This is a genomic window from Bradyrhizobium ingae (assembly GCF_055791185.1).
Map to the genome: position 1 here is coordinate 1 of NZ_JBVUBB010000036.1, position 83431 is coordinate 83431.

84 protein-coding genes and 1 pseudogene are annotated in these 83431 nt (G+C 63.0%); 65 read left to right on the forward strand and 20 right to left on the reverse strand.

Annotated features, from left to right (window positions below; translation table 11 throughout):
- The 3 genes from ACV1FX_RS33750 to ACV1FX_RS33760 form a co-directional block, all read right to left on the reverse strand.
- Positions 1-510, reverse strand: a 510-nt coding sequence (locus ACV1FX_RS33750; protein ID WP_473121863.1) for an MFS transporter, incomplete at its 3' end; no start/stop codon positions are given.
- A 92-nt stretch (positions 511-602) separates the two neighbouring features.
- Positions 603-1715 (reverse strand): L-talarate/galactarate dehydratase, encoded by a 1113-nt coding sequence (locus ACV1FX_RS33755; RefSeq protein WP_473121864.1) that lies wholly within the window; start codon positions 1713-1715, stop codon positions 603-605.
- A gap of 124 nt (positions 1716-1839) precedes the next feature.
- Entirely contained in the window at positions 1840-1983 is a 144-nt protein-coding gene (locus ACV1FX_RS33760) for a hypothetical protein (protein WP_473121865.1), read from the reverse strand.
- Between the two features lie 133 nt (positions 1984-2116).
- Here ACV1FX_RS33760 and ACV1FX_RS33765 point away from each other — a divergent pair, with 133 nt between their 5' ends.
- The gene (locus ACV1FX_RS33765; RefSeq protein ID WP_473121866.1) at positions 2117-2821 is read left to right on the forward strand and encodes a GntR family transcriptional regulator; all 705 of its coding nucleotides are present in this window, start codon (positions 2117-2119) and stop codon (positions 2819-2821) included.
- 105 nt (positions 2822-2926) lie between these two features.
- Here ACV1FX_RS33765 and ACV1FX_RS33770 read toward each other — a convergent pair whose 3' ends face one another.
- Positions 2927-3961: a LacI family DNA-binding transcriptional regulator gene (locus tag ACV1FX_RS33770; protein WP_473121867.1), complete on the reverse strand. Its 1035-nt coding sequence runs from the start codon at positions 3959-3961 to the stop codon at positions 2927-2929.
- 159 nt (positions 3962-4120) lie between these two features.
- On the opposite strand from ACV1FX_RS33770, the gene ACV1FX_RS33775 reads away from it, so the two are divergent.
- From ACV1FX_RS33775 to ACV1FX_RS33810, 8 genes are all read left to right on the forward strand, one after another.
- Positions 4121-5095, forward strand: a complete 975-nt coding sequence (locus ACV1FX_RS33775; protein WP_473121868.1) for a sugar ABC transporter substrate-binding protein — start codon at positions 4121-4123, stop codon at positions 5093-5095.
- 130 nt (positions 5096-5225) lie between these two features.
- A complete protein-coding gene (locus tag ACV1FX_RS33780) occupies positions 5226-6275 on the forward strand; it encodes an ABC transporter permease (RefSeq protein ID WP_473121869.1) in 1050 nt (349 codons plus the stop codon).
- Positions 6276-6285: 10 nt separating this feature from the next.
- Entirely contained in the window at positions 6286-7305 is a 1020-nt protein-coding gene (locus ACV1FX_RS33785; protein WP_473121870.1) for an ABC transporter permease, read from the forward strand.
- Positions 7302-8117: an ATP-binding cassette domain-containing protein gene (locus tag ACV1FX_RS33790; RefSeq protein WP_473121871.1), complete on the forward strand. Its 816-nt coding sequence runs from the start codon at positions 7302-7304 to the stop codon at positions 8115-8117. Before ACV1FX_RS33785 ends, ACV1FX_RS33790 begins: the two co-directional genes overlap by 4 nt.
- Positions 8118-8189: 72 nt before the next feature.
- Positions 8190-9095 (forward strand): sugar phosphate isomerase/epimerase family protein, encoded by a 906-nt coding sequence (locus ACV1FX_RS33795; RefSeq protein ID WP_473121872.1) that lies wholly within the window; start codon positions 8190-8192, stop codon positions 9093-9095.
- Positions 9092-10117 carry a Gfo/Idh/MocA family oxidoreductase gene (locus ACV1FX_RS33800; protein WP_473121873.1) on the forward strand — a complete coding sequence of 342 codons (1026 nt, stop codon included), beginning with the start codon at positions 9092-9094 and terminating at the stop codon, positions 10115-10117. Before ACV1FX_RS33795 ends, ACV1FX_RS33800 begins: the two co-directional genes overlap by 4 nt.
- A gap of 23 nt (positions 10118-10140) precedes the next feature.
- Positions 10141-11313 carry a Gfo/Idh/MocA family protein gene (locus ACV1FX_RS33805; protein WP_473121874.1) on the forward strand — a complete coding sequence of 391 codons (1173 nt, stop codon included), beginning with the start codon at positions 10141-10143 and terminating at the stop codon, positions 11311-11313.
- 64 nt (positions 11314-11377) lie between these two features.
- Entirely contained in the window at positions 11378-12319 is a 942-nt protein-coding gene (locus ACV1FX_RS33810) for a sugar phosphate isomerase/epimerase family protein (protein ID WP_473121875.1), read from the forward strand.
- Positions 12320-12373: 54 nt separating this feature from the next.
- Here the strand turns inward: ACV1FX_RS33810 and ACV1FX_RS33815 are convergent.
- Positions 12374-12581: pseudogene (locus tag ACV1FX_RS33815) on the reverse strand (SOS response-associated peptidase); the annotation flags it as partial.
- 139 nt (positions 12582-12720) lie between these two features.
- Here ACV1FX_RS33815 and ACV1FX_RS33820 point away from each other — a divergent pair.
- Positions 12721-13569, forward strand: a complete 849-nt coding sequence (locus ACV1FX_RS33820) for a L,D-transpeptidase (protein WP_473121876.1) — start codon at positions 12721-12723, stop codon at positions 13567-13569.
- A gap of 279 nt (positions 13570-13848) precedes the next feature.
- On the opposite strand, the gene ACV1FX_RS33825 is transcribed toward ACV1FX_RS33820, so the two are convergent.
- A complete protein-coding gene (locus ACV1FX_RS33825; RefSeq protein WP_473121877.1) occupies positions 13849-14793 on the reverse strand; it encodes a helix-turn-helix domain-containing protein in 945 nt (314 codons plus the stop codon).
- A gap of 591 nt (positions 14794-15384) precedes the next feature.
- On the opposite strand from ACV1FX_RS33825, the gene ACV1FX_RS33830 reads away from it, so the two are divergent.
- The 3 genes from ACV1FX_RS33830 to ACV1FX_RS33840 all read left to right on the forward strand — a co-directional run bounded on the left by ACV1FX_RS33830 (position 15385) and on the right by ACV1FX_RS33840 (position 19201).
- Positions 15385-16959, forward strand: a complete 1575-nt coding sequence (locus tag ACV1FX_RS33830; protein WP_473121878.1) for a sugar ABC transporter ATP-binding protein — start codon at positions 15385-15387, stop codon at positions 16957-16959.
- Entirely contained in the window at positions 16956-17948 is a 993-nt protein-coding gene (locus tag ACV1FX_RS33835; protein ID WP_473121879.1) for an ABC transporter permease, read from the forward strand. Before ACV1FX_RS33830 ends, ACV1FX_RS33835 begins: the two co-directional genes overlap by 4 nt.
- Positions 17949-18049: 101 nt before the next feature.
- On the forward strand, positions 18050-19201 hold the full coding sequence (locus tag ACV1FX_RS33840) for a substrate-binding domain-containing protein (protein WP_473121880.1): 1152 nt from the start codon (positions 18050-18052) through the stop codon (positions 19199-19201).
- 90 nt (positions 19202-19291) lie between these two features.
- Here ACV1FX_RS33840 and ACV1FX_RS33845 read toward each other — a convergent pair whose 3' ends face one another.
- The gene (locus ACV1FX_RS33845; RefSeq protein ID WP_473121881.1) at positions 19292-20086 is read right to left on the reverse strand and encodes a DeoR/GlpR family DNA-binding transcription regulator; all 795 of its coding nucleotides are present in this window, start codon (positions 20084-20086) and stop codon (positions 19292-19294) included.
- 238 nt (positions 20087-20324) lie between these two features.
- Between ACV1FX_RS33845 and deoC the strand changes: the two genes are divergently transcribed.
- The 10 genes from deoC (at position 20325) to ACV1FX_RS33895 (ending at position 33859) form a co-directional block, all read left to right on the forward strand.
- Positions 20325-21353, forward strand: coding sequence for a deoxyribose-phosphate aldolase (gene deoC, locus ACV1FX_RS33850; protein ID WP_473121882.1), 1029 nt, complete (start codon positions 20325-20327; stop codon positions 21351-21353).
- Between the two features lie 10 nt (positions 21354-21363).
- Complete coding sequence (locus ACV1FX_RS33855) at positions 21364-23751, forward strand: aldehyde dehydrogenase family protein (protein WP_473121883.1); 2388 nt, start codon at positions 21364-21366, stop codon at positions 23749-23751.
- 81 nt (positions 23752-23832) lie between these two features.
- Entirely contained in the window at positions 23833-24288 is a 456-nt protein-coding gene (locus ACV1FX_RS33860; RefSeq protein ID WP_473121884.1) for an RbsD/FucU family protein, read from the forward strand.
- 2 nt (positions 24289-24290) lie between these two features.
- Positions 24291-25214 carry a ribokinase gene (gene rbsK / locus ACV1FX_RS33865; protein ID WP_473121885.1) on the forward strand — a complete coding sequence of 308 codons (924 nt, stop codon included), beginning with the start codon at positions 24291-24293 and terminating at the stop codon, positions 25212-25214.
- A gap of 8 nt (positions 25215-25222) precedes the next feature.
- Positions 25223-26098, forward strand: coding sequence for a carbohydrate ABC transporter permease (locus tag ACV1FX_RS33870; RefSeq protein WP_473121886.1), 876 nt, complete (start codon positions 25223-25225; stop codon positions 26096-26098).
- Positions 26095-27132, forward strand: a complete 1038-nt coding sequence (locus tag ACV1FX_RS33875) for a carbohydrate ABC transporter permease (protein WP_473121887.1) — start codon at positions 26095-26097, stop codon at positions 27130-27132. Before ACV1FX_RS33870 ends, ACV1FX_RS33875 begins: the two co-directional genes overlap by 4 nt.
- 48 nt (positions 27133-27180) lie before the next feature.
- The gene (locus ACV1FX_RS33880; RefSeq protein WP_473121940.1) at positions 27181-28620 is read left to right on the forward strand and encodes an extracellular solute-binding protein; all 1440 of its coding nucleotides are present in this window, start codon (positions 27181-27183) and stop codon (positions 28618-28620) included.
- Between the two features lie 82 nt (positions 28621-28702).
- On the forward strand, positions 28703-29794 hold the full coding sequence (locus ACV1FX_RS33885; RefSeq protein WP_473121941.1) for an ABC transporter ATP-binding protein: 1092 nt from the start codon (positions 28703-28705) through the stop codon (positions 29792-29794).
- Between the two features lie 204 nt (positions 29795-29998).
- On the forward strand, positions 29999-32320 hold the full coding sequence (locus ACV1FX_RS33890) for a molybdopterin guanine dinucleotide-containing S/N-oxide reductase (RefSeq protein ID WP_473121888.1): 2322 nt from the start codon (positions 29999-30001) through the stop codon (positions 32318-32320).
- Between the two features lie 231 nt (positions 32321-32551).
- Complete coding sequence (locus ACV1FX_RS33895; RefSeq protein ID WP_473121889.1) at positions 32552-33859, forward strand: MFS transporter; 1308 nt, start codon at positions 32552-32554, stop codon at positions 33857-33859.
- Between the two features lie 105 nt (positions 33860-33964).
- On the opposite strand, the gene ACV1FX_RS33900 is transcribed toward ACV1FX_RS33895, so the two are convergent.
- Positions 33965-34207: a hypothetical protein gene (locus tag ACV1FX_RS33900; RefSeq protein WP_473121890.1), complete on the reverse strand. Its 243-nt coding sequence runs from the start codon at positions 34205-34207 to the stop codon at positions 33965-33967.
- An 83-nt stretch (positions 34208-34290) separates the two neighbouring features.
- On the opposite strand from ACV1FX_RS33900, the gene ACV1FX_RS33905 reads away from it, so the two are divergent.
- Together ACV1FX_RS33905 and ACV1FX_RS33910 are read left to right on the forward strand one after the other, a co-directional pair.
- Positions 34291-34698, forward strand: a complete 408-nt coding sequence (locus tag ACV1FX_RS33905; protein ID WP_473121891.1) for a hypothetical protein — start codon at positions 34291-34293, stop codon at positions 34696-34698.
- Positions 34699-34931: 233 nt separating this feature from the next.
- On the forward strand, positions 34932-36131 hold the full coding sequence (locus tag ACV1FX_RS33910; protein ID WP_473121892.1) for an adenylate/guanylate cyclase domain-containing protein: 1200 nt from the start codon (positions 34932-34934) through the stop codon (positions 36129-36131).
- Between the two features lie 132 nt (positions 36132-36263).
- Here the strand turns inward: ACV1FX_RS33910 and ACV1FX_RS33915 are convergent, their stop codons facing one another.
- The 8 genes from ACV1FX_RS33915 to ACV1FX_RS33950 form a co-directional block, all read right to left on the reverse strand.
- A complete protein-coding gene (locus ACV1FX_RS33915; protein WP_473121893.1) occupies positions 36264-37094 on the reverse strand; it encodes an ABC transporter permease in 831 nt (276 codons plus the stop codon).
- Positions 37091-38353, reverse strand: coding sequence for an ABC transporter permease (locus ACV1FX_RS33920; RefSeq protein WP_473121894.1), 1263 nt, complete (start codon positions 38351-38353; stop codon positions 37091-37093). Before ACV1FX_RS33920 ends, ACV1FX_RS33915 begins: the two co-directional genes overlap by 4 nt.
- Before the next feature lie 21 nt (positions 38354-38374).
- Positions 38375-39424 carry an ABC transporter substrate-binding protein gene (locus ACV1FX_RS33925; RefSeq protein ID WP_473121895.1) on the reverse strand — a complete coding sequence of 350 codons (1050 nt, stop codon included), beginning with the start codon at positions 39422-39424 and terminating at the stop codon, positions 38375-38377.
- Positions 39425-39480: 56 nt separating this feature from the next.
- Positions 39481-40590, reverse strand: coding sequence for an ABC transporter ATP-binding protein (locus ACV1FX_RS33930; protein WP_473121896.1), 1110 nt, complete (start codon positions 40588-40590; stop codon positions 39481-39483).
- 438 nt (positions 40591-41028) lie between these two features.
- The gene (locus ACV1FX_RS33935; protein ID WP_473121897.1) at positions 41029-41655 is read right to left on the reverse strand and encodes a MarR family winged helix-turn-helix transcriptional regulator; all 627 of its coding nucleotides are present in this window, start codon (positions 41653-41655) and stop codon (positions 41029-41031) included.
- Positions 41656-42366: 711 nt separating this feature from the next.
- Complete coding sequence (gene fliI / locus ACV1FX_RS33940; protein ID WP_473121898.1) at positions 42367-43692, reverse strand: flagellar protein export ATPase FliI; 1326 nt, start codon at positions 43690-43692, stop codon at positions 42367-42369.
- 21 nt (positions 43693-43713) lie between these two features.
- Entirely contained in the window at positions 43714-44442 is a 729-nt protein-coding gene (gene flgF, locus ACV1FX_RS33945; RefSeq protein WP_473121899.1) for a flagellar basal-body rod protein FlgF, read from the reverse strand.
- A gap of 3 nt (positions 44443-44445) precedes the next feature.
- Entirely contained in the window at positions 44446-45231 is a 786-nt protein-coding gene (locus ACV1FX_RS33950) for a DUF1217 domain-containing protein (RefSeq protein ID WP_473121900.1), read from the reverse strand.
- Between the two features lie 141 nt (positions 45232-45372).
- On the opposite strand from ACV1FX_RS33950, the gene motA reads away from it, so the two are divergent.
- The 37 genes from motA (at position 45373) to ACV1FX_RS34135 (ending at position 75994) form a co-directional block, all read left to right on the forward strand.
- Entirely contained in the window at positions 45373-46269 is an 897-nt protein-coding gene (gene motA / locus ACV1FX_RS33955; protein ID WP_473121901.1) for a flagellar motor stator protein MotA, read from the forward strand.
- Entirely contained in the window at positions 46266-47207 is a 942-nt protein-coding gene (locus ACV1FX_RS33960) for a flagellar motor switch protein FliM (RefSeq protein ID WP_473121902.1), read from the forward strand. The genes motA and ACV1FX_RS33960 overlap by 4 nt, the downstream gene beginning before the upstream one ends.
- On the forward strand, positions 47188-47502 hold the full coding sequence (locus ACV1FX_RS33965) for a hypothetical protein (protein ID WP_473121903.1): 315 nt from the start codon (positions 47188-47190) through the stop codon (positions 47500-47502). The genes ACV1FX_RS33960 and ACV1FX_RS33965 overlap by 20 nt, the downstream gene beginning before the upstream one ends.
- A gap of 106 nt (positions 47503-47608) precedes the next feature.
- A complete protein-coding gene (gene fliN, locus ACV1FX_RS33970) occupies positions 47609-48004 on the forward strand; it encodes a flagellar motor switch protein FliN (protein WP_473121904.1) in 396 nt (131 codons plus the stop codon).
- Positions 48005-48006: 2 nt separating this feature from the next.
- Complete coding sequence (locus tag ACV1FX_RS33975; RefSeq protein WP_473121905.1) at positions 48007-49050, forward strand: flagellar motor switch protein FliG; 1044 nt, start codon at positions 48007-48009, stop codon at positions 49048-49050.
- 12 nt (positions 49051-49062) lie between these two features.
- Positions 49063-50148: a flagellar biosynthesis protein FlhB gene (flhB, locus tag ACV1FX_RS33980; RefSeq protein ID WP_473121906.1), complete on the forward strand. Its 1086-nt coding sequence runs from the start codon at positions 49063-49065 to the stop codon at positions 50146-50148.
- Between the two features lie 74 nt (positions 50149-50222).
- The gene (flgB, locus tag ACV1FX_RS33985) at positions 50223-50603 is read left to right on the forward strand and encodes a flagellar basal body rod protein FlgB (RefSeq protein WP_473121907.1); all 381 of its coding nucleotides are present in this window, start codon (positions 50223-50225) and stop codon (positions 50601-50603) included.
- An 11-nt stretch (positions 50604-50614) separates the two neighbouring features.
- Entirely contained in the window at positions 50615-51031 is a 417-nt protein-coding gene (flgC, locus tag ACV1FX_RS33990; RefSeq protein WP_284264063.1) for a flagellar basal body rod protein FlgC, read from the forward strand.
- 3 nt (positions 51032-51034) lie between these two features.
- Positions 51035-51361 (forward strand): flagellar hook-basal body complex protein FliE, encoded by a 327-nt coding sequence (gene fliE / locus ACV1FX_RS33995; RefSeq protein WP_473121908.1) that lies wholly within the window; start codon positions 51035-51037, stop codon positions 51359-51361.
- 17 nt (positions 51362-51378) lie between these two features.
- Positions 51379-52170, forward strand: a complete 792-nt coding sequence (gene flgG, locus ACV1FX_RS34000) for a flagellar basal-body rod protein FlgG (protein ID WP_027527195.1) — start codon at positions 51379-51381, stop codon at positions 52168-52170.
- Positions 52171-52208: 38 nt separating this feature from the next.
- Positions 52209-52661 carry a flagellar basal body P-ring formation chaperone FlgA gene (gene flgA / locus ACV1FX_RS34005; protein ID WP_473121942.1) on the forward strand — a complete coding sequence of 151 codons (453 nt, stop codon included), beginning with the start codon at positions 52209-52211 and terminating at the stop codon, positions 52659-52661.
- Positions 52658-53788, forward strand: coding sequence for a flagellar basal body P-ring protein FlgI (gene flgI, locus ACV1FX_RS34010; RefSeq protein ID WP_473121909.1), 1131 nt, complete (start codon positions 52658-52660; stop codon positions 53786-53788). Before flgA ends, flgI begins: the two co-directional genes overlap by 4 nt.
- A 67-nt stretch (positions 53789-53855) precedes the next feature.
- Positions 53856-54599 carry a MotE family protein gene (locus tag ACV1FX_RS34015; protein ID WP_473121910.1) on the forward strand — a complete coding sequence of 248 codons (744 nt, stop codon included), beginning with the start codon at positions 53856-53858 and terminating at the stop codon, positions 54597-54599.
- 11 nt (positions 54600-54610) lie between these two features.
- Positions 54611-55306, forward strand: a complete 696-nt coding sequence (gene flgH / locus ACV1FX_RS34020) for a flagellar basal body L-ring protein FlgH (protein ID WP_473121943.1) — start codon at positions 54611-54613, stop codon at positions 55304-55306.
- 42 nt (positions 55307-55348) lie between these two features.
- Entirely contained in the window at positions 55349-55792 is a 444-nt protein-coding gene (locus ACV1FX_RS34025) for a flagellar basal body-associated FliL family protein (RefSeq protein WP_473121911.1), read from the forward strand.
- The gene (fliP, locus tag ACV1FX_RS34030) at positions 55789-56529 is read left to right on the forward strand and encodes a flagellar type III secretion system pore protein FliP (RefSeq protein ID WP_473121912.1); all 741 of its coding nucleotides are present in this window, start codon (positions 55789-55791) and stop codon (positions 56527-56529) included. Before ACV1FX_RS34025 ends, fliP begins: the two co-directional genes overlap by 4 nt.
- 268 nt (positions 56530-56797) lie before the next feature.
- Positions 56798-57703, forward strand: coding sequence for a flagellin N-terminal helical domain-containing protein (locus tag ACV1FX_RS34035; RefSeq protein ID WP_473121913.1), 906 nt, complete (start codon positions 56798-56800; stop codon positions 57701-57703).
- A gap of 280 nt (positions 57704-57983) precedes the next feature.
- Positions 57984-58895 carry a flagellin N-terminal helical domain-containing protein gene (locus tag ACV1FX_RS34040; RefSeq protein ID WP_473121914.1) on the forward strand — a complete coding sequence of 304 codons (912 nt, stop codon included), beginning with the start codon at positions 57984-57986 and terminating at the stop codon, positions 58893-58895.
- 305 nt (positions 58896-59200) lie between these two features.
- Positions 59201-60826 (forward strand): flagellar basal-body MS-ring/collar protein FliF, encoded by a 1626-nt coding sequence (gene fliF / locus ACV1FX_RS34045; RefSeq protein ID WP_473121915.1) that lies wholly within the window; start codon positions 59201-59203, stop codon positions 60824-60826.
- Positions 60823-61497, forward strand: a complete 675-nt coding sequence (locus tag ACV1FX_RS34050) for a hypothetical protein (protein ID WP_473121916.1) — start codon at positions 60823-60825, stop codon at positions 61495-61497. The genes fliF and ACV1FX_RS34050 overlap by 4 nt, the downstream gene beginning before the upstream one ends.
- Positions 61498-61503: 6 nt before the next feature.
- Positions 61504-62832, forward strand: a complete 1329-nt coding sequence (locus ACV1FX_RS34055; RefSeq protein ID WP_473121917.1) for a MotB family protein — start codon at positions 61504-61506, stop codon at positions 62830-62832.
- Positions 62829-64004, forward strand: a complete 1176-nt coding sequence (locus ACV1FX_RS34060; RefSeq protein ID WP_473121918.1) for a chemotaxis protein — start codon at positions 62829-62831, stop codon at positions 64002-64004. The genes ACV1FX_RS34055 and ACV1FX_RS34060 overlap by 4 nt, the downstream gene beginning before the upstream one ends.
- The gene (locus tag ACV1FX_RS34065; RefSeq protein WP_473121919.1) at positions 64001-65287 is read left to right on the forward strand and encodes a flagellar hook-length control protein FliK; all 1287 of its coding nucleotides are present in this window, start codon (positions 64001-64003) and stop codon (positions 65285-65287) included. The genes ACV1FX_RS34060 and ACV1FX_RS34065 overlap by 4 nt, the downstream gene beginning before the upstream one ends.
- Complete coding sequence (locus ACV1FX_RS34070) at positions 65238-65819, forward strand: transglycosylase SLT domain-containing protein (protein WP_473121920.1); 582 nt, start codon at positions 65238-65240, stop codon at positions 65817-65819. The genes ACV1FX_RS34065 and ACV1FX_RS34070 overlap by 50 nt, the downstream gene beginning before the upstream one ends.
- 82 nt (positions 65820-65901) lie before the next feature.
- Positions 65902-67128 (forward strand): flagellar hook protein FlgE, encoded by a 1227-nt coding sequence (locus tag ACV1FX_RS34075; RefSeq protein ID WP_473121921.1) that lies wholly within the window; start codon positions 65902-65904, stop codon positions 67126-67128.
- A gap of 34 nt (positions 67129-67162) precedes the next feature.
- Positions 67163-68638, forward strand: a complete 1476-nt coding sequence (flgK, locus tag ACV1FX_RS34080) for a flagellar hook-associated protein FlgK (RefSeq protein ID WP_473121922.1) — start codon at positions 67163-67165, stop codon at positions 68636-68638.
- 3 nt (positions 68639-68641) lie between these two features.
- Complete coding sequence (locus ACV1FX_RS34085; protein ID WP_473121923.1) at positions 68642-69688, forward strand: flagellar hook-associated family protein; 1047 nt, start codon at positions 68642-68644, stop codon at positions 69686-69688.
- 54 nt (positions 69689-69742) lie between these two features.
- Positions 69743-70087, forward strand: a complete 345-nt coding sequence (gene flaF, locus ACV1FX_RS34090; protein ID WP_473121924.1) for a flagellar biosynthesis regulator FlaF — start codon at positions 69743-69745, stop codon at positions 70085-70087.
- Positions 70087-70497 carry a flagellar biosynthesis repressor FlbT gene (flbT, locus tag ACV1FX_RS34095; RefSeq protein ID WP_473121925.1) on the forward strand — a complete coding sequence of 137 codons (411 nt, stop codon included), beginning with the start codon at positions 70087-70089 and terminating at the stop codon, positions 70495-70497. Before flaF ends, flbT begins: the two co-directional genes overlap by 1 nt.
- A 14-nt stretch (positions 70498-70511) precedes the next feature.
- The gene (flgD, locus tag ACV1FX_RS34100; RefSeq protein ID WP_473121926.1) at positions 70512-70931 is read left to right on the forward strand and encodes a flagellar hook assembly protein FlgD; all 420 of its coding nucleotides are present in this window, start codon (positions 70512-70514) and stop codon (positions 70929-70931) included.
- A 3-nt stretch (positions 70932-70934) separates the two neighbouring features.
- Positions 70935-71201, forward strand: a complete 267-nt coding sequence (gene fliQ / locus ACV1FX_RS34105; protein WP_473121927.1) for a flagellar biosynthesis protein FliQ — start codon at positions 70935-70937, stop codon at positions 71199-71201.
- Positions 71202-71278: 77 nt separating this feature from the next.
- Positions 71279-73360 carry a flagellar biosynthesis protein FlhA gene (gene flhA, locus ACV1FX_RS34110; protein WP_473121928.1) on the forward strand — a complete coding sequence of 694 codons (2082 nt, stop codon included), beginning with the start codon at positions 71279-71281 and terminating at the stop codon, positions 73358-73360.
- Positions 73357-74109: a flagellar biosynthesis protein FliR gene (fliR, locus tag ACV1FX_RS34115; RefSeq protein WP_473121929.1), complete on the forward strand. Its 753-nt coding sequence runs from the start codon at positions 73357-73359 to the stop codon at positions 74107-74109. Before flhA ends, fliR begins: the two co-directional genes overlap by 4 nt.
- Before the next feature lie 3 nt (positions 74110-74112).
- Positions 74113-74517, forward strand: coding sequence for a hypothetical protein (locus tag ACV1FX_RS34120; protein WP_473121930.1), 405 nt, complete (start codon positions 74113-74115; stop codon positions 74515-74517).
- 13 nt (positions 74518-74530) lie between these two features.
- Complete coding sequence (locus ACV1FX_RS34125; protein WP_473121931.1) at positions 74531-75016, forward strand: rod-binding protein; 486 nt, start codon at positions 74531-74533, stop codon at positions 75014-75016.
- A 31-nt stretch (positions 75017-75047) separates the two neighbouring features.
- Positions 75048-75542 (forward strand): flagellar biosynthesis protein FlgN, encoded by a 495-nt coding sequence (locus ACV1FX_RS34130; RefSeq protein ID WP_473121932.1) that lies wholly within the window; start codon positions 75048-75050, stop codon positions 75540-75542.
- A complete protein-coding gene (locus ACV1FX_RS34135; RefSeq protein ID WP_473121933.1) occupies positions 75539-75994 on the forward strand; it encodes a hypothetical protein in 456 nt (151 codons plus the stop codon). The genes ACV1FX_RS34130 and ACV1FX_RS34135 overlap by 4 nt, the downstream gene beginning before the upstream one ends.
- Before the next feature lie 172 nt (positions 75995-76166).
- Here ACV1FX_RS34135 and ACV1FX_RS34140 read toward each other — a convergent pair whose 3' ends face one another.
- Positions 76167-76937, reverse strand: coding sequence for a response regulator transcription factor (locus tag ACV1FX_RS34140; protein WP_473121934.1), 771 nt, complete (start codon positions 76935-76937; stop codon positions 76167-76169).
- Positions 76938-77767: 830 nt separating this feature from the next.
- Here ACV1FX_RS34140 and ACV1FX_RS34145 point away from each other — a divergent pair.
- A complete protein-coding gene (locus ACV1FX_RS34145) occupies positions 77768-78727 on the forward strand; it encodes a hypothetical protein (protein WP_473121935.1) in 960 nt (319 codons plus the stop codon).
- Between the two features lie 7 nt (positions 78728-78734).
- On the opposite strand, the gene ACV1FX_RS34150 is transcribed toward ACV1FX_RS34145, so the two are convergent.
- The 3 genes from ACV1FX_RS34150 to ACV1FX_RS34160 all read right to left on the reverse strand — a co-directional run bounded on the left by ACV1FX_RS34150 (position 78735) and on the right by ACV1FX_RS34160 (position 81302).
- Complete coding sequence (locus ACV1FX_RS34150) at positions 78735-79313, reverse strand: MarR family winged helix-turn-helix transcriptional regulator (protein WP_473121944.1); 579 nt, start codon at positions 79311-79313, stop codon at positions 78735-78737.
- Positions 79314-79623: 310 nt separating this feature from the next.
- Positions 79624-80025: an arsenate reductase (glutaredoxin) gene (gene arsC, locus ACV1FX_RS34155; protein WP_473121936.1), complete on the reverse strand. Its 402-nt coding sequence runs from the start codon at positions 80023-80025 to the stop codon at positions 79624-79626.
- 161 nt (positions 80026-80186) lie between these two features.
- Entirely contained in the window at positions 80187-81302 is a 1116-nt protein-coding gene (locus ACV1FX_RS34160; protein WP_473121937.1) for a DUF2336 domain-containing protein, read from the reverse strand.
- A 524-nt stretch (positions 81303-81826) separates the two neighbouring features.
- Between ACV1FX_RS34160 and ACV1FX_RS34165 the strand changes: the two genes are divergently transcribed.
- Both ACV1FX_RS34165 and ACV1FX_RS34170 read left to right on the forward strand, forming a co-directional pair.
- Positions 81827-82891, forward strand: coding sequence for a ketopantoate reductase family protein (locus tag ACV1FX_RS34165; protein ID WP_473121938.1), 1065 nt, complete (start codon positions 81827-81829; stop codon positions 82889-82891).
- Positions 82892-83059: 168 nt separating this feature from the next.
- The coding region (locus ACV1FX_RS34170; RefSeq protein WP_473121939.1) for a MetQ/NlpA family ABC transporter substrate-binding protein at positions 83060-83431 on the forward strand (372 nt) is incomplete at its 3' end.

Consider the following 83431-nt stretch of genomic DNA (forward strand, 5'->3'; position numbering starts at 1 on the left):
CATCAGGGGAGTGAACACGACCGGCGCAAAGTATTGCGCGGAATTGTAGAAGGCAGAGGCCGTGCCGCGCTCGGCTGCGGGAAACCAGCTCGTCGCCATCTTTGCATTCGCTGGAAAGGCCGGCGCTTCCGCGAGGCCGACGCAAAAGCGCAGAAGAAACAGCATCACGACAGCGCTGCCCATCGTTGCGAACAGACCCAGCATGCTCTGCAGGAGGGTAAACAATGACCAGAGCAGAATGCTCGCGGTATAGACCAGGCGTGGTCCAAAGCGATCGAGCAGGATGCCGCCGGGCACTTGTGCCAGCACATAGGCCCAGCTGAATGCGGAGAAGGCGTAGCCCATCTGGATCGCGCTGATGCCGAATTCCGCCCGCATCGCCTGCGCGGTGATCGAGAGCGTTGCGCGATCCGCGTAGTTCACCGTGGTGACGACGAAAATCAGAACGAGGATGAGGTAGCGGACCCGGCTTGCATGGGCCAGGTTCAGCACGCCTGCGGTCGTTTCCACTACAGCTTCCTCCTTGATCGGAACCGGACCTGCGCCTTGCGTTGCACCGGCTTCGAGCGATTTGCTTCTTGTCCGTTGTGATGGCGAAGACGTTAGATCCGCGCCGCTGCCACTTGGCAGGCGCGTCCATGCTCGGACAGCGTCAAGCCCACCCCGGGTCGATCGGGCAGGAACATGCGTCCGTCCCGGATCTCCAGTCGCTCGTCGAAGGCCGGCTCCAGCCATTCGATGTGCTCGACCCAGCTCTCATGCGGATAGGCGCAAGCGAGATGGATATGAATCTCCATGACGAAATGCGGTGCCATCTTCAGGCGCGCGAGATCAGCTACGGCCGCGATCTTGAGGAAGGGCGTGATTCCGCCGATGCGAGGTGCATCCGGCTGCAGGAAGGTGACCGAATTCTGCTTCACCAGCTCCGCGCACTCAGCCACGCTGCTGAGCATTTCGCCCGTTGCGATTGGCGTGTCGAGCTTGTCGGTCAGGCGGGCATGGCCGGCATAGTCATAAGCCGAGAGCGGCTCCTCGAGCCAGGTCAGGTTGTACTGATCGAGAATTCGGCCGGCACGAAGCGCGGTCGTGTAGTCCCATTGCTGGTTGGCGTCGACCATGATGGGCACGCCGTCACCGACGTGGCGGCGCACCAACTCCACACGTTCGATGTCGCGCGAGAGCTCAGGCTGGCCGACTTTCAGCTTTATGCCGCCGATGCCGCGGCGAAGTGAGGCGTCGACGTTGGCGATGACCTCTTCCTTGGTCGCGTTCAAATAGCCGCCCGACGTGTTGTAGGTCGGCACGGAATTGCGATAGGCGCCGATGAGCTTGCCCAGCGGCAACCCGGCCTTCTTCGCCTTCATGTCCCATAGCGCGAGATCGAACGCGGCGATGGTCTGGACCGTCACGCCCGTCCGCGCAACGGAGGCGCCAGCCCAGGCCAGCTTTTCCCATAGCCGGCCGATGTCATCCGGGTCCTCGCCGATCAGATCCGGCGCCAGATCTCTGGCGTGGGCGAAAAGGGCGTTGCCGCCCGCTCGAAGGGAATAGCTGAAGCCAAAGCCGCGCGCGCCGCCCTTCGTTTCCAGTGTCACACAGAGCAGATCGACGTGGGCAAGCGGGCGCTGCCGGCCCGTCAGCACCTTGGCGTCGCTAAGTGCCGCCTTCAACGGCACCTGGTTGAGTGTGACTTCGATCGATTGAATGGGGTCCATGAGACGCGCCTTGGCTTTTGGGGAAGGGAGATTTTTCGAATGGCCCTGGATCAGCCGCCGGCGTGCTTTCGGCGCCTTGACGTTGCGTGCGGAGATTGCGCGACAGATCGGAAATGACCTGGCGTCACGCCCGAGCCAGCATGCGCGGCTTTGGTAATGACTGCGGCGCTTTCGTCATCGGTACGTGGCGATAAGAACGCCCGATCCGGTCGGACATCTCGGTCGTCTCCTGCGTGATCTTGTTTTTTTGAGTGGTGTCGTCACCCACGATCGGTTGTCTCGCTCATTTCGATCGAGGAGTCAAGAATCGTGCACGATCGATGATGCTTGATGCATGCGCCCCGTGCTATGCTAGGATGGGCGATCGGGGTCGGCGCCGGCCCGCGCGAATGGAGGCTTCCATGGCTCCGAGGGACGGCACGACCGGCCTTCGTCTCGTCAAGACACCCCTGTCGGAACAGGCTTATTCGGCGCTGAAGCGTCAGGTACTCGACCAGGAGCTACAGCCGGGCGAGCGGCTGAACATCGATGCACTGTCCCGGCGGCTGGGCGTGAGCAGTTCACCCCTGCGCGAAGCATTGGTTCGTCTCGAGGCCGAAGGGTTGGTGGTATTTGCCGCCAATTCTGGATTTTCCGTCGCGCCCCTGCCGGACGTAGATCAGATGCGTCAACTTTTCGAGTTTCGGTTGCTAATTGAAATGCACTGCGCTCGCATCGGCGCCGCCCGCGGCAATGTCGACGATGTCTCAGCTCTGACCGAGGCTACGGATTCAATGGCCAGAATGCGCAAGGCCGGCGTCGGCTATGAAGGGTACGAAGCTTATTTCGGACTCGAGCAAACCTTCCACCAGCGCATCGTAGACAGCGCACGAAACGGGCCGATGGCTGCAGCCTATCGAGGGCTCGACGTCGTCCTCTACGTCGCCCGCCGCTCGATCGTGCGCGAGAGCGGCCGTATCGGCTCGGACGACGCCGTTCGCGAGCACCGTGCGATTGTCAGGGCCTACGCTGCCGCTGATCCGGATGCGGCCGAAACCGCGATGCGTCGACACCTTGAAGGGGCGCAGGCTCGGATGACGAGCTCCACCGGCAAGATGCGCCGATGAGGGGATTCGCCAGAGGCGCATCTGAACGCCGAAAAGCACGGTTTCCTGGCCCGCACTGCGGCCAGCCGCTGATAGGGGTGGGGACAGCGTGAGTGTCGCCTCGTCTCAAACGTTCTCTGGCGTCACGATCTCGAACGGGATGGTCCGCTGAAGCGTGGCGGTCGGCGTGTCCTGCCTTGTGACGTCGATCATCGTCTGAACGAGCAGGTCCGAGGTTGCCTCGAGCGGATGGCAGAGCGCGGCCGTGATCAGTCCTTCAGAGAGGCCCTTCCGTGTCTCGGGCCCGATGTCACGGCAAATGATCTTAATGCCCTTTCGCCTGTCTTCCGGCGCTTCCCTGATCGCCCGAAGTATACCCGAAATGCCGCCTCCGACGATCAGGATGCCGATCAGATCGTCCGTTGCTTGCAGCAGTTCCTTGACAAGCCGGTATGCTTCGCTCGGCTCTTCGTGTGTCGGTCGGCTTTCCTCGATGATCAGCCCTGGCGCATGCTCCCTCATGTAGGACCGGAAACTCGCGTCAGCAACGTCCTGGCACTGGTAGCGGTGATTGCCGATGAAAACCGCAATGCGCCCGCTGCTCAGCGTCATTTGGGCAATGAGGAACGCTGCCGTACGTCCGAGTTTCCAGTTATCGGTCCCCACGTAGGCCGCCCTATCCGGTGCGGACTGATCGGTGATGTAGCAGACGACCGGCTTGCCTGCTTCACGCAACGATAGGATCGTTTGGCCAATGATCGGATGATCGGCCGCGATCACGGCGACGGCATCGCATTCAATTGAGAGCGCTTGGAGCCGATCCGCAATGTTGTCGGGCGAGAGAAGGTCGACGAATTCGACAAGCGGCTCGACGACCTCGTCGCGACGCCCGCGGCAAGCTGCGACGATCTTCCGGCTGAAGAGCTGATAAAGTTCGCGGTGAGACTGCTGGAGCAGGAAGCCGAAGCGATAGTTCGGCGCTGATTTGCGGATCCGGTCGTCGATCGCGCCAAGGCCGTAGAACCCGATCCGATCGGCCGCGCTCTGAACGCGCTGCATGGTGGTGCCTCGCACGGAAGCGGACCCTGCCAAAATCCTGTTGACGGTAGCGACGGATACTCCGGCAGCCTTCGCCAGGTCGGGGATGGTTGGTCGTTTCACGCTCGAGCTCCCGAAAGTCTCGTGTCATTATGAAAGATATGAAATGATATTTTCTTATCATTCGCATGCTAGCGCATATTTGCAGATTTTCAACCTTAAGCTATGAGTCAGGGCACAATTAAAGAGCTCGTTATGAAACGAGGCTTGGGAGGAGTAGATATGTTTAAGCGCAGCCGCATTGCGACGATGATGTCTGTAGCCGTGATTTTGGGTCTCACGGCGACCTCTGCCATGGCAGCCAAGATCTTTGTCATTGGTGGCAAACCCGACGACCCATTCTGGTCGATCGTGAAGCGCGGCGCCGAAGATGCCGGTATCGTGTCCAAGGCTCAGGGCGGGTCCGTGACCTGGCTTGGTCCTCAGAACTACGACAACCTTGGTGTCGATGCCGCGGAGCTGATCCGTCAGGCGATTGCCCAAGGCGCCGATGGGATCGTCGGTCCCGATTGGGTTCCCGAGGCGATGGATCCCGCCTTCAAGGCCGTAGTCGACGCCAAGATTCCACTCGTGATCTACAACGCCGGCGGCATCGCCGCGGCCGATCGCCTCCACGCGATGAACTATGTTGGCAGCGACGACTACAAGGCGGGTGTCGCCGCCGGCGAGTATTTCGCCAAGAAGGGGCTGAAGACTCTGGTCTGCATCAACACGCTGCCGGGTGCGGCGAACATCGAGGCTCATTGCCGGGGCATGAACGACGGCGTCAAGGCGAACGGCGGAACGGGCGCCGCGTTGCCGCTGCCGGCGACCTCGTTTGGCAATGCGACAGCCGTTGCCCAGGCGGTGAAGGCCTATCTTCTGCAGCACCCCGAGGTGAACGGTGTCTACACGATCGGCAACGTCGATGCGAATTCGGCTATCAACGGCATCACGCAGGCTGGCAAAGCCGCGCAGGTCAAGGTCGGCGGCGTCAACATGGACGAGACCATTCTGAAGAACATCAAGGCTGGCACGCAGATGTTCGCGATCGACCAGCAGGGTTACCTGCAAGGCTATCTCGCCGTGTCGATTCTGAATGGCCATGTGAACTTCGGCCTGAGCGTGCCGACGCGGGAAATCTTGACCGGACCCGGGATCGTCGACGCTTCGAATGTCGATACGGCACTGAAGGGCGTGAAGCAGGGCACTCGCTGAGGGGCCTTCGATTGAGGTGGCGGAATCTGCTGTCGCGTTCGGACAGCAGATTCCTCGACTGGCACGTCCGGAGCGGAGAGAGCCGAAACAGGCATTTGGCTTTGATCCCCGCTGAACGAGGAACAGGTCCATGGTCTCAGTCACGCAAACCCAATTTGCTACGCCCGCGGTGCGCCGTTCCTTCTTTCCGGCGACACTCGGGCGACTCTTGCGGCGCCCTGAAGCGGGCTCGTTGGCCGGATTGATCGCGGTCTTCATCTTCTTCGCGATCTTCGGCGGCCGTGTCTTCGTTTCGCCGGCCGGTTTCGCGGGTTGGCTCAACGTAGCCGCAGAGGTCGGGATCGTCGCGCTTCCCGTAGGGCTACTGATGATCGCCGGCGAGCTCGACCTGTCGATCGGTGCCGTCATTCCGGCGTCGTCGGTGACCTTGGCCGTGATCTCTGGCCACTACGGAGCGCCAGAACCCGTCGGCATCCTCGCCGCGCTCGCCGTCGGCCTCGCGGTAGGTCTCGTCAACGGGCTGCTCACGATCCGCACGGAAATGCCATCGCTGATTGTGACGATCGGCACGATGTTCGCCGTCATGGGATTGACGCTCGGCTTCGCAGTGCTTCTGACGGGAAGCACGAGCACCGCGATCGTTCCGAGCGAGACTGCAAAGTTCTTTCTCGGGCAGTTCGTGGGCGGAATGTTCCAGGTGACCATCTTTTGGTGGGTTCTGATCGCCCTGGTCCTGGCCTATCTCCTTCACGTATCGCACGTCGGCAATTGGATCTTTGCTCTCGGCGGCGACCGCGTCAGCGCCCGCAACGCCGGCATCCCGACCGAGCGCCTCACCGTAGCGCTTTTCATGATCAGCGGTCTCTGTGCGGCCTTCGTCGGCGTGAGCCAGGCCATGGTCTATCAGAGCGCGCAGGTCGCAGGCGGCCAGTCCTTCATTTTCAACTCGATCATGTGCGTCGTGATCGGCGGCGTGCTCCTGACCGGAGGTTTCGGCTCGATTGTCGGCGTCGTGATCGGGACAGTGACTTTCGCGATGGTGAACCAGGGCATCTACTTCACCAGCGTCGATCCCAACCTCGGCAGCGTGATCATCGGCGCATTGCTCCTGCTGGCCGTGATCATGAACGATACGTTCCGGCGGATGGCGCTGGCCTATTCCGGCAAGAAGAAAGGGTGAGGGCTCAGCCATGTACTACGTCCTTCTTCCATTCGGCAGATTGTTGCGGCGCCCGGAAGCCGGATCGGTCATCAGCCTGATCGCGGTCATCCTGTTCTTCGTCATCTTCGGCGGCGTGAACCTCCAAAAGCTGCTCGGCGCGGCAAGCTGGGTGAATTTCGCGGCCAACCTCGGCATTGTCGCCATTCCGGTCGGCCTTCTGATGATCGCGGGCGAGCTCGACATCTCGATCGGTGCCATGATTCCAGCCGGCTCGATGAGCATCGCCATCCTGTCCGGTTACTATGGGCTGCCGATCGCCGTCGGCATGCTGGGTTCAATCGGCATCGGCGTGCTCGTGGGGCTGATCAACGGATTTCTGACGGTCCGGACCTCGGTTCCGTCGCTGATCGTCACCCTTGGAACGCTGGTCGCAATGCAGGGCGTGGTGCTTAGCGCCTCGGTGCTTTTGACTGGAAGTGCCAGCGTCGCGCTGACGGCCCCTAACTGGGCGAAGATGGTCTTCGGCCAGCTCCTCGGCGGCAGCTTCCAGATCATCATCGTCTGGTGGCTCGCCTGGTCGGCGATCTCCTACGTGATCGTGCACCACACCCGTTACGGCAATTGGATCCTTGCCATGGGCGGCGACAAAGAGAGTGCCAGGAACGCGGGCATTCCGACTTCGAAGCTCACCATTGCGCTCTTCGTTCTGTCGGCAACCTCCGCCTCGTTCGTCGGCATGTGCGGCGCCATCCTGTTCAATTCGGCGCAAGTATCCGGCGGTATGAACTACATCTTCAACGCGGTCGTTTCGGTCGTCGTCGGTGGCGTCCTTCTGACCGGCGGGTTCGGATCCGTGATAGGCATTTTCGTGGGCACTCTGACCTTCGCCGTCGTGAGCCAGGGGATCTACTTCACCTCCATCGACCGAAACTGGTCCAGCCTGATCATCGGCGTGATGCTTCTCGTCGCTGTGCTGATGAATAACAGCTTCCGGAAGATCGCGATCTCCTATTCCCCCCGCAAGAAAGCCCGAGGAGCTGAGGCATGACCACTCCGGTTCTCGAACTCAGGAACGTCAACAAATCCTTCGGACCGATCGACGTTCTTCACGACATCTCGCTGAAGGTGCATGCGGGCGAGGTCCTTTGCCTGCTCGGCGACAACGGCGCGGGCAAGTCGACGCTGATCAGGACGCTGGCCGGCGTCCACAAACCGACCTCGGGAACGATCCTGATGGACGGCGAAGAGGTCACCTTCATTCGGCCGAAGGATGCCGCGGATCGCGGCATTTCGACCGTGCATCAGTTCGGCGGAACATTTCCGCTCATGAGCATCGGGCGATCGTTTTTTGTTGGCGTCGAGCCCACGAAGAAGTTTGGTCCGTTCAGCATCTTCGATCGGAAGACGGCGAACGCGGTCGCGGTCAAGGCGGTCCAGGAATTTGGCATCACCCGGATCGACGATGGGGACAGGTTGATCGGAGGTCTTTCGGGCGGTGAGCGCCAGTCGCTCGCCATCGCGCGGGCGGTCCATTTCGGTGCCCGCGTCCTCATCCTCGACGAACCGACTGCAGCGCTCGGTGTCAAGGAGGCCGCGCATGTGCTTCGGATCATCCTCGAAGCGCGCCGACGCGGGCTCGCAGTGATCCTCATTACCCATCAGGTAATGCACGCCATGACGGTTGGAGACCACTTCGCTGTCCTGATCCGAGGCGCGCTCGCAGCCGACTTCCGCAAGGGCGAAAAGACGCGTGAGGAGATCACCGACCTGATGGCTGGCGGAGAAGCCATGGCGGGCCTTGAGGCGGAGATCGACAGCTACATGCAGACCCACGAGGGGCATCCACCGCCGCCCGCTTAGCAAGTACGCCAGACATCCCGCAGAGGGTGAACAGGCCGCTACGATCGAAATAACAACTTACAGGTGAGTCTTATGAAGATTGCACTCGATCCTTTCATGCACCGGCATCTCTCGCTCGAGGCGTTGCCGTTCAAGGTCAAGGAACTCGGCTACGATTGGATCGAACTGTCGCCGCGTGGTGACTTCCTCGAATGGTTCAAGGCCCCGCGCGTTTTCCCGGAGCGCATCAAGGCCTTCAAGAAGGCCCTGAAAGAGGCCGATGTCCGCATCGCCTCGCTGCTGCCGATGTACCGATGGGCGTCGAACGACGAGACAGAGCGCCGCGCGGCCGTGCGCCACTGGAAGCGCGCGATCGAGATCGCCGTCGAGATGGAGGTCGACACGATGAACTCCGAGTTCGGGCGCGGTCCGCATCCGGACAAGGGATCCTGCTACTGCTGCCATACCGGCTCGATGATCGAAACCTGCGAGGACGCGTGGTGGCGCTCGATGGAGGAACTCGTGCCGATGTTCGAGAAAGAGGGGATCAATCTGCATGTCGAGCCGCATCCCGAGGATTGGTGCGAAACTTTGCAGCCCGCCGTCGACATCATCCGGACCGTAAATTCGCCGCGCGTGAAGTTTCTCTACTGCGCGCCGCACACGTTCTATTTCGGCGACGACACCAAGGCGATGCTGCGCGAATGCGCCGATGTGCTGGCGCATGTCCATGTCGGCGACACGTTCAATCACAAGGCCTCGTCGGGCCTGCGCTACATCCTGAACCCGCCTGGCACCAATGCCCGCGTGCATCAGCACCTGAACATCGGACAGGGCGAAGTGCCCTGGGACGACTTCTTCGGCACTCTCGCAGAGATCGGCTTCGACGGGATCATGAGCTCGTGCGTTTTCGCCTGGGAGGACCGCGCCGACGAGTCCGGCCGGTTCATGCGCACGAAGATGCAGGATTACGTCGAAAAGTATTGGAGGGCGAAATGAGTCTCAAGGTCGGTGTCATCGGGACGGGGATGATCGGACAGGATCACATCCGTCGACTGACAGAGGTTCTCTCGGGTGTCGACGTCGTCGCTGTCACCGATATCGTCCAAGACCGGGCGCGGGCGGCAGCGCCCCGCGGCGCGGCGGTTTTCGACACGCCGCAAGCCTTGATCTCGTCCGATGCTGTCGAGGCGGTCGTGATTTGCTCATGGGGACCGGCACACGAGGAGCAACTGCTCGCCTGTATCGCCGCCGGCAAGCCGGTCTTCTGCGAGAAGCCGCTCGTAACCTCGGAAGCTGCCGCGCGGCGCGTCATGGAGGCTGAGGTTATCGTCGGGCGCCGCCTCGTGCAGGTCGGCTTCATGCGCCGCTTCGACGCCGACTATCGGCGGCTGAAGCGCGTCATCGATGGCGGATCGCTCGGCGCCCCCCTAATGTTCCACTCCGTTCATCGCAACGCTTCCGTGCCGGTCGGGCTATACACATCCGACATGCCGCTGAACGACACGTTGGTGCACGATGCGGATATCTCCCGCTGGCTTCTGTCCGACGAGATCATCGGTGTCGAAGTTCGCGTGCCGCGGCGTTCGACCCGCGGCGGCGACCTGCGCGATCCGGTGATCGTGCTGTTGCATACGGCCTCTGGCGTCCTTGTCGACGTCGAGATCTCGGTCAACATCGCCTATGGTTATGACATCCGGGGCGAGGTCAGTTGCGAGCAGGGGGTGGCCGCGCTCCCGAACCGGCCCGCGACCGTCATTTCTGACCGCCATGGCATTCGCCAGGCCATCCCCGAGGATTGGCGCGAGCGATTCATCGAGGCCTACGACCAGGAGTTCCGGGAGTGGATCGTCGCGGCCTCTGAAGGAACGGCCACTGGTCCGTCCACCTGGGATGGATATGCCGCGACCCTGACCGCGGATGCCGCGTTGCGCGCCGTTTCGAGCGGCGGACTTGAACGCATCGCGATGATTGACAAGCCCGCACTCTACGATGTTCCGCTCGCGCTCGCGGCCGAGTAGGCACTCATCCAGGGATAGTTGTCATGATCAACGGAGAGAAGACGATCAGCCGCCCCTTGCGCTGGGGTATGATCGGAGGCGGCCGCACCGGGCAGGTCGGCTACAAGCATCGCACTGGCGCATTGCGCGACGGCACCTACCAGCTTCTCGCGGGTGCCTTCGACCTCGATGCGGATCGGGGGCGGGACTTCGGCGTGAAGCTCGGAGTGGTCGCCGACCGCTGCTATGCCACCTCTCAGGATCTCATCGCGGGCGAGACTGCGCGCGACGACGGCATCGAGGTCGTGTCGATCGCGACCCCGAACTTCACGCATTACGAGATCACGAAGGCCTGCCTTGGGGCGGGCCTTCACGTGATCTGCGAGAAGCCGCTCTTCTTTACGCTGGCCGAGTGTGAGGAGATTGCTGCCCTCGCCAGGCAGAAGGGGCTCATCGTCGGCGTGACCTACGGCTACACAGGCCATCCGCTTGTCCATCAGATGGCGGCGATGGTGAAGAAGGGCATGCTCGGCGAGATCCGCATCGTCGACCTTGAGTACACCCACGGCTTCAATTCCGGCGATGACGCTGCGGCCGGCGAGGCGGTCAGGTGGCGGACGAACCCCAAGACGGCCGGCCCGACCTTCGTCCTTGGCGACATCGGCACACACCTCTACTACCTCTCGGAGATCGTGCTGCCACACATCAAGGTCGAGAAGCTGCTCTGTGACCGCAAGGCCTTCATCCCGACCCGCGAGCCGCTCGAGGACCATGCGACGGTCCTGATGCACTACAACAACGGCGCCCGTGGCCGCCTGTGGGTCTCGTCAGTGGACGCCGGCAACATGGGTAGTCAGCGCTATCGCTTCGTCGGCTCGAAGGCCTCGGTGTCATGGTCTGACAGCCATCCGGATCAGCTCGTCTATGAAGTCCAGGGCGAGCCGGGACGCATCCTTCACCATGGCATGCCCTATCTGGACGCGGAGAGCCTGGCCATCGACCGGATGGGTGCACTCCACACCGAAGGGCTCGGCGACAGCTGGTCCAACATCTATCTCTGGATCGCCGAGGCGATCGACGCGGCGAAGCGCGGCGATCAGGCCTTCCTCAGGACTCACCACTATCCCGGCATCGAAGCCGGAACCGAAGGTGTTCGCTGGCTGGCGAACTGCGTCCGGTCCGCAGACGCAGGCTCGGCCTGGGTCGACTTTCAATAACGCGCTGCCTCCCCAACTGGGCGTGCATCAGCACGCCCTCTCTTTTTTTCAGGATGGAACGATCATGAAGCTTTCGATCTGCACCGATGTGATGGGCGATCTCTCTTTCACCGACATGCTCGACAAGTGCGTCCGACTTGGTGTCGAGGGCATCGAGATGACGGGGGGCGGTTGGTCGCGGGCGCCGCACTTCCGCGCCGATGAGCTCCTCGCCGACAAGGCGCTGCTCAAGACGAAGCTCAAGGAGATCGAGGCGCGCGGTCTTCAGATCGCTGCCCTCAATTGCTCGGCGAATCCACTCGATCCCGGCCCGATGGGAAAGCGTCATCGCAAGGAAATGGAGGAGACGATCCGTCTGGCCGGCGAGATCGGCGTCAAGACCATCGTCACCATGTCGGGCCTGCCGGAAGCGGCACCTGGCGATACGGTGCCGAACTGGCTCGTCTACACCAAAAGCTGGCCAGACGAGATGCCGGAGCGCGATCGTTATCAATGGGAGGAGCGCGCGTTCCCGCTGTGGCACGGGCTCGTGAAGCTCGCGAAGGAAGTCGGCGTCGAGAAATATGCGCTGGAGAATTTCTCCGCAATGCTGGTCTGGAATCCCGAAACCCTCTTTAGGCTGCGCAATGCGGTCGGTCCGACGGTCGGAATGAACCTCGATCCTTCGCATCTGATGTGGATGGGCGCGGATCCCATCGCATCGGCCCGCGCGCTCGGCGCGGCGATCCATCATTGCCACGGCAAGGACACGCGGATTGAGCGGGGACTGGCTGACGTGAACGGTCTTCTCGAGCTGAAAGAGGTTACGGACGTCGCCAATCGCGCGTGGAATTACGTCGCGGTCGGCGCAGGCCATGACCTTCAGTGGTGGAAGGAGTTCTTCTCGGTCGTCCGGATGTGCGGCTACAACGGCTGGGTCAGCCTCGAAATGGAAGATTTCACCATGTCGACGGATGCCGGCATCCAATCTTCGGTGAGCGCTCTCCAGGCGACCATCAGCCGCTGAAGCCAAGCACCGGCCCTCGAATCCGGATGTCCTCCGGACGCCATAGTGAGCGGCTCAGGCGGTCATCGCCGGATCTTCCTTGTCCGCCGCTCGCTACGATCTTCAGCGAACCGTCAGGAAGCGGTCGCTGCAACGCCTTGGCCTCATCCCAAGGAGCTCGCATCCAGACGTCGTACTCTTCGATCGGGGTGAGGATTACCGGCACCGCCTCCGGATGGACGCGGTTCACTTCCGCGTTTGGATCGCAGGTAAGGAGTCCGAAGATGACGATCGAGCGTTGCTCCCAAGTCTCAAGAGTTGGGGTTAACGACGCTTATTGATTCCAGTCTGTGCGAAAGCGCTTCGAAGTTTCTTAAATTTTGCCGGATACCCCTTCCGGGCATGGTGATCTGGGAAAAGATATGAGTAGGCGCGCCAAACGTGGAAAGGCAGAGACGCTCGCACTACCAATGGTCGCGAGAGTTGCAGTTGGCGCCGTGGCCGTCGCCGCGTTGGGGTACAGTTTGCTGTCTCGCCCGACGAGCGTGCAACCAATACGGAAGCCGTCCGCACCCCAAGCCCTGGCATCGTCAACTCCGGTTTACGTGTCGACTCCAGCTCATGCATTAGCGTCGGTTCCGAGTCCGGCCCCGGCGCCTCTGGTCGAACCGCCAAAAGCCGCTGACGTTCCCGGAGCATTGGTTCGGCAGGTGGTTGAGTACACCAGCCACCAGACGCCGGGCACCGTGATCATCGATACCAAAAGCACATTCCTCTATTTCGTTCTGAACGACACGCAAGCACTGCGCTACGGCATCGGCGTTGGCCGCGAAGGTTTCACATGGTCCGGTGAACAGACTGTGGCCCGTAAAACAGAATGGCCGGATTGGCGTCCGCCTGCGGAGATGCTTGTGCGTCAGCCTTATCTGCCGCGATTTATGGCCGGTGGTCCTAGCAACCCGCTCGGCGCTCGGGCGATGTATCTAGGCGAGACCGAATATAGAATTCACGGCACCAACAAGCCCGATACGATCGGGAAGCGGGTTTCGTCCGGCTGTATCCGGCTGACCAATGAGGACGTCATGGACCTTTACGAGCGGGTGAAAGTCGGAGCGAAAGTGATCGTGCTTCCGGCAACCGCTGCGCGTCGACCATCCCAGGGAACGCCGCCCGACGCCGCCTTCCGAGCGCCGGACCAGGCATCGGCATCGAACCAACCCTCGGCAACGAAGGCGCTGTCATCTGGACCGAATATCGCCGAGCTCCAGTAAATCCGTGCTCTGTCCTCGGTCTGCAACTGAGGGCAGGTAGCAATCAAGTCGCCTCTCAGTCAGCTAGTGGTGCAAAGCTAAATGTGCGTCGGTATGCCCGGCTGAAAGGTGGTTCACACCATTGGCCAACATTTGAAATCTTGGCCGTCTTGGTAAGGCATTGGACTTTCTGCAGAATGTCGTATTTGCGAATGTGGTAGCGCGTCCCTCCCCCGCTACCAAAATCATAACCGTCAAATCTAGTTTCTAGAATTCGCGGCCGCTGCCACCTTCGTGCCACTAGCCGGATGACCGTGTCGTGCTGTTCCTGACACCGAGCACCTCGCGACGCCATGTCGCCGGACTCATGCCGACCAGGGCCGAAAACACCTTCGTCAAGTGGCTCTGATTGGCGAAGCCAGCCGATATCGCAATCTCGGACAACGCCAAATCAGGCACGGTCATCAACTGCTGGGCCGCCTTCACGCGCTGGCGGAGCAGCCATTGATGCGGCGGCAGGCCGGTTGAGATGCGAAACGCGCGTGAGAAATGGCTGACCGAGAGGCCAAACTCGGCCGCGACCTGCTGCAGCGAAAGTGTTCCACCGAGATCGGCGTCGAGCCTTTCGCAGGCTTGTTTCGTCTGCCATGGAGCGAGACCGCCGCGGGCCAGCGCCCGGATGGTTCGCAGCCCGCCATAGGTCTGCGCAACGTGCGCGGTAAATGCGAGCATCGTGTAATCGATGAAGAGCTGGTTGGTCTCAGCCGGCCGACGCAACGCTTGCAGGAGTCCCCCACCGATATGACGGATGACCGGATCATCATGACCGACGCCGAGCTGGGAAGGGAGCTCACCCACGCGCGGTGCGCCGGCCTGCTCGGCGATGCCGTCGAGCGCCGAGCGCGGAAGATAGAAATGGAGCGCGTGGAACGGCTTGTTGATGACGAAGCGCACATCGTTTTTCATGTCGTACAGATATGTTGCACCCGCACGGATATCGGCCTTGATCGCACGCCTGCCGCGCTCCCAGGTCTGGCAATCTGGGTCATCGTAAAGCATCAGGGTGATAACATTGGCGTCTTGAAGGCCCATCTCGCCAGAAACCCCCGTGAGGGGGGCATCATCCCGGGTTTCCGTGACGGCGATCTCAGCGTTGCGCAGCGAACGCGTGATCAACGAAGGCGGCTCCTGCTCGAGGCGCAAGAATCGCCTGACAGTCTGACCGTAGAAACCCGTCGGCTTCATATGGAGGAACCTTGTCTGCTAGATTTGACCTGGCAGCACATTCCCACGGCAGCCCGTGGGTCTGGGGTTATTATTCGGTATCCCAGTGCGCGGGTCTAGGAATAGGGCGACGTAAAACGCTATTGTGAGGCGAAGCGGTAGCTCTAAGGTGGCCGCAAATCCAGATTGCGCCTCATGGGCGTTTTCAGAATTAGCCGGTTCGCATCGAGTTGCAGCGGCGATGACCTGTGTCCTCCACATTGGACACGATCTTGAACATGGTTCGTCACGCCTTTTCCCGCCGGCAAGCGTTGTGGCCGGGGGTTGCAGGCCCTCGCGATCGAGCCCGTCCGCTTTGTCCCGAACGGTCACTGAAGCGCGAACGGCGCCCGAGCGCACATGGCCGCTGAACCGCACCAGATTTGGATGCGTGACTATTCCCTTGCTGGTTGTCGACGGAGGCTGCGGCCGGAGCAGCCGGAAACTCAACCGCTCGCCCGGCTGATCTCCCATTGACAGTCCATCGTTCTGATAGAATTATAACAAACTAAGTTGCGATAATAACAAAATGTCACCATCGTACCAGCGCTGGGATTGACGACGGAGGAAAGCTTGGAGCCGTCTGGTTCGGTTGCCGCACAGCACCCGACGCCGCTTGTGATGGTCAAGGGCATCAACAAGCGCTTTGGCGGCGTGCGTGCACTGCGCGACGTCAACCTCTCGGTCCGAGCCGGCGAGGTGCACGCGCTGCTCGGCGAGAACGGCGCCGGAAAATCCACGCTGATCAAAATTCTGAGCGGTGTTCATGCCCTCGACAGCGGCACGATCGAGATTGCGAGCGAGATGGTGGCGTTCGACAGTCCGGCAAAATCGCGCGAGGCGGGAATCGCCGTCGTGTACCAGGACTTGAGTCTGGTTGAATCGCTCAGCGTCGCCGACAACCTTTTGCTCGGCCGTGAGCCGCGCATGCGTTTCGGCTTTGTGAGGAAGCGCGAACTGATGGCGCAGGCCACCGCATTCCTGGCCGAACTCGGCATTCCCCTGGATACGAAAGCGACGGTCGGCTCGCTGCCGTTCGCCTATCGCCAGATGACGGAGATCGCAAAGGCGCTGATGGGCGAGGTGAGGCTGCTCATCCTCGATGAGCCGACGTCCTCGCTGACCTCGGACGAAGTCCGCATCCTGTTCGATGCGATCGGCAAGGTGACGCGTCGCGGCGTCGGCGTGATTTATGTGACCCATCGGCTCAACGAGGTCTTCGAGATCTCGCAGCGTGTCACGGTGCTCCGTGACGGGGCCAATGCCGGTACGTTCGTCACCGCCGATACCGACATGAAGCGGCTGGTGAATGCGATCGTCGGAACCGATCGGCTGGCGCCGGCAGCATCGCGTGCTGAGCCCGCGGCAAAGCGCGCGTTTGATCCGTCGCCGGTCCTGTCCCTGTCGGGCGCGTCCAATGACCGGCTGCGCGCCGTCGATCTGTCCGTGCTGAGGGGTGAGATCCACGGCCTCGCCGGATTGATCGGCAGCGGACGAACGGAGATTCTGGAGACGCTGTTCGGCCTCCGTCCGCTCGAGAGCGGCGCAATCGAGATCGAGGGCGGGCGTTGGCTGCCCAAGAGCCCCGCCGATGCGATCGATCAGGGCATCGCGCTGGTGCCGGAGGATCGGCACGTGCAGGGCCTTGTCCTCGACCATTCGATCGAGCGCAACGTCACGCTGTCACGCATTCCCTATTTCTCGCAGTGGGGCTGGATGCAGCAGCGCGCCGCCGCGAGGCGCGCGGAGGCCGCGATCACCAGGCTTGCGGTCAAGGCGCAGGGCGCCTCCAGCCTGGTCCGGACACTCTCCGGCGGCAATCAGCAGAAGGTCGTGTTCGCAAAATGGAATGATCCGCGACCGCGGGTGCTGCTTCTGGATGAGCCGACGGTCGGCGTCGACGTTGGCGCAAGAGAGGAAATCTACGGCGTGATCCGCAATGCCGTTCGCGAAGGCACCGGCGTCCTCGTGGTCTCGTCGGATCTCGTTGAATTGATCGAGCTCTGCGACCGCATCTCCGTGATCGTCAATGGCCGTGTGGCTCGAACGCTCATGCGCGGGGAGATCGACGATGCCGAAGAGCTGCATCATCTCCTGCAGATGTATCAGGCTTCGGAACAAGGCGAATTGAAAGAGCTGTCCGCATGACCGAACTGACCGCCCCTGACGTCGTCGCCTCGTCGAGCCGATCCGACCGGCGCCGCAAGCTTTTGCAGAGCCTGCTGCGGGGCGAGCGGCCGTACATGCTCTACATCGCCTTCGCGATCCTGCTGGTCGTTTTCAGCCTGTCCTCACCCTGGTTCCTGTCGGTCGACAATTTTCTGAATATCGGACGCCAGACGACGCTGGTATCGATCATTGCGGTGGGCATGACCTTCATCATCGTCGCGCGCCAGATCGATCTTTCAGTCGCATCGACATTGGCGCTGTCAGGCATGGCAGCCGCGCTCGCGATGAGCCAGATCAACAATAGCTGGGTTGTGGGTGCGATTGCCGGGCTCGGCACCGGCGCGCTGATCGGGCTGCTCAATGGCATCCTGACAACGCAGCTGTCGATCCCATCCTTCCTGGTGACGCTTGGCTCGCTGAGCATGGCGCGGGGACTGGCGATGATGGTTACCAACACCAAGCCGGTGATCATCACCAACGAGACCTATTTTGCAATCTTCGGCGAAGGCACGTTTCTCGGCATACCGGTGCCGATCGCCTGGACCCTGGTCGCGACGGTCGCCGGCATCCTGCTGCTGCACTACAACGTGTTCGGCCGTCGCATCTACGCGGTCGGCGGCAACCCGACCGCGGCGCTCTATTCCGGCATCAACACCAAATGGGTGACGACGGCAGCCTTCGTCCTGACCGGCACGCTGGCAGGTCTCGCGGCGCTGGTGCTGTCGGCGCGTTCACATGCCGCGCGGCCCGACGTCGTGCAGGGCATGGAGCTCGACGTCATCGCCGCAGTGATCCTCGGCGGCTGCAGCCTGTTCGGCGGGCGCGGCTACATCCTGGGGACGCTGTTCGGCAGCCTGATGATCGGCACGCTCAACAACGGGCTGGTGCTGCTCGGCGTGAGCTCGCCGATGCAGCTCGTGATCAAGGGGGCGATCATCGTCGCCGCGGTCGCTTTCACGAAACGCTAGTCGGATCAAGGCGCAGCGCATGAGCACAGGATCACTGCGCTGCTCGAGTAGGGGCAAGGCCGCCGGCCCTCCGGTGAATCGGCGGCCAAATGGAGGAAACGATGAAGCCAAGCCTGCGACAAGCCTTGCCACTGACCGCGCTGATTGCGGCCACGGCCATCTCGATCGTTCCTTCGGCTCGCGCCGAAGTGCCCGCCACCTGCGTCAAGGGCGTCGATCTCGCGACGCTTGGACCGAAATCGATCGTGGGACAGGGACCCCACGGCGAGAAAGCTGCTTCGCCCGAGGTGCTCGCGCTGTCGGAGGCTGACGCAGCGAAGATCAAGGAGAAGAACTTCAAGGTCGGCATTTCCATGCAGACCGTCAACCTCGACTGGTCGCAGCTCCAGATTCAGGGCATCACCGATACGCTGAAGAAGTACGGCGTGACGGTCACGGGCGTCGCGTCCGCCGAATATCAGGTCGACAAGCAGATCGCCGACATTGAGAACACCATCCAGCAGCATCCGGATGGCATCATTTCGATCCCGGTCGATTTCACCGCGACCGCTCCGACCTACAAGAAGATCGCCAAGGCCGGCATCAAGCTGGTCTTGATGGACAGCATCCCGACCGGCCTGAAGCATCCCGAGGAATACGCATCGATGGTCTCCGCGGACAGCCAGGGCAACGGCCTGATCGCTGCGCAGATCCTAGCCTCCTGTGTTGCTCAGGGCGGAACGATCGGTCTCGTCAATTTCGGCGTCGACTATTTCAGCACGAACGAACGGACCAAGGGCGTGCGGGAGTGGATGAAAGCGAACCGTCCCGATATCAAGATGAAGCAGGTCGATTTCACCGATCCGCCGAAGGTCTCGCAGATCGCGGGCGACTTCCTCACCGGCAATCCCGATGTGAAGGGACTGTTCGCCGTCTGGGATCAGCCGGCGCTGGATACGCTGAGTTCGATGCGGGCGCAGGGCATCGACATTCCCGTCACCACGGTCGATCTCGGCCTGCAATCGGCGATCGAGATCGCCAAGGGGGGACCGTTGAAGGCCACCGGCTCGCAGCGCCCCTATGACCAGGGCGTGGCGGAAGCGATGGCGATGATGAATGCGCTGCTCGGCAAGGAAACGCCGGGCTGGATCGGCGTGCAATCGCTGCCGGTGACGCAGTCCAACGTGCTGGAATCCTATCGTACCGTTTTCAAGAAGGAGCCGCCGCAGGAACTGACTGACGCCTGCAACAAGGCGAAGCCCGCCTGCAATTGACCTTCGACACGCGATGAGCGGCCTTAAGCGGGCCGCGCATCGTTTGTCTCCGGCGAACCCGATCCGGTCGAGGGTGCGATCTCGACCGGGTCAGGTCGCGTTGGTGACGTATTCGACAGGGAGGCTGCGGAAATGCCTGCGCATGTCTGACGACGCCGAGCCGCCGACGATGATCCGCGAAAACGAGCTGATATCGGAGAAGAAGGCCGGCTTGAGGCTGCCCAGCTTGCTGGCATCGACGACCAGGATGCTCTCCATCGAGGTCGCGATCACGGTCTGCTTGATCGCGACCTCGTGAAAGTTGGAGCAACTGGTGCCGCGGGTCCAGTGTACGCCGCCGGCGGATATGAATGCCTTGTTGATTCCGAGCCGCCGCAGGTAGGACAGGCCGTCGTCCGACGCAAATGACTGCGATGACGGGTGATAGAGCCCGCCCATCAGCATCACCTGCGTGGCCGGCCGCCGTGTGACGATCGTGGCCACGTTCAGCGAATAGCAGATCACCGAGAGCGGAAGATCTTCGGGCAGGCAGTCCGCAAGCGACTGCATCGTGGTGCCGCAGTCGATGAAGATCGTGTCGCCTTCCTTGATTGAGGCGGCGGCGGATCGGCAGGCGAGGCGCTTGTCCTGGGTGTGCTGGTCGATCTCCTGTTCGAACGCGTACTTGATTCCGGTCGGCGAGGCCGCGTTGACGACGTAGCCGCCAAGCAGAGCGAGCGCTGCCTCCGGCCCGGCGAGGTCACGTCGAACCGTCATCTCGGAGACCTTGAGAAGCTCGGCCGCATCCTTCAGGTGCAGCGCGCCGCTCGTCTCGACAGCGCGGCGCAGTCTCTGCAGCCGCTGGACGCGCGTCTCGCTTGATCGTGCGTTCTGTGTTTCAGCCATTTTGGTCACAGAGCTTGCTTATCCGGTTGACAATGATCTTACAATGTTGTGAGTTTGCCAACGTCGAAATGTTAGAATTATAACATACGGCCTGTTCGAGGTTGACGGAACATCTCAGCGATGCCGTCCGTCGCCCATGGCGAACCCGGGCACGGCGAGGGAGGACCACATGCTTCGATCAGCTCATTCAATCTATCTGGCGATCTCGTCGATTCGCTAGGACGGCGCGGGCGCTTCGATGAAGCAGAACGTCTCGATACAGAATGCGTCGGCCGTGTCCTCGAAGCCCCATGCCCGGGGCGAAGGACATGTGCATCCGATCTCGCGCAACAGCGGCCACGCGCTCGAGATGGATTGGGTCGACGAGATCAGGATCAATTTGTCGGCCGCTGAACGGCGGGTTGCGAGCCTGCCGGGCCGGCGAACGGTCAAGAAGGACGCGCAGGCCGCATGGCTTCTGAAGGCGATCACCTGCATCGACCTGACGACGCTCAACGGCGACGATACGAGCGAGCGGGTGAAGCGTCTTTGCGCCAAGGCGAAGGCCCCGGTGCGCGGCGATCTTCTCGCGGCGCTCGGCTTTGCCGGGCGCGGGCTGCATACCGGAGCGGTCTGCGTCTATCATCGCTTCGTTGCGACCGCCGCCGAAGCGCTCGACGGATCCGGCATCCCGGTCGCTGCGGTCTCCACCGGATTTCCCGCGGGTCTCGTGCCCCACGACCTGAAGCTCAAGGAGATCGAGGCCTCAGTCCGGGACGGCGCGCAAGAGATCGACATCGTCATCACGCGCGAGCATGTGCTGACCGGCGATTGGCGCGCGCTTTACGCGGAGGTTCGCGATTTTCGCGCAGCCTGCGGCGATGCGCATCTGAAGACGATCCTTGCCACCGGCGATCTCAAGACGCTGCGCAATGTCGCGAAGGCATCGATGGTCTGCATGATGGCCGGTGCGGACTTCATCAAGACATCCACCGGCAAGGAAGGCGTGAATGCGACGCTGCCGGTGACGCTCGCGATGTTGCGGATGATCCGCGTGTATCAGGAGCGCACCGGTTACAGGATCGGCTTCAAGCCGGCCGGCGGAATTTCGACGGCCAAGGACGTGCTCAACTATCAGTTCCTGATGAAGGAGGAGTTGGGGCGCGACTGGCTCGAGCCGGATCTGTTCCGCATCGGCGCATCGAGCCTGCTCGCCGACATCGAGCGGCAGCTCGAGCATCACGTGACCGGCCACTACTCGGCCTTCAACCGCCACCCCGTGGCATGAGGCCCCAGCGATGAGCGTTGCAGATTATTTCGAGACCATGGAGTACGGTCCCGCGCCCGAGGCAGACGGCGAGGCGCGCGCCTGGCTGGCGCGGCATGAGGCCTCGTTCGGGCATTTCATCGGCGGTAAATTCGTCGCGCCGCGCTCGGGCAAGCACCTCGCGACGATCGAACCCGCCACCGGAAAGACCCTGGCAAGCATCGCGCAAGGTTCTTCTGCCGATGTCGAGGCAGCGGTCGGCGCCGCGCGCAGTGCGCAGTTGCCGTGGGCAAGGCTCGGCGGTCATGGCCGGGCGCGCCATCTCTATGCGCTGGCGCGCATGCTGCAACGTCATGCCCGGCTGTTCGCCGTGCTGGAGGCGATCGACAATGGCAAGCCCATCCGGGAAACCCGGGATCTCGATGTGCCGCTTGCTGCGCGCCATTTCCTGCATCATGCCGGCTGGGCCCAGTTGCAGGAGCGCGAATTCGCCGACCAGATTCCGATCGGTGTGATCGGCCAGATCATCCCGTGGAATTTTCCGCTGCTGATGCTGGCCTGGAAGATCGCGCCCGCGCTGGCTGCGGGCAACACGGTCGTGCTGAAGCCGGCGGAGTTTACCTCGCTTACGGCCTTGCTGTTCGCCGAGCTTGCGGCCGAGGCCGGCCTGCCGCCGGGCGTGTTGAACGTGGTGACCGGCGACGGTACGACCGGCGCTTTGCTCGTTGAGAGTCCCGGCGTCGACAAGATCGCCTTCACGGGTTCGACCGAGGTCGGGCGGCTGATCCGCCAATCGACCGCAGGCTCCGGCAAATCCCTGACGCTCGAGCTTGGCGGCAAATCGCCATTCATCGTCTTCGACGATGCCGACATCGACGGTGCCGTGGAAGGTGTGGTCGATGCCATCTGGTTCAATCAGGGGCAGGTCTGCTGTGCCGGCTCGCGCCTGCTCTTGCAGGAGGGGATCGCGGAGACCTTCCGCAAGCGACTTGTCCGTCGCATGGAGACGCTTCGCGTCGGCATGCCGCTCGACAAGGCGATCGACATGGGCGCGGTGGTCGCGCCGGTCCAGCTCGAGCGCATCAAATCGCTGGTCGAGACCGGAGTGAGAGAGGGCGCGCAGAAATATCAGGCGTCCGGCGCGATACCGACCGAGGGATGCTTCTACCCGCCGACCCTGCTCTGGAACGTGCATCCGTCGTCGACGGTTGCGATCGAGGAGATCTTCGGGCCGGTCCTGGTCGCGATGACCTTCCGCACGCCCGACGAGGCCGTGATGCTCGCCAACAACACGCGCTACGGCCTTGCGGCCAGCGTGTGGAGCGAGACGATCGGGCTGGCGCTGGACATCGCGCCGAAACTGCTGGCCGGCGTGGTCTGGGTCAACGCGACCAACCTGTTCGACGCGAGCGTCGGATTCGGCGGCTATCGCGAATCCGGCTTCGGTCGCGAGGGCGGCCGCGAAGGCATGTACGAATATCTCAAGCCGAAGGCATGGAGCGGACGCAAGGCGAGGGCCAAGGTATCGCCGCCGCCTGCGGCTTCCGGCGGCGGCGCCGGATTTGGCGTGCCGCCGATCGATCGCACGGCCAAACTTTTCGTCGGCGGCAAGCAGGTGCGTCCCGACGGAAACTATTCGCGCGCAGTGCTCTCGCCAAAGGGCCGGCATCTCGGCGAGGCGGGTGAAGGCAACCGCAAGGACATCCGCAATGCGGTGGCCGCAGCGCGTTCCGCCGAGTCATGGGCGAAGGCAACGGCGCATAATCGCGCTCAGATCCTCTACTATCTTGCCGAGAACCTTTCCGCACGCGGCGACGAGTTTGCCCGGCGCGTCGCCGACCTGACGGGTTTGTCGGGCGCAAAGGCGCGCGTCGAAGTCGATGCGAGCATCGAGCGGCTGTTCAGCTACGGCGCCTGGGCCGACAAATTCGAGGGGACGGTCCATGCGCCGCCACTGCGCGGCGTCGCGCTTGCGATGCACGAGCCGATCGGCGTGGTCGGTGTTGCCTGTCCCGATGAGGCGCCGCTGCTTGCCTTCGTCAGTCTGGTGGCGCCGCTGATTGCGATGGGCAACCGGGTCGTTGTCGTGCCGAGCGAGCGGCACCCGCTCGCTGCCACGGATTTCTATCAGGTGCTGGAGACCTCGGACGTGCCAGGAGGCGTCGTCAATATTGTCACCGGCGAGCGCGACGGACTTGTGAAGGTTCTTGCCGAGCACGACGATGTCGACGCGATCTGGGTCTTTGGATCGCAGGACGCCTCGGCGGCAGCAGAACGGCTCTCGACCGGCAATCTCAAGCGCACGCTCGTCGATCATGGCCTCGGGCTCGACTGGTACGACAAGGCCGCGAGCGAGGGGCCGATCCTGCTCCGCCATGCCGTGCAGGTGAAGAACATATGGATCCCCTATGGAGACTAGAAAAGCCGTCCCACGGTGACGGCAACGGGGATGCGGACCGCCAGAGTTGAGGCGATCTCGAAGACAAGGGAGGGAGGCAACATGCTCAAGAGCATCAATCCACTGCTCAACGCCGATGTGCTCTATGCGCTGCGCGCCATGGGGCACGGCGACCGTCTGGTCGTCTGCGACACCAATTTTCCGGCCGACTCCATCGCCCGACAGACGGTTCTCGGGCGATTGCTGCGCATCGACAATGTCAGTGCTGCGAAGGCCATCCAGGCCATCCTCTCGGTCATGCCGCTCGACACGTTCGTCGACGATGCGGCCATCCGCATGGAGATCGTCGGCCAGCCGCAGGACGTGCCGCCCGTCCAGCGTGAGGTGCAGGACGCGATCGACCACGCCGAGCGCCGATCCTGGCCGCTCGTCGGCGTCGAGCGCCACGCCTTCTATGAAAAGGCCAAGGCCGCCTATTGCGTGATCGCAACGGGCGAGCGCCGCTTCTACGGCTGCTTCCTGTTCAGCAAGGGCGTTATCGCGCCGGACGGAGAGTGACCATGAGCAAGAAGGGTGTCGCCGTCCTCGGCGTTTTTGTCGTCGATCTGGCGTTCCGCGCCGGCAACATGCCGGCGATCGGTGAGACGATTGCGGGATCCGGATTTGCGATGGGACCCGGCGGCAAGGGATCAAACCAGGCCGTGGCTGCCGCGCGTGCTGGGGCCGGCGTAACCTTCATTTCCCGCATCGGCAGCGACGCCTTCGGCGAGCTGGCGATCAAGACCTGGGAGGCCGAAGGTATCCAGCCGTGCGTGGCGAGAACCACGGAGGCCCCGACCGGGGCGGCATTCATTTATGTCCACGAGACGCGCGGTGACAATGCGATCATCGTGGTGCCCGGGGCGGCCGGCGGTCTCAGTGCGGCCGACGTCGACAAGGCGGCCGACGCGATCCGTACCAGCCGCGTGTTCGTGACCCAGCTCGAGCAGCCGGTGGATGCGGCGCAGCGAGGGCTGGAGATCGCGCGCGCCGCCGGAAGCATCACGGTGTTCAACCCGGCGCCTGCGATCAGCTTTGACAGCAGCCTGTTTGCGCTGTGCGACTACGTCGTCCCCAACGAAACCGAGGCTGAGGCGTTGACCGGGATTGCCGTGAGCGATCTGGCGGGCGCTCGCCGCGCCGGAGATGCGCTGCTGGCCAAGGGAGCCGGAACAGCACTGATCACGCTCGGCGAGCGTGGCGCGCTGTTTCACACGCCGGACCGCTCGCTGCACGTGCCGCCCTTTGCCGCGGGCAAGGTGGTCGAGACCACGGGCGCCGGCGATGCATTCGTCGGCGGCTTCGCGGCGGCGCTCGCGGACGGCGCGGATCCGCTCCAGGCTGCACGGTTCGGCTCGGCGACGGCAGGGATCTCGGTGACGCGCGCCGGGACCGCGCCTGCCATGCCGCGACGTGCGGAGATCGAAGCGTTGTTGAAGGGGTGATCTCCTCCATGATGCGGAATGATCCGATCAAGCATGTCTTCATCTGGCCGGCGGTACTCGTCGTGCTGGCGATCTCGATCTTTCCGTTGATCTACTCGTTCACCACGAGCTTCCTCAGCTATCGCCTGATTCCGCCGATCCCGCCGCGCGTCGTGTGGTTCGGCAATTATGGTGCGCTGCTGCAGGAGCCGCGCTTCTGGAATGCGATCTTCACGACGACGCTGATCGCTTTCATCGCCGTTGGACTGCAATATACGATCGGCTTTGCCGTGGCGCTTGCGTTGAACGCTCGCGTACCGGGCGAGCGACTGTTCCGCGTCGCCTTGCTGTTACCCATGCTGCTCGCTCCGGTCGCCGTCGCGCTCGTTGCGCGCATGATCTTCAACCCGACCATGGGGCCGCTCAACCAGTTCCTGAGCCAGTTCGGCCTGGTCAACCTGCCGTTTCTCACCAACGGACGTTGGGCGCTGGCCTGCATCATCGCGGTCGAGGTCTGGCAGTGGACGCCGTTCGTCATTCTGATGATGCTGGCCGGCCTGCAGACGCTACCCGAGGACGTCTACGAGGCAGCCGAGCTCGAGAATGCCAGCGCCTGGCAGCAATTCTGGGGCATTACCTTTCCGATGATGCTGCCGATATCGGCCGCCGTCGTCTTCATCCGCCTGATCGAGAGCTACAAGATCATGGACACTGTGTTCGTGATGACGGGTGGTGGTCCCGGCGTCGATACCGAGACGCTGACATTGTTCGCCTATCAGGAGGGGTTCAAGAAGTTCAATCTCGGCTACACGTCGGCGCTCAGCTTTCTCTTCCTGATCGCGATCACGATCATCGGCGTGACTTATCTGGCGCTGCTTCGCCCGCATCTGGAGAAGCGTCGATGAAAGGGCGCAGCCTCACCGGACTGTCGCCGTGGAGCCGCCGCCTGATCGCCGTCGGCGTTCTCGCATGGTGCCTGATCACGGCGTTTCCGCTCTATTGGGTGGTCGTAACGGCTTTCAAGACGCCGCCAGGCGTCGTCGGCGGTCCGACCTACCTTCCGTTCATCGACTTCACGCCGACCTTGCAGCCCTTCATCGATCTCTATCAGGGGATTCGCGGCGAGTTCTTCCGGACCTTCCTGAACTCGACCATCGTGGGACTTTCGGCGGCGGCCATCGCGACCGCGATCGGTGCGATGGCGGCCTACGCGTTGGTGCGGTTCGAATTCAGGGTCCGCTTCGGGGCGGGTCTGGCGTTCTTTCTGCTCGCGCTCGGCGGCTATCTGGTCTTCAACACGACGCTTGGATTTACCCGGCCGCAGGCGCTGTTGCTCGCGTTTCCGATCGCGTTGATCGTTGCTGTCCTTGCCAACCGCCTGCCGCTGCCGGGGCCGATCCTCGGCAATGAGGACATCCTGTTCTGGTTCGTCAGCCAGCGCATGTTCCCGCCCATCGTGACGGCCTTTGCGCTGTATCTGCTCTACAGCGAGATCGGTCGCCTCGGTTTCCAGCTCATCGACAGCTATGTCGGCCTCACGCTGTGCTACGTCGCGTTCTCGCTGCCGATCGTCGTCTGGCTGATGCGCGATTTCTTCGAGGCCGTGCCGATCGAGGTCGAAGAGGCTGCGATGGTCGACAATGTGCCGAGCTGGCGCATCTTCGTCGGCATCGTGGTGCCGATGTCGATGAACGGCCTGCTGGCGACCTTCATGATCACGCTGGCCTTCGTCTGGAATGAGTTTCTGTTCGCGCTGTTCCTGACAAATTCCAGGTGGCAGACGCTGCCCATTCTGGTGGCGGGACAGAACAGCCAGCGCGGGGACGAATGGTGGGCGATTTCTGCCGCGGCGCTCGTCGCCATCATTCCGATGATGATCATGGCGGGATTGCTGAGCCGCATGATGCGGTCGGGCCTGCTGCTCGGAGCCATCAAGTAGGAAAACTTCGAAAGGGAGGACTAGACGATGTTGCGACGGACGTTCCTGATGCTGACCACCTCACTTGCGGTGACCTGCGCCGCGAGCCAGGTGAATGCCGCCTGTAGTCCGGATTACTCCGGCGTCACCCTGACGGTGGCGTCGCAGACCGGACCGTATATCGCGTCTGCGCTCAAGCTCGGCGCGGATGAATGGACGAAGAAGACCTGCGGCAAGGTCAATGTCGTCGAGTTTCCATGGTCGGAGCTCTATCCGAAGATCGCGACGTCGCTCACGGCGTCGGATGCGACATTCGATCTCGTCAGCTTTGCGCCGGCCTGGCTGCCGGATTTCGTCCCCTATCTCAGCGAGATGCCGAAGGACATGCAGTCCGGCAAGGACTGGGACGATATCGAGCCGGCCTATCGCGAACGCCTGATGGTGTGGGAGGGCAAGATCTACTCGCAATCGATGGACGGCGACGTCCATACCTATACATATCGCACCGACCTGTTCAGCGATCCCAAGGAGAAGGATGCCTTCAAGGCCAAATACGGCTACGACCTCGCACCGCCGAAGACCTGGAAGCAATATCTCGACATCGCGGAGTTCTTCCAGCGGCCGGACAAGGGGCTGTGGGGAACGGCGGAGGCTTTCCGTCGCGGCGGCCAGCAGTTCTGGTTCTTCTTCAGCCACGCGGCGGCCTATACCAACAATCCGAACTATCCGGGTGCGATGTTCTTCGATCCCGAAACGATGGACGCGCAGATCAACAACCCGGGTTGGGTGAAGGGCCTTGAGGAATACATCCGTGCTTCCAAGCTCGGGCCACCCAACGCTCTGAACTTCTCGTTTGGTGAAGTGAACGCGGCCGTCGCCGGCGGCCAGGTGGCGGAGTCGATCGGCTGGGGCGACACCGGCGTCATTGCCGCCGACCCCAAGCAGTCGAAGATTTCCGGCAAGGTCGGCTCTGCGGTGCTGCCCGGCTCGGATGAGATCTGGAACGCCAAGACCAAGAAGTGGGACAAATTCCCCGCGGTCCTGCCGGGCCCGTTCATGGCGTTCGGCGGCTGGCAGGTTGCCGTGCCGAAGGCCGGCAAGAACCAGCAGGCAGCGTGGGACTTCGTCAAGACGTTGACGAGCCCCGAAGTCTCCGGCCAGGCTGCGATCACCGGCGGCACCGGTGTCAATCCCTACCGCAAGTCGCACACCGCCAATCTGGAGCTCTGGAACAAGATCTTCACGCCCGCGGAAGCCAAGGAATATCTTGGCGCGCAGGCGGACTCGATCAATGGCAAGAATGTCGCGCTCGACATGCGTCTGCCCGGCTATTTCTCCTACACCGAGGTCGTGGAGATCGAGCTTGGCAAGGCACTTGCCGGCCAGACCACTCCGCAGGCCGCGCTCGACACGATCGCGAAGGAGTGGAACCGCCTGACTGACGAGTTCGGTCGCGCCAAGCAGCTTGCGGCCTATCGCGCGGCGATGGGCCTGCCGCCCAAGAACTAGCTTCCCGCTGAGACTTCCCGGATGACGCGTGAGCGTCATCCGGGCTTATCGGCCGTCGATGAAGGGGACGGAAAAGGATTCCATGGCGCACGTTGCGATCGAGAACGTCAGCAAGGCCTACGGGCCCTACAAGATCATCGAGGGGCTCGATCTGAACGTGGCCGACGAGGAATTTGTCGTGCTTGTCGGCCCGTCCGGCTGCGGCAAGACCACGACCTTGCGCATGATTGCGGGGCTGGAGGCCGTCACCGATGGAACCATCCGCATCGGCAACCGAGACGTGACGCAGCTGCGCCCAGGTTTGCGCAATTGCGCGATGGTGTTCCAGAACTACGCCCTCTATCCGCACATGACGGTCGGCGAGAACATCGGCTATGGCATGAAGGTGCGGGGTGAATCGCGCCTCAGCATCGAGAAGGCGGTCAAGGACGTCGCGCGGGTCCTCGATCTTGAGCAGTACCTGGACCGGCGGCCCAAGCAGTTGTCGGGCGGCCAGCGCCAGCGCGTGGCGATCGGCCGTGCCATCGTGCGCAGCCCGGACGTCTTCCTGTTCGACGAGCCGTTGTCCAATCTCGACGCCAAGCTCCGCATCGAGATGCGGACCGAGATCAAGGCGTTGCACCGCCGTCTCGCCAAGACGATCGTTTACGTCACGCATGACCAGGTCGAGGCCATGACCATGGCCGATCGCGTCGTGGTCATGAACCGCGGCCGGATCGAGCAGGCGGCCGATCCCATCACGATCTATGAGAAGCCCAGCAATCTCTTCGTTGCGGGCTTCATCGGCGCGCCCAGCATGAATTTCATCCATGGCGAGATTGTTGCCCGCGATGGCGCGCTGCTCTTCACCGAGCCATCGGGTACGGCGTTGACATTGCCGAAGTCGCGCGAGGCCGCCTATGCAGGCAGCGTCGGCAAACCCGTGGTGCTCGGTGTACGGCCGGACCATGTCCTGCCGCAAGGGGCGCCAGCGGGCACTTCCATCCGCATGATCGTGAAGGACGTTGAGCCATTGGGGCCGCATACCCTTGTCATCGGTACCGTAGGCGCATTTCCGTTCACCGTGCAGATGCAGGTCGGCGTGGCAGCGGTGCCGGATCAATTCTTCGACGTCGCACTCGATCTCGAGCGAGCGCACCTGTTCGACAAGGCGTCAGGGAATGCCATTTCCTGACGCGACTCGTGATCGCTAGCGGGCTTTCCCGATAGGGGATGGAAACAGGGGGCAGACGAACACGGCTCGTTCCTTTGTTGTCGCAATCCCTGCATTTCCGGCATGCAAGCCCCCCGTTGCCCCTAGGCAGGGCGGATCATTATACTGTCTCGAGAGTTGCGACGAGAGTGGCCTCCGCCGGCGCTCCGCCATAAGGACGACGCGATGACCGAGACAATTGGCTACCCCGATCCCGGCCTCGACCTCTCGGATGGTTTCAAGCCGCACACCTCGCATTGGGGCGTGTTCTCGGCGCGCAACAGTGAGGCCGGGTTGGAAGTCAGGCATTATGCCGGGGATCCCGATCCGAACGGCATCATCGACAATTTTCCCGGCGCGCTCCGCCACCAGGCACGCATCGCGCAGCCGGCAATCCGCCGCGGCTGGCTTGAGCGTGGTCCCGGGCCCGATGATCGCCGCGGCCGCGACGAGTTCGTTTCCGTCAGTTGGGAGAAGGCGCTCGACCTCCTGGGCGGCGAACTGTCGCGCATCCGCGACACGCGTGGCCCCTCGGCCGTGTTCGGTGGCTCCTACGGCTGGTCGAGTGCGGGCCGCTTCCATCACGCGCAGAGCCAGGTGCATCGCTTTCTCAACATCGCGATGGGTGGCTATGTGCGGTCGGTCAACACCTATTCGTCGGGCGCGTCCTCGGTGCTGCTGCCGCAGATCTTGGCGGGCTACGAAGACATCACCAAGCGCAACGTGACCTGGGAACAAATTGCGACCGAGACCGAAATCGTGCTGGCGTTCGGCGGCATGGCGCTGAAGAACTCCATGGTGGCCGGCGGTTCGATCAGCAAGCATGTCGAGCGCGGCGCCATGAGTGCCGCGCGCCGGCGCGGCTGCGAGTTCATCCTGGTCAGCCCGCTGCGTGACGATTTGCCCGCGGAGGCCGGTGCCGAATGGATGACATGCATGCCCGGCACCGACACGGCCCTGATGCTCGGCATCGTTCACACGCTGGTGGCCGAAAACCTGCACGATCAGGCCTTCCTCGATCGCTACACCGAAGGCTGGCCGGTCTTCCTGCGCTATCTGACCGGCGAGAGCGACGGGCAAGCCAAGAGCGCCGAATGGGCCGCCGCGATCTCTGGCGTCGATGCGCCCAAGATCCGCATGCTGGCGCGGCGCCTTGCCGGGAAGAGGGCGCTCATCACCGTCTCCCATTCCTTGCAGCGCGCCGAGCATGGCGAGCAGCCGGTGTGGATGGGCATGGTGCTGGCGGCAGCGCTTGGCCAGATCGGGCTTGCCGGCGGCGGTTACGCCTACTCGCTCGGCGCGATCGGCTATTACGGCCGCCGCGTCAATGACGTGCCGGGCCCGACGCTGGGGCAGGGCCGCAATGGTGTCGCCGACTTCATCCCGGTGGCGCGCATCGCCGATATGCTGCTCAACCCGGGAAGCACCTATCGCTACAATGGCGAGACGCGCACCTATCCGGACATCCGCCTGGTCTACTGGGCCGGCGGCAATCCCTTTCACCACCACCAGGACATCAACCGCCTGCGCAAGGCTTTTGCGAAAGTCGACACGCTGGTCGTGCACGAACTCGCCTGGACGGCCACGGCCCGGCACGCCGACATCGTCCTGCCCGCGACGATGACGCTTGAGCGCGAGGACATCGGCTATTCCACCAACGATCCCCTGATGGTCGCCATGCACCGCATCGCCGAGCCGTTTGGGTTGACGCGCGACGACTATGAGATCTTCGCCGATCTCGCCGATCGGCTCGGCGCCCGCGAGCCCTTCACCGAAGGGCGCAGCGCGCGGCAGTGGCTGGAACATCTCTATGAGCCGACCCGTGTCTCGCTCGAAGCGCGCGGCCTCGAGGCCCCGAGCTTCGAGGAATTTTGGCAGCGCGGCAGCCTGGTCGTGCCGCAACAGCCCGACGACGGCGGCAGGTTGCGCCGCTTCCGCGAGGATCCGGTCAATCATGCGCTGCCGACACCGAGCGGGCGCATCGAGATCTTCTCGGCGAAGATCGCCGGCCATGGCGATGCGGATTGCCCGGGACATCCGGTCTGGCTGGAGAAGACCGATGTGCCGAAGCCGGGCTCGCCGTGCTTCCTCGTCGCCAACCAGCCGGTAACGCGCCTGCACAGCCAGCTCGACTTTGGCGGACATTCGGTTGCAGCAAAACATCGCGGCCGCGAGGTCGCGTGCATGAATCCACGCGACGCGAGCGTTCGCGGGATCAGGGATGGCGACATCATCCGCCTGTTCAACGAACGCGGCGCCTGCCTGGCCGCGGTGCATGTCACCGACGGCATCGCGCCCGGCGTCGTCCAGCTCCCGACCGGCGCGTGGTACGACCCGATGGATCCGGAGGACGAGGCGCCGCTCTGCGTTCACGGCAATCCGAACGTGCTCACCCGAGACATCGGCACCTCATCCTTCGCGCAAGGCTGTACCGGCCAGCTCACCACCGTCGAGGTGGAGCGCTTCACCGGCAACCTGCCGCCGATCCGCGCCTTCGACCCGGTGTAGCGGAGGCGGCTGCCAACAGGCCCAAGCCTCGCGCACCAGCTTGGACGACGACGCCTATCGGTTTCGTCGCACCATTCAATGTTGAAATTGAATTGATCGATGCTCAATAGCAATCGACCGCAAACGGGATGTCTTCTAGATTCGAGGCGATGGGCGAAACGAGCCGCGGGAAACCGGGGCCGGTCCGGAGGCTGGGCAGAATGCCGAGGCGCCGGCTCAAGGGAGGATCTGATGCGCGAGTCGAACCTGCATGCGTTTACCAAGGCGTCCACCCACTATCGGTGGGTCATCTGCGCCTTGCTGTTCGTCGTGACCACGATCAACTACATGGATCGCAACATTCTCGGCGTGCTCAAGCCGACGATTCAAAATGATCTGCATTTCAGCGAAACGGATTTCGGCAACATCATCTTCTGTTTTTCGTTCGCCTACGCCATCGGCTATGCCGGCATAGGGTGGCTGACCGACAAGATCGGAATTCGGCTCGGTCTTGCCGCTGCGGCGATCCTGTGGTGCCTCGCGTCCATGGCGCACGGCCTGGTCGCGTCCGTCGCCGGTTTCATGGTCGCCCGCATCGTGCTCGGCCTCGGTGAAGGTGGCAACTTCCCGACGTGCATCAAGACGATCGCCACGTGGTTCCCGGTGCGCGACCGTGCCTTGGCAACCGGCATCTTCAATAGCGGCAGCAATGTCGGCGCGATGCTGGCGCCGCTGATCGGTGCGCTGGTCGTGAGCCTGTCCGGGTGGCAGGCCGCGTTCTATGTGACCGGCGCGATGGGTCTGATCTGGGTCGTGTATTGGCTGATTGTCTACCGCAGCCCGGCCGAACACCCCCGCGTGTCGCCGAGCGAGCTGGCCTATATCAACAGCGACCCCGAAGTCGCGATGGAAAAGGTCCCCTGGGCGAAGTTGCTGGCCTATCCAGGCACCTGGGTTTACATCGTTGGTGGCGTGCTCACCAATCCGGCCTGGTGGTTTTACAACAACTGGGTTCCGTCCTTCCTCAACAGCAAGTTTCACGTGTCACTGATGGCGGTGGGCTTGCCACTCGTGGCAATCTACCTGCTCACCGATATCGGCTCGATCGCGGGCGGCTGGATCTCGTCGACCCTGATCAAGCGCGGCACGGAAGTGTTCACCGCCCGCAAGATCACCCTGTTGGTCTGCGCAGTCTGCACCGTGCCGGTGTTTCTTGCGCCGCAGTTGGACAGCATGTGGGCTGCGGTCATCCTGATCGGCATCGCCATGGCGGCGCACCAGGGCTTCTCAGCCAATCTCTTCACGCTGGTATCCGACACCATGCCGCGCGGGGCGGTCGCTTCTGCAGTCGGGCTCGGAGGCGGCATCAGCTCCGTGGCGGGAGCCTTTTCCGCCGCGGCCATCGGCCGCGTGCTTGACGCAACGGGAAACAACTACACCTTCGTGTTCTTTGCCTGTGCCAGCGTTTACCTGATCGCAACCGCGATCATCCACTTCGTCCTTCCGCGGACGAGGGCTTCTATGGTGACGCCCGACGGGGGGCTGGTATCGGTCAGCTGAATCTCGTTCGGGCTGCGCCCGGGAGGCTTTGGCCAAACTTCGCAAAACCAAAAGGCCCCGCCGAAGCGGGGCCTTTCCTGTTCGACCCTATCGGGCCCGTGTTTGTTAGTCGTCCCAGTGGTGACGGCTGATTATCACGCCGCGGTCGTAGTCGCGGTCATGGTGGTACCAGCCATGATGCCAGCCGCGGTCATGATCGTAGAAGCGCACGCGCGGACCATCATAACGGTCACCGTAATAGTCTCGGTCGCCGCCGACATAGACGCCGATGCCGGCTGCATTGGCGATGGTCGGGGCACTGATTGCAAGCGTCGCTGCCGCCGCGAGAGCGTAAGTGAGCTTCGTCATCGGTTCCTCCTTTGCATCGTTCGTGCAGGGGTCAACGACCGCCGGCATCAGCCGTTGCAGGAACGCGGCGGAAACTTTGTTGAATGGCTGTTCAGGTTCCCGAAGCCTGTTGTCGAACCCGCCTTGGTGCCGACGAAGCGGAGATGACTGGACTGCGATCATCGAGAGCGGCCATCGATCCAGATCGCACCCTGAAGAGCGTAGAACGGGTAGAGCATCTGCAAAACCATCATGCGGCGTCCTCAGACAAAACCGACATGGATTTCGCTTCGCCTTACCCATCCTGGCGGATGTATACGGACATGTACAAATTTGTGGAGTGGAGAATGGATCGACATGCAGCCGTTCGGATCGACGGAATGCTGATGAGCGCGCAAGCCAATTTGGATGGGATCGCGCACTATATGAAGAACAATCTCTCTTCGGATGAATTTTCTGATCTCGCATCGTCGATCGGGAAATCGATGGCCGCGCTGATAGATATCTCTTAGTCGCTGCATTCAAAATTTTCAGATATTATTCCAAAAGAATTGGTGCCGCCGCGCAGTGAGAAATAAAGCACGTAGGATGGGTAGAGCACTTTCCAAAACCTATCGTCCGATAGAGGTTTGATGGGTTTCGCTTCCCACTACCCATCCAACGGGTTGGCGGGCCGCCATTGACGCCGCCGGCCCGAGACACGACATATCCTGCACCCGACCCGCCCCCGGCCCAGGAGCACCCCATGGACGCGCCGCAAAACATCGATCCTGCTGCCGCGCTTCCGGGCGGCGACGTCCTGCACTGGCTGACCAACGAGACCCGCGAGCAGCGCTTCATCGACAACATCTTTGCCGAGATGTGCATCCGGCTCCAGCAGGCGGGCATTCCGGTCGCGCGGGCGACGCTGCATGTCGTGATAAACCATCCGCAATGGCTGGGCGCGCGGATGATGTGGGCCGAGGGGATGCGCGGGGCGGAGATTTCGCGGGTCGACTACGATGTGCGCGGACGGTCCGAATATATCGGCAGTCCCGCCAGCGAAATCTTTGACGGTGCGACCGAGGTGCGCGAGCGTCTCGAACGGGACGCCTCAGAGCGGCGCAAGCACGCCGTCTACGACGAGATGCGGGCGAAGGGCTTGACCGATTATGTGGCCTGGCCGCTCTACCACACGCTCGGCAAGCAGCATCTCGTCACCTTCGCAACCGACCGCCCCGGCGGTTTCGACGATGCGCATATGGCGGCCCTGAAGAGACTGCTGCCGGTTCTGGCTCTCGTCAGCGAGATCCGGATCAAGAACCGGCTGGCGCGAACGCTACTCGAGACCTATGTCGGGTCGCATGCCGGCGAACTCATTCTCGCCGGCGCTACCAGGCGCGGCAGCGGCACGACGGTGCGCGCCGCGATCCTGATCTGCGATTTGCGAGATTTCACCCGCATCTCCGACAATTGGCCTCGCGACGACGTCATCGATCTTCTCAACGACTATTTTGACGCGATGTCCGAGCCGATCGTGCGGCATGGCGGGGAGATCCTGAAATTCATCGGCGACGGCCTGCTCGCCATTTTTCCGCTCAGCCAGCCCTCGGCCTGCGCAAACCTGCTGCGGGCCGTGAGCGAGGCCCGTCAGGCCATGGCGGTGCTGAACGAAAACAACAGCGTCACCGGCCGCGCGCCGCTGCATTACGGGATCGGTGCTCACGTCGGCGACGTCATGTACGGCAATATCGGCTCTCGCTCACGGCTCGACTTCACCGTCATCGGTCCAGCCGTCAACATGGCCTCGCGTCTCGAAACGCTCACCAAGCAATTGGGGCGAACCGTGCTGCTCTCGCGCGCCTTTGCCGACCTCGTGAAGAACGAAGTCGAGCTGGAGCGCGTCGGCGAACAACCGGTGCGCGGCTTCAACGAGCCGGTGGAGCTGTTCGCGTACCACGGGTAAAGACGGGTCTGCATTGGCGCCGCAGCGCTGTAGCCCGGATGGAGCCCAATCCGGGTTCGACATTTCGGTTCTGGGGCCGGAAGCCTCAGGCTTGGCCTGATCTCGTCATGCTTTGGCTGCGGCTGGCGCCCCTTACGGGCGGTTGCCCTTCAGCCGCTCGTTGCGCCGGCGCAGGCCTTCCATGGTGGCGAGCAGGATGACGGAGACGGTGGTCAGGATCACTGCCGCCGCCGTGATGGTCGGGCTGATGTTCTCACGAATGCCGCTGAACATTTCGCGGGGCAGGGTGCGCTGCTCGGGGCCGGCCATGAACAGCACGATCACCACCTCGTCGAAGCTGGTGGCAAAGGCGAACAGCGCGCCCGATGCCAGTCCCGGCAGGATCAGCGGCAGGATCACGCGGCGGAAGGCGTAGAGCGGCGGGGCGCCGAGCGACGCTGCGGCACGCGCGAGGTTCATGTCGAAGCTTTGCAGCGTCGCGCCGACCGTGATCACCACGAACGGTGTCGCCAGCGCGGTGTGCGCGAGGATCAGGCCGAGATAGCTTCCGGTCAGCCCGATCGGCGCGAAGAAGAAGTAGAGGCCGACCGCGGTGATGACGCCGGGCACCACGACCGGCGACAGCACGATCGACAGCACCAGCGGCTTGAACCGGCTCTTCCACTGCGCCAGCCCCAGTGCGGCCAGCGTGCCGAGCACGACCGACAGCATTGTTGCGGCGACGCCGATGATCATGCTGTTCTTCAGCGATGTCATCCAGCGCGCCGAGTGGATGAACTCGTCGTACCAGCGCAGGGAAAGGCCGGGCAGCGGATAGGTGAGGTAGGCGCCGGAGCTGAAGGACAGCGGCATAATGGCAAGGATCGGCGCCATCAAGAAGATGAAGACCAGCGTGGCAATGACGATGGTCGCGCCCCACGCGATGCGCTGGCTGGACGTGCGGAGGGAAGCATCGCTGCTCAATTCTTCATTCCTCCCGTGACCTGCTGTCCCTGCACCAGCTTTCCATAGAGGACGCCGAGCAGCAGCGTTGCGGCCAGCAGCAGCGCGCCGAGGGCCGAGGCGAGACCCCAGTTGGCGGTTTCGGTGGTGTAGAGTGCGATGAAGTAGCTCATCATCTGGTCGGCGCCGCCGCCGACGAGGGCCGGCGTGATGTAGTAGCCGAGCGCCAGGATGAAGACGAGGAGGCTGCCGGCTGCGATGCCGGGCAGGGTCTGAGGCAGGTAGATCCGCAGGAAGGCGGTGAGCGGAGGTGCGCCGAGCGAGGCGGCGGCCCGCATATAGGCCGGCGAGATCGCCTTCATGCTGCTGTAGAGCGGCAGGATCATGAAGGGTAAGAGAACGTGCGTCATCGCCACATAGACGCCGAAGCGGTTGTAGATCAGCCGCATCGGCTCATCGATGATCCCGAGAAAGCGCAAGCTGTCGTTCACCACGCCGTTGCTCTGCAACAGCACGATCCAGGCGCAGGTGCGCACCAGCAGCGAGGTCCAGAACGGCAGCAGCACGAAGATCATCAGTAGATTCGACCGTCCGGCCGGCAGCGTCGCCAGCAGGTAGGCGACCGGGAAGCCCAGGATCAGGCACAGCACCGTGACACTGAGGCTGATCGTGAAGGTGCGGACGAAGATGTCGCGGTAAATGGCCTGATCGGGCGGAGCCGCGACGATTGCGCCGTCCACGTTCCGCGTCAGGTCGAGCGCCGCCAGCAGGTAGAAGCTGGTCAACGGACCGCTCGCACCCTTGATCGCCGCCCAGGTGGCGCGGTCGCGCCAGGCCGGATTGATCTTGCCGAGCGTGTCCTTTGCCGTTCCGGGCTCAGGCGGGGCCTTCAGATTGCGCGCCGTGCTGGTGAGGATGGTGCGGAAGCCGTTGACCGCGTAGTTGAGCCGCTTGGCTGCGATGGCGAGCGTCCCGGCGGCGCGCGCCGCCAGGATGTCGTCGGCCAGTGCCGCATGGGCCTTCTCGTCCGGCAGATCCTTGCCGTTCCAGTCGGCCAGCGCCGCCACGGTATGCGGCAGCACCTTGCGCACTTCCCAGTCGTCAACGGCGTGCCAGAGCATGCCGGCGATGGGCCCCAAGAAGGTGAAGAGCAGGAATGCGAGAAGCGGCAGGACCAGCGCCAATGCCTTGGCCTGGCGTGTCCGCTCCGCCCGCTTGAGGCGGCGCCTGAGCGGCACGTCGGTCGGCGCATCAGCGCTGGTCAGGAACGCTTCTGTCATCGGTACGAGCCTGGCGGCGCCTTATTTCGCCGCCCACTTGTTGAAGCGCTCGGTCAGGCGGTCGATGTTCTCGAGCCAGAACGCAACGTTGATCTCCACTGCATTCTTCAAGTTGTCCGGCGCCGTCGGCAGGTCCTTCAGAACGGCCGGCTGCAACAGGGCTGCGGCGCCCTTGTTCGAGGTGCCGTAGGCGATGTTCTCCGACAGCTTGGACTGGTTCTCGGCCTTGCCGGCGAAGTCCAGGAACTTGTACGCGGCGTCCTTGTTCGGGCTACCCTTCAGGATGACCCAGCTGTCTAGCGTGTAGAGCGCGCCGTCCCACACCATGCCGAAGTTCTTCTTCTCGTTCTTGTTCGCGGTGTCGATGCGGCCATTGTAGACCGACGTCATCGCCACCTCGCCGGAGGCGAGCAGTTGCGGCGGCTGGGCGCCGGCCTTCCACCAGACGATGTCGTTTTTGATGGTATCGAGCTTCTTGAACGCGCGATCGACACCCTCGTCGGTCGCCAGAACCTTGTAGACGTCCGCCGGCGCGACGCCGTCGGCAATGAGGGCAATCTCCAGCGTGGTCTTCGGGCCCTGGCGCAGGCCGCGCTTGCCCGGATATTTCTTGGTGTCGAAGAAGTCCGCCCAGCCCTTCGGCGCCTCCTTCAGCTTGTCCTTGTCGTAGCCGAGAACGAAATCGTACAGGATGGCGCCGACGCCGCAGGGGTTGACCGACGGCGGCAGATAAGCGGCCTCGCCGCCGATCTTGCTGTAGTCGATCTTCTCGAACAGGCCTTCGTCGCAGCCGACCGCGAGCTCCTCGCTTTCGACCTGGACGACGTCCCAGGTTGCGGCCCCGCCCTGCACCTTGGCGCGCAGCACGCCGATGCCGCCATCCCAGGATTCGTCGTTCATGGGGACGCCGGCCGTCTTCTTGAACGGCTCGAAATAAACTTTCTTCTGGGCATCCTGATAAGCGCCGCCCCACGAAACGACGGTGAGATCGCGGGCCTGCGCGACGGTGGCCAGAGCGACGCCGGCGGTCAGCGTCGCGGCGAATCCCAGTGCCATCTTGAGCTTCAGCATCGTGTTTGTTCCTTCTTGTTGTGAGTTACGTCTGGAAAATGTGCTTTTTCGCTCGATTACACGGGATCGAGGGCCAGGCAGTCTTCAGGGCGGAACGTGACCGACACTTTTTCGCCCGGCCTCAAGCCGTGATGTTCGCCCGGCTGAAGCTTGACCATGAACTCCTCGTTGCCGGCGGCCTCGAGCACGGCCAGCGTGTGGTCGCCGAGATAGATGGTGCTCTGTACCGTGGCCGGCAGACGGTTCGGTCCCTCGGCCGTCGCCCCGTCCGTTATAATGGATATCCGCTCCGGCCGCACCGACAGCGAAGTCGCGGCGCCGCTGCTCGTCACGTTGACCGCGCGGGCCGTTATGGTGCCGCCGGAAGCCAGCGCGACGCGGCAATATCCCTGCTCGATCGTCTCGACCGTGCCGGCCAGCACGTTGTTCTCGCCGACGAAGTGAGCGACGAAGCTGTTCACGGGGTGCTCGTAGAGCGCGTCCGGCCTGTCGATCTGCTGCACGATGCCGTCGTTGAATACGGCGATGCGGTCCGACATTGTGAGCGCCTCGCTCTGGTCGTGCGTGACGTAGACGACGGTGATGCCCATCGTCTCGTGCAGTTGCTTGATCTCCAGCTGCATCTGCTCCCGCAGACGCTTGTCCAGGGCGCCGAGCGGCTCGTCCATCAGTACGATCTGTGGGTTGAAGACCAGCGCGCGGGCCAGCGCCACGCGCTGCTGCTGGCCGCCGGACAATTGTCCGGGACGCCGCTGCGCCAGGGCTTCCATCTCGATCATGCGCAGCGCCGCGCGCACGCGCTCCTGCGCCTCGGCCTTGTTGACCTTGCGGACGGACAGCGGGAAGGCGACATTCTCCTCAATCGTCAGGTGCGGAAACAGCGCGTAGTTCTGGAACACCATTCCGATGTCGCGCTTGTGCGGCGGCATGTTCTTGATCGGCCGGTCGGCGAGGTAGATCTCGCCATGGGTCGGGACCTCGAAGCCCGCCAGCATCATCAGCGTGGTCGTCTTGCCGGAGCCGGACGGGCCGAGCAGGGTGATGAACTCGCCCTTCCTGATGTCGAGGTCGAGGTTCTTCACCACGAGGTGCTCGCCGTCGTAGGTCTTCTGGATGCCGGAAAAGCGCACCAAGGCCGGCGTGGTTGCGGTCATGGCGCCTTCCATGCTGTCCTCCCGTCTGCTGATGAGCACCGAGCCGGGATCATTATCAACCGGGCTTGCGAGAGGAGGACGTGGCGTCGACTTTCCGGCGGTGTCCGGGTGCTGCGTCCGTGACGCGATCGATCCGAAAGCACGACGGGGGGTGGCGAGCAGCGCACCCCGTCATCGAAACTTCATTGCCGCAAGCCATACGCAATACTTTCTCCCAGGCGTGGTCGACCGCGCCGTGAACGAAGCGCTAACGCTGCATGGCGTCGGATCAGGCCCCTGATCCCGGTGCCCGTGCGCCTGCGGTGGCAGGCCGCACAGCGCCGTCGGCACCTCGCCCAAGGTCGGAGAGGAAGCTTAGCATCCTGCGAGGAGAATACCAGCGGCGCAAAGCCGTCCGGGCCGCGCCTGCCATGGCGTCGTCAATCCGCCCGGCGCAAATACCGCAAAGGCTCACGCGCTCGCGACGCGCATCCTGTCAGGGGCCTCGTCGATCCTCAACCGCTCGTTGGCGCGCTCGAAGCTCGCACACAGGAGCTCGATCTCGTCGGGCGAAATCGGAGCACGATAGAGCCGGCAGGTGTACTCGGTGCCTCCGCGCCCCTTGGGTGCGCTGCGCTCGGCGAGAAACATGCAGTCGCGGCAGATGCTGGCGTTGAGTCGTTGATGTGCCGCGTCGAGATGGTTGAGAATCTCCCTCAGGGAATCGCGCAGCCGGATGCGTTCCTCCGAGTCGAGCGCGGTCACGGCGTTCAGCACGGGGTTGATCGGGTCGTGCTGCGCGAGGCACTTTTCGCCCTGCGCGGTGACGCAGAGCACCACCGAGCGCTTGTCCTCGTGCGAAGGCTTGCGGACGATGTAGGACTTGGTCTCGAGCGTCTTCACGATCTGCGAAGCCGTGGCTCTGGTTGCGCCGATGAATCCCGCCAGCGCGGACGGTGTCCGCGAGAACCTGTTGGCGCGCCCGAGAAAACGCAGGGCCATCCATTCCCGATCGCGCAACCCGTGCCGGTCGCCTTCGAAATACCAGGCTCTCGCCGCCTGAATCAGCAGTTCGACTGCCTCGCGTGACACCGGCATGACCTACCCCGACCGCCGCGATGCGGGTCGCCGCGGAACGCGCCGTCGATGGCGTGTTTGATGTGGCAGTTTCGAACGGAAGTCGCTGTTGCCATCACCATCGGACGATGGGTCGAATTTGCTCAACCAAAGCCCCTGCATTCCAAACTCAGTCAGCCCACGTTTCTTATCCAGCGCAAAAACGATGACCGACCTCATCATGAAAAGCAAGTAGAGACGTTCTTGGATACCTTCGTGTATCGCCGAGTGTGGCTCCGGCGCGCGAGTTCTCCACAGTGTGCAACTTGACCGGCGCGTGGCTGGGAATTCATGAGACGTGAGTCGTCTCATGCGCCAGACGACGATCGCAATGGATGCGACAGTTTTGTGAAGCGAACGATGCTGGTCGTAGGCGAGGCATCGTGATGAGAGCTTATGCAAGAGAGCGGCGACATGCGCCTTCGCCAATGGCCTGCGACGTCGCTTGCCGGAATTCGGGAGGCGATATGCAACATTCGCGCGCAGGAGTGACGGCTTCACCATGCGTCGTGTCTGCCGGAGGCGTGAGCCAAGGCCTCGGAACGGTGCAGCGGCATGCCGATTGTGTGCAACGAGGTATGCTCGCATTGCACGGCAATTCTGGTCGTCGTCGGGTAAAGCTCCGCTTCGACGATCGCGAGTGGCCATCGAGTCATGCGTTTAACGCGAGGGCCCATTCGCCGCGCGGCGGCGCTAACCGGCCTTTAGCACGTCTCTCAGCTCGCGAAATGCATCCGCGCTGGCCGGGGCCGCAACATCCTGGCGCATCGCGCTATAGATCTTCGGCACCATGTCGAGAGCATGGTCGAGCCCCGAATCACGTCCTGGTTGGTATCCGCCCATCAGGCGAAGGTCGCGCGTGTCTTCATATTTGGCGATCATGGATCGCAGCTTGCTGACGAGCTCACGCTCCTCGGGATCCCAGACGCAATGGGCAAGGCGCGACACGGAGGCCAGAATGTCCACCGCCGGGTAGCGCGCCTGGTCCGCAATGTGCCGGCTCAGCACGATGTGTCCGTCGAGCGTGCTGCGAATGGTGTCGGCGATCGGCTCGTTGTGATCATCGCCGTCGACCAGCACTGAGAAGATCCCGGTGATCGTGCCGGTGCCTTCCTCACCGGGCCCGGCCCGTTCGAGCAGGCGCGGCAGGTCGGTGAAGACGCTCGGCGCGTAGCCGCGCGCGACCGCGGGCTCGCCGGCGGCGAGCGCGACTTCGCGGGAGGCGTGGGCAAATCTGGTCATCGAATCGACGATCAGTAGGACAGATTCACCGCGGTCGCGAAAATATTCGGCGATCGCCATCGCGGTCTTCGGCGCCAGCCGTCGCATCATCGGGCTTTCGTCGCCGGTCGACACGATCGTGATGGCGCGGTCGCGGCCGTGGCCAAGCACATCTTCGACGAATTCGCGCACCTCGCGGCCGCGCTCGCCCACCAGGGCCAGGACGACGGTGTCAAATCCGGTGCTGCGCGCGAGCATCGCGAGCAGTGTCGACTTGCCGACGCCCGAGCCTGCAAAGATGCCGACCCGCTGGCCGGCGCAGATCGGCGCGAACAGATCGATCACGCGCACGCCGGTGCGCAGCGGCTTTTGGACGCGGGCCCGCTTCATGGCCGACGGCGCCTCTGCCTCGACCGAGACTGCGCGCGATCCCGGAACGAGTGCCCCCATGCCATCGAGCGGTGCGCCGAGTGCGTTGATGACGCGCCCTTTCCAGCTTGCATCGGGCGCGAGCGACAGCGGAGGCATGCGAAATGCGACCGAGCCGAGCCCGCCTGCGAATTGGCGGTCGAACGGCTTTGCGATGATGCCGTCGCTGTCGATGCGAACCACCTCCCCGATCTGGGGACGGCCATCCGACGTCACTCCGATGAGCTCGCCGAGCTTGACGAAACGCGATAGGCCGGACACGCGAAAATGCGTCGGCGCGATCTCCGAAATGGCGCCGCTGGTGCTTGCAATGGGAGTGCTCTGCTGCAGCTCCTGCAGCGCCCACTCGATTTGCCGGAGAGCGTTCAAGGAAAGTCCTCGGAAGGAAGGCTATTTGGTAGGATCGCCCAGGGTGCGGATCGCGTTCTGAAGTGAGCCTTCAGTGCCCTCGATGAGCGAATTCGTGCCGTCGAAGGCGCGCGAGGCCGACATCAGCCGCGTCAGCTCGAGCATCGGATTGGCGCCGGAGCCCTCGACATAGCCCTGCTTGAAGCCGTCCCGGCCGAAATCGGAGATCGCGGTCGCAGGCCGATCGGGGACGACGCCTGAATTTCCGTAGCGGTCGAGATTGGCGTCGGCAGGAATGTCGAATAGGCCGATGGTGCCGATCTCGTTGTTGTCCTGGGTGATCGCGCCGCTGCGCGAGATCGAGACTGGTCCGCCGTTCGGGTCGAGTGTGAGCTGCGCGCCGCCGCTATCGATGACGGGGAAGCCGCTCACGGTCTGAAGATCGCCATTCGGCGCGATCTGGAGCCGGCCGTCGCGCGTATAGACCGTGCCGTTCGGGCCCGCGAAGGCGATCCAGCCCTGTCCGACCACGGCCACGTCGAGCGGGTTGCCGCTTTCGGTGATATTGCCGGCCTCGCGCGAGATGATGTTGTCGCCGGGCGAGGAGAAGGCGACGGGGTTGGCACCCGCCTTCGACAGCACCGTCTCGAATTTCACCACGTCGGTGCGGAACGCCGCCGTGTTGACGTTGGCGACGTTATTGGCGATCGTCTGGAGACGTTTTTCCAGCGCCACCTGGGCCGATAATCCCACATAAAGAGCCGATTGCATGACTTACCTGTTGAGCTTGATTGACTGAAGCTTGGTGAGCATGTCGGTGTCCATGCTGACCGACGTTGACGACGCGCCGCCGATCAGGACCAGAGCGGGGTTGGTCGAGGTGTCGCTCTGGGCCTGGGTCGCATCCCACATCGCCGCGAAGCGCTGCACGAATTTGGTGACCTTGGTCGGATCCTGGAAGTCGGTGAGATCAATCTTGTCCGTGATCATCTTGGCCTGCGCATCGATGTCGGACGAGCTGATCGTCGCCGACCAGCCCATTGCGGTCTGGACCACCTGCGTCAGCGCCTTGTCCGCGAGGATCTGGTAGGCATTCGTGATCGAGGAAGCCTTGCGCGTGAAATAGAGTGCAAGCCGCAGGCCCTCGTTCTGATCGCCCGCGTTCTGCTCCATCGTCTGTGTGACGTACTGAGTGGCCGTGCCGGTCGTGGCCTGCGCGGTCGCGTTGCTGCCGAGCGCGGCAAAATTGAAGGCCGAGGCGAACTCACGGTAGCGGGTGTCGGAGAGCTTGTTGGCGAAGGTCTTCGTCGTCGCGATACCCTCGGTCAGCACTTTCCGCATGAACGCCTTGGCATAAGTCATGTCGCTGAGACCATAGGCTTTCATAGCGTAGGAATAGAGCCGATAGTCCTTCAGGAAATCGTCGATGGTCTTCACGTTGCCGATATTGGCAAGAAAATAGTCGGTCTCGCGGCTGACATCCGGCTGCTTCGCGACCTGCGTCAGCGATTTGCCCATGTCCTTGGTCAATCTCGTGTAGTCCGCGATCGTGGATAGCATACACGCGCCCCTTTGGTCGCGATTGCGACATGGTGCCAAGCTGCCGCGAATGGCTTGCGCGGGGCTGACGAAGCAGAAGCCAGCTTCGCGCAAGCGTCGCCGCATAGACATGGCAGACGGGATCGGCGATGGAGCGGCGCGTTGGGCAGTTTCGTGGGGATATTCATCACGGTGGCCGCCTTGCTCGGCGGATTTGCCGCCATGGGCGGGCATCTGGCCGTGCTCATGCAGCCGTGGGAATTCGTCATCATCATGGGCACCGCGGCCGGCACCTTCATCGTGGCCAATCCGTGGAAAACGGTCGTGGACACCGGCCTGGCCTGCGTGCAGGCGGTGACCGGCGCAGTGCCGGGTGAACGCTATTATCTCGATCTCCTGGGCGCCCTTCATGCCCTGATGCGCGAGCTGCGGGGCAAGGGCCGCAACGAGGTCGAGGCGCATATCGACGATCCCGCATCCTCCGAGATCTTCAAGGCGTTCCCGAGCGTGCTTGCGGATACCGCACTCTTGCAGTTCATCTGCGACTACGTGCGGCTGATCATCATGGGCAATGCCCGCACGCACGAGATCGAGGCGCTGATGGACGAGGAGATCCATACCATCGTGAAGAGCAAGCTCACGCCCTATAACGCCCTCGTCGTGGTCTCGGAGGCGTTGCCGGCGCTTGGCATCGTTGCCGCCGTGCTGGGCGTCATCAAGGCCATGGGCGCGCTCGACCAGTCTCCGAAGCTGCTCGGTGGTTTCATCGGCGCGGCGCTGGTCGGCACGTTTGCCGGCATTTTCCTCTCCTACGGTATCATCTCGCCGTTCGCCCTGAAGATAAAGATGACCCGCGAGAAGCGCTGCCGGCCCTACATCATCGTCAAACAGACGCTGCTCGCCTTCATGAACGGCGCCATGCCGCAGATCGCGGTCGAGCACGGCCGCAAGATGATTGCCAGTACCGAACGTCCGTCGATCGACGTGGTCGAGAACGAGACGATCGCCGGGCCGAAAGCCGTCGTGACCGACGCCGAACCGAAGGCTGCCAGAGCATGATGATGGAAGGGGTCGAGGTCGACCAGCAGAAGCGGCTGCCGAACTATTTGCTCGATGCGGCGGGCATATCCATCGACCGCATGCCGATGCTCAATGTGATCTTCGATCGCATGGCGGCATCCTGCACGGACAGTCTCCAGCCGATGGCGGGAACGCCCTGCTACTTTTCGGTCAACGACATCAGCAACGGCCGCGTCGGCGACATCGTCAAGGATTACGAGGGCAACGCGGTTGCCGCAGTCCTCTATGCCGAGCAATGGGACGCCCGGGTCCTCGTCATGCTCGACCGCGATTTCGTGTTCACGATGGTCGAGGCGCTGTTCGGCTCCGACGGTGCGGAGCCGCCAATCGATGTCGAGCGAGCCTTCTCGAACATCGAGCTGCGCGTGGTGCAGGTGCTGTTCGAGCGCTTCGCCAAGGCGCTGCAATTTGCTTTCGCCGCGACGTCGGATGTCACCTTCAAGCTCGAGCGGGTCGAGACCGCGATGGCCTCGCTCGCGATCGGGCGCAGCGGCAATATGTCGGTTTGTGCCAACATCATGCTCCAGGCACTCTATCGCGGCGGGCAGATGTTCCTGATCATCCCGCATTCGGCGCTCAATCCGCTCAGGCAGAAGCTCGCCCATGTCGTCGTCTCGGACGGGCGGGCGGCCGATCCGAATTGGCGCGGGCAAATGGAGAGCGAGGTCCAGCGCACCGAGGTAACCTTGAACGCCGTGCTGGATGAGTGCGTGCTCTCGCTCGGCGAGGTTGCGCAGTTTCAGGTCGGGCAGGTCATCGAGCTCAACGCCACGCCGCGCACGCTCGCCAGGCTTGAGAACAACAATCAGGTGCTGTTCTGGTGTCAGATCGGCCAGCTCGATGGCTACTACGCCATGCAGGTAGCGGATCCCGTCGATCAGAAGCGGGAGTTTGTCGATGATATCCTATCTCGTTGATGCGGTTCTGCTGATAGCGCTCGCCTTCACCAGCATGCGGGTGACCCGGATGCATCGTGAGCTGGCGCGGCTGCGCAGCTACCAGGGCGAGTTCTCCACGATCGTGCAGGAGACGGCCGGAGCCTTCGATACCGTGATCAAGGCGGCTCATGACTCGACCGCCAATCTCGGTCGGCTGGCCAACGTGCTCAGCGCGAAAATCGATCAGGCTCACGAGGCGATCACGGCGCTGGACGCGCGGCGGTCGCAGGCTGTCCCGGGGGGTAAGGGCGGCAGCGATGCGGGGGAGCCGTAAGGCTGCGGCTTGCGGACGCCGGGGTCGTCATCTGACGTCGGCGCGCAGGTAGGGGATCGTTCCGGAGCAGATCTCCGGGAGGAACGTTTTCAAGAGGCAAGACCAAATGGCGCAAACTTTCGATTATGAGTCATCTGCCACCAGGGCGGCAGCGTCCGGCGAGGCACAAATGGATACCTCTCCGTTGGAGAGGCTGGCGGAGATCGCGGCGCGGACGGCGGACGAGTCGACCAAGTTCGCCAATGTCGATGCGATCCTGCGCATTCCCGTCACCGTGCAGGTGGTGCTGGGAGCCGCAACCATGCCGGTGGCGAATCTCATGAAGCTCGGCCGCGGCGCGGTGGTCCCGCTCGATCACAGGGTCGGCGAACCCGTCGACGTCGTGGTCAACGGCCGGATCGTCGCGCGCGGTGAGGTCGTGGTCGTCGAGGAGGATAATTCCCGTTTTGGCGTGTCGCTTACGGAGATCGTCGGGCCGCTCGGCGGTCACGGTGAAGCCTGATCGTGGCTGAGCCGATGGGCATCGCAACCTCCGTCAAGCCGCGCGGCGTTGCCACGCTGGGAGGGACGGAGAAGGTCGCAGCACTCCTGCTCGCGATGGGCCGGCAAGCGGCCGCGAGCGTCCTGCAGCAGTTCGAGCCGCAGGAAATCCGCGTCGTCACCAAGGCCGCGGCCGAGTTACGGCCGATCACGGCGCAGGAGCTGGAAGGAATCGTCGAGGAATTCGCTCAGCAGTTCTCGATGGGCGCCAATATTCTCGGCACGCTCGGTGGCCTGGAGGCCGTGCTCGGCGACGTCCTGCCGGCCGAGCAGGTCTCCCAGATCATGTCGGATCTGCTCGGCAATTCCTCCAGGTCAGTCTGGGATCGCGTGTCGTCGGTCTCGGAGAACTCGCTGGCGAGCTACCTGTCCAAGGAGCACCCGCAGACCGCGGCGGTGATCCTCTCCAAGGTCAAGCCCGCCTGCGCCGCCAAGGTCATGAGCCAGCTTCCCTCGAGCCTGCGGAACGAGCTGATGCGGCGGGTGCTGAGCCTGAAGCCGATCGTCGATGATGCGATCCGCATCGTCGAGAAGACGCTGCATGAGGACCTGACGCTGAACTTTGCCCGGAACCTCGGCGCCGACACTTACGCTCGGGTTGCCGACATCATCAACAAGATGGAGCGTGGCCATATCGAGGACATGCTGAAGAGCCTGTCGGAGAAGCGTCCGAAGTCGGCTGAGGTGCTCAAGGAACTGCTGTTCACGTTCGACGACGTGGTCAACCTCACGCCGAAGGCGCGCACCATGATCTTCGATCAGGTGCCGACGGACCGCATCGTCGTCGCTCTGAAGGGCACGGACAAGAATTTCCGCGAACTGATCCTTTCCTCCGTCGCCTCGCGCGTCAGGCGCGTCGTCGAGCACGAGTTGGCGATCGGCGAGCCCTCGAACCAGCGCGACGTGCTGGAGGCGCGGCGCGTCATCACCGACCTCGCGCTCGATCTGGCGGAGCGCGGCGAGATCGAGCTCAACCCCGACCAGGAGGATGAGCTGGTCTTTCGCTGACCGCTGAACAGCATGGCAGAGACATCCGATCAGGAGAGCAAAACAGAAGAGCCGACCGAGAAGAAGATCCGCGACGCCCTCGAGCAGGGCAGGATCCCGGTGTCTCGGGAGGCCACCATCTTCGCCTCGATGGCGGCGCTGATGGTGATCCAGGCGTTCCTGATCGGGCAGGGCGTGCAGCAGCTCGTTCCGACCCTGAAAGCTTTGCTCGACGATCCCGACGGCTTTCGCCTGCGGACGGCCGCGGACGCAAAGGACCTGCTGGCGGTCGTTGGGTTGGAGGCGCTGCGCTTCCTGCTTCCGCCGGTCCTCGTTCTCGCAGTGTTTGGGCTCGCGGCCTCGCTGCTCCAGAACGTGCCGCGGCTGGTGCTCGCGCGCATCCAGCCAGATTTCTCGCGGATATCGCCCGTGCAGGGCTGGAGCCGGATATTCGGAACGCAAGGGCTCGTGGAGTTCGCGAAAGCCGTCTTCAAGCTCGTTTCGGTGAGCCTCGTCGTCGGCTTCGTGCTGCGATCATCCGAGGCGAGGGCGTTCGAGGCGATGTACACCGATCCAGTAGCATTGCCGGAGATGATCTTGACGATCGCCATGCGCATCGTCTCGGCGATCTGCATCGCGACCATCGTGCTGGTGGCGATCGACCTCGCCTGGGCGCGCTTCCACTGGCGGCGGGAGCTGCGCATGACGAGGCAGGAGCTCAAGGACGAGCACAAGCAGGCCGAAGGCGATCCGCTGATCAAGGCGCGGCTGCGGTCGCTGGCGCGCGACCGCTCGCGCCAGCGGATGATCGCGGCTGCATCGCGCGCTTCGCTGGTGATCGCGAATCCGACGCACTTCGCGGTGGCGCTGCGCTATCAGCGTGACGAGAATCCGGCGCCGATGGTCCTCGCCAAGGGCATGGACGCGATCGCACTCAAGATCCGCGCGGTGGCCGAAGAGAACAGGATTCCGGTGATCGAGAACAAGGCCTTGGCGCGCGCGCTCTACGAGGCGGTGCAGGTCGATCAGCTTATCCCGCCGGAATTCTTCCGGCCGGTCGCCGAGATCATCTATTTCCTGCAATCGCAGAAGGCGCCGCGAAGCGAAAAGGTTCAATGACGCGCCTTGCGACGAAAGCTTGAGAAAAGCTTAACTTCCTATGTTCGTCTGCATAGACGAGATCGGGAGCTGCCGTGGGACCGCTTTATCTGTTCGAACTTGCTTCCTCGCAAGCCCGGTGGCTGGAGCTGCGCCAGTCGACGATCGCAGCGAACGTCGCCAACGTCAACACGCCCGGCTTCAAGGCGCGCGACGTCGAGCCGTTCAACAAGGTCCTCGATGCCACGCCGGTGAGACTCGCGACGACATCGCCGTCGCACATGCAATTGAGCACGGCCGAAACCGATACGCGAACAAACGCCAAGAAGGACAGCTGGGATGTCGTGCACTCCGGCAACTCCGTCAGCCTGGAGCAGGAGATGCTCAAGGGCGGCGAGGTCAACCGCGATTACTCGATGAATGCCGCGATCGTGCGGTCGTTCCACCGCATGCTGCTGTCCGGCGTGAAAGCCTGAGGTGAGCTGACATGGTGGATTCCCTGCAGGCTTCGCTCGCGGTGGCGAGCTCCGGTCTCGAGGCGCAGTCGACGCGGATGCGCATCGTCTCGGAAAATCTTGCGAATGCGAATTCGACGGGACGCACCGCCGGTGCCGATCCGTATCAGCGCAAGACCGTGACCTTCGATGCCGAGATGGACCGCGCCGCGGGCGGACAGCTCGTCAAGGTCAAGGAGGTCGGTCTCGATACCAGTCCATACCGGGTCGAATACGAGCCGGGCCATCCGGCTGCCGACAAGGCCGGCTACGTCAAGCTGCCCAACGTCAACATGATGATCGAGATGGCCGACATGCGCGAGGTCAATCGATCCTATGAGGCCAATCTTCAGGTTGTGAAACAGGTGCGCTCGATGGTCGGCATGACCATCGATCTCCTAAGGAGCTGACGAATGTTAGAGGCAATTGCGTCCACCGCGATCTCCGCGGGCCAGGCGGTGGCCCGCTCGATTGAGGCGCAAGTAACCGCGCCTGCTGCAGGTGCCGTTCAGTCGGGTGGGGAGGTCGGCTTCGACTCCGTCCTCAAGCAGGTCACGACGGATGCGATCGGGACGCTCAAGGCCGGCGAGGCTGCGTCGATCTCGGCAATGCAGGGCAAGGAATCGACGCGGCGCGTCGTGGAAGCATTGATGTCGGCCGAGCAGGCGCTGCAAACGGCGGTCGCGGTTCGCGACAAGGTCGTGCAGGCCTACCAAGAAGTCGTTCGCATGTCGATCTGATCTGAAGGAATCAAGCTGTGAAATCGCTCGCCATCGCGGCCACCGGAATGAACGCGCAGCAGACCAACATCGAGGTCATCGCGAACAACATCGCCAACATCAACACGACGTCGTTCAAGCGGGCGCGTGCGGAATTTACCGACCTCTTCTACCAGATGGATCGCATGCAGGGCGTTCCAAACGCGACCGGTTCATCGCCGATTCCCGAGGGCGCCAATCTCGGGCTTGGTGTCAAGTCGGCCGCCATCCGCAAGCTGCACATCCAGGGTGCGCTGACGCAAACGGGCAATCCCTATGACTTGGCGATCAACGGCCGTGGCTGGTTTCAGGTGTTGGGCCCGAACAACGAGGTGCAATATACCCGCGCAGGCTCGTTCAATACCAATGCCAACGGCCAGCTCGTCACAATGGACGGCTATTTGCTGGATCCTGCAATCACGGTGCCGCAAGGAACGGTCCAGGTCACGGTCAACCAGACCGGACAGGTATTTGCCAAGCTGGACACAGAGGTGAATCCGCGCCAGATCGGCCAGCTCAACCTCGCGAACTTCGCCAACGAAGCCGGCCTCGAGCCGCTTGGCAGCAATCTCTATCGTGAGACCACGGCGTCGGGCACGCCGGTAGTCGGGCTGCCGGGCGATTCCGGCTACGGCAAGATCAACCAGCAATATCTCGAGGCTTCGAACGTCGATCCCGTCAAGGAAATCACCGAGCTGATCTCTGCGCAGCGCGCCTATGAGATGAATGCCAAGGTCATCACGGCCTCGGATGAGATGGCCCAGACCGTGTCGAAGGGCCTCGGCCGCTAGTTCCGGTGTAATCCATGTCGAGCAGGCTCGGCCTGATCATGCGCGGGTTGGCCGCCGCGCTGCTGGTGCTCGCTTCCGCATCCCTGGCTGCGGCCGAGGATCGGCGGCTTCCGGTGCCGGCCGTGTCGATCCGCGTGGGCGAACTGATCCGCGAGGACATGATCACGGAGCGCGCCTTCGCGGCCAACCTCCTCGGCGTCGCCATGTTCATCGAAGGACGTCAGGTCGTGGTCGGACGCATGGCGCGGCGGACGCTGCTGCCGGGCCAGCCGATACCGACCAATGCGGTCGAGGATCCCTGGACCGTCGCGCGCGGGGCCATGGTCAAGGTCGTGGTCGAAGACAGTGGCCTCTCGATCGTCACCTACGGGTCGGCCTTGCAATCGGGCGCGGCCGGCGCGCTCATTCCGGTGCGCAACACCGATACCGGCGTGATCATCAGGGGCATCGTCCAGCCGGACGGCACCGTTAAGGTCATGGATGGATCATGATCAGGTTGCTGCTTGCGTTCATCCTCATCGTTTCCGCGGCTAGCGCCCAGGCCGCCGTCCGCATCAAGGACATCGCCGATATCAAGGGCCTGCGCGAAAACCAGATTGTCGGCTATGGCCTCGTCATCGGTCTCAACGGCACCGGCGACACGCTGCGCAATGCGCCGTTCACTGAACAGTCGCTCCAGTCGATGCTCGAGAACATGGGCATCAATGTCAGGAACGACACCACGAGCACGAACAACACGGCGCGGCCGACCACGCTGCGCACCCGCAACGTCGCGGCTGTCATGGTGACCGCGGACCTGCCGCCGTCGATCTCGCCGGGCGAGCGCATGGATGTGACGGTGTCCTCGCTTGGCGACGCCACCTCGCTGCTCGGCGGCACGCTCGTGATGACGTCGCTGCGAGCGGCCGACGGCGCGGTCTACGCCGTGGCGCAGGGCGCCGTCACCGTTGCCGGCTACAGCGTCGGCGGTCAGGCGCAGAACGTCAGCCAGGGTACGCCGACCGCTGGTCGCATTCCCAACGGCGCGCTGGTCGAGCGGGAGGTGCAGGGGAGTCTTCACGAGATGGAGTTCCTCGTGCTCGAGCTGAAGAACCCGGATTTCGTCACCGCGACTCGAATCCTCGATGCCATCAACCGTTACGGCGGCGGCCACTACCGGACGCGGATCGCTTTCGAGCGTGACTACCGGACCATCGTGCTGTCCAAGCCAAGCTATATCGGTCCGGTACGCTTTCTCGCCGAGATCGGTGAGTTGACGGTCGAGCCGGATACGCCCGCGCGAGTGGTCATCAACGAGCGCACCGGCACGGTCGTGATCGGGCGCGACGTGCGGATATCGACCGTTGCGGTGACGCACGGCAATCTGACGGTCCGCGTGACGGAGCTTCCCGTCGTGTCACAGCCCGCGCCGTTCTCGCAAGGCAAGACCGTCGTCGTTCCGCAGACCATGGTCGAAGCCAACGAGGCTGGGGCCCAGGTTGCGATCCTCAGCGGTGTCGATTTGCAGCGCCTTGTGCACGGTCTCAACCAGATCGGCCTGAAGCCGTCCGGGATCATCGCGATCCTCCAGGCGATCAAGACGGCTGGCGCGCTCCAGGCCGATGTGATCGTCCAATGACGCGCAAGCGCCATGCAAGCCTGATCGCGCATGTCTGTGGTCTCGACCGAGATTCGCGCGCGGCCCGATGCTGAAGCTGGAATACAAAACGCACCTCTTCTGCCTGATCGCAGTGTCCGTGCTGGCGAGCGCATCGCCGGCTGCGGCGCTGGACGAGCCGAAGCCGTCAAAGCCGCTCAATCTGCTTTCCTTTGCGCGATCGCGCACGGCGGGTCCGCAGAAGCCCCATGCGTCGGTCGCGCCCGTTCCCAATGACACCAATTCCGTGAGGGCAACGGCCTGGGCTGCGGAGGATACCGCGCCCGTGACCACCGGCGCGGTACCGGCTCCCGAGACGCCGCCGGTTGCGCGTCCGGCCAAGACTGGCTTGGTGCCGCCGAAGCCCGCACCGCCGGTTGCGGCGGTGCCCGAGAACGACGTCGCACAGTTCTGTAGCAGCGTCGCCGATCCCGCCGTCGACGCGCGGCTGGCCTGGCAATTGAAGGAGCTGGAGAAGGCCGAGACTCTGCTGCGCGAGCGGATCGCAGAGGTCGAGGCCAAACGGGTCGAATACGAGAAATGGATGGCGCTTCGCGATGAGTTCCTGAAGAAGGCCGAGGCGAGCGTGGTCGAGATCTATTCGCGCATGAAGCCGGATTCTGCCGCAAGCCAGATCGCCGGCATGGCGGACGAGACTGCCGCGGCTGTGCTCGCGAAGCTGAGCCCCAGGAGCTCGAGCGCGATCTTCAATGAGATGGACACGGCACGCGCGGCGCATCTCGCCGATCTGCTCGGCGGAATGCGTCGCGTGGACGACGGAAAGACCAAGTAATGAAGAAGCCGATGCTCATCCTGTCGCTGGTGCTGTCGCCCGTGCTTCTGGCCGGATGCTCCCATGACCCCGCCGAGGTCTTGACCGGCCCGCAGGTGTCGCCCGTCGGCAGCGGGCTGAGGTCGCAGGCCGATCCAATCCCGGTGACGCCGCGGGTCCGTACGCCCGTAAGCTACCGCTCGACCTGGGACGACGGCACCGATCTCTACCGCGACCCGCGCGCCCGGCGCATCGGCGACGTCGTAACCGTGATCATATCGATGCAGGACAAGGCGAAGCTCGACAACAAGACCGACCGTTCGCGCGATTCGCAGATCAAGTTCGGCCTCGACTGGCTGATGAATGTCGCAGGATGGAGCGATACCGGACAGACCAACGCCAATCTTTCCACCAACACCCAGATCAAAGGCAATGGTCAGATTGACCGTGCCGAGGATATCAAGCTTTCGATCGCCGCCATCGTCACCGATGTGTTGCCGAACGGCAATGTGATGATCAGTGGCTCGCAGGAATTCAAGGTCAACACGGAGATGCGCGTGCTCAACGTCGGGGGCATCGTGCGTCCGCGGGACATCTCGCGCGGCAATACGATCTCTTATGAGAAGATCGCCGAGGCGCGCGTGTCCTATGGCGGCCGGGGAAATCTGTCTGACGTGCAGCAGCCGGGATGGGGGCATCGGATCTATGACACCGTGGCGCCATTCTGATTTGCAGGGCAAGCGCGGCGGATCGCGGAGCCACGGGACGCCATGCGCCTGATCGCGGCCATAGTGATCCTCACGCTGATTGCGGCCGGTGCCGGCGCCATCACGGGCTACCACCTGCTGGTGACGGCCGAGCGCGTCGTCGATGCCAGGAAGAATGTCACCCCGCCGCCGGTTGCGTCGACCTACACCGGCACGGCGCGATTACGAAAGTTGTCGCCGGTCGTCACCAATCTTGCGGCGCCCGCAAACAACTGGGCTCGCATCGAAGCCTCCATGGTCACGGACAGCATGAATGACGAGGAGGCGGGCATTCTGGCCGCTCACATCAGCGAGGACATCGTCGCCTATCTCAGGTCGGCGACGGCCGCCCAGTTCGAGGGCGCGCGGGGCCTTCAGCATCTGCGGGATGACCTGTCCGAGCGGGCCAATGTCCGCTCCTCGGGCAAGGTCCGCGAATTGATTATCGAGACGTTGGTGATCCAGTGAGAACGAGAGTCCTGCTGCTTGCATTGCTGCTGATCCTGCTGCCCGAGGCCGCGTCAGCCCAGATCCCGGACCTCAACTCCCTGCTGCCTCCGGGGAACGGCTCGACCAGCGGCCGGATCATCCAGCTCATGGCGCTGATCACCGTGCTTTCGGTGGCGCCCGGTCTGCTCATCATGGTGACGAGCTTCACGCGATTTGCGGTGGCGCTGTCGTTCCTGCGCTCCGGTCTCGGCCTTCAGACGACGCCGGCGAACCTCGTCCTGATAAGCCTCGCGCTGTTCATGACCTTCTACGTGATGGCGCCCACTTTCGATCGCGCCTGGGAGACCGGCGTCCAGCCGCTGATGAAGAACGAGATCTCGGAGGAAGAAGCCTATCTGAAGATCACCGATCCGTTCCGCGAGTTCATGCTGGCCCATGTCCGCGACAAGGATCTGCAGACCTTCGAGGCGCTCGCTGCGGAAAGCTTTCGCAAGAAGTTCGACGACAAGCGCATCGACCTGCGCGTCATCATTCCGGCCTTCATGATCTCCGAGCTTCGCCGCTCCTTCGAGATCGGCTTCCTCATCATGCTGCCGTTTCTCGTCATCGACATGATCGTTGCGACGCTGACCATGTCGATGGGCATGATGATGATGCCGCCCACGGTGATCGCGCTGCCGTTCAAGATGCTGTTCTTCGTGCTGATCGACGGCTGGAATCTGCTCGCCTCGGGACTGGTGCGGTCGTTCTCGTGACAGCCGCGATCGCCGGCCAACCGGTTATTTATGGTTAGCGGGAAGTACCGGCTTATGGTTAGCGGCTGGTAATCTTAACCATATGATTTTGCTGATAAATTCAAGCCGATCTTAATCCGGAGGCAACATTCGGCGTGCTAGCAATGCGTCACGGCGGGTTGGACCCCACCCACATCAGTCCAAAGGCATGATGCCGCCCCTCCGTACCGGTGAAAGCCCGGTATGTCCCCAAGTGAAAATGTAACGCGTACATAAAGGGACATTCGCAATGTCAAGCCTGCTCACGAACTCGTCCGCCATGACCGCGCTCCAGACCCTGCGGTCTGTCAGCTCGCAACTCTCCACCACGCAGACCCGCATCTCCACCGGCCAGCGCGTCTCGACGGCTTCGGACAATGCCGCCTATTGGTCGATCGCGACCTCGATGCGTTCCGACAACGCCGCGCTCTCCGCCGTCTCCGACTCGCTCGGTCTGTCGGCCGCGACCGTCGACACCGAATACACTGCTTTGACCTCGGTTATCGGCGACAGCAACTCTGGCCTGACCAAGCTCCAGTCGCTGCTGGTCGAAGCCAAGACGGCCGGTATCGACCGTACCAAGATCCAGGCAGACGTCACCCAGATCCAGCAGCAGATGAAGGCTACCGCCAGTGCGGCGACCTTCAACGGTGTGAACTGGCTGAGCACGACCGCGACCACGCCGGCGACCTTCAGCCTGGTGTCGTCGTACTCGCGCGTCGCTGGCACGCCCACCATCGGTTCCATCACCGTGACGACCGCCAATTACTCGCTCTACACCGCGACCACGAACGGCATCCTGGACACGGTGAGCGGCGGTGCGTCGATCGACACGATCAATATCTCTGCGCTGACCGACTCGGCGGCCGACCAGACCACGCTCGATGGCTACATCGCGCAGGTTACAGCTGGCATCAACTCGGTGGCCTCGGCGGCCGCCAATCTCGGTGCCGTCAAGAACCGCATCGCGACCAACACGGATTTCGTGAAGTCGCTGATGGACTCCGTGGACCGCGGTGTCGGCCAGCTCGTTGACGCCGACATGAACCAGGAGTCCACCCGCCTGGCGGCTCTCCAGGTCCAGCAGCAGCTCGGCGTGCAGGCACTCTCGATCGCCAACAACAGCAGCCAGAGCATCCTGTCGCTGTTCCGCTAAAGCCTTAAACCATCTGGGGAGGGCCGCGCTTCTCGCAAAGCGCGGCCCTTTCGTTTGGCGTGACGCCCCGCGCGCTCGATGCAAATTAGGCCGCCCTGTTGCAACCGGGGTACAGAGCCACAAGCCTCGCACAAGCTTCGCCCGCTATCCTCGCCGTTACGACAGATTGGGTCTTAATCCGCTTTTCAGCAGCCCAAAGGCATGACGCCGCCCTGTCGTACCGGTGCAAGCCCGGTATGTCCCCCCAAGCTCAATCCAGTCTTCAAAGGGACATCAAAAAATGGGTTCAAGTCTTCTCACCAACTCCGCAGCAATGACCGCGCTGCAGACCCTCCGGAACGTCAGCTCCAGCCTGCAGACGACCGAAAACCGGATCTCGACCGGCCAGCGCGTCTCGACGGCTTCGGACAATGCCGCCTACTGGTCGATCGCGACCTCGATGCGTTCCGACAACGCCGCGCTCTCCGCCGTCTCCGACTCGCTCGGTCTGTCGGCCGCGACCGTTGACACCGAATATACCGCCCTGACCTCGGTTATCGGTGACAAGGACTCCGGCCTGACCAAGCTCCAGGCGCTACTGGTCGAAGCCAAGACGGCCGGTATCGACCGCACCAAGATCCAGGCGGATATCACTCAGATCCAGCAGGATATGAAGCTCAAGGCCAATTCGGCGACCTTCAACGGCGTGAATTGGCTGAGCACGACCGCCACCACGCCGGCGACCTTCAACCTGGTGTCGTCGTACTCGCGCGTCGGCGGCACGCCCACCATCGGTTCCATCACCGTGACGACCGCCAACTACTCGCTCTACACCGCGACCACGAACGGCATCCTGGACACGGTGAGCGGCGGTGCGTCGATCGACACGATCAATATCTCTGCGCTGACCGACTCGGCGGCCGACCAGACCACGCTCGATGGCTACATCGCGCAGGTTACCGCCGGCATCAACTCGGTGGCCTCGGCGGCCGCCAATCTCGGTGCCGTCAAGAACCGCATCGCGACCAACACAGACTTCGTGAAGTCGCTGATGGACTCCGTGGACCGCGGTGTCGGCCAGCTCGTCGACGCCGACATGAACGCGGAATCGACCCGCCTCCAGGCTCTGCAGACACAGCAGCAGCTCGGCGTTCAGGCGCTCTCGATCGCCAACCAGAACAGCCAGAGCATCCTGTCGCTGTTCCGCGGCTAAACGGCGGCCTCCAAAACGACCGTGCTCCCTTGGGGGGCACGGTTCCCGCCGTGAACGGCGGATGTGACGGCACGGGATGTGCCGCGATCGACCTTCCGACGCCAGACTACATCCAACACGCTGCAGCGGATCGCGCTGCCATGCGTCTGGGCGCCCGCTTGTTGCTCCCCGACTGATTGCGTCACGCAAGACTCTTGTAAAATTGCAACGTCTCGCCTGCGAACCGACACATTGGTGTCCTCGCGCAACCTTCAGGCAAGGTTGGCAGCGGAGTGTCCTTTGTGTTCGCATTGGTACGAGGTCATATGCTCAGTCGCGCGCAGGTGCAGCAGCTGCTCAACAATCTGCTGGAGCTTGGCCCGCGACGCCTCATGGCATTGGGGTTGATCGGCTTTGCCGTGCTCGTCACCGTCGTCGGCGGCGCCTACTATCTGAGCCGGCCGGAGTTCGAGGCGCTCTACACCGGCTTGACGCGCGAGGACGTGACGCGGATCGGCGCCGCGCTGCGTGAGCAGAACATCGCCTTCGACGTCAATGCAGCCGGTGACGCCATCTCGGTGCGCCCGAGCCAGACAATGCAGGCGCGCATGCTGCTGGCAGAGAAGGGGCTTCCGACCAGCGCGAATTCCGGCTACGAGCTGTTCGACAAGATCGGCTCGCTGGGGCTGACCTCGTTCATGCAGGAGGTCACCAAACTCCGCGCGCTCGAGGGCGAGATCGCGCGCACCGTTCAGCTCATGAAGGGCGTGAAGGCGGCGCGCGTCCACATCGTCCTTCCGGTGCGCGGCTCGTTCCGCGCCACGCAGCAGCCTCCGTCCGCATCCGTCGTGCTGCGTACCGACGGCGCGATCGAAGCGCGCACCGCGCAGTCGATCCGCCATCTCGTCGCCGCCGCCATTCCCGGCATGACGCGCGACAAGGTGACGGTGCTGGATGCGGACGGCTCGATGCTGCTGGCCGAAGAGGACGACGCCAGCGCTGCGCCGACCAAGATGGCGAGCCTCCAGAAGATGGTCGGCGGCATGGTGCAGGAGAACATCCGCAAGGCGTTGACGCCGTATCTGGGCCTCGACAATTTCGAGGTCAGCGTCGCGCCGCAGCTCTCGACCGACAAGCGGCAGATCAACGAGACCGTCTATGATCCGGAAGCGCGTGCCGAGCGATCGGTCCGAAACGTCCGCGAGAAGGAGACCTCGCAGAACGCCGATCGCTCGACGCCGACCACGGTACAGCAGAATCTCCCGGACCAGCAGGTCAACGCCGGCGGCACCAAGAATTCGAACGAGGAGAAGAATCGCCGCGAGGATGTCACCAACTTCGAGGTGTCGTCCAAGACGACGACGACGGTCAGCGACGGCTACTCCGTGAAGAAGCTCTTCATCGCGGTCCTGATCAACCGCGCGCGGCTGGTCGCCGATCTCGGCGACAAGACCAACCAGGCGATCGTCGACAGCAAGATCGCCGAGATCAGTCAGCTCGCGGCCACCGCCGGCGGACTGGACAAGCAGCGCGGCGACCAGATCCAGGTGACGGCCGTGGACTTCGTCGAGGGCTCGCGCGAGCTTGCGCCGGTGCCACCGATCGGCTTCGTCGAGATGCTGAATCGTCAGATGGGGAGCTTCATCAACGCGGTCACGATCCTGGCTGTCGCTGCGATGCTGGTCTGGTTCGGTCTTCGTCCGGCGGTCAACGGCATCCTCACTCATCGCGCGCAGCAGGAGCAGGTCGAGGTCGCGGAGGCGGCCGCGCAGCTCGAGGCCGCAGCCCTGGCGCTGCCTGAGAACGAGGAGGCGGAGCTCAACCTTGTCGAAGACCTCGAAGGCAAGATGCAGCGAACGCCGCAGAAGCGGCTTGAACAGATCGTGCGGCTCGACCAGGCGCAGGCGGCTGCGATTCTCAAAGAGTGGATGCGTCGGGAGGAGGCGGCATGAACGCGGCAATTGGAAAGCTGCTCACCCAGTTCGACGCCAACGGCCGGGCGAAGCCAGCCGAGAGACCGAAGTTACCGGAGCCCGTGGCGAAACCGAAGGAGATCAAGCGCGACCCGCTGCCTCAGCTTCAACCTCAACCGCAGTCTCAGCCTGCTCCTTCAAAGGCGGAAACGCCGCCGGTCAATCTGCTTGATGATGCCTATCGGCGCGGCTACGCCGCGGGCGTTGCGGAAGGCGATGCCAAGGTCGCGGAAGAGCGCGTGCGCGGCGCGATCAGGCTCGGCGAAGAGCGGGCCAAATGGTCCGATCAGCAGGCCGTTGCGATCGTGAACGGCTTTACCACCGCGTGCCGCGAGCTTGAAACCAATGTCGCAAGCTCGGTCGCCCGCATCCTGCAACCGTTCCTCGTCGATGCGGTCCGCGACAAGGCGGTCGCGGCGCTGGTCGAGCAGATATCGGCGCTGACCTGCCAGTCGCCCGTGCCAGTGTTCAAGATCACGGGGCCGAGCGATCTGCTCGATCTGGTCAAGGCGCAGCTCGACACCGCGCAGCGGACCGGCATCGAATATCAGGCGGCCGACGGTTTCGAAATCCGTGTCGTCGCCGACCAGACCGTGATCGAGACGCAGATCGCGCCATGGATCGAGCGTCTGAAGGATGCGCGAAGGTAATCTGCCGTGAGCGAAGTCCAGCCAGAGCTCGTGATCATCCGCCGGCGCAGCGCCTTCGACGATGCGCCGGCCAAAGGCGGCGTCTGGAAGATCGCCTACGCGGACTTCATGACCGCGATGATGGCGTTCTTCCTGGTCATGTGGCTGCTCAACGCACTCAATCAGGACCAGCGCCAGATCGTGGCGAGCTATTTCAATCCGATCGAGCTCGCAGAGAATGCGCCGGCGCCGAAGGGACTCAAGGATCCCCGTAAGACGGACCCTGCCGCGTCCGATGGCCAGGATGGCAAGCGCATGCCGGCCGGACGCAGCGAGGAGCGCCGCGGCGACTCGCCCACGGCCGAGAAGCCGCCGTACTACGAGGAAAAGGTGTTGTTCCGCGATCCCTACGCGACTCTCGCGGAGATCGCCGCCGGATCGAGCCAGGCGGCGGGGCAGCGGCGCGTCGGGGCGCTCGCTGCCGCGGAGGAAGAGGGCCTGAAGGGCGGCGAGGCCTATCGCGATCCCTTCGATCCCGGTTTTTGGAAGCTCGCCCCACAGGCCTCGAAGGAGGGGCAGGCGAGCGAGCCTGAACCCATCCAAAGCCCTGCAGCGCGCGCAAATTTCGCCGGCGCGGATCGAGGCGAGCAGCAGCAGCCGACGCGTCGCGGCAGGGCTGATGACGCCGGTGGCACCGTCGCAGCCGATGCGCAGGCCACGTCCGCAGCCACGTCGCCTCTGTCGCCGCCCAGTCCGGCATCGTCGTCAGTCAATCGCGACGGCAAAGCCCAATCCAGCCCTCAGGCCAATTCGCAGGCGAACGCTGCGAGCCAGTCGCGCCCGGTCGAGTCCCAGAAGGACACTGACCCGCGGGATGCCGGGCAGACGCAGCAACCGACCGCCAAGCAGCTGCAAGCCGCGATCACCGACGTGCTCTCGGACATCAAGGCCGGCGCCGGGCCGGTGGCGGAGGTGCGGCAGGTCGAGGAAGGCCTGCTCGTCAGTCTGACCGACGACGCGAGTTTTGGCATGTTCGCCGTCGGCTCCGCCGAGCCGCGCCCCGAACTGGTCCGCGTCATCGACAGGATCGGGCCGCTGCTGACCAAGCGACCGGGCACGATCATCGTTCGCGGCCATACCGACAACAGGCCCTACCGGTCGGAGACCTACGACAACTGGCGGCTTTCGACGGCGCGCGCCCAGATGGCCTATTACATGCTGGTTCGCGCGGGGGTCGATGCGCAGCGGATCGAGCACGTCGAGGGTTACGCCGATCGTCGGCCAAAGCTCACGAACGATCCGGCGGCGGCGCAAAATCGTCGGATCGAAATCTTGATCCGGGAGAAGCGCCCGTGATCAGCCCGAGAGTGTTCACGCTGCTGTTGCTGCCGTTCGCTGCGACGAACGTCCTCGCCGCAACGCCGGAGCCGGAGGAGCCGTATGCGCTGGTTCGTTCGTTGCAGGCGGTGCAGGACGGCATCGCCAGCGGCGACGCCTCGGCGCAAAGCGGTCATCTCGTACTGATCAGGCAGATCGGTGACAAATTCCTCGTCGCCGATCCGAACGTTTGGAACAATCCCCAGAACGGTCAGGCCATCGTCGTCTACCTGCTCAGCGGCGGCGCGCCGCAGATCGTGCGAAAGCTCCCGCGCGAGCGGATCAATGTCGACGAAAGGCTGCTCAACGGCGCACTCGCCTATGTCGAGGGCCGCCAGGATGAAGCGCGCGAGCTTTTGAAGGACGTCAAGCCGCGCACGATCCCTTCGAGCATGAGCGGACAGATCGCGCTGGTGCAGGGCGCACTGCTCGCAAACGCCGATGCCGCAGTCGCGATCGAGCGGCTGGACGATGCGCGCCTGCTGCTGCCGGGCACACTCGTGGAAGAGGCGGCGCTGCGGCGTGAGGTTCTGCTGGTTGGGCAGGCGGAGGATTTCGACAAGTTCGAGTTTTTGACGCAGGCTTATATCCGGCACTATCGCAACTCGGTCTATGCCGGAGATTTCTGGCAGCGTTTCTCCTCGGCTCTGACGCGTTCGAGTCTTGCGCTCGACGAGCGTCGTTTTTTGCGGATTGCGGCGCTGCTCGACCAGATCGACCGCGCGAACCGTCTCAAGCTCTATCTGGCGATCGCGAAAAACGCGCTCGTCCACGGACGGCTTGCCGTGGTGCGGCTTGCAGGCGAGCAGGCGCTGTCGCTGAGCGCCGACGGGAGCGGGGATCGCGAGCGGGCGCGTCTGTTCCGGGGGAGCGCCCGGGTGCTCACCGATGACTATGAGGGTGGCCTCACTGAACTGAAGGCGATCGACAGATCGAAGCTGCCGGAGCGCGAGGCGTCCCTTCTCAACGCAAACATCCAGCTCGCGCTCGACGTCCGCAAGCCGATCTCCGGTGCGCCGTCCGCCATCGCCGCCGACAAGCCGCCGCCCACGCCGGCGCGTCTGGACCTGGCGTCATCGGCCGCGGCTCTTGCGCGCGCGCAAAAGCAGCTCGAGGAGCTGGAGCTTCTGACCAAGGACCGCCGCCCATGACCAAGCTGAACGGCACTTCGGGACAGCTCTTCTCGGTTGTCGCGGAAAGCATCAATGCGCGCGGAACGGCCCGCTCCACAAGGAGCCAGACCCAGCAGGGCAGCGCGGATTCCGGCTTTCACGATCTGCTTCACACGGTGTCGAACCTCGCGAAACGGGCCTTGAATGATTCCGGAAGCGAAACGGCCGTGAAGTCGAGCACACTGCGCACGCGCCTGGCGCAACTGTCCGAGCGCGAGGAAAAGGAAGAAACGGTCGACGACAGGGCCGGTTCGGCCGAACAGCCGCAAGGCCCCGGCAAGCACGATCCGCTCGATCTCACACCGAAGTCGGAGGTTCAGGTTCGGCTGAGCTTTCCCACGATTGTCGGGACAGAGCTTGCCGCTGTGGCAGTCGTCAAACCGCAGGCGCAGTCGCTCCCGGGCGACAAGAAGGATGCACCCGCGCGATCCGAGCACTCTCTTGGTGAACGCGAGCTCGCGGCTGCAAGCGTTGCCAAAGCGCAAACGGCCGACGCCACCGAAGCCGGGTCGCGGAGGCAAGTTGCCGCGCCGCAACTTGCGACAGCGCCGCAAGGCGATATGCTGGCGCAAAAGCCCATGCCTGGCGGGTCTGGTTTCGAATCGGTCACGGCGAATGTCGAGCGCGCCGCAAAAGCGTCCGCTCGCGATGCGTTGCCCGAAGCGGCCAAGGTCACCGTCGTGCAGCAAGAGACCCATCTTCCACCCGTTGCGCAGTTCACCGCGCCGCAGCAGGTGGTGAACGCCGTCGTGACGGAATTGGAAACCTCCTCGGCGCCGGCGTCGTCCGCTACACCCGATCTCGGCACAGCGCTGGGCAATTCACCTGATCAGCCACTGAAGATCCTGACCATCAATCTCGAGCCGCCCGCGCTCGGCAATGTCACCGTGCGGCTTCGCCTGGTCGGCGAGGCCGTCTCCGTCCATCTTGCGGCCGACCGCAAGGACACCAGCCAGATGCTCGACCAACAGCGCGACTCGATCCGCGAGCTGATGCAATCGGCAGGCTACGTTGCTGAGGTTGCGCCGGTTCAGCACGGCGCGCTGGATGGATTTCAGGCTGGCTCAGGCCAGTCGCAGCCCTCTCTCTCCGGTCAACCGCAATCGCATAACGCGCAAGGAGCGTTCGACGGATCGAGCGCTTCGTCCGGTCAATCCGACGGAGGAGCAAGGCAGGCGAGGGACGAGCGCCAGCCCAACCAGGAGACGCGTCATGAGCAGGACGTGGCCCAGCGCACTCGTCGCGGCCCTGTTTATCTCTAGCGCGACTGCCGCTGCGGCGGGCACAGGCAGCACGCGTTCATGCGAGCGCGAAATCGCGCGTGCGGCGCAAGTGCACGGCATTCCGCTCGGCATCCTCTATGCGGTCGGCCTCACCGAAACCGGCCGTCGCGGCGCGCTCTATCCTTACGCGCTCGGCGCCGAAGGCCAGACGGTGTTTGCCAAGGACCTCGACGATGCGATAGCGAATTTCGAGGCGATGCGGCATCGGGGCGTCAAGCTGATCGATCTCGGCTGCATGCAGATCAATCACTTTTATCACGGCGACAAGTTTGCCTCCGTGCGCGCAATGTTCGATCCCGCCAGCAATGTCGATTACGCGGCTCGCTTCCTGAAGGAGCTGAAGCAGCGGGAGGGAAGCTGGACCATGGCGGTCGCCCGCTACAACGCAGGACCCAACAACCAGCCTGCGCAGAAGCGATACATCTGCCACATCGTGGATCATCTCGTATCGAGCGGGTTCGGTGCCTGGACCGAGAAGGCGCGTGCTTTCTGTCAGAAGGAAGCGGTGTGACGACGATGTGCGAGCTTCACGGCCAGCCCCGCGCAAGCAAGCATGGTCATTGTAGGCCCAATATATCAAAGGAGCCCCATCCATGAGCCTGTATGGCGTAATGCGCACCGGTGTATCCGGCATGAGCGCGCAGTCCAACAAGCTGTCGACGGTCTCGGACAATATCGCGAACGTCAACACCACCGGCTACAAGAGGGCGTCGACCGAGTTCTCCTCGCTGATCCTGAAGAGCGGCTCGGGCAATTACGACTCGGGCGCCGTCGAGACGGACGTCCGCTACGCGATCAGCGATGCCGGACACATGCAGTTCACCACGTCGACGACCGATCTTGCCGTCCAGGGCAACGGCTTCTTCGTCGTGTCGGACTCGGCGGGCACGAAGCAGTTCCTGACCCGGGCCGGCTCGTTCGTGCCTGACAGCCAGGGCAACCTGGTCAACGCCGCCGGCTTCTATCTGATGGGCTACCCCGGCGCCGTATCCAACATCTCCTCGAACAGCACGGCGGGGATGCAGATCGTCAACATCAATCAGGCAAAGCTTCAGGCCACGCCTTCGACCACGGCGACCGTCACCGGCAATCTGGACCCGAGCGCAGCCGTCATCGCTGGTCCGCCCTCTCCGGCGTCGTACTCATCGAAGAGCTCGATCGTTGCCTATGACAACATCGGCAGAGCCGTGACGCTCGATGTCTATATGTCGAGGACCGCGACGACCGCGACCCAGGACACCTGGGAGGTCCAGGTCTACGATTCCTCGACGGGAACGCCGATTGCGGGTGCTTCCGGCACGTTCAATTTCGACACCACCGCGGTGGGAAAGGGTGCGTTGACCGGTCCATCGACCTTGTCGGTGAACGTTCCCAACGGTGCCGCGATGACGATGGACCTGTCGGCCATGACGCAGGTAGCTTCGAGCTTCAGCTTCAAGGCCACTGTCAACGGCAATGCTCCGTCTTCCGTCGAGAAGGTGGATATCGATGACAAGGGCGTGGTGAACGCGATCCTCCAGAATGGAACGCAGATACCGATCTATACGGTGGCGCTCGCCAATGTCCCGAGCCCCGACAACCTCACGCCTGAAGTCGGCAACGTCTACTCGGTGAGCCTCGACTCCGGAAACCTTCAGATCGGCAATGCCGGTACGGGCGGTCTCGGCACGATCCAGTCCGGCGCGCTCGAGGATTCCAACGTCGATCTTGCCGACGAGCTGACCGCGATGATCGAGGCGCAGCGCGGCTTCACTGCGAACTCGAAATCGTTCCAGACCGGCGCCGATCTGCTCGATGTCGTCGTCAACCTGAAGCGCTGAAGTCTTCAGCGCCGATCCCGGGCAAGAGCACGCCATGTCCCTTACCTCAGCCCTCGACTCCGCCCGCAATTCGCTGATGGCGTCGGGCATCCAGTCGTCGACGATTTCGCGCAACATCGCCGGCGCCAGCTCGACCGGCTATTCGCGCAAGATCACCGTGCTGGACAATCTTCCCGGGGCCGGCGTCTATGTGGAGGCGATCCAGCGTGCCGCCTCCTCCGGTCTGTACAGCAACGTCCTGACTGCGACTTCCGCGGCTGCCACGCAGAGCGCGATCTATGGCGGTCTCCAGAAGATCGCATCTGCCACGGTGGACGATCCGGAGCTCGATCAGTCGCCAACGGCGCAGCTCAACGCGCTGAAGCAGGCGCTCCAGCAATATGCCAACGCGCCTGACAACACCACGCTGGCGCAGGCAGCCGTCACGTCGGCCAAGGACATGGCGACCGCGCTCAACCAGGCGACCCAGACCGTGCAGTCGGTCCGCGAGGGCGCGGACGCCGACATGGAAACGTCGGTTCAGAACATCAACCAGTTGCTCTCGCAGTTCCAGACCGTCAACACGGCGATCGTAAAGGGAACGATCGCCGGTGACGACGTGACCGACTATCTCGACCAGCGCGACAGCATCGTCTCGAAGCTGTCGCAGGAAGTCGGTGTTTCGATGTCGATCCGCCCGAACGGCGAGGCGGCGCTCTATACCGACAGTGGTGTCGTCCTGTTCGACAAGACGGCGCGGACGGTGAGCTTTTCGCCGACCAATGCCTACACTGCGGGAACGACAGGCAACGCGGTCTATATCGACGGCGTGCCCGTGACCGGTGCCAACTCGGTGATGCCGATCAAGTCCGGCAAGCTCGCGGGACTCGCTCAACTGCGCGACAACGACACGGTCACCTATCAGGGTCAGCTCGACGAGATTGCGCGCGGCCTGATCAATGCTTTCAGGGAAAGCGACCAATCGGGCGCAGCGCTCCCCGATGTTCCCGGTCTCTTCACTTACTCCGGCGCGCCGGTGATGCCGGCGAGCGCCACCGTCTCGGTCGGCCTTGCTGGCCTGATCAGCGTCGCGGCGTCGGTCGATCCGGCGCAGGGCGGCAACCCAAATCTGCTGCGCGACGGCGCGATCAGCGGCAACGCCGCATACCAATACAACACGGCCGGCAACGGCGGCTATTCGACCAGGCTGCAGCAGCTCATTAGCAACATGGATGCGTCGCAGCCATTCGATGCAACCACGCAAGGCAAACCGAGCGGCAGCTTGATCGACTTCGCGGCGTCGTCGACGAGCTGGATCGAAAACCAGCGTAAGGTCGCGGACGACAACGTTACCTACCAGAATACGCTGCTCGACCGCAGCACCGCGGCGCTTTCGAACGTCAGCGGCGTCAACATGGACGACGAGATGTCCTTGATGCTTCAGGTTGAGCGCACCTATTCGGCGTCGTCCAAGATCATCTCGACCGTTGACGAAATGTTGCAGAGCCTGCTGTCTGCCGTGGGGAATTAAGTCATGATGAGCGCGAACTACATCTCGACCTTGATGCTGTCTTCCTCGTTGAGGTCCTCGATCACGAACAATCAGGCGGCGCTGACCAAGGCCTCAAAGGAAGCCACCACCGGCCGCTTCGCCGATATTGGTCTCGAGCTTGGTGCCACGACGGGAAACGACGTCACGCTGCGGGCCGACTTCAGCTTCGCCGATCAGCTCGTCGATACCAACGGGCTCGTCTCGGGGCGCTTGGACACGACGCAGAACCGCATCACTCAGCTCAGCTCGACCGCAACGGACTTCCTCAAGGACTTGATCGCTGCCCGCAGTACGGATGGTGGCGGGCGGATCGTCCTGCCGCCTGCGTCCTCAAACCTCCAGGATCTGATCGGCGCGCTGAACGTCTCCTATAACGGCTCGTATCTTTTCTCGGGTATCAACACGCAGAACACTCCGATCACGGCTTACACCGCGGGCTCGGCCAGCAAGAACCAGGTTGACGCCGATTTCCTGTCGACCTTCGGCTTCTCGCAATCTTCGGCCAGCGTAAGCAGCATTACCCCGGCCCAAATGCAGACCTTTCTCGACACCACCTTCGATGCCGAGTTCGCCAGCCCGGCCTGGAACACCAACTGGTCATCGGCCACAGACCAGGTCATGCAAAGCCGTATCTCCACGACCGAGGTCGCCGATACGTCCGTGAGCGCCAACCAGGCTGGCTTCCGCAAGCTCGCCGAGGCCTACACCATGATGGCGGATCTCGGGAACGCGAACCTGAGCCAAGAGACGTTCCAGGTCGTCGTGGACAAGGCCATCGGCCTCGTCGGCAACGCCGTGACTGATCTCGCCGTGCTCGGCGGCAGCGTCGGCACGGTCCAACAGCGGATCACCTCCGCAACCGACAAGCTCAAGACACAGCAGGACATTCTCAACAATCAGATCGTCGGCATGGAGAAGGTCGATCCGACCGAAGCCTCGGTTCGCGTCAATACGTTGCAGAACCAGATCGAGACGGCACTCGCGCTCACCTCGCGCATGCAGAAGATCAGCCTCATCAACTATCTCTGAGCCGGAGTGTTGGTCGTTGCCCTATCGTTCGCTTTCCTGCGCAGAGTGGTCCTGATGACTTTTGAAGCTTATGAAGCGGTGGTGGAAGAGAGTAGCCTGGAGGCGCGGGGCCGCGAGCGGATGGCCCTGACTCTCGGCATCGACCGGCTGGAGCACCTCGGCAAGGGCATCTTCAGTGCCGAGGACCTGGTTGAAACCTTGCTCTATGTTCGCCGGCTGTGGGCGATCTTCATCGAAGATCTCTCGCACCCGGAGAACGGCTTGCCCGAGCAGCTCCGTGCCGACATCATCTCGATCGGCCTGTGGGTCGTCAAGGAGGCCGATCGCCTGCGCGCGGAGAATTCAAACGACGTCGTGCAGCTCGTCGAGATCAACCGCGTGATCCGAGACGCGCTCTGATGAAGATATCTTTGCGGGCGGGCGAGCGGATCTACGTCAACGGCGCGGTGCTGCGTGTGGATCGCAAGGTCTCGCTGGAGCTCGTCAATGACGTGATGTTCCTTCTTGAAGGCCAGGTCATGCAGGCGGCCGACGCGACAACGGCGTTGCGCCAGCTCTATTTCATCGTCCAGCACATGCTGATGAACCCGACCGACATCGCCGGTGCAGCGGCACTCTACGGGCAGCATCACGCCGCCCTGCATGCGGTCTGCGAGAACCAGCGGATGCTGGAGGGCCTGGCCGCGATCGACCAGATGGTCGGAGCGAGCCGCTACTACGAAGCCTTGAAGCAAATACGGGCGCTGTTCCCGGTGGAGCAGGCGATCCTGGCCGGTCCTGCGACCAATGTCCCCTTCGAGGCGGCCTGACAGCGGAGAGATACATGAACGTCACCAGCGCGACCGACGCGACCAGCACGCAGTCGACCTCGACCGCGTCCACCACCACGACGACGGCGACCAACACGGTCGACTACAACACCTTTCTTCAGCTCCTGATCGCCGAGATGAAGAATCAGGATCCGACCAATCCGATGGATACCTCGCAATATATGAGCCAGTTCGCGCAGCTCTCGACGGTCGAGCAGGCCATGCAGACCAATTCGAAACTCGACGCGCTGCTCTCTTCCTCTGCGCTGTCCCAGGCCGACGGCCTGATCGGGCATACCGCGAGCTATACTGACAGCAGTGGAACGACCGTGAGCGGCAAGATCGCCTCGGTCTCGATCAACACCGATGGCGCCGTCGCCACGCTCGAGAACGGCACGCGGATCCCGGTCGGCGCCGGGCTCACCATCAGCTAGCACATGAACGAGAGGGACGCGCTCGACATCGTCCAGCAGGCGATCTGGACGATCATCATCGCCTCGGGGCCCGCGGTCGGGGCGGCGATGCTGATTGGCACGATCATCGCGCTCATCCAGGCCCTGACCCAGATCCAGGAGGTGACGCTGACCTTCGTTCCGAAGATCATCGTCATCCTGCTCGTCGTCGCCGTCTCCGGCTCATTCATCGGCGCGCACCTCTCCACCTTCACCGAGATGGTGTACTCGCGGATCGAGCACGGATTCTGAGCCGCGGCTCGCCGCCGCCATCCTCGCGTAAGCTTTGCGCGGCAGATTGCACGGCAGAAATCTCCTGCCGGTGACCCATGGCCGATACTTTGATTGCGAGCCTGCCGAACCCGCGACGACTTGGCGCGGACGCCTTCTTCGCGGGCGGCATCGTGGTCATGCTCACGATCCTGTTCCTGCCGATACCGCCGATGCTGATCGACCTCGGCCTCGCGGTCTCGATCGCGCTCTCGGCGCTCATCCTGATGGTTGCGCTGTGGATCCAGCGTCCGCTCGACTTCTCGGCCTTCCCGACCGTGCTTCTGATTGCGACGATCCTGCGACTGGCGCTGAACATTGCGACCACCCGTCTGATCCTGTCGCGCGGCGGGGAGGGCGAACAGGCCGCCGGCTACGTCGTCGCTGGGTTCTCGAAGTTCGTCATGGGCGGCGATTTCGTCATCGGCTTGATCATCTTCGCGATTCTGGTCACGGTCAACTTCGTCGTGATCACCAAGGGCGCGACCCGCATCGCCGAGGTGGGCGCCCGTTTCACGCTGGATGCCATTCCCGGCAAGCAGATGGCGATCGACGCCGACCTATCCGCGGGCCTGATCGACGACAAGGAAGCGCAGCGACGGCGTCGCGAGCTCGAGGAAGAGAGTGCGTTCTTCGGTGCGATGGACGGCGCCTCGAAGTTTGTGCGAGGCGACGCCATTGCGGGCCTGATCATCACCGCGATCAACATTTTCGGCGGCATCGTCATCGGCGTCACCCATCACGGCCTGACGCTCGCGCGCGCCGCTGACGTCTACACCAAGCTGTCCGTCGGCGACGGTCTGGTGTCGCAGATGCCGGCGCTGATCGTCTCGCTGTCGGCGGGCCTGCTGGTTTCGAAGGGTGGTACCAGGGGGTCGGCGGAGCAGGCCGTGCTCCGCCAGCTCGGCGGCTATCCGCGCGCCGTGTCCGCCGCTGCTCTGATGATGTTCGTTCTCGCAGTCATGCCGGGTTTGCCGCTGGCGCCGTTCATACTGCTTGGCGGGGTTATGGCCTTTGTCGGCTATTCGCTGCCCAAGCGCCAGGCGGCGGCCCAGCGCAAGGAGGAGGCGCGCAAGGCCGACGAACGGGCGCAGGCCGAGGCCAGGGATTCCGTCAAGGAATCGCTGAAAACGGCGGAGATCGAGCTCTCGCTGGGAAGCCAGCTTTCGGTTCACCTGCTCGGCTCGCGCAGCGAGCTCGCTCACCGCGTCGCCAAGATCCGCAAGAAGTTCGCCAAGCAGTACGGCTTCGTGATCCCGGAGATCAAGCTCACCGACAACCTGTCGATCGATCCCAAGGGTTATCAGATCCGGATTCACGACACGCGGATCGCGCATGGCGAGCTGCGGCTCGGCGAGGTCATGGTGCTGGTGGACAAGGACGGCAAGCCCGACGTGCCCGGCGACGAGGTGATCGAGCCGGCTTTTGGCATGAAGGCGCTGTGGGTGACCGAGGCCTTCACCGAGGAGGTCAAGCGGCAGGGCTGCAAGCCCGTCGACAATCTGTCGGTGCTGCTCACGCATCTGAGCGAGGTCATCAGGGCGAATCTCTCCCAGCTCCTGTCCTACAAGGACATGCGCAGCCTGCTCGACCGGCTCGATCCCGAATACAAGCGCCTGGTCGAGGATCTCTGCCCGTCGCAGATCTCCTATTCGGGGCTGCTGGCGATCCTGAAGATACTGCTCGGCGAGCGCGTCTCGATCAGGAACCTCCATCTCATCCTCGAGGCGATCGCCGAGATCGCGCCGCATGTGCGTCGTTCGGAACAGGTCGCCGAGCATGTGCGGATGCGGCTTGCCCAGCAGATCTGCGGCGATCTCTCCGACAACGGCGTGCTCAACGTGCTGCGTCTCGGCAATCGCTGGGACCTCGCATTTCACCAGAGCCTGAAGCGCGACGCCAAGGGCGATGTGGTCGAGTTCGATGCGGATCCTCGCTTGATCGAGCAATTCGCGACCGAAGCGAGCGCGGCCGTCAGAAAGATCACCGAGAAGGGCACGAACGTCGTGCTTGCGGTGACCCCGGAAGCCCGTCCCTATGTCCGCATGATCCTGGAGCGGGTGTTCCCGACCCTGCCGATCCTGTCGCATGTCGAGGTGGCGCGCAGTGCCGAGATCAGGGCGCTTGGAGCGGTGTCGTGATCAACGGTCTTGCGGATAGCGTTCTGGCTACTTTCATCGTGTTCTGTCGCGTCGGCGCCTGCCTGATGCTGGTGCCCGGCTTTTCCAGCGTCACCATTCCGGTTCAGATCCGCCTGTTCGTCGCGATCGTCACCACCTTCGCGCTGGCGCCTATCCTGGTCGCGACGCTGAAGCCGCTCATGGCAGACGCGCAGCCGCTCACGCTGGCTTCGCTCATAGGCTCGGAGCTGTTCACCGGCAGCATCATCGGCATCGCCGGGCGCGTGTTCTTTCTTGCGCTTCAAACGATGGCGACGGCGATGGCGGGTGCGATCGGGCTTTCCAACATTCCGGGAACGCCGGTCGGTGATACCGATCCGGCGCCGGCGCTGGTCCCTTTGATCATGGCGGCCGTGACCACGTTGTTCTTCATGACCGACCAGCACTGGCAAGTGCTGAGAGGGTTGATGAATTCCTACGACGTCTGGCATCCCGGCGACAGGCTTGGCGGCGACGTCGCGCTGTCTCAGCTCGTGAATCGTCTCTCCGAAGCGTTTGTGCTGACTTTGCGGATCACCAGCCCGTTCATCGTCTATTCCGTCATCGTCAATTTCGCCGTCGGCCTGGTCAACAAGCTGACGCCGTCCATCCCGGTCTATTTCATCTCGGTGCCGTTCGTCATGCTCGGCGGGCTCTTGCTGCTCTATCTGACCAGCGATGAGCTCCTGACGCAGTTCATGATCGGCGTGACGTCGTTTCTCGCGGAATGAATGATGACGTCACGTGCGGAAAGGCTCACGCGCATGGTCTCGCTGATGAAGCTGCAGCTCCGGCTCTCGGAATGGCAGCTCGCGGAGCTGAGGCAGCGGGGGCAGCACTTGCAGGACGAGGAAGTCTATCTCGTCGGCACGCTCAACGGCTCGGAGCTGCCGGCCGGCTCATCGAGCTATTCAATCTCCCGGCGGCTTGCGGCCACCAGCGTCGGGGCCCGCGCGGTCCAGGCCGAAACCGAGAAGCAGCTGGGCCAGGTCCATGCGCAGAGCCGGCGCGTGAAGCATCTCGAACAGGTCGCCAGGGCCGTGATCGCGAGCAAGCAGCGCGAGGCCGAGATGCGGGTCCTCGAGGAGATCGCCGGCGCGCACTCCGGTGTGCGCGACTGGACGTCCATAAGCAGCTAGCCGGAGTCGATACATGATCGTGACACCGACGCCCGACGTTGTCCTCGACGTTCTGGAGGCTGCCGACCCGGCGACGCAGCGTGCGGCCATCGCGAAGCTCGATGCGCTGAAGTCGTCGGATGCCGACTTTGCCGCCACGATGCAAACCGAGGCCACCAGGGCGGCGAGCGTCGCCACCGATCAGGTGGTGACAAACACGCCGGTGTCCGCGCTCGATTCCTCGAATGCGGCCGCACCGGTACGGGTCATCAAGGCCCCGTCCTCGGGCGACGTCTACCGCAAGTTCGAGGCTTTCGTTCTCCAGGTCTTCGTCGAGACGATGTTGCCGCAGAACGCGCAGGACCTGTTCGGCAAGGGCACCGCGGGCGGCATCTGGCGGTCGATGCTGGCTGAGCAGCTTGGCAACCAGCTCGCGCAAGGCAAGGGAATCGGAATTGCGAAGCAACTTGCATCTGCGCATCCCGCATCTGTGGATGCCAAGTCGGAAAAGGCCGGATGATGTGGGCTGGTGAGCGGGGAGCTGAATTCATATGCAGGCAGAGGAAGGCGTGACGAGCATGACAGCGGAGCAGTGGGAGACGGAGACGGGGAGCCTGGGCGACGCGGCATTACCCGTGCCTCTAGCGGATGCACGCGCCGAACCCACCCCCGTGGCGGCCGACCCGCCCAGGTTCGACGAGGTGCGTGGCCTGCTCGCGGCTATACGGCGGCTCGAAAGTGTCATCGAGGAGGAGACGCTCGCGCTCCAGACGGGAAAGAAGATCGACTTCGATGATTTCAGCACCCGCAAGAGCCGCAGCATGCTGGAATTCGTCCGCTTGATGCGCGCGCAGCTCCACCTCGGCGCGGAGGTCGAGGTGACCGACGAGATCCAAAGCCTGCGGCGAAAGCTCGAGAAGAACCGCGCAGTCCTCGAGATGCACTACGACGCGGTGCGCGAGGTGGCCGAGATCATCGTGCGGGCGATCAGGGAAGCCGAGTCGGACGGCACCTATAGCGGCAGGACCTCGCAGGAGGGCAAATGATCAAGCTGTTCCTGACCGGACTCTGGGTATGCATTCTCACCGCGGGAGGAAGCTACGCCGTCGCCTATTGGAAGGAGAACGGTGGCCTGGTGCACAAGGACGAATACCTCGACGGCCTCCAATACCAGAAGACGCGGGCGCTCAGCGTGCCCATGGTCGAGAACGGCAATGTGCAGGGTTACATCGTCGCGCGGTTCGTCTACACGGTCGAGGCGCGGACCATGCACCAGCTCACTGTTCCGCCGGATCCGTTCGTGGTCGATGAAGCCTTCCGCAGGATCTACGCGGACGATCGCCTGGATTTCAGGAAGCTCGCTCGTTACGATCTGTCCATCCTGACGGCCGCCATCAAGCAGCGCGTCAACGAGCGTATGCAGGCCGACGTCATTCAGGACGTCCTGGTCGAGGATTTCAACTACGTCTCACGCGACGAATTCCAGCCCAAGCCTTAATCGGAGTGCAAATCTCTCGTCCGCGTCGTTGCGAGCGCAGCGAAGCAATCCAGTCTGTCTCCGCGAACGATTCTGGATTGCTTCGCTGCGCTCGCAATGACGGAGATTGTGGGACAGGCGCACGGTCCCTGCGCACCTGAGCGCGGGGACCGTGCCTGATCCGGGCTCCTCGCTAGCCGCTCGCTGAGTATGCCGCCGGGCTGGCGTGCGGTCGGTTGAGGAGGATGCCGACGTCCTGGAGCTCTCCGATCGGCTCGTCGATGGTCTCGCTTACGGGGATGTCGAGCCGGTAGCCGACGTAGCGCCGCGCCACGATGGCATCGAAGCCGAGACGATCGCGCAACTTCTTGCGCAGCTTGCTGACATGGCTTTCGATCACGCTCTCGTCATAGGCCGACTCGAAGATGCCGTAGACTGCATTGAAGATCTGCGTCTTCGTGATCCATTTGCCGTGGTTGCCGACCATGTATTCGAGGATGCGCAACTCGCGGCGCGGGAGCGTCAGGGCATGACCGCCTATCTCGGGGTCGCGGCCGTTGAAGAAGACCTGAATCCTTGTCTCGCAGGGCCGCGGGCTGTCGCCCATCCGGCGCCGCGCGATCGCCGCGGTCCTGGCGAGGATCTCGCGCAGGTGTATGGGGACATGCACGACGTCGTCGACGCCGGCCTCGAACAGCTCCAGTGTGTTCTTGAGCATCTTCAGTCCGCTCAAGGCGATGATCGGAGCCGATGATCGCCTGCGTACTGCGCGCGGAACGCTTCCGCGCGCATCGACATCCCCCAAGAGGAAGGCGTCGACGGCTTCGAGATCCGCTTCGCTCGCGGATTGCAGCCAGTCCCAGAATTCACCGGAAGAGAAGCCGATCGACGAAACGCCTTCACGAACGAGCCCTGCTATGTAGCTGTTCGCCACGCTTTCGCGATCCTCAACGATTATATACATCAGTCTTTCGCCCCTGTTTCGCACTCGCCGAGATCCTGCCGGGAAGGTTTTTGTGATGCCCCGGCCGAACCAACGGCCATGCCGTCTGACGACATTCCCCCGCGAACGCTTGTTGTGGTTCGGTGATGATGTTCGCGGGCAGCCCTACGCATTCAGCGCCTGCGGTCTGCAGGCCTGTTACGCCACTCGATACTGAACGCTTACGAAGTGAGGCTCGGCGAGCGCCTTACGATGGCCTCGCGGAGCAGACCGAGAAAACGACATGGCTCGGCTGCGTCGAGTTACGGATTGTGTCCGAATGCCGCTGAACTGTGTCATTCTCCTCGCCAACTGGCGAGAATCACTTGAGAGGACCGTAACAATTGCCGAATTCCGATCAAGCGCGTGGAACAAACCTCTTGGTAAGCCGGTTTGATGCTGTTTGTTTTTTCTGATTGCTTCTTGATATTTCAGAACGTAACAATTGATTAAGAATGCTTACTAGATCTGTCTCGCGCAGATTCGATCGGTCGTCGAGCCCCGTGAAATCACGGCAATTTTGTGCAGTTGCGTACGTGCGCCTTGGCGGCGGATTTTGACTCCTGCACCGACACATGAGCGCGCGAGGCGGGTGCGCCAATTTGACTCAGGTCGCGCCAGACGATCGCCACAAATGCAATTCGCGATTCTTCTGTGGCTTTGATGCCGCACTGTAGGGCGTCCGTACCGACGCACTACGCTCGCTTGTGTCGTATCCGGCATGACGAATGGTTATAAGCGCGCCGGTTTCGGACAAGCTTGGTGCTCTAATTTCGCGAACAGTGAGAAGAACCGAGACGGAGCATTTTGAAATGTCGTCCGATGGACAAGCTCGTCCGAATGGACCGGCAGACATGTTGGGGGCAGCGACGAAGCGCCGTGATGCGCAGGATCCGAGAGGCAAGGGCTCCTCGCCACGCGCTGCCGCGCCTCAGGCAGGCATCAAGAGTGCCTCGGCCGTTGCGGCGGATGAAGCGGTCGCAAAGGAAGCGCTCGAAGGGCTCAAACGGATCCGCGCCAAAGCCCGGCTGGACAAGATGGCGATACCGAAGCCCGCGTCGGTCGCGGTGCGGCCGGCCGTCATCGTCTCCAAGCCGCCGGCGCCGCGTCCCTCCTGGGTGGCACCGCTTGCGACCCTGGCGGTCGCAGTTGGTCTGGTGGTCAGCACCTGCACAGGCATCATCGCCTATCTGACGACGCAGCCGAGTCAAACCAACGCTGTAACCAGTGCCGAGATCAGGAACCTGCGCGAGACGGTCGCGCAGTTGCGCCGTCAGATCTCCGGTGTCTCGGAGAATCTCGACGGCTTGCGGACCGCCGTCGATCTCTCGAGCAAGACGACGAGTGATCGCTTCGGTCGATTTGCCGAGAATCTCGATCGCATCGAGCGCGTCAATTCGGCTTCGACCGCGAAGCTCGAGAAGCTTGCTCAGGCCCAGACGCCGACACCGGCTCCCGTCGTCTCGCAGACGGCGTCTGCCGTCCAATCCGTGGCAGTCGTAGCGTCGGCAGGCCCTGCCACCGAGATCACGGGTTCGGTGTCGCCGCCGGAGCACGCGGCACTTCCGAAGAAGATGGTGAAAGGCTGGTCGGTTCGTCAGGCCTATGAAGGCATCGCAATCCTTCAGGGGCCGAACGGCGTCGTCGAAGCCATTCTCGGACAGCAGGTGCCGGGCCTCGGTCGCATCGAGGAGATCAAGAGCGACAATGGGCGCTTGCTCGTGCTGACCAGCGCCGGCGCGGTTCTGCCGGCACGCAAAACTGCGCCCTGATCCCGCGTCATTGCCTGCGTTGCTCGAAGCTCGTGCACAGGAGATCGGTCTCGACATCCGTGACGACAGCGCGGAACAGGCGGCAGGTGAACGCGGCGGCCGTCGCGCCCTCGGGATTGTCGTGCGTTTCCCTCAGGAACATGCAGCCTCTGCAAATGTCGGCGCGGTGGCGCTGCTGGCCGGTATCCGATTGGTCCAGCACGTGACGTAGCGCGTCGCGAAAGCTCGTCTTGCGCTCCTCGTCGAGCAGCGCAATCGCATCCACCAGGGCATTGACGGGGTCGCGCCCCAGAAACTTCTTTCCTTGCTGCGTTACGCTCAGAGTCACGGAGCGCTTGTCCTTGGACGATCGCGACTTCTCCAGGTATCCCTTCTGCTCAAGTTCCTGGATGATGTAGGACGCCGTGCCGCGGGTCGTGCCGACATGGCTCGCCAGCGCCGAAGGCGTCCGCGAAAATCTGTTCGCACGGGCAAGGAAGCGCAGTGCCATCCATTCCCGGTCGCGCAAGCCGTGCTTGGCCTCTTCAAACAGGAAAATCCGCGCGAGCTGCCCCAAAAGCTCGATCGACTCGCGTGCCAAATTCATTGTCATTCCAAAATCGTCATTCAAAGTTCGTCTTGCCTGACCGACTTGCGGAGCTGGCGTGCCATGCCGACCCGCCAAGTCAGTGATCGATGCACGAGGCTGCTCGTGAACAGCCCCGCACGTTGCCGCAATGTTGCTTCGCGGGGCCGAGTGGAACCCGGCAGGGGAACTAGGGCATAGGGACGAAAATTCGAGTAAATCGGCCGGATAAAGTCTTCGGAAAACTTGCGACAAATGCGAAGGATGCGGATCGTTGGGCCCATCGCGACGTGGCATCGCGCGCGAGATGACTGCCGTTCAGGATACGAGCCTAGCGCGGCTCGACCACCTCGCCGTCTTCCTTCACGAAACGTCCTACGGGATTCTCCAGGAGATCGATCACGGCCTCCGAAGGCCGGCACAACCGCGTCCCCTTCGGCGTCACCACGACCGGACGGTTGATGAGGATGGGATGGGCCATCATGAAATCGAGCAGTTGGTCGTCGGTCCATTTCGGATCGTCAAGGCCGAGCTCCCGGTAGGGCGTGCCCTTCTCACGCAGGAGTGCGCGGATCGAAATACCCATCTCCGCTGCCAGCTCCTTGAGTCGTTCGCGCGACGGCGGTGTCTTGAGATATTCGACGATGACAGGCTCGACGCCGCTCTGCCGGATCATTGCAAGCGTGTTGCGCGAGGTGCCACAAGCCGGGTTGTGATAAATGGTGACCGTCATCGTGATGTCTCCGCGATTGCGACGGGCGACGCAATGGCGCGCGCCCGACCAGCCAGTTCATCAGCCGCGCTTGGGCAATCGCGCTGCAAAGCCCGGCAGGCAGAAAAGCCCATCGGACGAATACCGGAAAACGTGTCCTTCAGCGCCGGAGGTCGACGCTCTTAGACCGCGTTCCGGGGGCGCTGGAAGGGACCGCTTCCGGCTTCGTCCTTGCGGGATCGGTACAGGGTGATGATGCCTCGGCAGGCCTTGGCGTCGAGACGATGAAAATCGAGTTTCAACCGATCGAGCTCGCCGGCCGTGATGCGGTAATTGGGCGCGCCGAGGAACAAAAGCGCCATCGTGGTCGGCCAGCAGAAGTTCAGCGATTTGGCAAGAATCAGTGCCGGCTCGCGATCCCGTTCGATCAACGCGCGTTCGACGATGTCGACGGGCAATGGACACAACAAGGATAGCGCGACGGCCGTTTCGTTGAACTTGAGCGAATGGGCGAACTCGAAGACCTTGTCTTCGGTCAGTTCGCCGCGCTCGTGCAGCTTTGCGACCGTTCGCTTGGCGGTGAAGTAATCCTTGGAGGCCGGGCCGAACCTGGCGTGCACCGCGCCGGTGATGTCGACGACGACCCTGTGGATCTGCGGCCCGATATCGGGACGCTCGCGCTCGAGCTTCTCGCGCACTTCGACGGAAGCCTTTGCGATGAGCTGATGGAACAGATGCCTGGGAATGTCCTTTCGCAGACCGACGGATTCAGCAAGAATCGAGTCCCCTTCGGAACGCCGCACCAGGTGCAGGAAGCCGGAATTCGAAAAGCTTGCACCGCTATTTGCCGCGATCGAGCTGACGACCTCGTTGCCGCCGCGGACCACGAGGACATCGGTCACGGTTTCCGGAACGGACTGCCGCTGGGAGATCGCCAGCAGATGCTGCTGGCTCTTGCTCCTGGCACAAGCGATCAAGGTCTCGGTGTCGAGGCGCTGCGATTGTCTGAGGATAGGCCAGGCTACGTCGATGCAGTCGTCGGAGGCGAGCTGGTTCGTCAGCTTGTAGGGCGCATTGTTGCTGGCGGCCAGTTTGCCGGCGAGCCGTGCACGTGCGGTCGTTTCGATCTCCTGGGCGAGGCGTCCGATGATTTCACCGAACGTCCAGATCTGATCCTCGGAATAGGTTCCTGCGATCAGGAGATCCGTCGCGTGCCACATCGCCCGCAAACAGCTCTCGGGATTTCCTTTTGCAACAGTCTCTTCCAGATCGAGCAGGAGCGATGAGGTTTCGACCATGGGTGCAACTTTCGGCTTGAAAATGTTCAAAGCAAAACAGCGTAAGGCAACTGCGCCACTTCGCCATCACATGCTTGAACGAGCGGTAAAGCCCGGGTCCGCGTATTGGACCTCGCTTAATGTCGGTCCAACGGAAACGCTCAAATTTGAGCTTGTTGCGGGAGGGGACGGCGAGTGCAGGCAGCGACGGATGCCTGAAAGAATTCTGATTTATGGAATATGCCCGATCGCCGCAGCCCGAGGAAAAAGATGGTCCGCGCGTCGTCACGGAGCGCGGGCCGCATTGCGGTGGACGTTGGCAGGGTAGGGACGGGATGCGCAGTGTTGGGCGGGCCATGGATGACCCGCCTCGTCTGCGATTAAGGGCCGGTCATTTGACGATAGACATCGCGGCGCATTGCTGGCATACCAAATACCTGCGTAGCGGGACGTAAAACCGTAGAATGCTGAGTGGCTTGGCGGCCTCGCGTCGCCCAGGACGTCTGGGATCGCTTGGGCCAGAGAGCGTTAGTGAAAGAGAGAGCATGGCGCGCAACATCCTGATCCTTGGGGCCTCCTACGGCTCCCTGCTGGGGACCAAGCTTTTGATGGCGGGTCACAACGTGACCCTGGTGTGCCGGACAAGGACGGCCGAGCTGATCAATCGCGACGGAACAGAGGTGCGTATCAAGCTGCGCGACGAGGCGGTGCACCGCGCGATCTTCTCGCGCGACCTGCCCGGCAAGCTCGACGCCGTGACGCCGGCCAATGTTGACGTCTCCCGCTACGATCTCGTCGGCCTTGCGATGCAGGAGCCGCAATACACCAATCACACCGTGCGGGTGCTCGTGATCAAGATCGCGGAAGCGGGCCTGCCCTGCCTGTCGATCATGAACATGCCGCCGTTGCCCTATCTGAAACGCATCCCGGCACTGTCAGGCATGGACCTCGAGGAGGCCTATACCAATGCGCAGGTGTGGGAGCGCTTCAAGCCGGGGCTGGTGACGCTCTGCTCGCCAGATCCGCAAGCCTTCCGTCCGCCGGAAGAGGCGGCAAACGTGCTGCATGTCGGCTTGCCCACCAACTTCAAGGCTTCGGTGTTCGAGGACGAGAAGCATAACAAGGTGCTGCGCGAGCTCGAAGGCGATATCGACGCAGTCACGCTCGACGGCCACGACGTGCCGGTGAAGCTCAAGGTGTTCGACTCGCTGTTCGTGCCGCTCGCGAAATGGTCGATGCTCCTCACCGGTAACTACCGCTGCATCACGCCGCACGAGCCGCAATCGATCCGTGACGCCGTGCACACTGATCTGAAGCGCTCGCAATCGATCTATGATCACGTCGATGCGCTGGCACGGCGTCTCGGCGCCGATCCAAAGGATCAGGTGCCGTTCGAGAAATACGCCAAGGCGGCGGAGAGCCTGCCCAAGCCGTCGTCTGCCGCCCGCGCGGTCGCCGCCGGCGCGCCCTTCATCGAGCGGGTTGACCTCCTGGTGAAGCTGATCTCGCATCAGCTCGGCGTGCCCAATGCCGAGATCGACCGCACGGTCGAGACTGTCGATCAGAAGCTGAACGAGAAGATCGTGCAGGGCGGTTCCGGCGCGAGCTAATCGGCACACCGATCAATCGGGCGGCGCGATGTTCCATTTCCTTTTGGGCTCCATCCGGGGAAGCGCTGTCCTTTTGTAGCGACAAATTTGAACTTCCATTTCATTGATATCGCCGGCCAAGCGAGAGATGACGGGGCCAGTGACTGTGAATTCCATTGGAGACCAAGAATGTCGTTTCGTTCCGTTCTGATTCTTTCGACCGTGCTCGCCGCCTGGTCGGCGGTGGCTTCGGCGGAGACCATCAAGATTGGGGTGACCCCGGGGCCGCATGCGCAGATTCTCGAGGCGGTGAAGCCGATAGCAGCGAAGAACGGACTCGATATCCAGCTCGTCGAGTTTTCCGACTATGTCGTGCCGAATGCTGCGCTGGATGCCGGCGACATCCAGGCCAACTCGTTTCAGAATCAGCCCTATCTCGACAACCAGAAGGCCGACCGTGGCTACAAGATCGAGGCGGTGGGGCTGACGGTCAATTTCCCGATCGGGGTCTATTCCAAGAGGCACAAGAATTGGGCCGACATCCCCGATGGCGGTAAAGTC

Bases quoted from the DNA above. Each gene is read 5' to 3' on its own strand.
- flgC (WP_284264063.1), top strand. From the start codon at position 50,615: ATGGTGGATTCCCTGCAGGCTTCGCTCGCGGTGGCGAGCTCCGGTCTC.
- ACV1FX_RS33900 (WP_473121890.1), bottom strand. From the start codon at position 34,207: ATGACGAAGCTCACTTACGCTCTCGCGGCGGCAGCGACGCTTGCAATC.
- ACV1FX_RS34130 (WP_473121932.1), top strand. From the start codon at position 75,048: ATGCAGGCAGAGGAAGGCGTGACGAGCATGACAGCGGAGCAGTGGGAG.
- ACV1FX_RS34025 (WP_473121911.1), top strand. From the start codon at position 55,349: ATGCGCCTGATCGCGGCCATAGTGATCCTCACGCTGATTGCGGCCGGT.
- ACV1FX_RS33835 (WP_473121879.1), top strand. From the start codon at position 16,956: ATGACCGAACTGACCGCCCCTGACGTCGTCGCCTCGTCGAGCCGATCC.
- fliN (WP_473121904.1), top strand. From the start codon at position 47,609: ATGGCGCAAACTTTCGATTATGAGTCATCTGCCACCAGGGCGGCAGCG.
- fliQ (WP_473121927.1), top strand. From the start codon at position 70,935: ATGAACGAGAGGGACGCGCTCGACATCGTCCAGCAGGCGATCTGGACG.
- ACV1FX_RS34040 (WP_473121914.1), top strand. From the start codon at position 57,984: ATGGGTTCAAGTCTTCTCACCAACTCCGCAGCAATGACCGCGCTGCAG.
- ACV1FX_RS33920 (WP_473121894.1), bottom strand. From the start codon at position 38,353: ATGACAGAAGCGTTCCTGACCAGCGCTGATGCGCCGACCGACGTGCCG.
- ACV1FX_RS33930 (WP_473121896.1), bottom strand. From the start codon at position 40,590: ATGGAAGGCGCCATGACCGCAACCACGCCGGCCTTGGTGCGCTTTTCC.
- flgI (WP_473121909.1), top strand. From the start codon at position 52,658: ATGATCAGGTTGCTGCTTGCGTTCATCCTCATCGTTTCCGCGGCTAGC.
- ACV1FX_RS33855 (WP_473121883.1), top strand. From the start codon at position 21,364: ATGAGCGTTGCAGATTATTTCGAGACCATGGAGTACGGTCCCGCGCCC.
- ACV1FX_RS33780 (WP_473121869.1), top strand. From the start codon at position 5,226: ATGGTCTCAGTCACGCAAACCCAATTTGCTACGCCCGCGGTGCGCCGT.
- ACV1FX_RS33800 (WP_473121873.1), top strand. From the start codon at position 9,092: ATGAGTCTCAAGGTCGGTGTCATCGGGACGGGGATGATCGGACAGGAT.
- flgD (WP_473121926.1), top strand. From the start codon at position 70,512: ATGAACGTCACCAGCGCGACCGACGCGACCAGCACGCAGTCGACCTCG.
- ACV1FX_RS33870 (WP_473121886.1), top strand. From the start codon at position 25,223: ATGATGCGGAATGATCCGATCAAGCATGTCTTCATCTGGCCGGCGGTA.
- deoC (WP_473121882.1), top strand. From the start codon at position 20,325: ATGAAGCAGAACGTCTCGATACAGAATGCGTCGGCCGTGTCCTCGAAG.
- flgF (WP_473121899.1), bottom strand. From the start codon at position 44,442: ATGCAATCGGCTCTTTATGTGGGATTATCGGCCCAGGTGGCGCTGGAA.
- ACV1FX_RS33765 (WP_473121866.1), top strand. From the start codon at position 2,117: ATGGCTCCGAGGGACGGCACGACCGGCCTTCGTCTCGTCAAGACACCC.
- ACV1FX_RS33935 (WP_473121897.1), bottom strand. From the start codon at position 41,655: ATGCCGGTGTCACGCGAGGCAGTCGAACTGCTGATTCAGGCGGCGAGA.
- ACV1FX_RS33880 (WP_473121940.1), top strand. From the start codon at position 27,181: ATGCTGACCACCTCACTTGCGGTGACCTGCGCCGCGAGCCAGGTGAAT.
- ACV1FX_RS33785 (WP_473121870.1), top strand. From the start codon at position 6,286: ATGTACTACGTCCTTCTTCCATTCGGCAGATTGTTGCGGCGCCCGGAA.
- ACV1FX_RS34070 (WP_473121920.1), top strand. From the start codon at position 65,238: ATGAGCAGGACGTGGCCCAGCGCACTCGTCGCGGCCCTGTTTATCTCT.
- flhB (WP_473121906.1), top strand. From the start codon at position 49,063: ATGGCAGAGACATCCGATCAGGAGAGCAAAACAGAAGAGCCGACCGAG.
- ACV1FX_RS34150 (WP_473121944.1), bottom strand. From the start codon at position 79,313: ATGAATTTGGCACGCGAGTCGATCGAGCTTTTGGGGCAGCTCGCGCGG.
- ACV1FX_RS33965 (WP_473121903.1), top strand. From the start codon at position 47,188: ATGATATCCTATCTCGTTGATGCGGTTCTGCTGATAGCGCTCGCCTTC.
- ACV1FX_RS34035 (WP_473121913.1), top strand. From the start codon at position 56,798: ATGTCAAGCCTGCTCACGAACTCGTCCGCCATGACCGCGCTCCAGACC.
- ACV1FX_RS33960 (WP_473121902.1), top strand. From the start codon at position 46,266: ATGATGATGGAAGGGGTCGAGGTCGACCAGCAGAAGCGGCTGCCGAAC.
- ACV1FX_RS34165 (WP_473121938.1), top strand. From the start codon at position 81,827: ATGGCGCGCAACATCCTGATCCTTGGGGCCTCCTACGGCTCCCTGCTG.
- rbsK (WP_473121885.1), top strand. From the start codon at position 24,291: ATGAGCAAGAAGGGTGTCGCCGTCCTCGGCGTTTTTGTCGTCGATCTG.
- ACV1FX_RS34120 (WP_473121930.1), top strand. From the start codon at position 74,113: ATGACGTCACGTGCGGAAAGGCTCACGCGCATGGTCTCGCTGATGAAG.
- ACV1FX_RS33810 (WP_473121875.1), top strand. From the start codon at position 11,378: ATGAAGCTTTCGATCTGCACCGATGTGATGGGCGATCTCTCTTTCACC.
- ACV1FX_RS33825 (WP_473121877.1), bottom strand. From the start codon at position 14,793: ATGAAGCCGACGGGTTTCTACGGTCAGACTGTCAGGCGATTCTTGCGC.
- flgA (WP_473121942.1), top strand. From the start codon at position 52,209: ATGCGCGGGTTGGCCGCCGCGCTGCTGGTGCTCGCTTCCGCATCCCTG.
- ACV1FX_RS33790 (WP_473121871.1), top strand. From the start codon at position 7,302: ATGACCACTCCGGTTCTCGAACTCAGGAACGTCAACAAATCCTTCGGA.
- ACV1FX_RS33925 (WP_473121895.1), bottom strand. From the start codon at position 39,424: ATGCTGAAGCTCAAGATGGCACTGGGATTCGCCGCGACGCTGACCGCC.
- ACV1FX_RS34065 (WP_473121919.1), top strand. From the start codon at position 64,001: ATGACCAAGCTGAACGGCACTTCGGGACAGCTCTTCTCGGTTGTCGCG.
- ACV1FX_RS34145 (WP_473121935.1), top strand. From the start codon at position 77,768: ATGTCGTCCGATGGACAAGCTCGTCCGAATGGACCGGCAGACATGTTG.
- arsC (WP_473121936.1), bottom strand. From the start codon at position 80,025: ATGACGGTCACCATTTATCACAACCCGGCTTGTGGCACCTCGCGCAAC.
- ACV1FX_RS33910 (WP_473121892.1), top strand. From the start codon at position 34,932: ATGGACGCGCCGCAAAACATCGATCCTGCTGCCGCGCTTCCGGGCGGC.
- fliE (WP_473121908.1), top strand. From the start codon at position 51,035: ATGTTAGAGGCAATTGCGTCCACCGCGATCTCCGCGGGCCAGGCGGTG.
- ACV1FX_RS33805 (WP_473121874.1), top strand. From the start codon at position 10,141: ATGATCAACGGAGAGAAGACGATCAGCCGCCCCTTGCGCTGGGGTATG.
- ACV1FX_RS33820 (WP_473121876.1), top strand. From the start codon at position 12,721: ATGAGTAGGCGCGCCAAACGTGGAAAGGCAGAGACGCTCGCACTACCA.
- ACV1FX_RS34075 (WP_473121921.1), top strand. From the start codon at position 65,902: ATGAGCCTGTATGGCGTAATGCGCACCGGTGTATCCGGCATGAGCGCG.
- ACV1FX_RS33795 (WP_473121872.1), top strand. From the start codon at position 8,190: ATGAAGATTGCACTCGATCCTTTCATGCACCGGCATCTCTCGCTCGAG.
- ACV1FX_RS33885 (WP_473121941.1), top strand. From the start codon at position 28,703: ATGGCGCACGTTGCGATCGAGAACGTCAGCAAGGCCTACGGGCCCTAC.
- ACV1FX_RS33755 (WP_473121864.1), bottom strand. From the start codon at position 1,715: ATGGACCCCATTCAATCGATCGAAGTCACACTCAACCAGGTGCCGTTG.
- ACV1FX_RS33895 (WP_473121889.1), top strand. From the start codon at position 32,552: ATGCGCGAGTCGAACCTGCATGCGTTTACCAAGGCGTCCACCCACTAT.
- ACV1FX_RS33775 (WP_473121868.1), top strand. From the start codon at position 4,121: ATGTTTAAGCGCAGCCGCATTGCGACGATGATGTCTGTAGCCGTGATT.
- ACV1FX_RS33875 (WP_473121887.1), top strand. From the start codon at position 26,095: ATGAAAGGGCGCAGCCTCACCGGACTGTCGCCGTGGAGCCGCCGCCTG.
- ACV1FX_RS34050 (WP_473121916.1), top strand. From the start codon at position 60,823: ATGAACGCGGCAATTGGAAAGCTGCTCACCCAGTTCGACGCCAACGGC.
- ACV1FX_RS34015 (WP_473121910.1), top strand. From the start codon at position 53,856: ATGCTGAAGCTGGAATACAAAACGCACCTCTTCTGCCTGATCGCAGTG.
- flaF (WP_473121924.1), top strand. From the start codon at position 69,743: ATGACTTTTGAAGCTTATGAAGCGGTGGTGGAAGAGAGTAGCCTGGAG.
- ACV1FX_RS33860 (WP_473121884.1), top strand. From the start codon at position 23,833: ATGCTCAAGAGCATCAATCCACTGCTCAACGCCGATGTGCTCTATGCG.
- flhA (WP_473121928.1), top strand. From the start codon at position 71,279: ATGGCCGATACTTTGATTGCGAGCCTGCCGAACCCGCGACGACTTGGC.
- ACV1FX_RS34140 (WP_473121934.1), bottom strand. From the start codon at position 76,937: ATGTATATAATCGTTGAGGATCGCGAAAGCGTGGCGAACAGCTACATA.
- ACV1FX_RS34160 (WP_473121937.1), bottom strand. From the start codon at position 81,302: ATGGTCGAAACCTCATCGCTCCTGCTCGATCTGGAAGAGACTGTTGCA.
- flgH (WP_473121943.1), top strand. From the start codon at position 54,611: ATGCTCATCCTGTCGCTGGTGCTGTCGCCCGTGCTTCTGGCCGGATGC.
- ACV1FX_RS33845 (WP_473121881.1), bottom strand. From the start codon at position 20,086: ATGGCTGAAACACAGAACGCACGATCAAGCGAGACGCGCGTCCAGCGG.
- ACV1FX_RS33950 (WP_473121900.1), bottom strand. From the start codon at position 45,231: ATGCTATCCACGATCGCGGACTACACGAGATTGACCAAGGACATGGGC.
- ACV1FX_RS33905 (WP_473121891.1), top strand. From the start codon at position 34,291: ATGGCTGTTCAGGTTCCCGAAGCCTGTTGTCGAACCCGCCTTGGTGCC.
- ACV1FX_RS33890 (WP_473121888.1), top strand. From the start codon at position 29,999: ATGACCGAGACAATTGGCTACCCCGATCCCGGCCTCGACCTCTCGGAT.
- ACV1FX_RS33840 (WP_473121880.1), top strand. From the start codon at position 18,050: ATGAAGCCAAGCCTGCGACAAGCCTTGCCACTGACCGCGCTGATTGCG.
- flgK (WP_473121922.1), top strand. From the start codon at position 67,163: ATGTCCCTTACCTCAGCCCTCGACTCCGCCCGCAATTCGCTGATGGCG.
- ACV1FX_RS34125 (WP_473121931.1), top strand. From the start codon at position 74,531: ATGATCGTGACACCGACGCCCGACGTTGTCCTCGACGTTCTGGAGGCT.
- ACV1FX_RS34085 (WP_473121923.1), top strand. From the start codon at position 68,642: ATGATGAGCGCGAACTACATCTCGACCTTGATGCTGTCTTCCTCGTTG.
- flbT (WP_473121925.1), top strand. From the start codon at position 70,087: ATGAAGATATCTTTGCGGGCGGGCGAGCGGATCTACGTCAACGGCGCG.
- fliF (WP_473121915.1), top strand. From the start codon at position 59,201: ATGCTCAGTCGCGCGCAGGTGCAGCAGCTGCTCAACAATCTGCTGGAG.
- ACV1FX_RS34135 (WP_473121933.1), top strand. From the start codon at position 75,539: ATGATCAAGCTGTTCCTGACCGGACTCTGGGTATGCATTCTCACCGCG.